This is a genomic window from Mesorhizobium sp. M0894, assembly GCF_040319725.1.
Taxonomy (GTDB): Bacteria; Pseudomonadota; Alphaproteobacteria; order Rhizobiales; family Rhizobiaceae; genus Mesorhizobium.
Window position 1 is genome coordinate 114296 of record NZ_JAMYOG010000011.1, and the last position, 81512, is coordinate 195807.

Here is an 81512-nt window from a genome sequence, read left to right on the forward strand (position 1 = left end):
CAAGGCGCAGCTCGACCGTTTCACCCACACCTGCTACCAGGTCGTGCCTTATGAGAGCTATATCAGGCTGGCAGAACGGCTGAACGGCATGCTCCCCGGCAAGTTCGACAAGAAGACGATTTTCGTCACCACCGGCGCCGAGGCGGTCGAGAACGCGATCAAGATCGCCCGCAATGCCACCGGCCGGCCGGCGGTCATCGCCTTTTCCGGCGGCTTTCACGGCCGCACCTTCATGGGCATGGCGCTGACCGGCAAGGTCGTGCCCTACAAGGTCGGCTTCGGCGCCATGCCGGCGGACGTCTTCCATGCGCCGTTCCCGGTGGCGCTGCACGGCGTCTCGGTCGCCGATTCGCTGGCCGCGCTTGACCGGCTGTTCAAGGCCGATGTCGATCCGGCCCGCGTCGCCGCCATCATCGTCGAGCCGGTGCAGGGTGAGGGCGGCTTCTACGAGGCGCCGCGCGACTTCATGACCGCATTGCGCAAGATCTGCGACCAGCACGGCATGCTGTTGATCGCCGACGAAGTGCAGACCGGCTTTGCCCGCACCGGCAAGATGTTTGCCATGGACCACCACGAGGTGGCGGCCGACATCACCACCATGGCCAAGAGCCTGGCCGGCGGCTTCCCGCTGGCGGCCGTCACCGGGCGTGCCGAGATCATGGATGCGCCGAGCCCCGGCGGGCTCGGCGGCACCTATGGCGGCAGCCCGATCGGCGTCGCCGCGGCGCATGCGGTGCTCGACGTCATCGATGAGGAGAAGCTCTGCGACCGCGCCAACACGCTAGGCAACCGTCTGAAGCAGCGCCTGCAATCGATCCACGACGAAGCGCCTGAGATTGTCGATATCCGAGGACCCGGCTTCATGAACGCGGTCGAGTTCAACGATGTGACGAAGGGGCTGCCGTCGTCGGAACTCGCCAATGCGGTGCGGCTGAAGGCGCTCGACAAGGGCCTGATCCTGCTGACCTGCGGCGTCTACGGCAACGTCATCCGCTTCCTCGCGCCGATCACCATCCAGGACGCCGTCATGAACGAAGCGCTCGACATCCTCGAAAGCTCGATCCGCGAAGTTCGCGCCGCCTGAGCTATCCGGCCGCTCTTGCAGGCTCTGCCTGCTGGAAGGCGGCGAGCGCCGCCTTCAGCCCGTCGGGCCCGGTCGCGACAATCTGCGGCGACGGCGAAAAGCCGGCGCCGAGCATCTTGCGGCCAAGCATATGGTCGCCGGGCCGGTTGACCGATTCGATGCCGAGCAGCCGGCTTGCGGCGTAGTGGTAGATCGAGAATTTGTTTTCGGCCACGTCGCCCAGCACGACATGGCTGTCGCCGCCCGCAATCAGGCCGACCATCTGCAGCTTCATGTCGCCGATATCGGACCAGAACCACGGCACCGCCGAGTAATTGTCGGCATGGCCGATGATGGTGCGCGCGGCGAGCCGCGCCTGGTCTGTGGCGTTCTGCACCGATTCCAGCCGCACATCGCCGCCGGTGAACCAGTGCCGGTAGGAGGCGGCGTCGCCGATGGCGAGGATTTCCGGCACCGACGTGCGCATCTGCTGGTCGACGCGGATGCCGTTGGCGATGGCAATACCGGCGGCTTCGGCCAATTCGACATTCGGCACGACGCCAATGCCGATGACGACCATCTGTGCCGGCAATCTCTCGCCGGACGAGGTGATTGCAGCCGAAACACGGCCGTTCTCGCCCTCCAGCCGTTCGATGGTGGTGCCGGTGAGGACGCGCACACCGGTGGCTTCCAGCCGCTTGCGCACATGGCCGGCGATGACCGGCGCCACGGCGCGGCCGAGCAGTCGGTCGACCGCCTCGACCAACGTGACCTTGCGGCCGGCGGCGGTGAGCGTCGCGGCAATCTCCAGGCCGATGAAGCCGCCGCCGAGGATGACGGCCTCCTCGCTTTGCGCGCTCAATTCGCGGATCAGGCGGGCATCGCCGAGCGAGCGCAGCGACACAACGCCGGAAAGCTCCGAACCCGGCAGCGGCAGCAGGCGCGGCCGCGCGCCGGTGGCGAGGACCAGCCGCTCGAACGGCAACACGCCGCCGCCCGATATCTCCAGCCTGCGGCCGCCTGCATCGATGCGCTCGACCCCGATGCCTGGCCGGAAGTCGATGGCGCTGCCGGTATAAAAAGCCTCGCCGCGCAGCGGCTGCGGCTTTGCTTGCTGATCCTTGATGAAGGTCTTCGACAGCGGCGGCTTGTGGTAGGGCAATTCGTTTTCGTCGCCGACCAGGATCACCGGCCCGTCATAGCCCTCTTCGCGCAGGCTGGCAGCCGCTTGCACGCCCGCATGACCCGCACCGACAATGACAACCCCGTTCTTCATAACAGCCCGATTCCTCATCCAAATCTAGGACGTCCCGCCAGGTGGCGATTGTCCGGCGCCGCCGCAAGAGCGCCGATCCGGGTCGCACCCGGAACGGCCGCCTGTCAATCGCTTCATGCGCCGGCATTCCGGATAGATCGGCGTTAAAGTTGACAGTTCTAGTTTAGAATAATTCTAAACTGTTGTTTCAATTGAATTTTTTCTAGACCACCAGTTGACATCCGGCGTCTTCGCCGTTTTATGGAAGCTCGCGCGTCAGCGCATCCCTTTGATGTCTGGGCCTTGAACCCTTTCGATTGGAGGCATTTCGGTGTCTTTCTTCCGCGAACCGCGCGATGGCGCGACCCTTCTTTGCCCGCTGGCAACTGCCCGCCGCGGCGCCGGCATTTCATTGATTCCCGAGGAGAGACAGTCATGAGAACGATGATCACGGCGCGGTATGGCGGCAGGCTTGCGGCGATCGGCGCCACCGCGATGCTCACGGCGGCGGTGTTCGTGCTGCCGGCAAAGGCGCAAACCGATGCCAAGGCGGTCATCAAGACCTATTCCGACATTGCGCTCGCTAAATACGAGGATTCGCTGATCACGGCCGAGGCGCTCGACAAGGCTGTCGATGCACTGCTCGCCAAGCCATCGGTCGAAACGCTGAACGCCGCCCGCGAGGCCTGGAAGGCGTCGCGCGTTTCCTATCAGCAGACCGAGGTCTATCGCTTCGGCAATGCGATCGTCGATGACTGGGAAGGCAAGGTGAACTCTTGGCCGCTCGACGAGGGCTTGATCGACTATGTCGCCAAGGGCTACGGCACCGAGTCGGACGCCAACGCGCTCTATACCGCCAATGTGATCGCCAACAAGTCGATCGAGATCAACGGCAAGAAGGTCGACGCTACCAATCTGACGCCGGAGTTCCTCTCCGGCACCCTGCAGGAAGCCGGCGGCATCGAGGCCAATGTGGCGACCGGCTATCACGCCATCGAATTCCTGCTATGGGGCCAGGACCTGCACGGCACCGGTCCTGGCGCCGGCGAGCGGCCCTACACCGATTACGATCTTGCCAATTGCACCGGCGGCAATTGCGACCGTCGCGGGCAGTACCTGAAATCGGCGAGCGACCTTCTGGTTTCCGATCTCAAGGACATGGTCAACGACTGGAAGGAAGGCGGCGCCGCCCGCAAGAACCTTGTCGATGGCGAGCCGAACGCCGCCATTTCGACCATCTTCACCGGCATGGGCTCGCTGTCCTATGGCGAGCTCGCCGGCGAGCGGATGAAGCTCGGCCTCTTGCTGCACGATCCGGAAGAGGAGCACGATTGTTTCTCCGACAACACCTACAATTCCCATCTCAATGACGCCGTCGGCATCCGCGCCGCCTATCACGGCAGCTACACGCGGCTTGACGGCACTGTCGTCGAGGGGCCGTCTGTGGCCGACATGGTCAAGGCGGCCGATCCGGCGATCGACAAGGAATTGTCGGACAAACTGGATGTCACCGTCGCCAAGATGGAGGCCATCAAGGCGCGGGCGCTTGCCGGCGAGGCCTATGACCAGCAGATCGGAGAGGGCAACACGGAAGGCAATGCCACCGTGCAGGCGGCGATCGACGCGCTGGTCGATCAGACCAAGTCGATCGAACGCGCCGTCGGTACCCTGAAGCTCAATGCCATAGCCTTCGAGGGATCGGACAGCCTCGATTCACCGGACAAGGTGTTCCAGTAAACTATCGAAACCACCAGCCACGCGGCGCAATGAGCGCCGTCAGCCAGAGCGCCAAATGCTGATCTGCCATTGCAACATCATCACCGAAAAGGAGATAGAGCAGACGATCGTCGGACTGCTGGATGAGGACCCTTGGCAGCTTATCGTGCCGGCGAAGGTCTATCATGCCATGCACAAGCGCGGTCGCTGTTGCGGCTGCTTCCCAAATGTGGTCGAAACGATCATTCGGGTCACCGAAAATTACCACACCCGCTCGGCGGCGAGCGGCGTGGACATTGTTTCACACCTGGATCGCGTCAGAGGCCTGCGCGTCCAATACGGGAGCAGAACCCATGAAAGGCGAACAGCAGATCATAGAGCGGCTTAACGAGGCTCTGTTTCTGGAACTTGGAGCGGTCAATCAGTACTGGGTGCATTTCCGGCTGCTGGAAGACTGGGGATACGCCAAGCTGGCGAAGAAGGAACGCGCCGAATCGATCGAGGAAATGCACCATGCCGACCGGCTCGTGGCGCGCATCATTTTCCTCGAGGGCCATCCGAACCTGCAGTCCGTGGCGCCGCTGCGCATCGGGCAGAATGTCAAGGAAGTGCTCGAATCCGATCTTGCCGGCGAATATGACGCGCGCACTGCCTACAAGCGGTCGCGCGAGATCTGCAACGAGGCAGGCGACTACGTGACGATGAAGCTGTTCGAGGAATTGCTGACTGACGAGGAAGTTCACATCGACTTCCTCGAGACGCAACTCGATCTGCTGGCCTCGATCGGCGAAGAAAAGTATGGCCAGCTCAACGCGGCGTCGGCCGACGAGGCGGAATAAGGACATGCGGGAATGCGGCGCACCCTAGATTTCATGCGCCGCTTGCGGCCGGCCGAGCATTGCGGCCCGCCGCCTCAGAAGAAGCCGCGATACGGAATGGTTCGCGGCGCTTTTCTTGCCGTGGTGGCGACGCTCACAGCCTCGGCGCTGGCCGGAGCGCCGCAACCGGCGGGCCTTGCCACCAGCCGCACCGATCTGGCGCCGAAGGATCTGGCGCGCGTCATCGCCATTACCAGGCCGACCAGCGATTTCTCCAAGCCCGAGCAATTCGAGCTAATGCAGGGCGGCGCCGGCACCTCGAAGAAGGACGTCAACAAGGACGCCTTCTCGCAATCCTCTGCCAACATCAGCTTCGAGGAAGAGGGCACCTTCAAGCTCGGCAACGCCATTTTCCGCAAGAACTGGGTGTCCTCGCCATCCTCGACACAGGCCTCGGATGGGCTCGGTCCGCTGTTCAATGAGCGCGGCTGCCAGAACTGTCATCTGAAGGACGGCCGCGGCCATCCGCCCGAAGGCGACAGCGGCACCACCTCGATGTTCCTGCGCCTGGCAAGGCAAGCCAGTACCGAGGAGGAGGAAGCCGCGCTCGCCGATCACAAGGTGCTCAACTTCCCCGACCCGGTCTATGGCACGCAATTGCAGGAATTGGCGGTACCCGGCCTGCAGGGCGAGGGCAGGATGCATGTCGACTATCAGGACGAGAAGGTGAAATTGGCGGATGGCAGCACGGTGTCGCTGCGCAAGCCGAGCTATTCGGTCGAGGGCCTCGCCTACGGGCCGCTCGACCCGCACACCACGCTGTCGCCGCGCATGACGCCGCCGATGATCGGCCTCGGCCTGGTCGAGCAGATCGCTCCTGCCGACATCCTTGCGCGTGCCGATGCGGCCGACCGCGATGGTGACGGGATTTCCGGCAGGCCCAACATAATACGTGACGGCAGCAGCGGTGAACTGACGCTCGGCCGTTTCGGCTGGAAGGCGCAGGTGGCATCGATCCGCCAGCAATCGGCGGATGCTTTTGCCGGTGATATCGGCATTTCGACGCCCGAGGTGCCGAAGCACTGGGGCGATTGCACCTCCGGAGAAAAGACCTGCCTTGCCCTGCCTAACGGTGTGCAGGAGCGCCTCGGTCCGGTCGAAGCGCCGCCGCCGATCATGGACCTCGTTACCTTCTATTCGCAAAACCTTGCCGTGCCGGCCCGGCGCGGTCTCGACAGACCGGACGTGCTCGCCGGCAAAAAACTGTTCTACGATATGGGCTGCATCTCCTGCCATACGCCGAAATTCGTCACCCGTCGCGGCACCCCGAATAAGGCGCAGGCCTTCCAGCTGATCTGGCCGTATTCCGATTTCCTGCTGCACGACATGGGACCAGGCCTTGCCGACGGGCAGGCGGTGGGCGAGGCCACGGGAAGCGAATGGCGCACGCCGCCGCTGTGGGGCATCGGGCTCACCCAGACCGTCAGCGGCAACACCTTCTTCCTGCATGACGGGCGCGCGCGCAGCCTGGCCGAGGCGATCCTGTGGCATGGCGGCGAGGGCCAGAAGGCGCGTGACCGCTTTGCCGCCGCTGATGCGGCCGATCGCGATGCGCTGGTCAAATTTCTGGAGTCGCTCTGATGCCGAAGCGTCTTGCGCTTGCGCTCGCTCTGCTGGTCCTCAACGGTGCGCTGCCAGCATCCGCGGCGGTGAAGGCTTCGGATGTGATCCAGCGGGCGACCGACGGCTTCGTCCGCCCGGCCTATGCCAGGCTGCATGACCATGCGGACAGCTTGGCGAAGATCATGCACGCGCTTTGCCAGGCGCCCTCGCAAGACAATCTCGATGCGGCACGCGCCGAATTCTCGGGTGTCGTGGATGCCTGGTCGGTGGTGGAAATCATCCGTTTCGGGCCGATCTCCGAAAACAACCGGCTTGAGCGCATGCTGTTTTGGCCGGACCGCAAGAGCATCGGCCTGAAGCAGGTGCAGGCAGCACTTGCCGGCAAGGATCCGACAGCCGCCGATCCGGCCCAGCTGGCGACAAAGAGCGTCGCCATGCAAGGGCTCGGCGCACTGGAATTCGTGCTCCATGGGGACGGCGCCGATCAATTGGCCGGCAGGGACGCCGCCTATCGCTGCGCCTACGGTGCGGCCATTGCCGGCAATATCGAGGCAATCGCCGGCGAGGTCAGCGATGCCTGGACCAAGCCCGACGGTTTTGCCGCGCTCTGGGCCAATCCGGGTCCGCAGAACGCGCTCTATCACGGCGGCACCGAAGCGGTGACCGAACTGGTCGGCGTCTTCATCAACGAGCTGAAAATGGTGCGCGACGTGCGCCTGAAAGGCTTCCTGGGCGCCAAGCCGGAGGCCGACAAACCGAAACAGGCGATCTATTGGCGCTCGCAAAACACCGCCCGCTCGCTGACCGGGAACCTGGCGGGCATGGACGCGCTGTTCCAGGCCTCGCAGCTTGGCGACGCGCTGCCGCCCGATGCGCGCTGGATGGCGGAATCGGTTCACATCCAGCTCACCAACGGGATCGAGGCGGCCAAGGCGATCAGGGGTCCGATCGACAAGGCACTTGCCGATCCGGCGCTGCGCCGCAAGCTCGATTATTTCTCGCTGGTGACATCCAGCCTGACGACCCTGATCGGAACCAGGCTGACCGCCGAATTTGGCCTGACCGCCGGGTTCTCGTCACTGGACGGCGACTGATCATGAGGACGCCGCTGATCGATCGGCGCGATTTCCTGAGGGCCGCAGGCGCTGGTTTCGTAGCGGCGATGGCGCCGTCGGCCTGGGCAAAGACACTCGACGCCGACGCGGTCTTCGCCACCGCTTTCGTCAAGCGCGACGGCAGCTATGGCGCGGCCGTCCTGTCCGAGGCCGGCAAGTTGTTGCACACGATCGATCTGCCCGATCGGGGCCACGACGTTACTTTCGACCCGGTGTCGAAGCGGTCGGTGGTGTTTGCCAGGCAGCCGGGCACCTTTGCTGTCGTCTTTGACCATACCGGCCGCGATGAACCGCAGACCATTGCCAGCGTTGCCGGCCGACATTTTTTCGGCCATGGCGTGTTCTCGGCCGACGGCACGCTGCTCTACGCCACCGAGAACGATTTCGACAATGCCGCCGGCGTGGTCGGCGTCTATGACGCGCATGCGAAATTCAAGCGCATCGGCGAGTTCCCGACCTACGGCATGGGCCCACACGAGCTTTTGCTGCTTTCCAATGGCAGGACGATTGCTGTGGCTAATGGCGGCATCGAGACGCATCCGGATTATGGCCGCGCAGAGCTCAATATCGCAACGATGAAGCCGTCCTATGTTCTGGTCGACCGCCTTACCGGCGATCTCACCGAAAAGCACGAATTGCCGCCGGCGCTGCACCAACTGTCGATCCGCCATATGGATGCCGACCGGTCCGGCACCGTCTGGTTCGGCTGTCAATACAGGGGGCCGGGTACCGATCGTCCCCCGCTGGTCGGCCGCGCGCCGCGCGGCAAGGACTTGCAATTGCTCGACATGTCGCAAGACGTGCTCTCCGGCTTCAGGAACTATATCGGCTCGGTCGCCGCCAACCCTGCCGCCGGCACCATCGCCGTGTCTTCGCCTGAGGGGAATTCGCTTGCCGTGATCGACACCGCCAGCAGCCGCATCGTCGCTACCAAGGCGCTGGTCGAGGTCTGTGGCGTGGCGCCCGATGGGAAAAGCTTCATGGCGACGACGGGCGCCGGCGAAATTGTCGAGGGCGGTGGCACGATCCGTTCCGAGCCGGACTATGTCTGGGACAATCACGTGCTGCGTATCGAGCAGATCGGCTAATCCTGGCAACGGTTTGTGGCAGTTGCGTTCGTCGAAACTTACCTTCTTGGACCCACACTCCAAGCAAGTCGCCTGAAGATTTGTGGATATTCCCCTTGCGGGGATCAGCCTTGGCGGGCAGAGGGAGGCTGCTTTCGAAACTGTCTCAACCGGGCGCTTCATGAAGTTGCTTGCCATCGACTGTGCCGCCAATCTCTGCGCCGCCTGCGTCTACGACGCGGCGGCCGGGAAAGAACTCGGCCGTTCGGTGCTCGATCTCGGCAAGGGTCATGCCGAGCATCTGATGGGTGTCATCGAAGGGGCGTTGAAGGCGGCCGGAACGGACTTTACCGGCCTCGGCGCCATTGCCGTTGCGACCGGTCCGGGCTCCTTCACCGGTCTGCGCGTCGGCGTCTCGGCGGCGCGCGGCCTTGCGCTGGCGCTGAAAATCCCCGCGATCGGCGTGACGACTCTGGAGGCGTTGGCCGCAGAGGCCGCAGCGATATTTCCCCGCCGCGCCGTGCTCGCCGCGCTCGATGCAGGCCGCGAGGAGATCCATGCGGCGCTTTACGATGAGAGGTCGGTTCTGATCTATGGTCCGGCTGTGACCACGCTCTCGCAAGCCGCAGCCATGGCGACCGACATCTCTCCGGTTCTGGCGGGCACGGCGGCAACCCAAATTGCCGCGGCGGCCGGGCGCAGCTTCGATCTCGGCGGGACGGCGGCCACCGCCGACATCGCCGTCTATGCCCATCGGGCCGCAGCCAAGGGCGAGGGCGAAAAGCCGAAACCGCTCTATCTGCGCGGCGCCGACGCCAAGCCGCAGGCCGGCTTTGTTTTATCGAGGCAAAAAAACTGATGCGCATTCCGTTCCTCCAGCCGCGCCGCAGGGACTATGCGCTCGAGCCGCTGACAATTGCCGACAGCGCGGCCATGTCGGTGCTGCATCGCGAGGATTTCGCGCGGCCGTGGACCGACGACGAATTCGCCGCACTGCTCGAGCAGGACACCGTGTTCGGCTATGCCGCGCGCGAGACCGGACAGGGCGCCAAGCCGCCGGTCGGCTTCGTGCTGGCGCGGCTGGCGGCCGGCGAGGGGGAGGTCCTGACGGTCGCGGTGGCACCCTCGCATCGGCGCCGGGGGCTCGGCTGGCAATTGATGGATGCGGTGCTGCGCGAATTGCACGCACAGCGCGCCGAGGCACTTTTCCTCGAGGTCGACGAGACCAACGTCGCTGCGATCGCGCTCTATCGGCGGCTTGGCTTCCGCGAGGTCGGCAAGCGCGCCAACTATTACAAATCGCCGGAACACGGCCCGACCGGCGCGCTTGTCATGCGCCGCGATCTTCGCTAGCCAAACGCCGGGGTGGTGCGGATGATCGGAAAAATCAGGATTTTCCTGGCGCTGGGGCTGGTTGTCGTCGGCTCATTGGTGCTTGTGCCGCTGCAGGTCCTGTCGATGAGGACCGGGCTCTGGCGCGAGACCTTCATCCTGAAGATCTGGCACAGGATGATCGTCAGGGCGCTGGGGCTGCGCATCCATGTCAAGGGGGCGCTGTCCGGCCAGCGCCCATTGCTGATTGCCGCCAACCACATCTCCTGGACCGACATCATGGTACTGGGGTCGATGGTCGACGTGACGTTCATCGCCAGGGCCGACATGGCCGGCTGGCCGTTGATCGGCATGCTGTCGAAGCTGCAGCGCACTGTCTTCATCGAACGTGAGCGCAAACGTTCGTCGGGCGACCAGGCGAGCGAGATCGCCGGCCGCATGGCTAAGGGCGACGCCATGGTGCTGTTTGCCGAAGGCTCGACCGGCGACGGCAACATGATCCTGCCGTTCAAGAGTACGCTGTTCGGCGCCGCTACAATGGCGATTGCGGAAGGGGCGGCCGAACAGGTCTTCATCCAGCCGGTGGCGATCGTCTATACGCGCCTGCATGGCGTGCCGCTCGGCCGCCGGCATCGGCCGGTTGCCGCCTGGATCGGCGATGAAGAGCTGATGCCGCATCTGAAGGTGCTGATGGCCGAGGGCGCCCTCGACGTCGAGGTGCATTTTGGCGAGGCGATTGCTTTCTCCAAGGGCTCCAGCCGCAAGGAAACGGCAAAGCAGATGGAACGCCAGGTGCGCGAGATGGTACAGGCGGCTCTCGCCGAACCGCGCCCAAGCCGGTAAGCCGCGCAGGTTCCGGCCAGATTCGTCTGTTTTTTGTCAGGGAAAGGCGCTAGAAGCCGCGAAATGGAATTGAACACGATAGAACGCGACGACATCGGCGCTGCCGCCGAAAACCTAGTCGTTCTGCCTGCCGCGACCAGAAAGGTCTTCGTCAAGACCTATGGCTGCCAGATGAACGTCTACGATTCGCAGCGCATGACCGATGCGCTGGCGGCCGACGGATATGCCGCGACAGACGCTATCGGCGAGGCCGATCTGGTGCTGCTCAACACCTGCCACATCCGCGAGAAAGCGGCGGAAAAAGTCTATTCGGAACTTGGGCGCATCCGTGAGTTGAAGGCGGAACGTGCAAGGGCCGGGCGCGAAATGCTGGTCGGCGTCGCCGGCTGCGTGGCGCAGGCCGAGGGTGCCGAGATCATCCGCCGCTCGCCGGCCGTCGACCTGGTCATCGGCCCGCAGACCTACCACCGGCTGCCCGGTGTGCTGGCGAGGGCGCGGAGCGGCGAAAAGATCGTCGAGACCGACTATGCCGTCGAGGACAAGTTCGAGCATCTGCCGCAGCCGAAGCGCGCCGAACTGATCAGGCGCGGCGTGACGGCGTTCTTGACCGTTCAGGAAGGCTGCGACAAGTTCTGCACCTTCTGTGTCGTGCCCTACACACGCGGCTCGGAAGTCTCGCGGCCGGTGGCACAGATCGTCGCCGAGGCCGAGCGCCTGGCGGATGCCGGCGTGCGCGAGGTGACGCTGCTCGGCCAGAACGTCAATGCCTGGCATGGAAGAGGTGAAAACGGCGCAGAATGGGGCCTTGGCCGGCTGCTGTTCAGGCTGGCCGAGATTCCGGGCCTGGCGCGTCTGCGTTACACAACCAGTCATCCGCGCGACATGGACGATGAATTGATCGCCGCCCATCGTGATTTGCCTACGCTGATGCCCTATCTACATTTACCGGTGCAATCCGGCTCCGACCGCATACTCAAGGCGATGAACCGCAGACATATGGCCAAGGACTATCTGACGTTGATCGACCGCATCCGTGCCGCACGGAACGACATTGCGCTGTCGGGCGATTTTATCGTCGGCTTTCCCGGCGAGACGGAAGCCGATTTCGAGGCGACCATGCAGTTGGTCCAAGACGTCAACTATGCCTCGGCCTTTTCGTTCAAATATTCGCTGCGCCCCGGCACGCCGGGCGCCGAGATGAGTGATCACGTGCCGGAGGCCGTCAAGGACGAGCGCCTGCAGCGGCTGCAGGCGCTACTGCTGAAACAGCAGCAGGATTTCGGCGCAAGCCTGATCGGCAGGACCATCGACACGCTGATCGAAAAGCCGGGCCGCCAGGCCGGTCAGAAGGTTGGCCGCTCGCCCTGGCTGCAGCCGGTTATTGTTGATGAAATGGCCGGCGAAATCGGTGACATTATCCAGGTACGAATCACGAAGACGGGCTACAACAGCCTGTTCGCCGAATTGGCCTGAAGGTCTCGGCAGATGAGGAGAGACGGTTGAGCGCTGCTGAAGTGAAGAACCTGCCCCAGAACCTACCCTCGGGGGCCTCGGATATGGCGCACATCGTACTGACTTTCGATAACAACAAGCTTGCCAGCGCCCTTTACGGCCAATTCGACGAGAATCTGGCCAGACTCGAGCAGAAGCTCGGCGTCGACATCCGCTCGCGCGGCAATCAATTGACCATCAAAGGCTCTTCCTCGGCGGCCGAGCAGGCACGCCGCGCCTTGGACAATCTTTACGGAATTCTGCAGAAAGGCACCGATATCGGCCAGTCCGATGTCGACGGCGCTGTGCGCATGGCGATCGCCGCCGACGACCAACTGACGCTGCCGACACTGGAGCGCAAGGGCAAGGTGTCTGCCGCCCAGATATCGACGCGCAAGAAGACGATCTATGCCCGCTCGCTGAACCAGGACGCCTATATGCGCGCGCTGGAGCGGTCGGAACTCGTCTTCGGCATCGGCCCGGCCGGCACCGGAAAGACCTATCTGGCGGTGGCGCATGCGGCAATGCTGCTCGAACGCGGCATGGTCGAACGCATCGTGCTGTCGCGCCCCGCGGTCGAGGCCGGCGAACGGCTTGGCTTTCTGCCGGGTGACATGAAGGAGAAGGTCGATCCTTATCTGCGGCCGCTCTATGACGCGCTCTACGACATGATGCCGGCCGACAAGGTCGAGCGGGCGATTGCCGCCGAGGTCATCGAGATCGCGCCGCTGGCGTTCATGCGCGGCCGTACGCTGGCGCACGCTGCCGTCATCCTCGACGAGGCGCAGAACACCACGCCCATGCAGATGAAGATGTTCCTGACCCGGCTCGGCGAGAACTCGCGCATGATCGTCACCGGCGATCCGACCCAGATCGATCTGCCGCCAAACACCAAGTCCGGCCTGGTCGAGGCGCTGAGAATCCTCGACGGCGTCACCGGCATGGTGACGGTCCGCTTCAACGAAGGCGACGTCGTCAGGCATCCGCTGGTCGCCGAGATCGTCAAGGCCTACGACCGCGACGGCAAGCTGGCCAGGGGCTTGGGTGTCGAAGGCTGATATGATTATGCGGCCGCATGGCTGAGCAGCAAAAGGCGGGGGGGCCGCTTCCCGTCGAGATCGATATCGCGATCGAGGCCGGAGATTGGCCCGCCGAGACGACGCTGACGCGGCTGGTCGACCATGCCGTCTCGGCCGCCTTTGCCGAAACCGGTGCGGACGGGCGTTCCGAGCTCAGCATCCTCTTTTCCGACGATGCCCATATCCGCACGCTCAATGCCGGCTGGCGCGGCAAGGACAAGCCGACCAACGTCCTGTCTTTTCCGGCTTTTCCGTTTGCCCGGGGCGGGCCGCTGCCGCCGATGCTCGGCGACATCGTGCTGGCCGCCGAGACGGTCGCGCGCGAGGCGGCACTGGAAGACAAGCCGGTCGAGGACCATATCTCCCATCTCGTTATCCATGGCCTGCTGCATTTGCTGGGCTACGATCACGAAACCGACGCCGAAGCGGAACTGATGGAAGCGACAGAGCGCGCAGCACTTGCGAGGCTTGCCATTCCCGATCCCTACACGTAATTACAAAAGATCAATTGACCGGACGATGATGAACGACAAACCAGAGACTGCCGCCCGCCCCGATGCCGGCAGTGCGATCAAGCCTTCCGAAACGACGGAAGAGGGCTCGAGTCCGAGTACCACGACCGGCAGCTTCGCCAGCGAGGCATCGCCTGCCGGTCCTTCCCTGTTCGATCGCGTGCTCGGGCTTTTCAGGCACCGCAACGGCACCAGCCTGCGCGAGGAGATTGCCGGTGCGCTTGCCGAAACGGCGAGCGATGCGGAATCCTTCTCGCCCGGCGAACGCGCCATGCTCAACAATATCCTGCGTCTGCGCGAAGTGCGCGTCGAGGACGTCATGGTGCCGCGCGCCGACATCGAGGCGGTCGAGATCACCACGAAGCTGGGTGATCTTCTGGGGCTCTTCGAACAGTCCGGCCATTCCCGCATGCCGGTCTATTCGGAGACGCTCGACGACCCGCGCGGCATGGTCCATATCCGCGACGTGCTGGCGCACATCACCAAGGTCGCCCGCGTCCGAAAGGGCAGGACGACCAGGAAAACCGCGGTCGCAACGGTTCTCGATCTCGCCCAGGTCGATCTGGCGCGCACCATCGGCGATCTCAACCTGATCCGACCGGTGCTGTTCGTGCCGCCGTCGATGCTCGCCTCCGACCTGATGGGGCGGATGCAGACGACACGGACCCAGATGGCGCTGGTCATCGACGAATATGGCGGCACCGACGGTCTCGTCTCGCTCGAGGATATCGTCGAGATGGTGGTCGGCGACATCGAGGACGAGCACGACGACGACGAGCCGATGATCACCCAGGCCGGCGAAGGCGTCTTCATCGTCGACGGCAAGGCCGAGATCGACGATGTCGCCAAGATGATCGGCGAGGATTTCGCCGCCGGCGAGCACGGCGAATATGTCGACACGATCGGCGGCATGATCTTCAACACGCTTGGCCGGGTGCCGGCGCGCGGCGAAGTGGTGCAGGCCATACCCGGCTTCGAGTTCCATGTGCTCGACGCCGACCCACGCCGCGTCAAGCGCGTGCGCATAGTCGAAACCCTGAAGGGCGAGCGCCGCCGCCGCGCCGCCCGCACCGAGCAGGCTTGAAGGACGCGGCTCGCCCGATGCCGATTGAGGACCCGTTCAAGCACTCGACACTGGGCTCCGGCGTCTTCTACCAGGATCCGCGGGCCGCATTGACATGGCTTGAAAAGGCTTTCGGCTTCGAGCCGAGCATGGTGGTCAGCGATACCGATGGCAGGCTCGTCCATTCCGAGATGCGGTTCGGCGACGGCTATATCATCATCGATTCCGAATGGGCCGACCATATAGCCAGCCCGGCTTCAGTTGCAGGCAAGAACACGCAGTCGGTCTATGCGCGCCTCAAGGACGGGATAGATGCCCACTGTGATCGTGCAAGGGCGGCGGGAGCCGAGATCGTCGAGGAGCCTGCCGACCAGTTCTACGGTGAACGGCAGTACAGGGCGCGCGATCCTGAAGGCCATGTCTGGACCTTTTCCCAGACTGTCCGCTCCGTCCCACGCGACGAGGCTGAGCGGCTGGGCGGACTGAAGATCGAAGGCTGGCATCGATAGCTATGAGCGGACTTGTTCGCTCTTATCCGGTTTGGAGCCAAGGCCGCGGCCTGATAAATCTTGCTTCCTGATTCGCACGACTCGGAAGCATAGATGGAGCGCCAGGCCGGCCGGATAATTCTGCTTTGGGGCTGGCGGCGCGCGCTGGTGGCGTTTCTTGCCGGCGCGCTGGCGGTTCTCGCTCAGGCGCCTTACGATTTCTTCGCCGTCTGTTTCGTTTCGTTCCCGCTGCTGGTGTGGCTTCTCGATGGCGCGACCGGCGAAGCCTCGGACGGTTTTCTGCGACGCTTGCTGCCGGCTTTCGCCATCGGCTGGTGGTTCGGTTTCGGCTACTTTCTTGCCGGTCTGTGGTGGGTTGGCTCGGCGCTTCTGGTCGAGGCCGACAGCTTCGCCTGGGCCTTGCCGTTCGCGGTGGTTGGCATCCCCCTCGCGCTGGCCTTCTTCTATGGCTTCGCCGCCGTGGTTGCCCGGCTGTTGTGGAGCAATGACATCGGCCGCATCGCCGCGCTCGCCTTCGGCTTTGCGCTGGCGGAATGGTTGCGCGGCTTCCTGTTCACCGGCTTTCCCTGGAATGCCGTCGGCTATGCGGCGATGCCGGTGCCTTTGCTGATGCAGAGCGTGTCGGTGACCGGCATGATCGGCATGAATGCGCTTGCAGTCTTCGTCTTTGCACTGCCGGCCCTGCTTGCGGCGCGCCGGCATCTTCGCCTCGGCGTGGCATTGCTTGTCGTTCTGGTCGTTGCCCATGCCGGCTTCGGCTATATAAGGCTCGCCGCCCCCGAAAAGCCGGGCGCCCGCAGCCTCGACGTCCGTATCGTGCAGCCTGCCGTCGACCTCACGGAAAAATGGGATGCCTCGGTGCGTGACCGCATCTTCGCCACCATGATGGGGCTTTCGGCCAAAGCGCCGGAACCCGGCCATGACAGGCCGCAATTGATCCTGTGGCCGGAGACCTCCGTGCCGTTTCTGTTCACCGAACGTCCGGATGCCTTGCCTGCCATCGGAGAGATGCTCGGCGATGGCCAGATGCTGGTCGCCGGCGTCGTTCGCGAGGAAGGCGGCTCGGCGACCGGAAGCCGTTACTACAACTCGGTCGTGGCGATCGACGAAAGGGGCGAAATCGTCGATGCCGTCGACAAGGTTCATCTGGTACCGTTTGGTGAATACCTGCCTTTCGCCGATCTGCTCGGCCGCTTTGGGCTTGAGCAGCTTGTCGCCGGCCCAATGACCTTCGCGGCCGGCAATGAGCGGCACCCGATCACGCTGCCCGGCGGCATCCGGGCGCTGCCGTTTATTTGCTATGAGGTCATCTTTCCCGATCTGGTCGCGGTTGACGCCACGTCAGCCGAGCTTATTGTGAACGTCACCAATGACGCCTGGTTCGGCGACACGCCAGGGCCGTACCAGCACTTCAGGCAGGCGCAGATCCGGGCGGTGGAGAATGGGGTGCCCCTGTTGCGCGCGGCCAATAACGGCATTTCGGCCGTTGTCGACCCGCAAGGACGCATCGTTGACGCGCTGGCTATCGACGCACGCGGCGCCATCGATGTGCGTGTGCCGATCTCCAACCAAGCCATCGTTTCCTCCGGCCAACGACGCATTAACGGAATGCTGATCATGTTTTTGCTTGCCGTTGCGGCATGCATTTTGAACGTAAGGCAAAGGCTACGGGCGAATTGACAGCCGACACATTAGAAACTCATACTGTAAGCGCCTGAAAATTCTCGAAGTCGATAAGGTCGTTCTGTTGGGGCACGGGCCGCGGCGTCGTTTGGGCAGCAAAATAGAAAAAGCCGGAAAAATTCGGCGAGGAAAAAATGACAGAAGAAAACAAGAAAAAGCCGAATCCGATCGACATCCACGTCGGAAGCCGCATCCGGCTTCGCCGCAATATGCTGGGAATGAGTCAGGAAAAACTGGGCGAAAACCTCGGCATAACGTTCCAGCAGATCCAAAAGTACGAAAAAGGCACCAATCGCGTCGGCGCCAGTCGTTTGCAGGCAATCGCCTCGATACTCGGCGTTCCCGTCGCCTTCTTTTTCGAGGATGCGCCCGGTCAGGAGGCCGTGGGCAACCGTGGATTTGCCGAGGATGCGTCGATGACCTCCGCCGTCGAATTCTGCGGCAGCCCGGAAGGCCTCCAGCTGAACCGCGCCTTCGTCAAGATCGCCGACGTGAAAGTGCGTCGCAAGATCATCGAGCTTGTGAAGTCGCTCTCCGTCGACGAGGTCGATTGACTGGCCGTAGCCGGGCATGCAATTTCTCGTGGCTGAGTGCACCGTGGGATGTGCATTCCGCAGATGCGCCGACGCGCGGATCGATTTTGCTCGACATGCTTCCACGAAACCGTTCTCTTCAGCCTGTGAGTGCAAGAGATGAGGGTAGTGCGCCCTGCCGCCGTCTTCTGGACGCAAAGATAATAACGTCAAAATTCATGCTAGAACGGCTGCACGACTTGACGAGCGGCGCCCGGCACCGTTAACAACTGGCGCGCCAAAATCGGCGGCCTGCCGATATTTTTTCAAGAGGGGACACCCGTGACGCGGCACAATTATTTCTTCACCTCGGAATCCGTTGCCGAGGGCCATCCCGACAAGGTCTGCGATCGTATCTCCGACGAGATTGTCGATCTCGTCTACCGCGAGGCCAGAAAGACCGGCATGGACCCGTGGAAAGTCCGCGTCGCCTGCGAGACGCTCGCGACGACCAATCGCGTTGTCATCGCCGGTGAAGTGCGCGTCCCCGAGACGCTGCTCAAGAAGGACAAGGAGGGCAACGTCCTGAAGGATGCGGCCGGCCATCCGATTGTCAACCCGGCCAAGTTCAAGTCGGTCGCACGCAAGGCAATCCGCGAAATCGGCTACGAGCAGGCCGGCTTCCACTGGAAGACGGCCAAGATCGAGGTCCTGCTGCACGGCCAATCGCCGGATATCGGCCAAGGCGTCGACAACGCTTCCGACCGGCAAGGCGAGGAAGGAGCCGGCGATCAGGGCATCATGTTTGGCTATGCCTGCCGCGAAACGCCGGACCTGATGCCGGCGCCGATCTATTACAGCCACAAGATCCTCGAATTGCTGGCCGCTGCGCGCCATGAGGGCAGCGGTGATGCCGGCAGGCTCGGGCCGGATGCCAAGAGCCAGGTGACAGTCCGCTATGTCGACGGCAAAGCGGCGGAAGTGACGCAGATCGTGCTGTCGACCCAACATCTCGATGAGACGTGGGATTCGAAGAAGGTGCGCAACGTCGTCGAGCCCTATATCCGCGAAGCACTAGGCGACCTGAAGATCGCCGACAATTGCAATTGGTACATCAACCCGACTGGCAAGTTCGTCATCGGCGGACCTGACGGCGACGCCGGCCTGACCGGCCGCAAGATCATCGTCGACACCTATGGTGGGGCTGCGCCCCATGGCGGCGGCGCCTTCTCCGGCAAGGACACCACCAAGGTCGACCGCTCGGCCGCCTATGCGGCGCGCTATCTCGCCAAGAACGTGGTTGCCGCGAAGCTTGCCGATCGCTGCACTATCCAGCTTTCCTATGCGATCGGTGTCGCCCAGCCGCTGTCGATCTACGTCGACCTCCACGGCACCGGCAAGGTCGACGAGGCAAAGCTCGAGCGTGCACTGCGCACTGTGATGGACCTATCGCCGTCCGGCATCCGCCGCCACCTCGATCTCAACAAGCCGATCTATGCCAAGACGTCGTCCTACGGCCATTTTGGCCGCAAGGCCGGCCGCGACGGATCCTTCTCCTGGGAGAAGACCGATCTCGCCAAGGCGCTCAAGGACGCTCTCGCCGAACCGGTCGCCGAAGCAGTCGCCGCCTAACAACGGCGCCTATGGACCCGAAGGACCGGCCAAGCCGTGCGACCGAGGCGTTTTTCGGTCGCCGGCGCGGCAAGACCATCCGACCGCAGCAGGCGGCGGCGCTGGAGAGCGGCTTCGCCGCCTACAGGCTCGATCTGACGGTTGAACCGCCGGCCGATCTGCGCAGCCTTTTCGAAGCCGAAGTTTCCGCTGTCCAGCTCGAAATCGGTTTTGGCGGCGGCGAACATCTTCTGCACCGTGCCACGGCCAGCCAGGCGACCGGCTTTATCGGCGTCGAGCCTTTCGTCAACGGCATGGCCAAGATGATGATGGCGGTCCGGGAGCGGCCGCTTGCTAATCTGCGCGTCTATGACGACGACGCCACACGCCTGCTTGACTGGCTGCCGCAGGCTTCGCTTGACGGCATCGACCTTCTCTACCCGGATCCGTGGCCGAAGAAGAAGCACTGGAAGCGGCGCTTCGTCAGCCCGGTCAATCTCGACCGCTTCGCGCGCGTCTTGAAGCACGGCGGAAAGTTCCACTTTGCGTCAGACATCGACAGCTATGTGAACTGGACGCTGCTGCATTGCCGGGCGCATGGCGCCTTCACGTGGCAGGCAAACGAAGCAGCCGACTGGCGTCGGCCCTATGATGGCTGGCCGGGGACGCGCTATGAGGCCAAGGCCATTCGCGAGGGCCGACGGCCCGCCTATCTCACCTTTGTGCGGAAATAGCAGGAAGTCCGAGCTGAGCGGCCGAAGGCTCTCCTGTTCACTTGGCTTAGAAGCGGCGGATTTTATCGAAGGCTGCCGGCTCCATGCCCAGATTGCGCAGATCATTCGCACGCGGCTTGCGACCGTTTTCCACAGCACGCGACGCTGCTACGGCGCTGCCAAACACGCTAAAAAAGTCGCCTATGGCTGAAAAAAATCCACGATTGTTCATGATCGGATCCTTCCAAGCGTAGTGAGCGCTCCAATTGTGCAATGCAACATAGATAGTCGTGCGTTGCCGGTGCTCAAAGGAGGATTACTGCATGGGCGCCATGCATTTGGCGCAGCGCTGCGGACTCGGAGCCTTGCCGTCATGCACGACGGGCTTGAAACGACGGCCACGATCGTCTATATCAGCTTCAAATTCTTGGTCGGTATGACGAAGAGTGGGTCCACCCGGTCCCGCTCTTTTTTATTACCTGCCGGCCAAGCAGGAATCGAACGACAGGGACCGAATGACAGTGACGGCAAGCGAAGGCGACGACCGCATCATCCGCGAAAGCGGCATCGATGCGCGCATCGCGCTGATCGTTCAGCCGGTACTGCGCGCCATCGGTTTCCGCTTGGTACGTGTGCATCTGTCGGGCCAGAACGGGCTGACGCTGCAGATCATGGCCGAGCGCGAGGACGGCACGATGACTGTCGAGGATTGTGAAGAGGTCAGCCGGGCAGTATCGCCGGCGCTCGATGTCGATGATCCGATCGAGAAGGCTTATCATCTCGAAGTGTCGTCGCCGGGCATTGACAGGCCGCTGGTCCGCAAATCGGACTTTGCAGCCTGGACCGGCCATCTGGTGAAGATGGAAACGTCGGTTCTCGTCGCCGACCGCAAGCGCTTCAAGGGCAAGATCGCCGAAAGCGACGCGGACGGTGTGCTGATCGAGCGCGACAAGGCCGCTTACGGCGAGGAGCCGACGGTGCGTGTTCCCTACGATGCGATTGCCGAAGCGCGGCTGGTTCTGACCGATGATCTTATCCGCGATGCGCTGTCGAAGGATAACCGGGCGCGCAAGGAAGCCAGAAAACGCCGCGGCGAACCCGAAGACGCACCAGAGGGTGCGGAAGACGAAACCGAACAGGAAATGTGATTGGGCTGCCGGCCGTAAGGTCGGCAACAAGCTCGGGAGAAAGAAGATGGTTGTAAGCGCCAACAGGCTTGAACTGCTGCAGATCGCCGATGCGGTCGCGCGTGAAAAGTCGATCGACAAGTCGATCGTCATCGCCGCTATGGCCGATGCGATCCAGAAGGCCGCGCGCTCGCGCTACGGCCAGGAAACCAATATCCGGGCCGATATCAATCCGAATACCGGCGAGATGAAGCTGCAGCGGCTGATGGAAGTGGTCGAGAAGGTCGACGACTACGCGACGCAGATTGCCATTTCCTCGGCGCGCGAGCGCAATCCGGACGCCCAGCTCGGCGATTTCATCGCCGAACAGCTGCCGCCGATGGATTTCGGCCGCATCGCCGCCCAGTCGGCCAAGCAGGTCATCGTGCAGAAGGTGCGCGAGGCCGAGCGCGACCGGCAATATGACGAGTACAAGGACCGTATCGGCGAGATCGTCAACGGCACCGTCAAGCGTGTCGAATACGGCAACGTCATCGTCGATCTCGGCCGCGGCGAGGCGATTATCCGCCGGGACGAGCTGATCCCGCGCGAAAACTATAAATATGGCGATCGCGTCCGCGCCTACGTCTATGACGTGCGCCGCGAACAACGCGGCCCGCAGATATTCCTGTCGCGCACCCATCCGCAGTTCATGGCGAAACTGTTCACCATGGAAGTGCCGGAAATCTACGACGGTATCATCGAGATCAAGTCGGTCGCCCGCGATCCGGGTTCGCGCGCCAAGATCGCTGTCATCTCCCGTGACAGCTCCATCGATCCGGTCGGTGCCTGCGTCGGCATGCGCGGCAGCCGCGTCCAGGCGGTCGTCGGCGAATTGCAGGGCGAGAAGATCGACATCATTCCGTGGTCGCCCTCGGCCGCGTCCTTCATCGTCAATGCATTGCAGCCGGCGGAAGTCGCCAAGGTCGTGCTCGACGAGGATGCCGAGCGCATCGAGGTCGTCGTCCCCGACGACCAGCTGTCGCTGGCCATCGGTCGCCGCGGCCAGAACGTCCGTCTTGCCTCGCAGCTCACCGGCTGGGATATCGACATCCTGACCGAGCAGGAAGAGAGCGAACGGCGCCAGAAGGAATTCGTTGAACGGTCGTCGCTGTTCATGGAAGCCCTCGACGTCGACGAGATGGTCGGCCAGGTGCTCGCTTCCGAAGGCTTCACCAGCGTCGAGGAGGTCGCGTATGTCGATTCCGGCGAAATCGCGTCGATCGACGGCTTCGACGAGGACACGGCTTCGGAGATCCAGACCCGCGCCCGCGAATATCTGGAGAAGATCGAAGCCGAGCATGACGAGAAGCGCAAGGCGCTCGGCGTTAAGGACGAGCTGCGCGAGATTCCCGGCATCACCACCGCCATGATGGTGACGCTCGGCGAGGACGGCGTGAAGACGATCGAGGATTTCGCCGGCTACGCCGCCGACGACCTGACCGGCTGGAAGGAACGCAAGGACGGCGAGACGAAAGTATTCCCGGGTGTGCTCGCCAACCACGGCGTGTCGCGCGCCGATGCCGAGCAAATGGTCTTGGCCGCTCGCCTGAAGGCTGGCTGGATCACCGAAGACGAGCTTGCCGCCGAGGGCGTGCCGGCTGACGAAACCGTCGGTGCGTGAGGTGAAACCGCATCGCACCGAACCCGCCCTTGGACGAGATGAACGATCGCACCTGCATCGTCACCCGCAGGCAAGCCGAACCGGATGAGCTGATCCGTTTCGTCGTCGGCCCGGATTCGGCCGTCGTTCCGGACATCAAGAGAAACCTGCCCGGCCGCGGTTGCTGGGTGACCGCCGACCGCCTACATATAGACAAGGCAGCGGCGAAAAACCTGTTTGCCCGTGCTTTTAAGGCGCAGGTGACCGTGCCAGCCGATCTTGGCGGCATGGTCGACGCGCTGCTTTCCAGGTCCGCTCTGGGCATGCTTGGCCTGGCCCGCAAGGCGGGCGCCATAGCGCTCGGAGCGACTAAGGTCGAGAGCGCCGTGCGCGGCGGACTTGCACTTTTCGTGCTCCACGCGACCGAGGCTTCCGACGATGGCGTCCGCAAGATAAGCCAGGCGCGACGGGCAACCGTCCACCTCGGCGGGCCTGCGATCCGCGCTTACAAACTTTTCTCCGAGGCCGAGTTGAGCTTGGCATTGGGGGGTACAAATGTGATACATGCTGCCGTTCTCGCGGGAGACGCGGGCAGGGCGGTCCAGAAGCGCATGGTTGCGCTCGACCGATATCGGGGCGGTTCCCCGGACGATCTGGCAATGCTTGCGGCCGTTGCTGACGAAGATGATGCCGCAGAGGATATGGAATGAGCGATACGAAATCGGGCGACGACAAGACGCTGAGTGTTACGCCGAAGAAGACCTTGACGCTGAAGCGCCCCGGTATGGAACAGGGCACGGTGCGCCAGAACTTCTCGCACGGCCGCACCAAATCGGTGGTTGTCGAGACCAAGAAGCGCAAGTTCTCGCTGCCCGGCGACAAGCCGGAGCCGGCGGCAGCGCCTGTGTCCGTCTTCACGCCGAAGCCGGTCGCGGCAGCGCCTGCCGTGCAGGAAGCCCCCAAGGCGCCGCCGCCTCCGCCGCCGGTCGAACGCGGCGGCATGGTGCTGAACGAGTTGTCGCGCCAGGAAATGGAAGCACGCCGCCGGGCTCTCGAGGGCTCGAAGGTCCGTGACGTCGAGGATCGCCAACGCGCCATCGAGGAGGCCAAGCGCCGCAGCGAGGACGAGGAGCGCCGCCGCCGCGAGCGCGAGGAATCGGCTCGCCGTCAGGCCGAGGAAGAGGCACGGCTGCAAGCCGAGGCTGAATCCCGCCGCCGTGCCGAGGAAGAGGCACGCCGCCGTGCGCCGCTGGCCGCCGAACTGGCGACAGTCGATGACGAGGAAGAGGTCAAGCCGAAGCGGACCGGTGCCGGCGCACCAGTGCGCCGTCTGGTCACGCCCGAAGTGGCGCGTCCGGCCAAACCGACCAAGGGCGAGGAAGACCGCCGCCGCGGCAAGCTGACGCTGAATTCGGCGCTTTCCGACGAGGATGCGCGCGCCCGCTCGCTGTCGTCGATGCGCCGCCGTCAGGAGAAATTCAAGCGCGCGTTGCATAATGAGCCACGCGAGAAAGTCATGCGTGAAGTGATCCTGCCCGAAACCATCACCATCCAGGAGCTGGCGCAGCGCATGTCCGAGCGCGCTGTCGACGTGGTCAAGTTCTTCATGAAGCAGGGCCAGATCCTGAAGCCTGGCGACGTCATCGACGCCGACACGGCCGAACTCGTCGCGACCGAATTTGGCCACACGGTCCGCCGCGTCGCCGAGTCCGACATCGAAGAGGGCTTGTTCAACATCGCCGATCGTCCCGAGGACCTGCAGCCGCGTCCGCCGGTGGTAACCATCATGGGCCATGTCGATCACGGCAAGACCTCGTTGCTCGATGCCATCCGAAATGCCAACGTGGTGTCCGGCGAAGCCGGTGGCATTACGCAGCATATCGGCGCCTATCAGGTCGAGAAGAACGGTAACAAGATTACCTTCATCGACACGCCCGGCCACGCCGCCTTCACGGCGATGCGTGCCCGCGGTGCCCAGGCGACCGATATCGCCATCCTGGTGGTGGCGGCCGACGACAGCGTGATGCCGCAGACGATCGAATCGATCAACCACGCCAAGGCGGCCGGCGTTCCGATCATCGTGGCGATCAACAAGATCGACAAGCACGACGCCGACCCGCAGAAGGTGCGCTCGGAACTGCTGCGCCATGAGGTGTTCGTCGAATCCATGGGCGGCGAGGTGCTGGATGTCGAGGTGTCGGCGACCAAGGGCATCAATCTCGACAAGTTGCTCGAAGCGATCCTGCTGCAGGCCGAAATCCTCGACCTGAAGGCCAATCCGGACCGCACCGCCGAAGGCGTTGTCATCGAAGCCCAGCTCGACAAGGGCCGCGGCCCAGTCGCAACCGTGCTGGTGCAGACCGGCACGCTGATGCCGGGCGACATTCTCGTCGCCGGCAACGAGTGGGGCCGGGTGCGCGCGCTGGTCAACGATCGCGGCGATCAGGTCAAGGAAGCGCCGCCGGCAATGCCGGTGGAAGTCCTCGGTCTGCAAGGTACGCCGCTGGCCGGCGACCGCTTCGCCGTTGTCAACAACGAAGCCCGCGCCCGCGAGATCACCGAATATCGCCAACGTCTGGCGCGCGAGAAGGCGGTGGCCAGGCATGCCGGCCAGCGCGGCTCGCTTGAACAGATGATGTCGCAATTGCAGACCAGCGGATTGAAGGAATTCCCGCTGGTCATCAAGGGCGACGTGCAGGGCTCGATCGAGGCGATCAACGCGGCGCTCGACAATCTCGGCACCGACGAGGTGCGCGCCCGCATCGTCCATGCGGGCGCCGGCGGCATCACCGAAAGCGACGTGTCGCTGGCGGAGACCTCGGGGGCTGCGATCATCGGCTTCAACGTTCGTGCCAATGTGCAGGCGCGTGCGGCCGCGGCTGCGGCAGGCATCGAGATCCGCTACTATTCGATCATCTACAATCTCGTCGATGACGTTAAGGCGGCGCTCTCCGGCCTGCTATCACCGGAGCGTCGCGAGACCTTCATCGGCAATGCCGAGATCCTCGAGATCTTCGACATCACCAAGGTCGGCAAGATCGCCGGCTGCCGTGTCACCGAAGGCAAGGTCGAGCGTGGTGCGGGCGTGCGCCTGATCCGCGACAACGTCGTCATCCACGAAGGCACGCTGAAGACCCTGAAGCGCTTCAAGGACGAGGTTTCGGAAGTTCCGGGCGGTCAGGAATGCGGCATGGCCTTCCAGAACTACGAGGACATGCGCGTCGGTGACGTCATCGAGTGCTTCCGCGTCGAGATGGTAACCAGGACGCTCTGAGTTCGAGCGTCTTGAGTTCGAGCATCTATTGAGACCGGGCGGTGGTCGAAAGGCCGCCGCCCAAACCATATGAGACATGCGGCGCGGTTCCATCCCGCGCTTCACGATTTCAGGACCGAGGAAAATGCCCCGTTCGACCCCGTCAGGCCCATCCCAGCGCATGCTGCGCGTCGGCGAGCAGGTGCGCCATGCGCTATCCGAAACCTTGCAGCGCGGCGAGATCCTCGATCCGCTGATCGAGAACACAGTGGTCTCGGTCTCCGAAGTGCGCATGTCGCCCGATCTGAAGATCGCCACCGCCTTCGTCTCGCCGCTCGGCGCCAAGGATGCCGGTGCGGTGGTCGAAGCGCTCAACAAGCATGCCAAGTTCGTCCGCGGCCGCGTCTCCGGCGCGCTGCGGCAGATGAAGTACATGCCGGAATTCCGCTTCCGGCTCGATACCAGCTACGACAATTTCCAGAAGATCAACGAATTGCTGCACTCGCCCGAAGTGGCGCGCGATCTCAGCGCCGACGACAAAGACAAAGACGACCGGAAGGATAGCGAATAGTGGCGCGCCGCGGCAAGAAGAAGGGCCGGCCGATCTCGGGCTGGCTGGTACTGGACAAGCCGGTCGGCATGGGCTCGACCGAAACCGTCTCCAAGATCAAATGGCTGTTCCAGGCGGAAAAGGCCGGCCATGCCGGCACGCTCGACCCGCTGGCGTCGGGCATGCTGCCGATCGCGCTTGGCGAGGCGACGAAGACTGTGCCTTACGTCCAGGACGGCGCCAAGGTCTACCGCTTCACCGTTGCCTGGGGCGAGGAGCGTTCGACCGACGACCTCGAAGGCGCGGCGACCAAAAGCTCAGACCTCCGTCCGGCGGAATCCGAAGTGCTGGCGCTGCTTTCGAAATATACCGGCGTGATCATGCAGACACCGCCGCAATTCTCAGCGATCAAGATCGCCGGCGAGCGCGCCTACGACCTTGCCCGCGACGGCGAGACGGTCGACATTCCGGCACGCGAGGTCGAGATCGGCCGGCTCGACCTGGTCGAGCACATGGCCGATCGCACCATCTTCGAGGTCGAATGCGGCAAGGGCACCTATGTCCGCTCGCTGGCGCGCGACATGGGGCGCGACCTTGGCTGTTTTGGTCACATCGCCGAGCTGCGGCGGGTCGAGGTCGAGCCGTTCACGCAGGAAGATTTCGTCACCTTGGCCGAGCTGGAGGCCGCCCGCTTCGGCGAACAGAGCGAGGACGCTTCGCAAGCAGCGGACGCGCCGATCGACTTCGGTGCCATCGATGCACTTCTGGTCGACACCGCCGCGGCGCTCGAATGCTTGCCGCAGGTTGCGATCAGCGACGATGCGGCAACCAAAATCCGCCTCGGCAATCCGGTCATCATTCGCGGCCGTGACGCGCCGGTAGAAGCTGAGGAGGCCTGCGCCACCGCGCGCGGCAAGCTGGTCGCCATCGGCGCCATCGAGCAAGGCATGTTCAAGCCAAAGCGGGTCTTTGTCGGGTAACAGCTGTCGCCCGGCGCATGATCTCCAAACCGGATTCTATTTTGGGAAAGGATCATGCGCTAAATCAACAGGGCTACGGCGTCGTTTGTCGTCCGAAAGGATGCGCTGTGCTGTAGTGCCGTTCGACGCTGCACTCGAGGGGGCACATGGCAAAGGCTGACACGGTCAACAAGCGAGCGGCGCTCAAAACACGGCGGCCACCGGTCGGGGCTTCGCCGGGCACGCTGATCGCCGACCCGGCGGCGCGCCGCTCCGAGCTCAGGCTGACCTTGATCTCGCCTGAGAAGTTCAAGACGATCGACAATGCCAGCATCGACGACGTCAACACCCATTGCCACAATTGGCCGATCATCTGGCTCGACTGCACAGGCCTCGCCAACATCCAGCTGATCGAGGAGATCGGCGGGATCTTCAACCTGCATCCGCTGGCGCTGGAAGATGTCGTCAACACCGGTCAGCGGCCCAAGGTGGATTTCTTCGAGGACCATGCCTTTGTCGTCGTCAGGATGATCGACGATGTCACCGCCCATCGTTACGAACAGATCGCCGTCTTCTTCGGCAAGAACTTCGTCGTCACCTTCCAGGAGCGCGAAGGCGACCCGTTCGATCCCGTGCGCAAGCGGATCGCGAGCTCGGTGCCCAACCGCTTGCGCTCGCGCGGCGCCGACTATCTCGCCTATGCTTTGATCGACGCCATCGTCGACAGCTATTTCCCGCCGATCGAGGCTGCCGGCGAATTGGTCGACAGCATCGAGGACCAGATGCTGAACCAGGCGCACAAGCACCAGATGCGGCAGCTTCACGAATTGCGGCGCGACGCCAATGTGCTGAAGGGCGTGCTTTGGCCGATGCGCGACGCGCTGGCGACCATGATCCGCAACGACGTCTCTTATGTGAAGGCCGAAACCAAATTATTCCTGAACGACACGCTGGATCATTCGCTGCGATTGATCGAACTGGTCGAAACCCAGCGCGATATGCTGACCGGCCTGATCGAGATGCACCTGTCGCTCAGCCAGGCGCGCACCAACGACGTCATCAGCTATTTGACCATCGTCTCGGTGATCTTCATGCCGCTCACCTTTCTCGTCGGCGTATGGGGCATGAATTTCGACCCCGACACCTCGCCCTGGAACATGCCGGAGCTGAAAGCCTATTACGGCTATCCCCTGTCGCTCGTCTTCATGGCGATTGTTGCGGTCGGGCTCTACGCATACTTCAAATGGAAGAAATGGCTCTGACCATGCGGAAGTGCCCGTTTATGCAGCAAAAAGCCGGCTTGTGAATTGGGCTGGCCTTTTTGTCGGAATTGCACTATATGCGCCGCAGCTTCGCGCTTTGACGCGTTGCTTGCACCGGCCCCTGCTGGACGACATCCCGGCTGAGGGCGTCCCGTTTCCTCAAACAGACAAGGAAAAACACGATGTCGATTACTGCCGAACGCAAGAAGGAATTGATGGGCGAATTCGCAACCGCCAAGGGCGATACCGGGTCTCCGGAAGTCCAGGTGGCCATCCTTTCCGAGCGCATCAAGAACCTGACCGATCATTTCAAGGACCACAAGAAGGATAACCATTCCCGCCGTGGCCTGCTCGCTCTCGTTTCCCAGCGCCGCAGCCTGCTTGATTATCTCAAGCGCAAGGACGACGCGCGCTATCAGACGCTGATCGAGAAGCTCGGTCTGCGCCGTTGACGAATTGACCGGCGGGTTCTTTCGAGAGCCCGCCGGTCGCGCATTGGAGCATCGGATCATCCAAGGCTCCAATGAAGAAAGCAGAGCGCCGCGCACCGGTTTGGATGCGCAAAGGACGCTCTGAAGTTTTAGATTTGCGCAGGATACTTTCCGAAAACCTGGTTTTCGGGTTCACGCGCAAGGCCAGTCGGATCGATTGGCCAACCCGGTTTCGAAACAGCAGAGGGCCACTCGAAACCGCCCATGGACGGTCATGGGGCAGGATTGCAGGACGCTCGCGCGGCAAATGCGCCGAATAGCCGAGCTTCCCGTTGTCTTGCCCGTGGCTGCCCGAGAAAGGAAGCCAAGGGAAAGGGGCATCCGCGCACGCTGCAACGGCGCGGCCCTTTCCGCATACGAAGGACAAGATATGTTCAATTACCACAAAGTGGAAATCGAATGGGGCGGCCGTCCGCTCATTCTCGAAACCGGCAAGATCGCACGTCAGGCTGACGGCGCGGTGCTGGCCACCTATGGCGAAACCAAGGTTCTCGCCACCGTCGTCTCGATGAAAGAGCCGAAGCCCGGCCTCGATTTCTTTCCCCTGACGGTCAACTACCAGGAAAAGACTTACGCCGCCGGCAAGATCCCGGGTGGCTATTTCAAGCGTGAAGGCCGTCCGAGCGAGAAGGAAACGCTGGTTTCCCGCCTGATTGACCGCCCGATCCGCCCGCTCTTCGCCGAAGGCTACAAGAACGACACCCAGATCGTTGTCACCGTCGTCCAGCACGATCTCGAAAATGATCCGGACATCCTGTCGATCGTCGCCACCTCCGCCGCACTGACCTTGTCCGGCGTGCCGTTCATGGGCCCGGTTGGTGGCGCCCGCGTTGGCTACATTAACGGCGAATACGTGCTCAACCCGCATGTCGACGAGATGCAGGAATCGAAGCTCGACCTGGTCGTCGCCGGCACCGCCGACGCCGTGCTGATGGTCGAGTCCGAAGCCAAGGAACTCGGCGAGGATCTGATGCTCGGCGCCGTCATGTTCGGCCACAGGGGCTTCCAGCCGGTGATCGACGCGATCATCAAGCTGGCCGAAGTCGCCGCCAAGGACCCGCGCGATTTCACCGCGCCGGACTATTCCGCGCTTGAAGCCGAGATGCTCAAGATCGTCGAAGGCGAGCTTCGCGATGCCTACAAGATCACCGACAAGCAGAAGCGCTATGCCGCCGTCGACGCCGTCAAGGCGAAGGTCAAGGCCGCGTTTGCGCCGGCAGAAGGCGAAGAGGCCAAATACACGTCCGAACAGATCGGCACCGTGTTCAAGGAACTCCAGGCCAAGGTCGTGCGCTGGAACATCCTCGACACCGGCTCGCGCATCGACGGCCGCGACCTGAAGACGGTCCGCAAGATCGTCTCGGAAGTCGGCGTCCTGCCGCGCACACACGGCTCGGCGCTGTTCACTCGCGGCGAGACCCAGGCGCTGGTCGTCGCCACGCTCGGCACCGGCGAGGACGAGCAGTATGTCGATTCGCTGACCGGCATGTACAAGGAGAAGTTCCTCCTGCACTACAATTTCCCTCCCTATTCGGTCGGTGAAACGGGCCGTATGGGTTCGCCCGGCCGCCGCGAAATCGGCCACGGCAAGCTCGCCTGGCGCGCCATCCGGCCGATGCTGCCGACCGCCGACCAGTTCCCCTATACGTTGCGCGTCGTTTCGGAGATCACCGAGTCCAACGGCTCGTCCTCGATGGCTACCGTCTGCGGCACCTCGCTGGCGCTGATGGATGCCGGTGTGCCGCTGGCCAAGCCGGTCGCCGGCATTGCGATGGGCCTGATCAAGGAAGGCGAGCGCTTCGCCGTGCTCTCCGATATCCTCGGCGACGAGGACCACCTCGGCGACATGGATTTCAAGGTTGCCGGCACCGCCTACGGCATCACCTCGCTGCAGATGGACATCAAGATCGAGGGCATCACCGAGGAGATCATGAAGATCGCCCTCGACCAGGCCAAGGATGGCCGTCAGCACATTCTCGGCGAAATGGCCCATGCGCTGTCCGGCGCGCGTGCCGAGCTCGGCGAGTTCGCGCCGCGCATCGAGGTCATGCACATCCCGACCGACAAGATCCGCGACGTGATCGGCTCGGGCGGCAAGGTCATCCGCGAGATCGTCGAAAAGACCGGCGCCAAGATCAACATCGAGGATGACGGCACGGTCAAGATCGCTTCGGCCAACGCCAAGGAAATCGAGGCGGCGAAGAAGTGGATCCACACCATCGTCGCCGAGCCGGAAGTCGGTGAAATCTACGAAGGCACGGTCGTCAAGACCGCCGACTTCGGCGCTTTCGTCAACTTCTTCGGTCCGCGTGACGGCCTCGTCCACATCTCGCAGCTCGCCAATGATCGCGTCGCCAAGACCTCCGATGTGGTCAAGGAAGGCGACAAGGTCTGGGTCAAGCTGATGGGCTTCGACGAGCGCGGCAAGGTCCGCCTGTCGATGAAGGTCGTCGACCAGGCCACCGGCAAGGAAATCGCCCGCGATAAGAAGAGCGAAGGCGAAGAAAACGCCGCCTAAGCGGGGTTGCGTTCCGTCGAACGCATAAAGCAATCGAAGCGGGCGCGCCGGAAGGTCGCGCCCGTTTGCATTTCAACAACAGCCTTGCAGTTCAAGAGTGGTGAATGTCCGCCGAGCCGCTGAAGACGCTTTTCCATCCTTTCGAGGCCGGGACCGTTTCCCTGCCGCGAAAGGATGAACGTATTCTTTTTCTCGGTGCCGAGCCCGGCTTTCGCTTGCTCGAAGGCTTCGATGCCAAGCTTCATCTCGTCCAAGGCTTCAGGCCGCATTTTCGCGCCTTGCAGGCGTCCGGCTTCACCGTCACGCCGCAAGTGGAAGGCAAGGCTTTCGACGCGGCGCTAGTGCTCGCTGGCCGGCATCGCGGACAAAACGAGTTGCGCGTCGCAGAAGCGATCGAGCACGTGGCATCAGGCGGGTTGATCGTCGTCGCCGGCGGTAAGGACGATGGTATCGCCAGCCTGCGCAAGCATGTCGGCGCCCTTGTGCCGCCCGAAGGCCACCTGCCGAAGCATCACGGCATTGCCTTCTGGTTTCGCCGGCCGGCCGATACCGTTGCCGCGGCAACGCTTCGCGCCGCCAATCCGGACTTGGTGGTCGAGGACCGCTTCCGCACGGCCCCAGGCATGTTTTCGTTCGACAAGATCGATGCCGGATCGAAGCTGCTGGTCGAAAATCTGCCCAACGATCTGCGTGGCAGCGTTGCGGATTTCTGTGCCGGTTGGGGCTATGTCGCCGCCGAAGTCGCCGCCCGCTCACCCGGCATATCGGCGCTTGACCTTTACGAAGCGGATTTCGAGGCGCTGGAGGCGGCGAAGGTCAATGTCGGCAACACAGGCCTGGAGCCACGTTTCTTCTGGATAGATCTTTTGAGCGAGCCGGTCGAGCACCGCTACGATGTGATCGCCATGAACCCGCCCTTTCACCGCAGCCGGGCGACTGAGCCCGAAATCGGTGCCGGCATGATCCGCGCGGCAGGCAAGGCGCTGAAGCCGGGCGGCCGGCTGTTCATGGTGGCGAACCGTCAGCTTCCCTACGAACCGGTGCTGGCGGCCGCCTTCTCCAGCCATGCGGAGCTCGCCCGCGACGGCATGTTCAAGGTCTTCTCGGCGCGACGCTGAAACGCTGCGGGGCAAGCCGGCGACACGTCGCTCGCGCTATTCCCGCCCGCCGTCGGTTTGCTTCAACTCGTCAAGCGTCGGCATGGACACGATGTGATAGCCGGAATCGACATAGTGGATTTCGCCGGTGACGCCGGAGGACAGATCGGACAGCAGATAGAGCGCTGAGCCGCCGACTTCGTCGATTGTCACCGTGCGGCGTAGCGGCGAGTTGCGCTGCTGGTAGGAGAACATGTGGCGTGCGTCGGAAATCCCGGCGCCGGCAAGCGTCCGCACCGGTCCAGCCGATATGCCGTTCACCCTGATGCCGCGCGGGCCGTAGTCGTTGGCTAGATAGCGGACGCTGGCCTCCAGCCCGGCCTTGGCGACGCCCATGACGTTGTAGTTCGGCATGACGCGGACCGAACCGGCATAGGTCAGCGTGATCATCGAACCGCTATCCTTCATCAACGTGGCGGCGTGACGGGCGACCTCGGTGAAGGAGTAGCAGGAGATCACCATGGTGCGGATGAAGTTGTCGCGGCTGGTGTCGGCGTAGAGGCCTTTCAGCTCGTTCTTGTCGGAAAAGCCGATGGCATGGACGACGAAATCCAGCCCGCCCCACGCCTTGCCCAAAGTCTCGAAAGTCGCGGCGACCGATGCGCTGTCCTCGACGTCGCAAGGCACCACCAGCGATGCGCCCAGTTTCTCGGCGAGCGGCTTGACGCGGCGCCCGAAGGCCTCACCCTGATAGGTGAAGGCGAGATCCGCGCCATGTTCGGACAGTTTGCGGGCGATGCCCCAGGCGATCGAATGATCGTTGGCGACGCCCATGACAAGCCCGCGCTTGCCCTTCATCAATCCGTCCATGGTCGGCAAATCCTTATGCGGAATAGCGCTGGAAAATCAGCGTAGCGTTGGTGCCACCGAAACCGAACGAATTGGACAAAACGGTGTCGATCCTGGCTTCGTCGATGCGCTTGCGCACGATCGGCATGCCTTCGAATTCCGGATCGAGGTTGTCAATGTGGGCGCTCTCGCCGATAAAGCCGCCTTGCATCATCAGGATCGAGTAGATCGATTCCTGCACGCCGGCCGCACCCAGCGAATGACCGGTCAGCGATTTGGTCGACGTGATGAAAGGCATCTTCTCGCCGAACACCTCGCGGATGGCGCCCATTTCCTTGGAGTCGCCAACCGGCGTCGAGGTGCCGTGCGTATTGATGTAGTCGACCGGCGAGGACACCGTTGCGAGCGCCTGCTTCATGCAGCGAGCCGCGCCTTCGCCCGACGGCGCCACCATGTCGTAGCCGTCGGAGGTGGCGCCATAGCCGATGATCTCGGCATAGATCTTGGCGCCGCGTGCCTTGGCATGCTCGAGCTCTTCAAGAATCAGCACGCCGGCGCCGCCGGCAATGACGAAACCGTCGCGATCGACGTCGTAGGCGCGCGAGGCGACTGATGCCCTGTCGTTGAACTTGGACGACATGGCGCCCATGGCATCGAACAGATCCGACATCGTCCAGTCGAGATCCTCATGACCGCCGGCGAAGACGATGTCCTGCTTCCCCCACTGGATCAGCTCGTAGCCATTGCCGATGCAATGCGCTGACGTCGAGCAGGCCGATGAGATCGAATAGTTGACGCCGTGGATCTTGAACCAAGTGGCAAGCGTCGCTGAAGCGGTCGACGACATCGCCTTTGGCACCGCGAAGGGACCGATCCGCTTGGGACTGCCGTTCTTGATCGTCGTCTCGGCCGCTTCGACGATTGCACGGGTCGACGGTCCGCCGGAGCCCATCACGATGCCGGTGCGCTCGTTGGTGATGTCGGTCTCGTCGAGGCCGGCGTCTGCGATCGCCTGGTCCATCGCGACATGGTTCCAGGCAGCACCTTGCGACAGGAAGCGCATAGCGCGACGGTCGATCATTCCCGACGGATCCAGCGTCGGCGCTCCCCACACCCGGCAACGGAAGCCATGCTCGGCGAAAGAGTCGGAAAAGCTGATGCCGGACCTGGCATCATGCAAGGAGGCCTGCACCTCGTTGGCATTGTTGCCGATCGACGACACGATGCCGAGACCTGTGACTACGACCCGTCTCATTCGCAACTCCTTCCAGCACGGACCTCCGAAACCTGATTAAGTTTCCGGAACGGAACCATGCGCAAATTAAAGTGCTACAGCGTCCTTTAGATGTCCAAGACGTGGCACTGTTGGTCTTCGCTCAGCCGGCGGCCGATTGCTTGGACAGACCGACCTTCAGATCCGTTGCCGCATATATGGGCTCGCCATCTGCCTTCAGCCAGCCATCGGCGATGCCAAGCACAAGCCGACCGCGCATCACTCGCTTGAAGTCGACGCCATACTCCACCTTCTTTATCGAAGGCGTGACCATGCCTTTGAATCTCACCTCACCCGTCGACAGCGCCATTCCCTTGCCGGGTTCGCCGAGCCATCCAAGGTAGAACCCCGTCAACTGCCACATGGCGTCCAGGCCCAGGCATCCCGGCATGATCGGATTGCCGATGAAATGGCAGGCGAAAAACCACAAATCCGGCTTGATATCGAGTTCTGCGCGGATGAAACCCTTGTCGAACGCACCGCCGGTTTCGCTGATCTCGGTGATGCGGTCGAACATCAGCATCGGCGGATAGGGCAGTTGCGCATTTCCCGGTCCGAACAGCTCGCCGCGGGCGCAGGCAAGCAATTCCTCGTAACCGTAGCTGGATTTCGAACCCGCCATCAATCTCGTCCCCGTGATCGTCCCGGGCGATAGGCGCCCATGCTGGTGGTTTCCTAACACAATCTGTTTCAGGCCGGAAACCGGCGTTTGCGCTTAACCTGCCCGTCTGCCCGGGTCAATGCGCGCTATTGATCGCATTCGGCCGACAGAATATATGTCAGGACACGTCCAATTTCGGCAGATGCTCTATTTCTGCCATTTTGGACGTGTCTGAGACGGAACTGTGGGCGCGACGGATAGATGGATCTGGGTTGCCGGAAGGATAATGTCGCTGTGGACAAGCGGGTTCGCGAAGCCGGTCTGAGGCCGACACGCCAGCGTATCGCGCTGGCCGATCTGCTTTTCGCCAAGGGCGACCGCCACCTTTCGGCCGAGGAACTGCACGAGGAAGCGCTTGCCGCCGGCGTGCCGGTGTCTCTGGCCACCGTCTACAATGCTCTGCACCAGTTCACCCAGGCTGGCCTTTTGCGCATCCTTGCCGTCGAGGGATCGAAGACCTATTTCGACACCAACACCTCCGATCACCATCATTTCTATATCGAGGGCGAAAACAGGATCTTCGATATCGACAGCGGCCCGGTGACGGTTTCCAACCTGCCGGAACCGCCGGAAGGCATGGAGATCGCCAATGTCGATATCGTGGTGAGACTGCGTCCGAAACGCTGCGACTGACCGGCGCCTTATGAATTTCCTGGATTTGACGCTCCGGCTCGAATGGGTCGCCGTCGCGGTGGCGGCTCTTGTCTTCTATGCAATGGCCGGTGCTTCCTGGTGGCTATTTGCAGTGCTCGTTCTGGCGCCCGACCTGTCGATCCTGGGTTACATGGCCGGGCCGCGCGTCGGGGCCGTCGCCTACAACACCTTGCACATACTGGTCTTGCCCGTTCTGCTGGCGCTTTTCGGCAGCGTCTTTGACAATGCATTGGCGACATCCGTTGCGCTGATCTGGATCGCCCACATCGCCATCGACCGCGCCCTGGGCTATGGCTTGAAGCTGTCGAGCAGTTTCCAGGATACCCATCTCGGCCGCATCGGCGGCTAGATCATCCCCGAATTGAAGAACAGCGAAACAAAATGCCGGATCCGGTGCTTGCAGCGCTGGCCTGACCTCCGGTTCGGAAGCGTCAGTTCTTGACCTTTTCGCCGGGATAGGCGCCCCAGACGAGCGACTGGGCGAGCCAGCCGGTATGGCCGTCGAAGGTCATTTCGCACCATTGGCCATCGCAGGACTTGATCGTGCCCATCACCCCCGGTTCGAGGATCGCGATGACGCTTGCATCTTTTGCCGGGTCGTCGAGGAGGTTGATGCGGGCGTCCTTGCCGCGCTGCCAGGGGGCGACGATCGCCGTGCGGCGGCCCGAAAGCAGCGACTGATTGATCCAGCCTTCCGAGCCGTCGGCATCGCGCACGCGGCGCCATGTATCGAACTCCTGGATGATCTCCATCGGCAGGCCTGGTTTCATGTACATCCAATCGACGGAATAGTTGACGCCCGGCCCGACGCGCGAGTTGACGCGGCCGGATTTCAGGCTGACGAAGCGCGGCAGCGGCAAGCCGCTTGGTCCGAGCGTGACGCTCTGGGCGGGGGCCGCGGCACTTTGCGCCATCACCAGTGGGCTATGGATGAGAGCGCCGAGGAATGCTGCACTGAGGGTCAGGCGGAGCGACGCGAAACCAGACACTTTCGTTCCTTTCGGCGCCGGCCCATCGGCCTTCGCGCCCCTTTTTCTTTGTCTTCGGCGGAACCACTTGTTACATGGATGACCGGTACCGCGATCGGCTCTCAGTTTCGCCGTTCTTGGTTAAAGAGGTCTCAACGAGATCGGGTTCGAGGAAACAATGGCAGGCAAAAAGAAGCCCCTCGTCGTCATCACGCGCAAGTTGCCCGACCCGGTCGAGACCCGCATGCGCGAGTTGTTCGACGCCCGGTTGAATGTCGAGGACAGGCCGATGACGCAGCCGGAACTGGTGGCGGCGGTCAAGGAGGCTGACGTGCTGGTGCCGACCGTAACCGATAATATCGACGCGGCGCTGATTGCCCAAGCCGGCGACAACCTCAAGCTGATCGCCAATTTCGGCAATGGCGTCGACAAGATCGACGTTGCGGCAGCGGCCAAGAAAGGCATCACCGTCACCAATACGCCGAACGTGCTGACCGAAGATACGGCCGACATGACCATGGCGCTGATGCTGGCCGTGCCGCGACGGCTGGCCGAAGGCGCCAACGTGCTGACCGGGGACAAGAAATGGGCGGGCTGGTCGCCGACCTGGATGCTCGGCCGTCGCATCTGGGGCAAACGGCTCGGCATTGTCGGCATGGGTCGCATCGGCACCGCCGTCGCCAGGCGCGCCAAGGCCTTTGGCCTCTCGATCCACTACCACAACCGCCACCGCGTGCTGCCGGCAATCGAGGACGAGTTGGAAGCCACATATTGGGAAAGCCTCGACCAGATGCTTGCCCGTATGGACATTATCTCGGTCAATTGCCCATCGACACCGGCAACCTTCCACCTGCTTTCGGCACGGCGGCTGGCGCTTCTGCAACCGTCCGCTTACATAGTCAACACCGCGCGCGGCGATATCATCGATGAGGAATCGCTGGTCAAGCTCATCCATGACGGCAAGATCGCCGGCGCCGGCCTCGACGTCTACGAGCACGAGCCGGCGCTGAACAGCAAGCTTCTGAAGCTCGCCCACAAAGGCAAGGTCGTGCTGTTGCCGCATATGGGCTCGGCGACGCTCGAAGGCCGCATCGACATGGGTGAGAAGGTGATCATCAACATCCGCGCCTTCTTCGATGGCCATCGTCCGCCCGACCGCGTGCTGCCGCTGCGGGCGTGACCTGCCATCATGCCGGCATGGCCTTGCCGCGGCAACCACGCGTTCGTCTTTGGATAGTGTTGGCTTACGAAAGCGCCTTGCGCATGGTGATTGAGGTCGGCCGGTCGTAGCCCTTGTGCGCTGTCCGTTCGGTTTCGCGAAAGCCGAGGCGGGCGAAGGCAGCGTGGTTTCCGGTCAGTTCGACCCGGGTCTGGAGCTCGATGGCGGCCCGGTTGTGGCTACGGGCAAGATCTTCGACAGCCTGCATCAGCCGCTTTCCGATGCCTTGTCCCTGAAGAGCCGGCACAACCGCGAGCTTTCCGACATAGAGGTCGTCTGCCCGCTCCAGGATGAAGACGCAACCGACGATCTCGCTTTCCTTCAGCGCCAGGAATCCTGCCTCCTCCAGCGCTTTAGCCCTAAGATTTTCGACAGTGAGCCGATGCGCCGAGGACGGCGGATCAATAACGTCTTCCATGAAGGCGAAGGCGCGCATGACCAGTGCCAAGACCTCGTCCCAACGATCGAAGTCGGCCGCAAGCTGCACAATGGAAACGTCGGCAGGCAGGCTCACCGGCTAGTTCGCTTGTAGCGGATCGTGTCGAAGCGTGCCGCCAGTGCATCGTAGAGCAGCAGTCGCCCGACCAGCGGCTCGCCAATCCCGGTGATCAGCTTGATTGCCTCCATGGCTTGCAGCGTGCCGATGACCCCGCTCAGCGCGCCGACAATGCCGGCCACCGCGCAGGACGACACCAGTCCCGGCGGCGGCGCTTCGGGAAAAAGATCGCGGTAGCTTGGGTTCAACGTGCCGTCCGGACCGGTTTCGAACGGCTTCAGCACCGTGACCGAGCCGTCGAAGCGGCCAACGGCGGCATGGACGAGCGGCCGGCTTTCGGCGGCGCAGGCGTCGGCCACGGCGTAGCGCGTCTCGAAATTGTCGGAGCCGTCAACGACGATGTCATAATCGGCGATGAGGGCAGGGGCGTTGTCCGCGGTCAGCCTGAAATTGTGCTCTTCCACGACGACGTTTGGATTGATGCGGATGATCGCCGCCTTGGCGCTGTCGGTTTTCGCCATGCCGACATCGCCCGTGGCGTGGATCACTTGTCGTTGCAGGTTGGAAAGCGAAACGATGTCGTCGTCGACGATACCGAGTGTGCCAATCCCTGCGGCGGCGAGATATTCGAGCACCGGCGCTCCCAACCCGCCGGCGCCGATGACCAGCACCCGCGCCCGCTTTAGCCGCTGCTGGCCGGCGCCGCCGATTTCGGGCAGCACGATGTGGCGGGCGTAGCGTTCGAGCTCTTCGTCGGTGAGGGCGGCTGTGATCATCGCCGGACCATATAACGGAGGAAAAAACTTGTCAGGCGTCAATGCATGCGGCTCAGAAATGCGTCATGGACGAAGTTCAGATGGTCGGCCTGACCTTGCCGTGATCGACGGTCAGGAACTGCGCGCGTCCCTTGAGGCTGTCAAACAACGCGGCATCGGTCCCGGTCATGAAAGCCTGGCAGTTCAGCTCCTCCAGGATCGAGAACAAGGCCGCGCGCCGGCCGCCGTCGAGATGGGCGGCGATCTCGTCGAGCAGCAGGATCGGCGTCATGCCCGACATCTCGCCGGTTAGCCGTGCATGCGACAAGACAATGCCGACCAGCAGCGCCTTCTGCTCGCCGGTCGAGCAGAGTTCGGCCGGCATTGCCTTGGGCCGGTGGCGCACCACGAGATCGGAACGGTGCGGGCCGTCGAGCGTGCGTCCGGCGGTGCGGTCACGGTCGCGCCCTTGGGCAAGCGCACGACGGAACCGTTCCTCGACGTCGACGGCCGGCGAAATGCCGACTTCGCCTTCCAGTTCCCCCGAGATGCCGATGTCGGCTTGCGGAAACGGTCCGTCGCCGGGCAGACGGTCGATCATGGCGGCGAGCAGGCGCACCAGTTCGGCACGCGCCGCGGCAATTGCCACGCCGGTCTCCGCCATTTGCATCTCGATGGCATCGAACCAGGCACCGTCGCGCGAACCGTCGGCGAGCAGCCTGTTGCGGCCGCGCATTGCCTTTTCGTAGTCAAGCGCGCGCTGGCCGTGGCCGGGGTCGATCGCCAGCACCAGTCGGTCGAGGAAGCGCCGACGGTCGGCGGCTGGCCCGGGGAACAGGCCGTCCATGGCCGGTGTCAGCCAGACCACGCGCAGCCATTCCAGCATGTCTTCGGCTGAGCGCGCCGCCGCGCCGTTGATCCGCACCCGCCTGCCGCCTTCGCTGTCGCTGCCTGCAATCCCGGTACCGATCTCGACCTGGCCGTCCGGCCCGTCAAGCCGGGCATGCAGCGCAAAGCCACCGTCGCCGCCTTCGCGCGCCACCTCGGCATAGGGTGCGCGGCGCAGGCCGCGGCCTGGCGTGAGCAGCGAGATCGCTTCAAGCAGATTGGTCTTGCCGGCGCCATTGTCGCCGGAGAAAACCACAGCGCCGGGATCAAGGTCGATTGCCAACGCCGCATAATTGCGGAAATTCGTAAGTGTAAGCTTACTTATGTAAGTCTGCCGCGGGTTTGCAAATCTGGTCACGACAGCAGATGGCCTCGTTCGGGCCCTACACCCGCATCGGCATCAACACGTAGAGCGCGGTCTCGTCGGCCATGTCGTGGATCAGTGTCGGGGATCCGGCATCCGCCAGCATGAACTTCGCCTCCGTGCCGGTCAGTTGCGCGGCAACGTCGAGCAGGTATTTGGCGTTGAAGCCGATTTCGATCGGATCGGACGAATAGTCGGCTGCCAGTTCTTCGGTGGCGCTGCCTGAATCCGGATTGTTGACTGCAAGCGTGACCTGGCCTTCGGCGATCGAAAGCTTTACAGCCCGGCCGCGTTCGGACGAAATGGTCGAAACGCGATCGACGGCAGCGGCGAAACTCTGACGATCGATGATCAGCTTCTTGTCGTTGCCGGTCGGAATGACGCGCTGGTAGTCCGGGAAAGTGCCGTCGATCAGCTTGGAGGTCAAGATGACGCTGCCGATGGTGAAACGGATCTTGGTGTCCGACAGCTCGGTGGTCACCGCAATGTCGGGGTCGTCGACCAGCTTCTGCAACTCGCTGACCGTCTTTCGCGGGATGATGACGCCAGGCATGCCCTCGGAGCCCGCTGGTGCGTCGATCTCGGCGCGCGCCAGCCGATGGCCGTCGGTCGCGACCGAGCGCAGCTTCAGCTTGCCGCCTGCCTCGTGCGTGTGCAGATAGATGCCGTTCAGATAATAGCGCGTCTCCTCGGTCGAGATGGCGAACTGGGTCTTCTCGATGAGGCCCTTTAGCCCGAGGGAATCGAGCCGGAAAATATGCGAGAACGACCCGGCTGAAAGCTCGGGAAAGTCGGACTGCGGCAGGCACTGCAGGCGGAAGCTCGAGCGCCCCGACGTCACCGTCATGGCGTTGCCGTCTTCGTCGGTCTTCAGCGCCACCTCCGCGCCGTCGGCAAGCTTGCGCACGATGTCGTAGAGCAGATGCGCCGGAACCGTCGTCGCCCCGCCACGCTCGACCTTTGCCGGCGTTGCTTCGGTCACCTCCAGGTCGAGGTCGGTCGCCTTCATTTCAAGGCTGGCCCCCTCGGCGCTGAGCAGCACGTTCGACAGGATCGGAATGGTGTTGCGCCGCTCGACCACGCGGTGAACATGGTTGAGCGACTTCAGGAGATTTGACCGTTCCAGGATAACACGCATGACGAAACAGGCTCGCTTGAATGAATGAACGGGTCTCCGGCAAGCGGCGCCCCGCGAAAGGTCTGAACAGGCTCAGAATCTGCGTAAACTGACAGGAAAAACCTGGCAAACGCAAGCCCGCGCCACCGGTTCGGGCCGGCTGCACGGGCTTTCTGGGGATAAAAAGGCCGAAGTCCGCGAGCCGGCGTTTTTCGCGCCGTCAGGCCTGGTCGTTGATCAGCCTTCTCAGCAATTCGAGTTCCTGCGCCAGTGTGTTGTCGACGCCTGAAAGATCCTCGATCTTGCGCACGGCATGCAGCACCGTCGTATGGTCACGGCCGCCGAAACGCCGCCCGATCTCCGGCAGCGAGCGCGGCGTCATCACCTTCGACAGGTACATGGCGACCTGCCGTGGCTTGACGATGGTGCGTGTGCGCCGGTTGGACAGAAGTTCAGTCTTCGACACGTTGTAATGGCGTGCGACGATGCGCTGAATGTCCTCGATACGCACCCGCTTCGGCTCGCCGGAACGATAGATGTGGCCAAGGATCTCGTCGATGCGGTCGATGGTGATCTGCGGTTCGAAGGATTGGCGAAACAAAAGCTGGTTGAAGGCACCTTCGAGCTCGCGCCCGCTGCCGGTCACCGTGCGGGCAACGTGATTGAGGATCTCTTCGGAAATATCGAGCGACACATCGTCGAGCTTGGCGGTGGCAAGCCTGAGCTTGAGCATACCGATGCGCATGGCGAAATCCGGGGCCGACATTTCCAGCGCGACGCCGCCGTTGAGGCGCGAGCGGACGCGCGGCTCCAGCGACTCCAATTCCGACGGCGGCCGGTCGGCAGCGACCACCACTTGCTTGGCGCTGTCGAGCAGCATGTTGATCAAATGGCAGAATTCATGCTGGATCGACTTGCCCTGCAGGAACTGCATGTCGTCGATGATGAGAAGGTCGATGTCGCGAAGCTGTTCTTTCAGCGTCAGTGCGTTGTTGTCGCGAATCGCGGTGGCGAACCGCCACATGAAATATTCAGCCGTCAGATAGACGACCCGCGATTTCGGGTTCTGCTTCAGCGATTCTGCGGCGATCGCCTGCAACAGATGCGTCTTGCCCAGCCCAACCGTCGCGTGAAGAAAGAGCGGATTGAAGCGCACCGCGCTCGACTGTGATTCCGCGACCGCCTTGGCAGCGGCAAAAGCCACTCGGTTCGATGGTCCCTCGATGAAGGAGGTGAAAGTGTAGCGTGGATCGAGCGGCGAACCGAGCACATTGTGCCGGAACTCTGTCTCTGCCGGCATTCCTGGGCGGGGTGCCGGGACCCGCTCGACCCTGCTGGGGCTCGCCGTGCCCGCAGAGAGAGCGGTTTGCGTCTGCCTGGTCATCTTGCGTGCCGGGGCCACTTCCGGCTCGACGCTGTTGCGGCCCTGGCGTGTGGCGGTGCGAACGACGATCTCGATCTTGAGGATCTCCGGATCCTCGTGCTTCCACAACTCGGCGATGAGATCGAGATAGTGGCCGTTGATCCATGAACGCAGGAATGCGGTTGGCACCGAGATGCGGACAATGCCCTTGGAGGATTCAGCGACCTTCATGCGCCCGAACCAGCTCGAATAGACCTCGGTTCCCAGACGCGCCTTCAGCTGGGCCTTGACCCGATCGAACTTCTGTTCAGCTTCATTGGAAGCCGCCATGTCGTTCCTTCCGATTAACGTTCCAGGAAATGGGAGGTCGCCCGTAAGCTCCCTTTCGATGCCGCCGCTCTGCATGATCGAGTTCCTTGTCTCTTGTACCTGTTTTCCGCCGGGGATGCGCCTCCTGCATCCATGTTTCCGGCGACCGTGTCTTCGCTGCGACACCATCGCCACCGCCGGCTGATGAATCGCCTCGTTATCGGTCCGGCGCCGAAGTGCCGATCCGCCTTGGTCATGTCAGGGCAATAAAATGCCGTCCGGCGAAAAACGCCGGCGCACCGTCGACCTGCCATGTACAATTACGCCAGTCCCCTACCGTATCAAAAAGACAAACCAACCCCGTCCGCGGAGTTGAATCCGCGTTGTAAACTCTGCCAATTTGAGCTGGCCGGTTTCAGGCTGGTCAAGGGCCAAGGGCCCGTCCCTTCGATGGACAGACATTACCGAAATCGCTGTGGATAGGGCAAGGCCACCCCTAACGGATTTTTAAGGAATCTGACTAGCAAGGGACGGTTCGGACGCCATGCCGCAACAGTTGATTTTGACAAAGCCATTGTGATTCAAACCCTTTTCCGGCGAATATGAAAAAGGCCACACAACGCGAAATTTTCTGAAATAATTCACTTGACAGCCAATTGTCGCCTATCGACCGCAGCCGATGTGAACAAGCTGTGGATCACCATCTGTAAACTGCTGAAAAGAAACGGTAATCTGTGACGCTCGGAAATTTTCGCATTGGCGGTTTCGAAGGCTGCGAATATCAGCGGGCATGTATATGCCGGCAAAGCATTTCGAACTTTGAAATGCACGCGGAGCGCCGTTTTGCGGGCTTTCTTTTAAGTACTTGCCGGCAAACGAAAAAACCCGGCGCGATCGGCCGGGTTTGAAGAAGCGCAGTTCAGGAAAAGGTATATTAGGCCGACAGCACCTTGACCCGTTGGGCCAGCCGCGACACCTTGCGCGATGCAGTGTTCTTGTGCACCACGCCCTTGGTCGCGGCCCGCATCAATTCCGGCTCGGCCACCTTGAAGGCAGCCTGTGCGGCCGCCTTGTCGCCAGCCGCGAGCGCCTCTTCGACCTGGCGGATGTAGGTCCGGACGCGGGAGCGACGGTTCTTGTTGATCGCTGCGCGACGGGCGATCTTGCGCGTTGCCTTTTTGGCCGAGGAGGTATTGGCCATGGTGCCTCTCTTCTGATCTGGTGGGCGCTTGCGGGATACCGCGGGGCGCAAAAAACAAACGGGCAGCCACAGGGCCGCCTCGGTTGGTGCGGCTTATAGTTCAGCTTTTCCGGCGCGTCAACGCTGCGGCGCTTTCTTTTTGGCCGGTGCCTTCGTCATCTCATCGGTTCGTGAAATTCGGCTTCCGCTTGCCGGTGAAGGCCGCCATGCCTTCCTTCTGGTCGTCCAGCGCAAACAGCGAATGAAACAGCCGGCGCTCGAACCGCAGGCCCTCGGTGAGCGTCGTCTCATAGGCGCGGTTGACGGCCTCCTTCGCCATCATCACCACTGGCAAGGAAAAACCGGCGATCTTGGCCGCTGCCTTAAGCGCTTCCTCGATCAACTCGCCGGCTGGCACGACGCGCGAGACCAGGCCGGAACGCTCGGCCTCGGCTGCGTCCATCATTCGCCCCGTCAGGCACATATCCATCGCCTTCGACTTGCCGACGAAGCGGGTCAGGCGCTGCGATCCGCCCATGCCGGGCATGACACCCAGCGTGATCTCGGGTTGGCCAAACTTGGCGGTATCGGCGGCGATGATGAAATCGCACATCATCGCCAGTTCGCAGCCGCCGCCCAGAGCGTAGCCCGCCACCGCCGCGATGATCGGCTTTCGTGCCCGCGTAAATTCTTCCCAGCCGACGAAGAAATCCTGCAGATAGGCATCCACATAGGAGATCGACTGCATTTCCTTGATATCGGCACCTGCGGCGAAAGCCTTTTCCGAACCAGTGATGACCATAGCGCCGATGTCGGCATTTGCGCCCATGCTGTTCACCGACGCAACCAGTTCCGCCAGCACTTGTGAATTCAGCGCATTGAGCGCTTGCGGCCGGTTCAGCGTAATCAGCCCGACCTTGCCGCGGGTCTCGACGATGATGGTTTCATAGCCCATGCTTGCTCCTCCTCGCTTGTGTTTCAAGCCTGACAGGTCCGGCAGTGGAAGGTTGAGCGACCGCTTTGCACGATACGCTCGATGTGCCCGCCACAACCAGGCTTGGAGCAGGCCTCGCCCTCGCGATCATAAACCGCGAAGGAATGCTGGAAGTAGCCCAGCGATCCATCGGTCTGCATATAATCGCGCAACGACGAGCCGCCGGCGGCGATCGCGTCGGCGACGACCGAGCGGATTGCTTCGGCCAGGCGTTCGCTCTGTTCTCTGGCTTTCTTGCCGGCTCTCGCGAGCGTGCCCGCTTTGCGCAGCGGTGACAGGCCGGCCCGCCAAAGCGCTTCCGAGACGTAGATATTGCCTAGCCCGGCGATCAGCCGTTGGTCGAGAAGTGCCGCCTTCAGCGGTGACTTGCGACCTTTCAGCAGCGAAGCGAGCAGAGCGCCGTCCAGTGCATTGCCTGTAGGCTCGACACCTAATCCCGCCAGCATCGGATGCATGTCTGGCTCGTCTTCCGAAAACAGCATGAACCCGAAGCGGCGCGGGTCGTTGAAGATCACGCGAGAGCGGACGCCGGCAGGTGATGTGATGTCGAAGACGACGTGATCGTGAGCGGTGTTTTTCGAACGTTCATAGTGGAACGCGCCGGGTGTTGCACTCTCGTCGGCCGTTTCGACGCGAAACGAACCCGACATGCCGAGATGGCAGATCAGCACCGGGCCGTTGTCCAGGTGCATCGTCAGATATTTGGCGCGGCGGCCGAGCGCTGCAATCGTCTTGCCGGTCAGCCGCTCCGAAAATCTCTCGGGGAATGGAAACCGCAAATCGGGCCGGCGTGCCTCGACACCGACGATGCGGGCACCTTCAAGGACCGGCTGCAGACCGCGCCTGACTGTCTCGACCTCCGGCAGCTCAGGCATGGCCGCTTATCGTGGCATGGAAGGAGGTGCCGTATGGGCCGGGCGCCAGCCCGAGATGTTCGGCCACGGTTTCGCCGATGTCGGCAAATGTCGTCCTCAGTCCAATGTCCGCGCCTTTGAAACCCGGCCGTGTGCCGATAACCGGAATACGCTCGCGTGTGTGGTCGGTGCCGCGCCACGTCGGATCGTTGCCGTGATCGGCGGTCAAAATGAGCAGATCGCCTGGCCTCAGCCGCGCGAATGCCTCCGGCAGGCGCCGGTCGAAAGCTTCGAGTGCGGCGGCATACCCCGCGACGTCGCGCCGATGTCCGAACTCGGTATCAAAGTCGACAAAGTTCGCGAAGACGAAGTCGCCGTCGCGGGCATCTTCCATGGCGCCAAGCGCTTTGTCGAACATCGCCATGTTGCCGGCAGCCTTGCGGACTTCCGAGATCCCCCGATGGGCGAAGATGTCGCCGATCTTGCCGATTGCGATAACCCGGCTGCCGCGCGCCGTCAGCCGGTCGAGCAGCGTCGGTTCCGGCGGCGGTACGGCATAGTCGCGACGATTATGCGTTCGCGCGAACGTGGCGGCGGTTTCACCGATAAACGGTCGTGCGATGACGCGCCCGATATTCAGCGGATCGACCAGCCCGCGCACTATCTTGCAGAAGTCGTAAAGCCGTTCCAGGCCGAAATGAACCTCATGCGCGGCGATCTGCAGGACGGAGTCGACCGAGGTGTAGCAAATCGGCTTGCCGGTGCGGATATGGTCTTCGCCGAACCGTTCGATGATCTCGGTGCCGGGGGCATGACAATTGCCGAGAATGCCGGGCACCTTCCCTTCACGCACCATTGCTTCGGTCAACTCGCCTGGAAAGGCGGGAATCGTGTCGGGGAAGTAACCCCAGTCGAAACGGACCGGCAGGCCGGCTATTTCCCAATGGCCCGATGGCGTGTCCTTGCCGCTCGAAACCTCCTGTGCCGCGCCGTGAAAGGCGGCGGCAAACTCGACGCTGCCGCCATTCTCGAACCTGAAACCCGTCGCCGTTGCCGCGGCATGGCCGAGGCCGAGCGATAGCATGTTTGGTACAAGAAGCGGTCCGCCACGCAGGCCTTCGCGATCGGCGCGGCCTTCCGCGCAGGCCTGCGCGATGTGTGCGAACGTGTTGGAGCCAGTGTCGCCATAGCGTTCGGCGTCGGCCGCGCCGCCGATGCCGAAGGAGTCAAGGACAAAAAGGGAGGCGCGTGCCATCAAAGGTTCATCATTGCCTGGGTGTTGACTCAGACATAGGGTTCCGCGCTGCCGTTGGCAATTCGGAAACCCGAACGGCACGGCTTGGCGTGCTGGTCCGGGAGAAACGAATCGCGGCATGGTCGATCTGCCGATCGAAATGCGCGGCATGGAGCTCGCATGAGGCCTGCCCTGAAAGCATTCGCTGCCGTACTGGCCTTGCTGCTGGATGCATCTTGCGCGAACCTGGCGCGTGCCGATTGGCGCGATGATATCGGAACGTTCCGTATCGGTATCGTCGCCGAGCCTGGCGCCGGCAACACCGTTCCAGGTCTGGCGCTGCTGACCGACGCCTATACCAAAGCGCTCGGCATGAAGGTGGAGTTTGTCGTTGCCCGCGACTATACGTCGTTGATCGAGGCGCAGGCCAATGCGCGGATCGAATATGCAATCTATTCGGCAACCGCCTACGCCGCCGCCTCCGAACGGTGCGGATGTGTCGAACCTCTCGCGGCGCCGCTCGATTCCGGCGGCGCCATCGGCATCCGCTCCGTACTGCTGACGCGCGACGGGAGGGTTCCCGATCTGATGGCCATGGCAGTCCATCGGGTCGTCATGGCGCCTTTCGACAGCGTCGGTGGTGCTTTGTTGCCGCTTGCCGGGCTGGCAGCAGACGGGGTCAACGTGGCGGAAGATGCGCCGTTTTTGACCCACGCCAATTCGGCTGCCGAAGCTGAAGCAATGCTGGTCGAGGGCGAGGCCGATGCCATATTCGGCTGGATCCCGGCTGTGGCAGAGGGACGGCCAAATCCTCCTGGCGGCACGGTGGCGAGGCTCGAGGCCGCAGGGCTCTCGAAATCGTCGCTTCAGGTCGTATGGACCTCAGGCCTGCTGAGGTATGGCCCGCACGCCGTCCGCAGCGATCTGGACCCCGAAGCCAAGCGCCGGCTCACCGTCTTTCTCACCAATCTCAGATCAGCCGCGCCGGACATTTACGATCTTCTGGAGCCGAGACACTCCGGCGGGTTCGCCGTTGCCGGTCCGAGGGATTATGTGCTGGCTGCGGCCATCGTGCACCTGGTCTCGGCCCGCGGTCGCAAGCAATAGCAACAGCCCGGTTAGCGGGCTTCAGGCGTCAGCAATCGCTGCACGGAATGGTCGGGCTCCTTCGCGGCCGTAGATAATAAGTTTCCGCCATCGATATCGAATTGAAGGCCGAGCTCAACCCGAACCGGCTTTGGCCATCCGCCGACCAGGTGATGATTGGCTTGTAGGCGAGATCGCTTTCGACCCGAATGAGGAAAGTGCCTTTGATCTTGAGCGCGCTCGGGACCGTTGTGGCGGAATCCTTGATGGCGTCGACGCTAGAGACACCATCGACTACTTTGCGCGACCACACGACCAAGACTTTCGGCGTCGTCTCGTCCGTGACCTGTATCGCCGTAATGATGATCTTCGGTTTCGAACGATTATAGGGCTGAAGCGTGGAACTGCCGATCGCGATGATGGCATCGAGATCGGCCGCCTTGATGGTCTGCTGCTGCGTGACAAGGTCCGCTACCATGCTGCCGATGCGGCTGACCTTCTTGCTGGTCTCGATGGCTTGCGAGGCCTCCATGGTCATAAAGTACATGATCAATAGGACAGGCACGATGAGGGCAAACTCGACAGCCGCAATACCGCGGCGGTCCGAGCAAAGCCGGACTGCTCTTGTACAAATCTCTGCGATGCCCAGCTGTGCCCCCGCACGAATCATGGCTTTGCCCTTTTCAAGCGACTAGGTGGTTCAGTTGTCGAACGGCTCGTTCTGCCAAGTGATCGAAGCGAAATGCAGCGTTTTGCCGTCCTTCAGATTGGCCATCGACTTGGCCATGAAGTCGGTCATCACCGGCCATTTGTAAAAAACCCGCAGCATGTTTCTCGACTCCGCCAGGCCCGGTGCGACGGTGAAGGTCTGTGTGCTCGTGCCCTTGGTCAACACGACATCGCCATCCTGGATCTTGAAACCGGCCAGCGCCGCATCGGCGAAGGTCGGATATTCGCGCAAATCCACTAGCAATCCGGGACAGGTCTTGGCGACCATGATCTCCAATTTGGTGCAGATCATATCCCGCAGCTTGGTCCCGGACACATCGGCCGGTCTTAACTGGCCGGTACGCAGTTGGCGCGCGATGTCGTCTGTGGCGTTTGCCATCACTTCTTGTGCGGCAAATGAAATACAGCTCTCCAGGATGGCGAAGACAAGAAGCGCGAATGGAATTGCAAGCATGGCGAATTCGATCGCCGTGCTTCCGCGTCGGTCGCCCAAAAACCGTCCGGGAAAACCTGCTCGTCCTGCCTTGCTCATGTCCTCTACCTGCCGATTCCAGTTCTGCATCGGATCCCACCATTAGTCGGAACCGATTGAAGTCCGGTTGGAATGACCGTTAAATTCGGCGGAAAGGCCTTAACCAGGCAATAACCGAAGCGTTCCCGCAAAGGTGGAGAAGTCGGCTAGCTAATGCCCGGCGCTCATCTCGGCCTCAGAGGCCTTCTCGGCATCGCTCTTGTACGAGCTTTCGCAATATGGCGCGCAGGACATGGTCTGTACTTCGGCACGCCGATAGATGCGCACCGACGACGCTGCCTGGCGCACGACCGTTATTTGCTCATCGACGATCGGGTTGCCCTCCTGATCGAGGACGACAAGATTGGTGACGCCAAATCCCTTGCCGGTCAGTACGATCGTCGATGCGTCCTGCACGGAGGCGTCAGCGATCGCCGGATTGCCGACGACAATCGTATCGGCGGCGCGCGACAATTTGACGATCTTTGCCTGGTTCATCGTGACCTCGATGCCGGCGCCTGCCTTGGCTGGAACGGCGAAAGCCGCTGCGGCAAGAACCACGGCAATTGGAAATGACGATCTCGGCCCGGCCATTGAGGCGCTCCCCGGCAACAAACTGTTCAACAGAACATGAACGAGATTGGTGAACCAACCGTTAAGCGGCTGGAGTTCAGGATTAAGCCGGAACCGGCATTGGGCTAGCAGGCACGGCTCAAACCTCTTTGCCGAATTGCGCCTTTTGCGCCCTTTGTTAGCCCGTGGACCCAGTGGCCGGTATTTTAGTCCTGGGTTAACTACGCAATGTCATCGAAGCGGGAAAGGAATCGGTAAGCCTGTTTATTAAGCCGATCGAAACAGCTTCCGCTTACATTCGCAGCATCCGATCAGCCATCAAGAGAAGTTGACGGAAGTGCTGTAACAATTGGAGTAGGAGCTCGAATGTCTAACCTCATCGCACGTTTTGTGAAGGACGAATCCGGCGCGACCGCTATCGAATACGGTCTGATCGCCGCCCTCATCGCGCTCGCCATCATGGTTGGCGCCGGCTCGCTCGGCAACGCGCTGAACGCCAAGTTCGACAAGATCGCCAGCAAGGTCAACGGCGTCAATTAAGCTACGCGGCCAGTCACTTTTCAAGAACAGGGGCCGCTCCGTTGCGGCCCTTGTTGCATTATAGTAACAAAACACTTTGAAGTCTCATCAGTCGTTAATAGAATGTGCCTAGGTTAGGCCAGGTACAATTTGACCACAGGCGTTCGTCCATGCTTGAAGCCGTGATCTTCGTCGTCTTTCCGTTCTGCATGCTTTTTGCCGCGATCTCCGACATGCTGTCGATGACGATCGCCAATCGCGTGCCTGTGCTGCTTGTGGTTGTCTTCGCCTTGGTAGCGCCTTTGACCGGCATGGATTGGGCCACCTATGGCTGGCATTTCGCCGCCGCCGGCTTGGTTCTCGCGGTGACGTTCGGCCTGTTCGCGCTTGGCGGCATGGGCGGCGGCGACGCGAAGCTCCTGGCCGCCACTGCCATGTGGATGGGACTGAATGTCCATCTCATCGAATATCTCGTCGCCTCGACATTCATAGGCGGCTTGCTGACGCTTGCCATTCTCGCCTATCGAAAATCGCTGCTTGCCGCCGTCACAAGCCACAATCCGTTCCTGCGCCATTTCGCCGATGACGCGACCGGTGTTCCGTACGGCATTGCGCTTGGCATTGGCGGTCTGCTTACCTATCCGGACTCGCCATTGATGGCCTGGGCTCTCGCCAGGCTGGCGGGCTGATTTGCGTTACTCCGTTTGCGCCGGGCCTGGCGAGTTGGCGACGTCTTTCCTTCGGGCCGCGCTTGGTCGCTCTAATTTATGTAAACGTTAAATTAATCACGATCGTAAGTATAACATTAACCTTGTTTTGACGATTGCCGCTGCAAAGTCCGGCTTGGCCAGGTGGTTTGCCAAGGGCGAGGTTCGGACAGATGCCAGCATCCCGATTGATTATTCTAGGCGTGGCGATAGCCGCGGCCGGAGGTGCAGGCTATGTCGCGAAGAACATGGTCGCGCCTCCGCCGCCTCCGGTTGTCGATTCCGGCCCCCAAGCGCCGGCGATCGCGCTGCAGGACGTGCTTGTCCTTTCCGGCGATGTTCCGATGGGCAGTCCGCTAGAGAACAACATTTCCTGGGAGTCATGGCCGTCCGCCGGCATCAACGCAAATTTCATCACCCGCGCCGCCGAGCCTGAAGCGCTGGATAAGCTGAAGGGCGGCGTCGCGCGCGTGGCGCTGTATGCCGGTGAGCCGTTGCGGCGCTCGAAATTGATCGGTGAGGGGCAAAGCTTCATGTCGTCGATCCTGCCCTCCGGCATGCGGGCTGTCGCAACAAGCATCTCGGCCGACACTTCGGCCGGTGGCTTTATTCTTCCCAACGATTTCGTCGACGTCATCATGACCCGCAGAGCCGATACCGCCAATGGCGGTAGTCCGGGCTTTACGACCGAGACTATCCTCAAGAACATTCGCGTCCTGGCGATCGACCAGACCATTCAGGAGGATGAGGAAGGCAAGAAGACCAGGGTCGGCCAGACCGCCACCCTGGAACTGACGCCGCAGCAGTCCGAGATCATCACCGTCGCTCAGCAGATGGCGGATCGCCTGACATTGGCACTGCGCTCAATCAAGGACAGCCAGGACAAGAATGTGGGGGAGGCCGACTACCTGGTTTCCGGCAATGGTCGGCGCGGAACGGTGCGGTTGATCAAGTCGGGCGAAGTTTCCGAAGTGGGGGCGAGGAAATGAAGCTAAAAACCAAACTGCCGGTCACCTTGGCTGCGGCGATCGGCCTGTTTCTCCTTGGAACGAACGCGTATGGCACTCTCGATGCCCATGCGGCGAACAATGCCAGGGTCACAGCCTCGACGGCCACCCAGCGAGTGAAGCTCGGGCTCAACAAATCGGTGGTCATCGACCTGCCGAGCGATGCCTACGATATTCTCGTTGCCAACCCCGCGGTAGCCGATGCGGTGACCCGCACCGCCAGGCGCATCTATCTATTCGGAAAGGCGGTCGGCGAGACCAACATCTTCGTCTTTGGCCCGAATGGCGAACAGATCGTCAGCCTTGATCTGGCGGTCGAACGCGATGTTGCCGGGCTGGAGGACTATATCAAGCGCTTCATCCCGTCATCGGAGATCAAGGTCGAGCTGCTGAACGACAATGTCGTTCTGACCGGAACCGTTGACACTCCGCTGGACGCCAAGCGTGCGCAAGACCTGGCGGAGATCTTCGTCTCAGGCGGCGAAGCGACCACGGGTCAATATTCGCAGACCGCTGCCGGCGGCTCCGCCGATGCCGGCGTCGACATCAACAATCCGGACACCGAGCGCCGCGTCAGCAAGATCGTCAACCTGCTGCAGATTATCGGCGACGACCAGGTGACGCTCAAGGTGACGGTTGCCGAAGTCAGCCGCTCGGTGATGAAGCAGCTCGGCGTCAACATGATCGGCAGCGGCAGCAGCAACGGCATCAGCTGGAGCGCGTTAAGCGACAATTTCACCGGTTTAGGCAAGTCGCTGTCGAACTCGGGCCTCTCTATCAGCAGCTCGACGCTGCAGGCCTATATCAACGCCATGGAACAGTCCGGCGTCATGAAGACTCTCGCCGAGCCAACATTGACGGCCGTATCCGGCGAGAAGGCGACCTTCAAGGTCGGCGGTGAATATAACATGGTGACCGGCGTTTCCGAAGCCGTCTCCAACGATAACCAGACAGGTCTGAAAACCTATTCAGTCGAGAAGATCGAATATGGTATTGGCCTGGAATTTCAGCCGGTGGTGCTGTCTCCCGGCCGCATCAGCCTGAAAGTCAGGACGTCGGTCTCCGAGCCGACAACGGAAGGGTCAGTATCTTATTCCGAAGGCGTAAAAAGCCTTGGCATGAACGCCCTGTCGCTTCGCAAACGCTTGGCCGACACGACGGTGGAACTGCCTTCGGGCGGCTCGATGATGATTGCCGGGCTCGTCCGCGACGATGTCAGGCAAGCCGTCAACGGCTTGCCTGGCCTGACAAAGATTCCAGTGCTCGGCGCGCTCTTCCGCAGCAGGGATTTCGTTCGCAACGAGACCGAGCTCGTCATCATCATCACGCCCTATCTGGTGAAGCCGGTGGCGCGCAACGACCTTGCCAAGCCTGACGACAATTTCAACGCCGCCAGCGACGGAGCCGCCATGTTCCTTGGACGCGTCAACCGCGTCTACGGCACCATGCAGACCGACAAGCCCAACGGCCGTTATCACGGCGTTGTCGGCTTCATCTACAAGTAAGCGGGGAAGCGGACATGTCTCAGTCAGCATCGAAGACAAAGGCGATCACCGCGATGCGGTCGGTCCATTTGCGAATCTGGCGGCCGGCCGTTCCCATCATGGCGGTCGTGATGGCGGCATCACTGGCCGGCTGCGCCAATCGCGACAGCGTCACGGTCGGTGCCATACCGGACGACTATCGCACCACCCATCCGATCATCATCGCCGAGAAGATCCAGAAGATCGACCTTCCGGTCGGCGCCGGCGACCGTGGCATGACCAGATTCCAGCGCGACACGCTCCTGGGCTTTCTGGACGGATACGACAGGAGCGCGGCTCCGGTGCTGACGATTGAGGTCCCGAGCGGCTCGGCTAATGAAATCGCAGCGGCCGCGGCCGGCCGCGATTTCGCCAGGCTTGCCATAGCCAGCGGCATCAGCCGGAAGCGGATCGCCGTGCGGTCCTATCAATCCGTTTCGGCCGAAGCGTCCGCCCCGGTCCGTGTCGCCTACGTCTCGGTGAAGGCTCAGACGGACAAATGCGGGCGCTGGCCGGAAGACCTTCTGGAGACTTCGGAAAACAAGCATTATGCCGATTTCGGCTGTTCGTACCAAAACAACCTTGCCGCCCAGATGGCCAATCCGGCCGATCTGATCGGGCCGCGCAAACAGACTCCCATCGACGCGGCAAATCGGAGCGCGGTGATCGACGTCTATCGCGACAGAGGAATTTCGGACGAACTCCTCGGCAATTCGGAAGTCGAATATTAACGAGTGTTGAGGCTCAACAGACCTAAGCCGCGCAAGTCACTGAAAGAGATGACAATGAGCAATCTTGCCTATGACACAGAGGTAGCAGGCGGCGAAACCTCGGAGCAGGATATTGCCGCGATGCAGGCGTTGCGGCCGATCCCGCGCATTTCGATCCAGGCGTTCTGCGAGACCGAAGGCGTAGCCAATCCGGTCGAGCGCGCTGGCGAGGATCGCCGTATGGCCAAGGCCCATCTGAAGGTGCATATGGGGGGCATCCCCACCGCTATCGAATTCTACCAGTCTGCGCCGACACCGAACCTGATCCTGCTTGAATCGCGCAGCGAGCCGAAGCTGTTGCTGGAACAACTCGCCCAGCTCTCCGAGCACTGCGATCCGACCTCCAAGGTGGTGGTTGTCGGCCATTACAACGATGTCGGCCTGTATCGCGAACTCATCCGTTCGGGCATTTCCGAATATGTCATCGCCCCGGTATCGATGGCCGACATCGTCAGCGTGGTGTCCTCGATCTTCGTTGATCCGGAAGCTGAGCCGATCGGCCGCTCGATTGCCTTCATCGGCGCCAAGGGCGGCGTCGGCTCCTCGACAATAGCCCATAATGTGGCTTGGGCCATGTCGTCCCTTTTCAAGTCCGAAGTGGTTGTCGCCGATCTCGACCTCGCCTTCGGAACGGCCAACATCAATTTCGACCAGGACCCGGCGCAGGGCATTGCCGAGGCGGTCTTCTCGCCGGAACGCGTCGACGAGGTCTATCTCGACCGGCTGCTCGCCCAATGCGCCGAGCACCTGTCGCTGCTTGCGGCACCTTCGACCCTGGAGCGGGTCTACGATTTCGAGCCCGACGCCTTCACCCAGCTTATCGACATAGCCCAGCGTAGCGCGCCGCTCCTCGTGCTCGATGTCCCCCATGTGTGGGCCGGCTGGACCAAGAACACGCTGGTCAAGGCCGACGAGATCGTTATCACGGCGACGCCCGAACTGGCCAATCTGCGAAACACAAAGAACCTGGTCGACATGCTGAAGCGGCTTCGTCCAAACGATCCTGCGCCAAAGCTTGTGATCAACCAGGCCGGTGTGCCGAAACGTCCCGAGATTACGCCGTCCGATTTCTCCGAATCGCTCGGCCTTTCGCCGATGTCGGTCATCCCGTTCGAGCCGCTTTTGTTCGGAAATGCCGCCAACAACGGACGTATGCTCGGTGAGATGGATGCCAAGAGCCCCGTCGTCGCCACGATCAACGAGATTGCCCATGTGCTGACGGGGCGCAGCGAAATCAAGGTGAAGAAAAAGGCTGGCCTCGGCAACCTGCTCGGCAAGCTTTCGCGCAACAAGAAGTGATACCGCAGCGGTGGAATTGGTAAGCGATCATGTTTGGTAAAAGAGGCAGCGACGACGGCAACCGGACCATCCCGGAATTCCGTCAGCCAGCACCCGCACCTGCCGCGCCGGCGGCCGCGAACCCTGTGGAAGCGGCGGTAGCTGCCAGGCCCGGGGCGCTGCCGCCATCCGGCGCGCCTGCAGGGCCAGCGGTTCGCCGTGCGGTCGAGCCGCCGCCATTGGCGCCGGAGCCGAAAAGGATTCAGCGTGAGCGCAGCGAGAGCTATTACGACACCAAAAGCCAGGTCTTCTCCGCACTCATCGACACGATCGATCTGTCGCAGCTCGCCAAGCTCGATCCCGAAAGCGCGCGCGAGGAAATCCGCGACATCGTCAACGACATCATCGCGATCAAGAACTTCGCGATGTCCATCGCCGAGCAGGAAGAGCTTCTCGAGGATATCTGCAACGACGTCTTGGGCTACGGGCCGCTGGAGCCACTGCTTGCCCGCGACGATATTGCCGACATCATGGTCAATGGCTCCAAGAACGTCTACATCGAGGTCAACGGCAAGGTCGAGCAGACCGGCATCCGTTTCCGCGACAACCAGCAGCTCCTCAACATCTGCCAGCGTATCGTCAGCCAGGTTGGCCGCCGCGTCGATGAATCAAGCCCAATCTGCGATGCGCGTCTTCCTGATGGTTCCCGTGTCAACGTCATCGCACCGCCCCTGGCCATCGACGGCACCGCCCTTACCATCCGCAAGTTCAAGAAGGACAAGCTGACGCTCGACCAGCTGGTCAAGTTCGGCTCAATTTCGCCGCAAGGCGCCGAGATTCTCAAAATCATCGGCCGCGTCCGTTGCAACATCGTCATTTCGGGCGGTACCGGCTCCGGCAAGACGACGCTGCTCAATTGCCTGACCAACTATATCGACCGCGAGGAACGCGTCATTACCTGCGAGGACTCGGCTGAGCTGCAATTGCAGCAGCCGCATGTGGTACGTCTCGAAACCCGTCCGCCCAACCTCGAAGGTGAGGGTGAAGTGACCATGCGCGATCTGGTCAAGAACTGTCTGCGCATGCGGCCCGAGCGCATCATCGTCGGCGAGGTGCGCGGACCCGAAGTGTTCGACCTGTTGCAGGCGATGAACACCGGCCATGACGGCTCGATGGGAACGATCCACTCGAATAGCCCGCGCGAATGCCTCAACCGTATAGAGTCGATGATCGCCATGGGCGGCTACACGCTGCCGCAAAAAACCGTACGCGAAATCGTCGTCGGCTCCGTCGACGTGATCATACAGGCTGCACGCCTGCGCGACGGATCGCGGCGCATCACCCACATCACCGAGGTGATCGGCATGGAAGGCGACGTCATCATCACCCAGGACATCGTTCTCTATAACATCAAGGGCGAGGATGCGAACGGCAGGTTGCTGGGCGAGCACGTGTCGACCGGCATCGGCCGTCCGCATTTCTGGGAGCGCGCCCGCTACTATGGCGAGGAGCAGCGCCTAGCAGTTGCGCTCGAGGCGATGGAGAAACGCGCTGACTGATCCGTCTGGAAGCGTGGGGGCCAGGGTCGATGTTCGGGATTGACAGCACCGTATTGGCATTCGTCGTGCTCGCCGGCTTCAGCGCCGGCGCAGTGGCCTATGCTTTCCTATTCAATCGGATCAGCACCGAGAAGCAGGTCGGCAAGCGGCTTGAATCGATCAAGACCGCCGAGACGGATCGTTCCGTAGTCAAGGCTTCGCGCGATCGCGTGGCGGAAGCGGCCAAGCGTCGCAAATCCGTCCAGGATTCGCTGAAGGATCTCGACCAAAAGCAAAAGTCCAATCAGAGCCTGGCCAAGAAACCACCGCTGAAGATCCAAATCCGCCAGGCCGGCATGAAGGTCTCGATTGAGCGCTTCTATGTCTACTCGGCGGTCTGCGGCGTCGTCTTGACGGCTTTGGTCTATTTCATCGGCGCACCGCTGCTGGTCTTGCCGGCCGCGCTGCTGGTCGGTGTCTTGGGTCTGCCGCGCTGGTTCGTCTCGTTTCGCCGCGCGCGCCGCGTCAAGGCGTTCCTCAACGAATTTCCGAACGCGCTCGACATCATCGTGCGTGCGGTAAAATCCGGCCTGCCGCTGAACGACGCCGTGCGCCTGATCGCCAATGAATCCCCCGAGCCGGTCAAGACCGAGTTCCGCCGCATCGTCGATTCGCAGCAAATGGGTTTGTCGATCCCCGACGCGGCCATGCGCATGCCCGAAACGATGCCGTGCACCGAGGCGAGCTTCTTCGGCATCGTCATCCAGATCCAGTCTCAGGCCGGCGGCAATCTTTCCGAAGCGCTGGGCAATCTTTCGCGCGTGCTTCGCGACCGCAAGAAAATGAAGGCCAAGGTCCAGGCGTTGTCTATGGAAGCCAAGGCATCCGCCGTGATCATCGGCGCGCTGCCTTTCGTCGTTGCCTTTCTCGTCTATCTGACGAGCCCGAACTACATCATGCCCCTCTTTACCACCAGCACCGGCCATCTGATCCTCGGTTGTTCCGGCGTCTGGATGTCGATGGGTATCCTGGTAATGCGCAAGATGATGAACTTCGAAGTCTAGGATTCGCGCGTATGACCGATCACGTCATCAGAACTCTCACCGACCCGTCCCTGCTGATCGCACTGCTGGTCGGCATCGCGGTGTTTGCGACGGTCTTCACGCTGCTGCCCGCCTTTGGCGGGAACCAGCTCAAGGCGCGCATGAAATCCGTGGCGCTGGAGCGCGATGAGCTGCGCGCCAAACAGCGCGCGCGGCTGGCAGTCGAAGCCGACCGCCGCCGCAAGGGCCTGCGCGAAGAGCAGTCGGTCGGCATGCGCAATATTGTCGATCGCCTGGATCTCAGGCGTGCGCTGGCGGACGAAGGTACCTTGCAGAAATTGAAAGTGGCGGGTTTTCGCGGCCAAAATCCGCTGACGCGCTTCCTTTTTTTCCGCCTCGTCCTGCCCTTCATCGGCTTTGCATTGGCGGCCATATATCTGTTCGTGCTTGGAGGACTGCCCGAGCAGCCGCTTTTCGTGAAGCTGTTCGTCTGCATCGTGGTTGCCTATGCGGGGTTCTACGCGCCGGTGCTCTACGTCAACAACCGTGCGACCAAGCGCAAGCAGTCGATTCAGATGGCGTGGCCGGACGCGCTCGACCTGTTGCTGATATGCGTCGAGTCCGGCATGTCGGTGGAAGCAGCGCTTCGCAAGGTCGCCGATGAGATCGGCGCGCAATCGGTGGCATTGGCGGAAGAATTCATCCTGACCAATGCCGAACTTTCCTATCTGCAGGAGCGCAAGCAGGCGTACGAGAACCTTGCAAGCCGCACTGGCCTCGAATCCGTCAGGTCGGTGTCCCAGGCGTTGGTTCAGGCCGAGCGCTACGGTACGCCCGTGGCGCATGCGCTGCGCGTGCTTGCCGCTGAGAGCCGCGACATGCGCATGAATGCCGCCGAGAAGAAGGCGGCCGCGCTGCCGCCGAAGCTTACCGTGCCGATGATCCTGTTCTTCCTGCCGGTGCTGTTCGCCATCATTCTGGGTCCCGCCGGCATCCAGGTGAGTCAGCGCGGCATCTTTGGCGACCAGCCGAAATCGAGCAGCCAGTAGCCCAAGCGGCGTCGCCACAAACGCTGCTACGATTCAAAGCCGCGCTGCCGGTGTCGCGCGGCTCCTTGCGTTTGACATGTTGCGGAATTCTCGCGCCGGTTCGGCGCTCGAAGCGGTCAGTTGGTGGCAGGCTTTGCCTTGTCCTGCTCCTTGAGCTGGCTCCAGGCATTCTGCTGCGCCAGCATCTGGCGAAGGTAAGCGACGTTGGCCTGCGCCTGTTCCGGCGACAGCTCTTGTGAGGCGATCTTCTCGGCCTCGTCGAAACGTCCTTGCAGACCGACGACCAGCGCTAGGTTCTGGCGGACGCGACTGTCGGCATTCGGCTGCTGGGCGGCCGAGCGCATATAGGTTTCGGCCGTGCGCAAATCGCCTTCCAGCACGTACGACATGCCGAGATTGGAAAGGATCGACGGTTCGTTCGGCTTGAGGTCCAGCGCCTTGCGATAGTCTTGACGCGCCTCGTCCTTTTGGCCGAGCTGGTCGAGAATGGCAGCTTCCGCCGATACAAGTTTCCAGTCAGGATATTCGGGCGTCTGCGCGCGACGCACGGCATCGAGAGCCGGCTCGAACTGTCCGTTGGCGGCAAGCGCCTTGCCATAGGCGGCGAGCACGTCGCGGTCCTTCGGCAAGGCAATCGCCAGCTTGCGCATCACCGCAAGCGACTGGTCGGCGTCACCGTCCATCTGCAACGCCGCGGCATAGTTTGTCGCGATCCGCTTGTCGTTGGGGCTTTTCGAGTAGGACTGCCCGAGCGCCATCGTGGCGTTGTGCAGTTCGCCCGCCGACATTGTTTCCAGCGGCTTGCCGCTTGGGCGAGAAATCGAGCCAGTCGTCAATTTGCTGGTTCCGCAGCCAGCGACGCTTGCGGCAAGCACCATCATCAACGCCGTGGTGATCAGCCTGTTTGCGCTGGCGTTCATCCTGCGGTCGGTCGGCATCGGCACCAGGGCTCCGTTCATGCGCGTGACCATTTGCGTGGTCATCTTCCCTCCCGCAGAAATATTCTGTTAACCCTAACGGAGAGTTAAGAAACGCCGACTCAGAAGCCGGAGACCAGGGAATGCCTGTCGAACTCGTCGAGAAAAAATTGAGCAATGCGCTGCCGGTCCATCTGGTGGCGAAGGATGCACAGGCGGCGGGGGGCCTTGCGCCATCCTCGGTCGCCTGGGCCAAGGCCAACGGCTTTTCCGGCGAGGCCGGCAGGACGCTGGTTGTGCCTGGCGACAACGGTGCGATTGCCGGAGCCCTGTTCGGCACCGGCGACGCCGAGGGCGCAATGGCCGTCGGGGCACTGGCGAGAGCCTTGCCCGAAGGCGACTGGCGTCTTGCGTCCGCACCGGCCAAGCCGGAGCTTACGGCACTCGCGCTGGCGCTCGGCGGCTATGTCTTCACCCGCTATGGCAAGAAGCCTGGCAGGACGCTTCGCTTCGCGCTGCCGTCCGGCGCCGACGCCGCTCGCGTCAGACGCATCGCCGATGGCGTTTTCCTGGCACGCGACCTGGTCAACACGCCGACCAGCGATATGGGTCCCGGCCAGCTGGAGAATGCCGCCTGGACCTTGGCCGCGACGCACAAGGCCGAAATATCGGTGACCAAGGGCGACGATCTTCTCGCCGCCAACTTTCCGATGATCCACGCCGTCGGTCGCGCTTCGGCCGACGCCCCGCGCCTGATCGACATGATTTGGGGGCCGAAGAATGCCGCCAAGGTGACGTTGGTCGGCAAAGGCGTCTGCTTCGACACAGGCGGCCTCGACATCAAGCCCTCCTCGGGCATGCTTTTGATGAAGAAGGACATGGGCGGCGCTGCCAACGTGCTGGGCCTCGCTTCCATGATTATGGCCGCCGGGTTGAAGGTCCGGCTGCGCGTGCTCATCCCCGCTGTCGAGAATTCGATAGCCGGCAACGCCTTCCGGCCAGGCGATGTGCTGGTGAGCCGCAAAGGCATCACCGTCGAAATCGGCAACACCGACGCTGAAGGGCGGCTGGTCCTCGCCGATGCCTTAGCCTTGGCCGATGACGAGGAGCCGCATATGCTGGTCGATATGGCAACACTGACAGGCGCTGCCCGTGTTGCGCTCGGCCCTGACCTGCCGCCCTTCTACACCGGTGACGAGGCGTTTGCATCCGAGCTGGCGGACGCCTCCGTTGCGGTCGAGGATCCGCTATGGCGCATGCCGTTGTGGAAGCCCTATGACGCCAAGCTGGCGTCGAAAATTGCCGATATCAACAACGTCACGTCGGATGGTTTCGCCGGCTCGATCACCGCGGCGCTATTCCTGAAGCGCTTCGTCGAAAAGACCGCCAGCTGGGCGCATTTCGACATCTTCGCCTGGAACCCGTCGGACCGCCCGCACGGCCTTGCCGGCGGCGAGGCGCAAGGCATCCGGGCGCTGGAGCGTGTCATTTCGAACCGCTTCGGCGGATGATGTCTCGGCATAGCCGACGAAGGTGTTGACTGAAACGGAACCGAAACAGTTTTCCGTCATGCTGGACGGATGTCGATTATCATGCGTCCAAGTCAGGCCTTGCGACTGTGGCAGCAGGTGGTGCTGTCGCAGGTGCGCGACGACGCACCCGATCTCACCATGCGCCAGACGGCGATCCTGTTCACCATCTATCTCGATCCGCCGCCGCACACGGTGCGCGGTCTGGCTGCCCGCCTCAATGTCACCAAGCCGGTGATCACCCGTGCGCTCGACACGATGGGGGCGCTGAAGTTGGTGTCGCGCCACCGCGACGAGCTCGACAAGCGCAACGTGCTGGTCAGGCGCACAGTCGAAGGTGCGCTCTTTGTCGAACGCTTCGGCGATGTTATCATTGCCAGAGCCCAAGAGCTGCCGATTTGACCAAATTGTCCATTTGAACGAGTTGCCGATTTGACCGCCAGGGATGCCCGCCTCCATGCCTTCCGCTCCGATCTCGCCGATGCCAGGCTGAGAGGCGAGGTCGCCGCCGACCGGTTCGTCGCCGGCCGGCCGGCTCGCATCACCGCTTCCGTGGCCGACATCCGCAAGGCGCCACGGCCGAATGCCGGTGTCAACACACAGCTTCTGTTCGGCGATGACATTCTCGTCTTCGAGGACGCAGAAGGCTGGGCCTGGATCCAGGGCGAATGCGACGGCTATGTCGGCTATGTCGCCGACACGGCGTTGGGCGCTCGGGACCATGCGCCGACCCATATCGTTTCGGTGCCGCGCACCTTTCTCTATCCAGGACCCGACTTGCGCTTTCCGGTGAGCGGGCAATTGTCGATGGGATCATTGGTGACGGTGACGGGCTCAGCCGAAACACGCGGCACGCATTATGCGCTGTTGCCGTCCGGTCAAGCGGTCATCTCGGGTCATCTCAGGCCTGTCGCCGAGGCGGCCGCCGACTACGTTGCTGTTGCCGAGAGCTTTCTCGGCACGCCTTATTTGTGGGGCGGCGCCTCGGGCTTCGGCATCGACTGTTCCGGTCTCGTGCAATTGGCGATGCGCATGGCCGGCAGGCAGGTGCTGCGCGATTCCGACATGCAGGCGGCAACCATCGGCGAGCCGCTCGTTCCGGGGCCGGACTTTTCCGGGCTTCAGCGCGGCGACCTGGTGTTCTGGAAAGGCCACGTCGCTATCATGACCGACGCCGAGACGATAATCCACGCCAATGGCCACACCATGCTGGTATCGCGTGAAGGACTGAGCGAAGCGATCGCCCGTATCGGCTATCTCTATGGCGGTCCGACGGGGTTTCGCCGGCCGTAACGCGAATCGATCACCTTTTGTTCTGATTCTGCTTGGCGATCGCGCGCCGCCGCGCTACCTCTGACGCGTGACAGAGCAGCCGCGCCTTGCCGAACAGAAAGCCGCCGTCGTCCTGCCCGAGCCATTCGTCAAATGGTTTGCGGAAAAAGGCTGGTCGCCGCGCGCCCATCAGATCGAATTGCTGGCCAAGGCTCAGGGCGGGCAGTCGGTATTGCTGATCGCCCCGACCGGCGCCGGCAAGACGCTGGCCGGGTTCTTGCCATCGCTGACCGAACTGGCCGGCCGGCCAAGGAGAAGGCCAGGGCAGGCGCATCGCGGCATCCACACGCTGTACATCTCGCCGTTGAAGGCGCTGGCCGTCGACATCGAGCGCAATCTCGGCAAACCCGTCGAAGAGATCGGGCTGCCGGTTACTGTCGAGACGCGCACCGGCGATACGCCCGCACACAAGCGCCAGCGGCAGAAGCTGGCGCCGCCCGACATTCTGCTGACCACGCCCGAGCAATTGGCGCTGCTGATTGCCGCGCCCGACGCCAGGCGCTTCTTCGAGGACCTGCGCTATGTCGTACTCGACGAACTGCATTCGCTGGTGACCTCGAAGCGTGGGCACCTCCTGTCGCTTGGCCTGGCCCGGCTGCGCTCGTTTGTGCCCGCCCTGCAGATGATCGGCCTGTCGGCGACGGTCGCCGAGCCCGACGAATTGCGGCGCTGGCTGGTCAGCCAGAATCCACCGGGGCCGATGGCCGAACTGATCGTCGTCATTGGCGGCGCCAAGCCCGAGATCTCCATTCTCGATTCGGAGGAGCGCGTGCCGTGGGCGGGTCATTCGGCCCGCTACGCAACGCCGGAGATCTACAACGAGATCAAGCGCCACAAGACAACCCTGCTGTTCGTCAACACGCGCAGCCAGGCGGAGCTGCTGTTCCAAGAGTTGTGGCGGGTCAACGAGGACACCTTGCCGATCGCGCTACACCATGGCTCGCTCGACGTCGCCCAGCGCCGGCGCGTCGAGAAAGCGATGGGCGAGAACGCCTTGCGTGCCATCGTCGCCACCTCGACGCTCGACCTCGGCATCGACTGGGGCGACGTCGACCTGGTCGTCCATGTCGGCGCGCCGAAAGGTGCCAGCCGGCTGGCACAGCGCATCGGTCGGGCCAACCACCGTATGGACGAGCCGTCGAAGGCGATCCTGATCCCGGCCAATCGCTTCGAGGTGCTGGAATGCAGGGCGGCGCTCGACGCCAATTATCTGGGCGCCCAGGATACGCCGCCGCTGGTCAATGGCGGGCTCGACGTGCTGGCGCAGCACGTGCTGGGCTGCGCCTGCGGTGCGCCGTTCCAGGCCGATGCGCTGTTCGAGGAAGTGCGAACGGCAGCACCCTATGCCGATCTCGACCGGCCGACATTCGATCGCGTCATCGATTTCGTCGCCACCGGCGGCTATGCGCTGAAGAACTACGAACGCTACGCCCGTATTCGTCTCAACAAGGACGGGCTGTGGCGGGTGTCCAATCCTCGCGTCGCTCAGCAATACCGGCTGAATGTCGGCACCATCATTGAAGTGCCGGCGCTCAACGTGCGCTACGTCCAGGCCGGCAGCAGAGGCGCGGCTTCGCGTGGCGGTCGGGTTCTTGGCAAGATCGAGGAGGCGTTCCTCGAAACGCTGACGCACGGCGACACCTTCATGTTCGCCGGCAAGGTGCTGCGCTTCGAGGGCATCCGCGAGAGTGAGTGCTTCGTCTCGAACGCGCCGGGCAGCGACGCCAAGGTGCCGTACTATGGCGGCGGCAAATTCCCACTTTCGACGTACCTAGCCGAACAGGTGCGCGCCATGCTGGACGATCCGCAGCGCTGGAAGAAGCTGCCGGAGCAGGTCGCCGACTGGCTACGTTTCCAGGCCGACAAGTCGGTGCTGCCGAAACGCGACGATCTGCTGATCGAGACCTTTCCGCGCGGCAACCGCTACTACCTGGTGGCCTATCCGTTCGAGGGCAGGCTGGCGCACCAGACGCTGGGCATGCTGCTGACCCGCCGCCTCGACAGGGCGGGAGCCAGGCCGCTCGGCTTCGTCGCCACCGATTATGCGCTTGCCATATGGTCGCTGGCCGATATGGGTCACATGTTCAGGGCGAAGAAACCGTCGCTGGCTGCGCTCTTCGATCAAGATATGCTGGGCGACGACCTCGAAGCCTGGCTCGCCGGCAGCTGGCTGTTGAAGCGCACCTTTCGCAATTGCGCGCTGATCTCGGGATTGATCGAGAAACGCCACCCGGGCCAGGAGAAGAGCGGCCGCCAGGTGACCGTGTCGACCGACCTCATCTACGACGTGCTGCGCAGCCATGAGCCCGACCACATCCTTTTGCAGGCGACGCGGGCCGATGCCGCGACCGGTCTGCTGGATGTCAGCAGACTTGCCGAGATGCTCTCGCGCGTCCAGGGTCGAATCATGCATAAGAATCTCGAGCAGATATCGCCGCTCGCCGTGCCGATCATGCTTGAGATCGGCAAGATGCCGGTGCACGGCGAGGCCGATGAGACGCTGCTGATGGATGCAGCCACGCTGGTCGAGGAAGCCATGGGGACGAAATGACTGTGGCGCTGGCAATGGCTGCGACTCTGGCGGATACGGGCGCCGTCCGTATCGCTGGCGAACGCGCGATCTGCGACCGCCGCGGCGTGCTCTATTTTCCCGAATTCCGGCTTCTGGCCGTATCCGACCTGCATCTGGAAAAAGGCTCCTCACTGGCCAGGCGCGGCACGCTGGTTCCGCCTTACGATACCGGCGCCACGCTGCTCCGGCTGCAGACGGTGATTGCCGATTATCAGCCTGCGATCGTCATTAGCCTGGGCGACAGTTTTCACGATGGCGGCGGCGCCGCGCGCATGCACGCAAGCTTTCGCGAAAGGCTGGAAGGGCTGATGGTTGGGCGCGACTGGTTCTGGGTCGCCGGCAATCATGACCCGGAAGCACCGGCCGACCTGCCGGGCGACACCGTGCGCGAGCTGGCCATCGGCTCTCTGCTCTTCCGGCACGAGCCTTCGGCGATAAGGGTGGAGGGCGAGATATCAGGCCATCTGCATCCTTGCGCCCGCATCGTCCAGCAAGGCCGTTCGGTGCGGCGGCGCTGCTTTGCCGGCGATGGCGGCCGCATGATCATGCCGGCCTTCGGCGCCTACACCGGTTCGCTCAATCTCCTTGACCGCGCCTATGCCGGGCTGTTCCGCCGCGAAACGCTGATGGCCTATATGCTTGGCACTGAGCGCATCTTCGCGATTTCCCACTCGATGCTCAGGCCGGGCTGAGCTGCCCTATCGTCCGTAATAGAGGGTAACAGTGTGCTTGGCCTCGGCGAAGAACAGCCAGCGCTCCACCAGCATGCCGGCGAGTTGGGCGATTGCGGAGAGTATCGACGAAGCCGCCGCAAAGGGCCACGGCAAGGCAAACGCCGCAATCAGCAGCAAAGCGGGCAAGGCAAAGGCCAGAGCCTGGGTGATCAGCCGCAGCTTTGCGCTGTGCTTGCGTGCGATGCGAAAGCCCATTTCCTTGAGCAGATAGTTTTCCTCGGTATGCGGCCATTCCATCGACCGCACCGTGCCGCCGGAAAGCCCGGTTGCGGTGTTGGCATTGGTCGGGATCTCCAGCCTATCATTGTATCGCCAGGTCGCCAGCTTCAAACCCCAGCCGAGCGCGGTCAGCAACAGGGCAGCCGCCAGAAGCATATTCGAGCCTGCCGCAAATCCCTGCAGCAGGGCGTTGAGCAGTACGCTGCCGGTCATCGCCGAAAAGATCAGATAGCCGGGCAGGGTGAAGCGGCTGTGCCATTGGGCGATCGGCTTCAACGACGCGTAGATCATGCCGGTGGTGCAGACGGTTGCGACCGCGCCGATGGCAGCGAGCAGCCCGGCGACAGCCACCCAGCCGCTCGTACGGCCGAGGACCACCCAGCCAATACCGAACAGTCCCGCCGGCACGAAGGTGGCGACCGAGGCAACGCCTTCGCGCGACAGCCATGAGCTACGCCATTGCGAGAAGGCACGCCAGGCGCGTTCGGGCCGGCCGAGATGGCCGGCCGAGGACAGCAGGCCTGCCGAGATCAGGCCGAGCGACAGCCCCATGCCGGTGAGGCCAAGCCAGAAATCGGGCGGGATAAAGCCCTGTCCGGCCAACACGCCAAGCAGCGCGAGCAGGCCGTAACCGGCGCCCGTGGCGGTGGTGAAAAAGACGACGGAGAAGGCTGGATGCATGAAGGCGCGGGTCAGTTCGAAAGCATGCGGTCGACCCAGCCAAGGAAACCGCCTTCGGCTCGCACCGGCTGGAGCGCCTGTGCCGGCACCGATGCGGCGCGATTGATGTGGGCGCGTGGCGGCAGATATTTGTTGGTCGGCCTGTAGCCCATCTCCGGCATCAGGTCGACACCGCCGCGCTCCGCCACCAGTTGCGAGATAGCCGATGCCGGATCGCCCAGATCGCCGAAATGCCGCGCGCTGGTCGGGCAGGCGGCAACGCAGGCCGGCACGCGGTCTTCCTCCGCCAGATTGTCGTTATAGATGCGGTCGACGCACAGCGTACATTTCTTCATCACGCCGACATCCGTGTCGAATTCGCGCGCGCCGTAGGGGCAGGCCCAGCTGCACAATTTACAGCCGATGCATTTGTCCTCGTCGACCAGCACGATGCCATCCGACGCCCGTTTGTAGGAGGCGCCGGTCGGGCAGACCGTGACGCACGCCGGTGTCTCGCAGTGCAGGCAGGAGCGCGGGAAATTGACCGTGCGCCCACCCATCTCGGTCATGTGCTCATAACTGTGCACGCGGTTGAACCAGACGCCGTCGACATTGCCGCCATAGGGGTCGATGTCGGTTAGCGGCGCCATATGGCCGCCGGTGTTCCATTCCTTGCAGGCGGTGACGCAGGCCTGGCAACCAACGCAGGTGTCGAGGTCGATGACCAGGCCGAGCTTTTTGTCGGTGTGGGCGGGAAGGCAAGTCATTCGGCAGCTTCTCTCTCCCGACGGAATTCGGCGCCGAAACTGAGCTTGTCGGGCGAGGGCTCGAAGTGTGGCGGCTGCCGGAACCGCTCGAATTGCGGCTCGGTGAAGCCAGCTTCCTCGGCCGCGCATTTGACGATGCGCACGCGCAGGTCGAACCATGCCGCCTGGCCGGTGACAGGATCGGAATTCGAATAGCGTTTGCCATTCGCATCGGCAGAGGTCTGGTCGCCGATGATGTGGTTGAGCAGGAAGCCGCGATTGGATTCGGCCGCGTCATCCTTGAGCCCCCAGCTGCCGCGCCGTTTGCCGATCGCGTTCCAGGTCCACACCGTATCGGCGTTGACGCCGTCGATCAGGCTGATCTGCCCCTTGACCTTGCCGTTGATGCTCTCGATCCACACCCAGTCGTCATCGACAAGCCCGAGGCTGGCGGCGGTCCGATTGTGCACGAACAGCCGGTTCTGGCTGGTGATCTGCCTTAGCCACGCATTCTGCGCGCCCCAGGAATGGTACATGTGCATCGGCCGCTGCGTCAGCGCGTGGAGCGGATAGGCTTGGCTATCGACTGCAGCCTCTTCGAAGGGCGCGTACCAGAACGGCAGCGGATCCATATAGGTCTCGATACGGCTGCGCTCCGCCTCCGGCGGCAGCACCCCGCCATGGCCGCGCGCCGCAAGGCGAAAGCGCTGCATCGGCTCGGAATAGAGTTGGAAGACGATCGGCTCGGCCTTCGGGATGAAGCCCATGCTCTCGGCGAATTCGAGATAGGAGCGGTTGGCCATCTTGTAGTAGCGCTGATCGGCGGCGAAATCCTGGTGCCAGAAGCCGCCATTATCGATGTAGCGCTGCAACTGGTCGGGATTGACGTCGCCCTTGCCGACCGAGGCCCCGTCCTTGCCGCGCCAGCCGGCGAGCGGACCGACACCTCGCGTGCGCTCGTGATTGACGATGTAGTCGGCATAGTCGCGGTATTTGGCGGAACCATCGTCGTCGACGAAGCCGGGCAGGCTGAGCCGCGCGCCGAGTTCGATCAGCACCGTCTGGAACGGCCTGACGTCGCGATCCGGCTCGACGACGGGATGGCGGATGGCGTCGCCCGGCCCGTCGGCGTGGCTGATCGGCCGATCGAGCAAACTGATACAGTCATGACGCTCGAGGTAGGTCGTGTCCGGCAGCACCAGATCGGCAAAAGGTACGGTCTCGGAATAATAAGCGTCGGAATAGATGATGAACGGGATCGTGTACTCACCCGACGCATCAATATCGGTCAGCATGGCCATCGTCTCGACGGTATTCATCGACGAGTTCCAAGCCATGTTGGACATGTACATGAACAGAGTGTCGATCGTGTAGGGATCGCCGGCCCAGGCGTTGCGGATAACCGTGTGCATGAGCCCGTGTGCGGCCAGCGGCGCATCCCAGGAGTAGGCCTTGTCGATACGGATCGGTTTGCCGCCTTCGTCGATCAGCAGGTCCCCCGGTCCGCAGACGAAACCGAGCGGCATGCCCTCGAGCGGCGTCATCGGCTTCACATTCTTGCCGGCTGGCTTCGGACCCGGCGGTGCAGACCGTGGATAAGGCGGTTTGAAGCGAAAGCCGCCCGGCACGTCCACCGTGCCGAGAAGCACCTGAAGCAGATGAATGGCGCGGCAAGAGTGAAAACCGTTCGAATGGGCCGAGATGCCGCGCATCGCATGCATCGACACCGGCCGGCCCTTGATGGTCTCGTGCCGGCGGCCGGCCCAGTCCGTCCACGCCACCGGCAATTCGATTTGCTGTTCGAAGGCGACATGAGCGAGTTCGGCGGCGATCCTGCGGATGGTATCGGCGGAGATGCCGCACCGGTCAGTGACCGCCTCGGGTGAATAGCTCTCATCCAGATAGCGGTCGGCGACGAGTTGGAAGACCGGCACGCAACGGCGGCCGTCGACGAGAAAGCTGCCGGTCAGTGCGGGCTTCGCGTCGGCGTCACTGGCATTGACTGGCATCTTCGCCACCCTGTCCCAAGCCAGCGGATTGCCGTCGCCGTCGCGCATGAACAGCCCGTCATCGACGGCTCCAGGCTCCTGAATGACGAGGCCGTGGGCGTTGGTGTAGCGCAAGAGGTAGTCGAGATCGACGCGGCCTGCCTTCAGCAATTCGTGGATGAGTGCAAACACGAACAGGCCGTCGGTGCCGGGCCGGATGCCGATCCAGTCGTCGGCAATCGCGTTGTAGCCGGTGCGGCAGGGGTTGATCGAGACCACCTTGGCGCCGCGTGCCTTGAGCTTGCCGAGACCGATCTTGATCGGATTGGAATCATGATCCTCGGCAACCCCGAACAGCATGAAGTACTTGGTGTTGTCCCAGTCGGGCTCGCCGAACTCCCAGAACGAGCCGCCGATCGTGTAGAGGCCGCCGGCCGCCATGTTGACCGAGCAGAAGCCGCCATGGGCGGCAAAGTTCGGTGTGCCGAACTGGCTCGCCCACCAGCCGGTCAGCGATTGCGACTGGTCGCGCCCGGTGAAGAAGGCGAGTTTCTTCGGATCGGTTCGGCGGATATTCGAAAGCCGCTTCGTCGCGATCGACAAAGCTTCCTCCCACTCGATCTCGCGGAACTCACCCGAGCCGCGCGGGCCGGTGCGTAGCAGCGGCTTCTTCAGCCGGGCCGGGCTGTAGTGCTGCATGATGCCGGCGCTGCCCTTGCCGCACAACACGCCGCGGTTGACCGGATGGTCCTTGTTGCCGTTGATGTAGCGGACTTTGCCGTCTTTGATGTGGACGTCGATGCCGCAGCGGCAGGCGCACATATAGCAGGTGGTCTTGGCAATGCTGTCGGAGACATCAGGCGAAGTATCGACGCCGTCGCCTTCGGCGGGCGCGCGCGTATCGGCAAGCGGCCGTTGGGATGGTGCTGAGTTGGCGCCGCGTAGCGGTTTGTTGGTCATGATCCGGCGATGTTTTTGCGTTCCGCGGCCTTGGCTCTCGTCTTCGGGCCTGGGCCGCGCATGTAATGCTGTTCCGGACGATAGCGCTCACCGACGAGCCGCCACCGCAGGCTGCAGGACCAGTGCGTGAACACGGATTTGAACAGCCTCACCAATTTCTACCCTCGACTGTTCTGGCGCGACTTTTTTCCAATTTCGGGCTAAAATTTAGAACAAAGCAATCAATCTGTCTAACAACTTGCTCTTGTAATTCCAATCGGATTTGCTTCTTAATGCTGGCATGACTCTGGACCAATTGCGGATCTTCGTCGCCGTCGCCGAACGGGCGCACATGACCAAAGCGGCCGACTTGTTAGGCATTTCACAGTCGGCCGCGTCCGCCGCCATCCGCTCGCTCGAACAGCAGCACGGCGTGCAGTTGTTCAACCGAGTGGGCCGCAATATCGAGCTCGCCGAGACCGGACGCCGGTTCCTGCCGGAGGCCAAGGCGGTTCTCGAGCGGGCGGCGGCCGCCCACAACGTGCTGGAGCATGTCTCGCAGACGATATCAGGCAGTCTCTCGATCGCTGCCAGCCAGACCATCGCCAGCTATTGGCTGCCGCGCCGGCTCGCTTCTTTCCACGAAGCCTATCCTGCCGTCAGGCTGAGCGTGAGCATTGGCAACACCAGGCAGGTCGAGACCAATGTACTTGATGGCGCAGCCGATTTTGGCCTGGTCGAGGGGCGCACCGAATCCGACATTTTGCGGCGTGCCAAGGTCGATATCGATCGCATGATGCTGGTCGTGGCGCGCTCGCACCCTGAGATCGCGGAAGTTTCGCCTGGGCATCCCGACCTTGGCGGGCTTCGCTGGATCATTCGCGAAGGCGGGTCGGGCACGCGCGAGGCGCTGGAGGACCTTGCCCGACGCGACGGGATTTCGTTCGCGGACCTACAGATATTCCTGGTATTGCCGAGCAATGAGGCTATTCGCCAGGCGGTCGAGGCCGGCGCCGGCGCCAGCATCATTTCGGAACTCGTCGTCGCGCGCGCGGTCGCCGAAGGCAGTCTGCGTTCCGTGCCGATCGATCTGCCGAAGCGCGAATTTGCCATGATCACGCATCGCGACCGGCAGCCAAGCCTGGCCCAGATGGCGCTCAAGGCGCATCTCGGCGGCAAAGCTGAGAGAGCCGCGCCGCTTTAAGCCGATCAGGCGAACTTCCGCTGTGCGTCGAGCGCCAGCCCAAGCCCGACTGAGCCGAACACATCGCCTTCGATAACCGACGCCTGCGGCACCAGAGCCAGGATCTGCTGCCTGGCCAGCGGGATCGCGGTCGATCCGCCGGTCAGGAACACCGCCGTGATGTCGGAGGGCTTCACCTGTGCGTCGCGGACGGTCTGCTCGACGGTACCTGCAACGCGCTCAATATCCCGAGCGATAGTGGCTTCGAGACCTTCGCGCGTGATCTCTGCCGTGAACCTCACCTCCGGTAGCGCGACCTCGATACCGGCCGACGATCGATCCGTCAGCTCGATCTTGGCCCTTTCGACCAGCGCCGCCAGCGCGTGGCCGTAACGATGCTCGACGATGTGGATGAAGCGGTCGACCAGGTCTGCGCGCTCTGCCTCGTAGCGGATCTGGCGAAGATGCGTCATCGCCCTTGCGGTATAGACCAGGTTGATGCGCTGCCATGTCGCCAGGTCGATGAAGTAGCTCGCCGGCAGATTGCGCTTGCCATCCTTAGTCGACGTCAGATAGCCGAGCTGAGGCATCACATGGGCGATGCTCAGCAGCCGATCGAAGTCGGTGCCGCCGATGTGGATGCCGCGGCTGGCCAGGATGTCGTCCTTGCGGTCGAGCGAGCGGGCGCGCTCGGGCGAGACCCGCACGATCGAGAAATCGGACGTGCCGCCGCCCATGTCGATGATCAGCGCCAGTTCCTCGCGCGTCACCTTCTGTTCGTAGTCGAGTGCCGCCGCGATCGGCTCGAATTGGAAGGCGATGTGCTTGAAGCCCTGAGCGCGAGCGGCATTTTCGAGTTCGTGCTCGGCCTCGGCGTCGGCCCCGGCGTCGTCGTCTACGAACTGTACCGGCCGTCCGATTACGACGCTTTCGACTGTGTCGAGGGCGTTTTCTTCGAGCTTCTTTTTCAGGTGGCCGACAAATAGGCTGACAATTTCCATGAAGCCGATCGAGCGCGCCTTGATGCGCGTCTTTTCGTGAGCGAGCGAGCTGCCGAGAACGCTCTTCAGCGAGCGCATCAGGCGGCCTTCGATACTGTCCGTATAGTTGGCGATGGCGCGTCGCCCGAAATAGGTGCGGTTGTCCTCGAAATTGAAGAACACCGCACTGGGCAGAGTGACTTGGCCGTCTTCCAAGGCCACCAGCCGCGGCTGCCCGTTCCTGACCACGCTCACGGTGGAATTCGAAGTGCCGAAGTCGATACCGGCAAATGCTGGTCGCATCGTGCGTTCCTATATTCTGATTTGGGGAGCAGCAGCTCGTGCCCGGTCGGACCGGGGATCGCGGTCTAGCCCATACCCTCGGAAAGGGAAACCACTTTTACGAGAGTTCAGTCTTTCCTGAAGACCAGTCTTCCGAGCCAGCCTGTCAGCATGGCCAGCGATACGGCAAAGACACCGTAGAGGAAGGAGTAGTCGTGGGCGACGCGGAAGATCGACTGTTCGAAACCGGACTTGCGGATTTCGAGCTGGGCGGAGCTTTCCTTGATGAACAGGCCGCTCTTGAACAGGAAGGCGCGCGCCTTGTGGGTGCCGACCGGAACGTTGGGAGCGAGCCTGACGGTGGCGCGGAACAGGTTCTGCGACAGGAACTGCACACCGCCGACATTCTCGCTGTAGAGGCCTGTTGCCGCCTTGCGCTCGCGCAGCGCGGCGGTGAACTCCTCGATTGTCGCCGGGCTGTCCTCGGCGTCGGCCGGCTGCAAATAGAGGTTGGAGGCGCCAAGCGACAGCTGCTTGTAGCTGTTCGGATCGGTGACGTCCTGCAGCGGCCGCGTCGTCGCCACAGAATAGGAGACAGGTACGTTTTCGAAGGTCTCCGACTCCAGATTGACCCAGACGCCGAGCACCCGGTCCTTGCGGCGCACGACGACCGGTCGGGCCGGGCCTTCCAGCACAACGATCACGTCGTAGCGCCCTTGCCGTGCGACAAGCGGATCGGCATTTTCCAGCGATCCGAAGATGGTCAGGTCGGCGCCGGAAAAGCCGGCGGTAATCGAGACATTGTCGGTGGAAAGGCCGATCTGGATGTTTTCGGTTAGTGGCGTCTGTGCCTTCGCCGCTGACGCCGCGGCCAGCAGCGACAGCAAGGCGGCGGCCGCGAGCGTCCTCAAGCCAGCCATCAGCTCAGGCCCACGCCGGACAGCGAATAGAGATTGGGAGGCGTGACGAAAAGATCGATGGCGAGCCGGATGGCGACCGCCAGCACAAGCAGCGCCAACAGCGCCCTGAGTTGTTCGCCCCGCAGCCTCTGACCGGCCTTGGCGCCATATTGTGCGCCGGCGACGCCGCCTGCCATCAACAGGAAGGCGAGCATGACGTCGACCGTCTGGTTGGTGGTGGCGTGGACCAGCGTGGTGTAAGCCGAGGTGAAGATGATCTGGAACAGCGAGGTGCCGATGACGACGTTGGTCGGCACTTTCAAAAGGTAGATCAGGGCCGGCACCATGATGAAGCCGCCGCCGACGCCCATGATCGACGATAGGAAGCCAATCGCCGCGCCCAGCCCAAGCACCGGAATGACGCTGACGAAGAGCTTCGAGGCCCTGAACCGCATCTTCAGCGGCAGGCGGTGGATCCAGTTGTGCTGGCCGGATTTCTTCAACACCGGTGCGGCGCCGCTGCGGGTGACGCGCAGCGCATTGATACTCTCGACCAGCATCAGCCCGCCGACAGTGCCGAGCAGCACGACGTAGAGCAGCGAGATGAACAGATCGAGCTGGCCGAGTCGGCGCAGGAACGCAAAGACATAGATGCCGCCGGTCGAGCCGACGATGCCGCCGGCCAAAAGCACGCCGCCGAGCTTGAAGTCGAGCGTGCCGCGCTTCATGTGCGACAGGGCGCCGGAGAAGGAGGAAGCGATGACCTGGTTGGCGCCGGTGGCGACCGCAATCGCGGGCGGTATGTTGTAGAAGATCAGCAGCGGCGTGATTAGAAAGCCGCCGCCCACGCCGAACATGCCCGACAGGAAACCCACCGCTGCGCCCATGGCCAGCAGCACGAAGACGTTAACGGAAATTTCCGCGATCGGGAGATAGATGCCCACCCGTCAGTCTCGATCAGTTTGCCTCCTGGCGAATGCAACCGTTGCGGGCATTTTGCGCCAGAAGGCTATCTCGTTCTTGCGCCGGCCGGGCGGTGAAGTCAAACTTCGTCGCACCGCCGAAACAAAAAACAACTCAATCAGTTAACAGGCAAATCTGTGGCAAGGGCGTCGCGGAAACGACGCATCCGCCGTTATTTGCGCGCGAGCAACGCCTTGACCAGCTTTTCGTCGATCGCGCCGGTTGCCTTCATGTCGTTGTCGGTCTGGAAGGCCATGATCGCGTTCTTGGTTTTCCGGCCCATCATGCCGTCGGGATTGCCGGCCTCGTAGCCGTTCTTGTTGAGGATGCGCTGGATGTTCTGGACCGCTTTCTTCATGTCGATGCCGGCCGTCGTCTGCGGTGTGCCGTCCTGCCACGATTCAGGAATGTCGGCCGAATTGGCGGCTGGATCGAGCGGCTTGGCCTTCCACAGCTCGGCCGCGGCACGCGTACGCTCCAGCTGCTCGGGTCTCAGGGCTTTGGCGATCTCGTCGCGCTTGGCCGCCGCATCCTTGTCGCCGGTCTTGGCGACGAGCGCGAACCATTTGTAGCTCTCCTCGAGGTTCTGCTTCATGCCGACGCCCTTCGCCGCAAGGATGCCGAGATTGAACTGGCTGTCCTTGACGCCGAGGTCCGCCGCCGCCTGGAACCAGCGCGCTGCCGATTCATTGTCGGTCACGCCATCCGCCGCCATCGCAAACAGCACGGCCAGATTGTGCATGGCGCTGGCGTTGCCCTGCTCTGCGGCAAGCTGGTACCAGGTCTTCGCTTTTTTGATGTCGCGTGCGACGCCGATGCCCTTCTCGTAGAAATTGCCGATGCGGTATTCTGCCGGTGCGAAACCGAGATCGGCAGCTTTCTCGTACCATTTGGCCGCCGCTGCCATGTCTTCCTTGACGCCGCGCGACTCGGCGTAGCGCGAGCCGATCTCGAACAGTGCCTTGGCGTCGCCGCCGGCCGCTGCATCGCGCAGGGCGGCCGGACCGACACCGGCCGGAACCTCGATCTTGGCAACGCTTGCCGCGGCAGCATCTGCCGGCGGCACCGTGCCCGTCGTGTCCTGCGTCGCAGCTGTGGTGGTAGCAGGCGCGGCAGCCATTGGCTCGGCGTCGCTGGCCGTCGCCGCTGCCGGTGCGGGCACTGCGGCCGTGGCGTCTGGCGCCGCCATGTCAGGGGCTGCCGCGGGGGCTGTCGATGCCTCGGTTGCCGGTGTGGCGGGGCCGGTTTGCGCCGCCGTGTCGTCCTTGGTCGTCGCTGCGGACGGCTCTGCCTGCCTGACGATGGAGGACGGCGCGCTATCCTGCGCTGCCGTCTGCGCGTCCGCCTTCGGTTCGCTGGCAACGCTGGCCAATGCAGTCTCCACCGGCTGTGCGGCCACAGCCGGCGCCGCGTCATTGTTGGCGACTTCGACCGGATCGGAGAAGAAGGCTTTGCCCAGTTGCAGGCCGGCAAGCGCCAGCATGATGGCAATTGCCCCCATCAGGATCGGCTTGCGCCGCGCCTTGAGCAGGTCGCCTATCCTGAGCGCCTTGACCGGGCCTTTCATCGTCGACTGGCGCTTAAGGGCGTCCGCCTCGGCGGCCGCCGCTTGCGCAGCCCGTCTGGCTGCCGCGATGAAGTCCGATTTCGCCGCTTCGGCGCCGCCTTCGCGGGCCGGCTGCCCGCGCTCGTCGCGCACACGTTTCATGATGGCGCTGAGGTCGGGGGCGCCGGAGCCGGGTTCCAATGGCCGATTGGCGACCTTGGGGTCGAGCGGCTCGTCCAGATCGACGCTCGGTATTTCGACGCTCGACGCCGAGCGGGCAAGCGGCGGCATCTCGGCCTCCTTCTTGCCCTTCAAGGCGCGCGCCAGCCCGCCTAACATCGATTTCCTGCCGCCGCCGTGCTCGGTTTTTTCATGCGTCGTGTCTGAACCGAGGGCCGCCAGGGCGGCTGCCGCGGCCGCCTCGGCCGGCGTACGCGGACCTGGCTCGTCGCGCACGAGCGCCGCGGTGCGACCGTCCAGATCGGCCATGTTGCCCGTTAACGGCAGCGGCTGGTCGATGTCCATCGACGGTGCGTCCTGCACCGAGATCTTGGATGCCCGTCCGAAGCGTTTGCTCAACTCTGCGCTTGCCGGTTCGCCGGTCTCCAGTGAACCTAGCCTGTCAACAATCTTGAGCAGCGTGTCGTGGATAGCCTCGAACGTCCTTGAATTGCGCTCGTCCGAACGGCGCGTCAGCGCCTCGAGCGTCTTCAGGTCCTGGGCGAGGCCGGTAACGGCCGCCGTGTTGGCGCTTGATCCGGCCAGCGAGCGGACGGCGCTCTCGGCCGCCTCGCGCGCCGCGCCGAGGATGGAATCGCGGGTTCCGGCCAGCGACTTCTCGATCTCGTTGAGGCGCGGGCTGATGTCGTCGAATTCCGGCAGCGGCGTGCCGGGCTTGGAAAGATGCGCCGTCAGGCCCGCGACCTGCGCTTCGAGGCTGCGGATCAACGCCGGGTCGATGCTGGCGACCTGTGCCGCGGACGAATCCAGCCGGCTTGAAATGTCTTCGAGCCGGCTCTCCAGGCCGCGGATCGCCGCCTCGCTGGCGGGATCTGGAACGCGCGTCTCCATCCGCCTGGCCAGCGCGGTGAAGCGGGCGTCGATGGCATCCATGATGCCGGCGCTGTCGACCTGCGGCATGCGCTGATCCAGCCTGTCGGCGACTTCGTCCAACCGGCGCTCAAGGTCGCGAAACAGCATGTTGCCTTGTTCGATGGCGTCGCCCTGGCGACGTTCCATCATGCTGGACAGCACATCGAAGCGCTGCTCGAGCCCCTGGAAGATGTAGTCGGCGTCGGGCATGGCAGGTGCATGGTCGATCTTGTCGGCGATAAGCGCGACTTGCCTGGCAAGGCGCTCCATAGCTTGTTCCGGCAGATTGGCTCGGCCGGCCAGCTCATCCACGCGGCTCGACAATGTGTTGAGACGGTCGATGACCTCCCGGCCCGGACGATCCTGCGACACTTCTTCGATTTGGTGGGCCAGTGAATCGATCCGCTTCTCGATGCGTTCGAAGGGCTCGGGGTCGAACGAATTGGCTTGCGCGGCAACCGTCGAGGCGACGATCGCGCGGGAAATCTCGTCGAGCCGCTCGTCGATCTGACTGAATGTGTCGCTGCCGCGATTGTCCTGCTGGCGGGCGAAATGGTCGACCGCTCCGGCAAGCATGCGGACCTTTTCCTCCAGCGAGCGCAGCGACAGCGATTCCGGCAGATTGCTGACGGCATTGCTGATCTGTTCGAGCCGCTCGGTCAGCGCCGACAGGCCGGGCGCGTCGGAGCGCTTGCGCTGATCGGCGTCGACGCGGTCCTCGAAGGCGCTCCAGCGGCGGTCGAAATCGTCCCAGCGGCGGCCCACTGCCTGCACGCTCTCCTCGCGCGCCAGCGTATCGAGAGCTGCCTTGACCTGCTCAAGCTCGAGCCGCAACATATTGACGCTTCTGTCGTCGCTTTTTTCGGCCAGCGTCTGGATGGCGCCGGAAAGCCGCTCGAATTCGACGCCGAGTTCGGCGCTGCCCTTGCCGCCGCCATTTGACTGGTAGGCTCGCTCGATATTCTTGCGCAGTGCGTCGAACTCGCGTTGCAGGCCGGAGGTCATCTGCTGGCGAAGCTCTTCGCGCAGGCCGCGCAATTCGCCAGCGATCTTGCCGGCTAGGGCGACGCCGTCCTCCTGGCCGCGCACCCGGTCGATATCGCGGGCGATCGCCTGGTAGTTCTGGTCGACGGCCGCCGCTGGACCTTTCGGCCGCTGCGCGTCGCGTGGGTCCTCGTACCGGCGCTGCTGGCCATAGGGTTGGGCACTAGGATAGCGCGGTTCTGCCGCTGGTCGGCGTGGACCGGGATGGCTTGCAGTCTCCTCGCGCGTCCGCTCCAGTCGCTGCTCCAGCGTTTCCAGGGAACGGTTGAGCTCTTCAAGCGTCGTGTGCGGCCTGCGCTGCCTGCCGGCGTTGAGTGTATCGAGGTAGGACCGCTTGCTGTTCATCAATGCGCCCGTTTCAGAATTGCTGGCTTTCACCAGGTTCCCAAAGTCCTGCCGGGACGAACGCGACTGCTTGGCTTGTTGCAGTGGAAGACGAGCTTCCCGGGTCTTACCCGCGCTCCGAAAACCGTGAAAAATTCAATACAGGATAAACACGGGTAACCGACATGCGCACATTTCGCCCCAACGTGGTAAACAACGCGTTAACCAAGCTTAAGAAGTTGCAACTTTGTCGACTGGCTGCGGACGGCGCCGGGTGTCTTTTTGGACGCACAAAAGACGCTGTAGAATTTTGATCAGCCGCATGATCGCTCCCGAAATCGGCCACGACTTTTAGGTTATCCACCGGCGCTGCGGCATAAAGTTCCAAGCCCAGAACGCTCTTGCGTCGTAAGGCGGCTATCGATATAGCATTGACGTAAACGTAAACGAGCGGATTACGCCGTTTGCGATTTGTTTGTTGAAACCACGAGTGGAAGCACGCCCCCGCTTTCACTCAGGCGACGCAAGGTCCGCGACCGCGACGCCACCAGACGGGGAAAGCCAGTGACCATGAAACTTATTTCGCCCGGCCAAGCCGCGGCCAATACCAACGATATGTCGAGCGAAGCCGGTGAAGAGCTTGTCCGCATCGGCGAAATGGCCAAGAAATACGGAGTGACGCTGCGCACGCTGCGTTTCTATGAGGACAAGGGTCTACTCAACCCGCAGCGTGACGGCTCAACCCGTCTCTATACACGCCGCGACAGGGCCCGGCTGAAACTGATCTTGCTCGGCCGCAAGGTCGGGTTCTCGCTGCGTGACGTCAAGCAGATGATGGACCTCTACGATCCGAACGGCTCCAACACCAAGCAGTTGCGGTTGGCGCTCGACAAGTCGGAGAAGCAGCTTGCCCGCCTGCAGAAGCAGCGGGCGTTGATCGATGACGCCATCAGCGAACTGAGTGCCTCGATGTCGACCGTCCGGCAAATGCTGATCGAGCGCTCGGCGCCGCAGGCCAGCGTGGCGAGCTAAACTAAACCTGCCGATTTCTGACGAATGAGAACCGGGGGGGGGGGGGGGGGGGGGGGGGGGGGGGGGGGTGGGGGGGGGGGGGGTGGGGGGGGGGGGGGGGGGGGGGTGTTGGTGAG

Annotated in this window: 75 protein-coding genes (1 of these 75 cut by a window edge); 49 read left to right on the forward strand and 26 right to left on the reverse strand. The window is 62.6% G+C overall.

The window, feature by feature from the left end:
- A protein-coding gene (locus NKH91_RS21410) for a 4-aminobutyrate--2-oxoglutarate transaminase (RefSeq protein ID WP_352950997.1) crosses the window boundary here: on the forward strand, positions 1-1084 show its 3' portion. The gene continues 194 nt to the left of window position 1, outside the view; the window shows 1084 of its 1278 coding nt (coding positions 195-1278); the start codon falls outside the window, past its left edge; it ends in the stop codon at positions 1082-1084.
- Position 1085: 1 nt separating this feature from the next.
- On the opposite strand, the gene NKH91_RS21415 is transcribed toward NKH91_RS21410, so the two are convergent.
- Entirely contained in the window at positions 1086-2339 is a 1254-nt protein-coding gene (locus NKH91_RS21415) for an NAD(P)/FAD-dependent oxidoreductase (RefSeq protein WP_352549161.1), read from the reverse strand.
- 423 nt (positions 2340-2762) lie between these two features.
- On the opposite strand from NKH91_RS21415, the gene NKH91_RS21420 reads away from it, so the two are divergent.
- The 18 genes from NKH91_RS21420 to trmB all read left to right on the forward strand — a co-directional run bounded on the left by NKH91_RS21420 (position 2763) and on the right by trmB (position 20026).
- A complete protein-coding gene (locus tag NKH91_RS21420; protein ID WP_502899015.1) occupies positions 2763-4055 on the forward strand; it encodes an imelysin family protein in 1293 nt (430 codons plus the stop codon).
- A 55-nt stretch (positions 4056-4110) separates the two neighbouring features.
- Positions 4111-4422 carry a (2Fe-2S)-binding protein gene (locus NKH91_RS21425; protein WP_254816251.1) on the forward strand — a complete coding sequence of 104 codons (312 nt, stop codon included), beginning with the start codon at positions 4111-4113 and terminating at the stop codon, positions 4420-4422.
- Positions 4388-4873, forward strand: coding sequence for a bacterioferritin (bfr, locus tag NKH91_RS21430; protein ID WP_352493762.1), 486 nt, complete (start codon positions 4388-4390; stop codon positions 4871-4873). The genes NKH91_RS21425 and bfr overlap by 35 nt, the downstream gene beginning before the upstream one ends.
- 96 nt (positions 4874-4969) lie before the next feature.
- On the forward strand, positions 4970-6493 hold the full coding sequence (locus NKH91_RS21435) for a di-heme oxidoreductase family protein (RefSeq protein WP_502899016.1): 1524 nt from the start codon (positions 4970-4972) through the stop codon (positions 6491-6493).
- The gene (locus NKH91_RS21440) at positions 6493-7569 is read left to right on the forward strand and encodes an imelysin family protein (protein ID WP_023719579.1); all 1077 of its coding nucleotides are present in this window, start codon (positions 6493-6495) and stop codon (positions 7567-7569) included. Before NKH91_RS21435 ends, NKH91_RS21440 begins: the two co-directional genes overlap by 1 nt.
- 2 nt (positions 7570-7571) lie before the next feature.
- Positions 7572-8678 (forward strand): DUF1513 domain-containing protein, encoded by a 1107-nt coding sequence (locus NKH91_RS21445; RefSeq protein WP_023719578.1) that lies wholly within the window; start codon positions 7572-7574, stop codon positions 8676-8678.
- 160 nt (positions 8679-8838) lie between these two features.
- Positions 8839-9516: a tRNA (adenosine(37)-N6)-threonylcarbamoyltransferase complex dimerization subunit type 1 TsaB gene (gene tsaB, locus NKH91_RS21450; protein WP_023719577.1), complete on the forward strand. Its 678-nt coding sequence runs from the start codon at positions 8839-8841 to the stop codon at positions 9514-9516.
- The gene (rimI, locus tag NKH91_RS21455) at positions 9516-10010 is read left to right on the forward strand and encodes a ribosomal protein S18-alanine N-acetyltransferase (RefSeq protein WP_352885001.1); all 495 of its coding nucleotides are present in this window, start codon (positions 9516-9518) and stop codon (positions 10008-10010) included. Before tsaB ends, rimI begins: the two co-directional genes overlap by 1 nt.
- A gap of 21 nt (positions 10011-10031) precedes the next feature.
- Positions 10032-10832, forward strand: a complete 801-nt coding sequence (gene olsA / locus NKH91_RS21460; protein WP_023719575.1) for a lyso-ornithine lipid O-acyltransferase — start codon at positions 10032-10034, stop codon at positions 10830-10832.
- Positions 10833-10895: 63 nt separating this feature from the next.
- Entirely contained in the window at positions 10896-12305 is a 1410-nt protein-coding gene (gene miaB / locus NKH91_RS21465) for a tRNA (N6-isopentenyl adenosine(37)-C2)-methylthiotransferase MiaB (protein WP_352590845.1), read from the forward strand.
- 83 nt (positions 12306-12388) lie between these two features.
- The gene (locus NKH91_RS21470; RefSeq protein WP_023719573.1) at positions 12389-13381 is read left to right on the forward strand and encodes a PhoH family protein; all 993 of its coding nucleotides are present in this window, start codon (positions 12389-12391) and stop codon (positions 13379-13381) included.
- Between the two features lie 17 nt (positions 13382-13398).
- Positions 13399-13896, forward strand: coding sequence for an rRNA maturation RNase YbeY (gene ybeY / locus NKH91_RS21475; RefSeq protein WP_352884999.1), 498 nt, complete (start codon positions 13399-13401; stop codon positions 13894-13896).
- A gap of 28 nt (positions 13897-13924) precedes the next feature.
- Positions 13925-14998 (forward strand): hemolysin family protein, encoded by a 1074-nt coding sequence (locus tag NKH91_RS21480; RefSeq protein ID WP_352483241.1) that lies wholly within the window; start codon positions 13925-13927, stop codon positions 14996-14998.
- Between the two features lie 17 nt (positions 14999-15015).
- Complete coding sequence (locus tag NKH91_RS21485) at positions 15016-15486, forward strand: VOC family protein (protein WP_352884997.1); 471 nt, start codon at positions 15016-15018, stop codon at positions 15484-15486.
- Between the two features lie 93 nt (positions 15487-15579).
- The gene (lnt, locus tag NKH91_RS21490; RefSeq protein WP_352884995.1) at positions 15580-17166 is read left to right on the forward strand and encodes an apolipoprotein N-acyltransferase; all 1587 of its coding nucleotides are present in this window, start codon (positions 15580-15582) and stop codon (positions 17164-17166) included.
- A gap of 137 nt (positions 17167-17303) precedes the next feature.
- Positions 17304-17723 (forward strand): helix-turn-helix domain-containing protein, encoded by a 420-nt coding sequence (locus tag NKH91_RS21495; protein ID WP_023719568.1) that lies wholly within the window; start codon positions 17304-17306, stop codon positions 17721-17723.
- A gap of 300 nt (positions 17724-18023) precedes the next feature.
- Positions 18024-19313, forward strand: a complete 1290-nt coding sequence (metK, locus tag NKH91_RS21500; RefSeq protein WP_023719567.1) for a methionine adenosyltransferase — start codon at positions 18024-18026, stop codon at positions 19311-19313.
- Between the two features lie 11 nt (positions 19314-19324).
- Positions 19325-20026, forward strand: coding sequence for a tRNA (guanine(46)-N(7))-methyltransferase TrmB (trmB, locus tag NKH91_RS21505; RefSeq protein WP_352493771.1), 702 nt, complete (start codon positions 19325-19327; stop codon positions 20024-20026).
- A 46-nt stretch (positions 20027-20072) separates the two neighbouring features.
- Here trmB and NKH91_RS21510 read toward each other — a convergent pair whose 3' ends face one another.
- Positions 20073-20237, reverse strand: a complete 165-nt coding sequence (locus NKH91_RS21510; RefSeq protein ID WP_023719565.1) for a hypothetical protein — start codon at positions 20235-20237, stop codon at positions 20073-20075.
- A gap of 283 nt (positions 20238-20520) precedes the next feature.
- On the opposite strand from NKH91_RS21510, the gene rimP reads away from it, so the two are divergent.
- From rimP to NKH91_RS21560, 10 genes are all read left to right on the forward strand, one after another.
- Positions 20521-21153, forward strand: coding sequence for a ribosome maturation factor RimP (gene rimP, locus NKH91_RS21515; protein WP_023719564.1), 633 nt, complete (start codon positions 20521-20523; stop codon positions 21151-21153).
- Between the two features lie 46 nt (positions 21154-21199).
- Positions 21200-22795 (forward strand): transcription termination factor NusA, encoded by a 1596-nt coding sequence (gene nusA, locus NKH91_RS21520; protein ID WP_023719563.1) that lies wholly within the window; start codon positions 21200-21202, stop codon positions 22793-22795.
- A 38-nt stretch (positions 22796-22833) separates the two neighbouring features.
- On the forward strand, positions 22834-23484 hold the full coding sequence (locus NKH91_RS21525; RefSeq protein ID WP_023719562.1) for an RNA-binding protein: 651 nt from the start codon (positions 22834-22836) through the stop codon (positions 23482-23484).
- Positions 23481-26048 (forward strand): translation initiation factor IF-2, encoded by a 2568-nt coding sequence (infB, locus tag NKH91_RS21530; RefSeq protein ID WP_023719561.1) that lies wholly within the window; start codon positions 23481-23483, stop codon positions 26046-26048. Before NKH91_RS21525 ends, infB begins: the two co-directional genes overlap by 4 nt.
- Positions 26049-26172: 124 nt before the next feature.
- Entirely contained in the window at positions 26173-26598 is a 426-nt protein-coding gene (gene rbfA, locus NKH91_RS21535; protein WP_292653998.1) for a 30S ribosome-binding factor RbfA, read from the forward strand.
- Entirely contained in the window at positions 26598-27557 is a 960-nt protein-coding gene (truB, locus tag NKH91_RS21540; protein ID WP_352884993.1) for a tRNA pseudouridine(55) synthase TruB, read from the forward strand. The genes rbfA and truB overlap by 1 nt, the downstream gene beginning before the upstream one ends.
- A 146-nt stretch (positions 27558-27703) precedes the next feature.
- Entirely contained in the window at positions 27704-28798 is a 1095-nt protein-coding gene (gene corA / locus NKH91_RS21545; protein WP_023719558.1) for a magnesium/cobalt transporter CorA, read from the forward strand.
- A gap of 140 nt (positions 28799-28938) precedes the next feature.
- Positions 28939-29250: a 30S ribosomal protein S15 gene (gene rpsO, locus NKH91_RS21550; RefSeq protein WP_280940423.1), complete on the forward strand. Its 312-nt coding sequence runs from the start codon at positions 28939-28941 to the stop codon at positions 29248-29250.
- A gap of 409 nt (positions 29251-29659) precedes the next feature.
- A complete protein-coding gene (gene pnp, locus NKH91_RS21555; RefSeq protein WP_023719557.1) occupies positions 29660-31807 on the forward strand; it encodes a polyribonucleotide nucleotidyltransferase in 2148 nt (715 codons plus the stop codon).
- Between the two features lie 104 nt (positions 31808-31911).
- Positions 31912-32925, forward strand: a complete 1014-nt coding sequence (locus tag NKH91_RS21560) for a class I SAM-dependent methyltransferase (RefSeq protein ID WP_352483235.1) — start codon at positions 31912-31914, stop codon at positions 32923-32925.
- A gap of 36 nt (positions 32926-32961) precedes the next feature.
- On the opposite strand, the gene fabI is transcribed toward NKH91_RS21560, so the two are convergent.
- The 3 genes from fabI to fabA form a co-directional block, all read right to left on the reverse strand.
- A complete protein-coding gene (gene fabI / locus NKH91_RS21565) occupies positions 32962-33774 on the reverse strand; it encodes an enoyl-ACP reductase FabI (RefSeq protein WP_023719555.1) in 813 nt (270 codons plus the stop codon).
- Between the two features lie 13 nt (positions 33775-33787).
- Complete coding sequence (gene fabB / locus NKH91_RS21570; RefSeq protein WP_352884991.1) at positions 33788-35008, reverse strand: beta-ketoacyl-ACP synthase I; 1221 nt, start codon at positions 35006-35008, stop codon at positions 33788-33790.
- Between the two features lie 121 nt (positions 35009-35129).
- Positions 35130-35648 carry a 3-hydroxyacyl-[acyl-carrier-protein] dehydratase FabA gene (gene fabA, locus NKH91_RS21575; RefSeq protein ID WP_352884990.1) on the reverse strand — a complete coding sequence of 173 codons (519 nt, stop codon included), beginning with the start codon at positions 35646-35648 and terminating at the stop codon, positions 35130-35132.
- Positions 35649-35888: 240 nt separating this feature from the next.
- Between fabA and irrA the strand changes: the two genes are divergently transcribed.
- Positions 35889-36320 carry an iron response transcriptional regulator IrrA gene (irrA, locus tag NKH91_RS21580; RefSeq protein WP_023676913.1) on the forward strand — a complete coding sequence of 144 codons (432 nt, stop codon included), beginning with the start codon at positions 35889-35891 and terminating at the stop codon, positions 36318-36320.
- A 10-nt stretch (positions 36321-36330) separates the two neighbouring features.
- Positions 36331-36690, forward strand: coding sequence for a DUF4260 domain-containing protein (locus tag NKH91_RS21585; RefSeq protein ID WP_023719552.1), 360 nt, complete (start codon positions 36331-36333; stop codon positions 36688-36690).
- Positions 36691-36772: 82 nt separating this feature from the next.
- Here the strand turns inward: NKH91_RS21585 and NKH91_RS21590 are convergent, their stop codons facing one another.
- Complete coding sequence (locus NKH91_RS21590; RefSeq protein WP_023719551.1) at positions 36773-37330, reverse strand: SH3 domain-containing protein; 558 nt, start codon at positions 37328-37330, stop codon at positions 36773-36775.
- 157 nt (positions 37331-37487) lie between these two features.
- On the opposite strand from NKH91_RS21590, the gene NKH91_RS21595 reads away from it, so the two are divergent.
- On the forward strand, positions 37488-38489 hold the full coding sequence (locus NKH91_RS21595) for a 2-hydroxyacid dehydrogenase (RefSeq protein WP_352470076.1): 1002 nt from the start codon (positions 37488-37490) through the stop codon (positions 38487-38489).
- A 64-nt stretch (positions 38490-38553) separates the two neighbouring features.
- On the opposite strand, the gene NKH91_RS21600 is transcribed toward NKH91_RS21595, so the two are convergent.
- The 9 genes from NKH91_RS21600 to NKH91_RS21640 form a co-directional block, all read right to left on the reverse strand.
- Positions 38554-39042, reverse strand: coding sequence for a GNAT family N-acetyltransferase (locus NKH91_RS21600; protein ID WP_352884989.1), 489 nt, complete (start codon positions 39040-39042; stop codon positions 38554-38556).
- On the reverse strand, positions 39039-39800 hold the full coding sequence (locus tag NKH91_RS21605; protein WP_352884987.1) for a molybdopterin-synthase adenylyltransferase MoeB: 762 nt from the start codon (positions 39798-39800) through the stop codon (positions 39039-39041). Before NKH91_RS21605 ends, NKH91_RS21600 begins: the two co-directional genes overlap by 4 nt.
- 76 nt (positions 39801-39876) lie before the next feature.
- On the reverse strand, positions 39877-41025 hold the full coding sequence (recF, locus tag NKH91_RS21610; protein WP_352493777.1) for a DNA replication/repair protein RecF: 1149 nt from the start codon (positions 41023-41025) through the stop codon (positions 39877-39879).
- 25 nt (positions 41026-41050) lie between these two features.
- Positions 41051-42169: a DNA polymerase III subunit beta gene (gene dnaN / locus NKH91_RS21615; protein ID WP_023719546.1), complete on the reverse strand. Its 1119-nt coding sequence runs from the start codon at positions 42167-42169 to the stop codon at positions 41051-41053.
- Positions 42170-42368: 199 nt separating this feature from the next.
- The gene (gene dnaA / locus NKH91_RS21620; RefSeq protein ID WP_031194174.1) at positions 42369-43916 is read right to left on the reverse strand and encodes a chromosomal replication initiator protein DnaA; all 1548 of its coding nucleotides are present in this window, start codon (positions 43914-43916) and stop codon (positions 42369-42371) included.
- Between the two features lie 838 nt (positions 43917-44754).
- Positions 44755-45021, reverse strand: coding sequence for a 30S ribosomal protein S20 (gene rpsT / locus NKH91_RS21625; protein ID WP_023676922.1), 267 nt, complete (start codon positions 45019-45021; stop codon positions 44755-44757).
- A 160-nt stretch (positions 45022-45181) separates the two neighbouring features.
- Entirely contained in the window at positions 45182-45955 is a 774-nt protein-coding gene (locus tag NKH91_RS21630; protein WP_352884985.1) for an enoyl-CoA hydratase, read from the reverse strand.
- Between the two features lie 23 nt (positions 45956-45978).
- Positions 45979-46869 carry a bifunctional DNA-formamidopyrimidine glycosylase/DNA-(apurinic or apyrimidinic site) lyase gene (gene mutM / locus NKH91_RS21635; RefSeq protein WP_023719543.1) on the reverse strand — a complete coding sequence of 297 codons (891 nt, stop codon included), beginning with the start codon at positions 46867-46869 and terminating at the stop codon, positions 45979-45981.
- Positions 46862-48103, reverse strand: a complete 1242-nt coding sequence (locus NKH91_RS21640; RefSeq protein ID WP_352884983.1) for a phosphopentomutase — start codon at positions 48101-48103, stop codon at positions 46862-46864. Before NKH91_RS21640 ends, mutM begins: the two co-directional genes overlap by 8 nt.
- Before the next feature lie 159 nt (positions 48104-48262).
- On the opposite strand from NKH91_RS21640, the gene NKH91_RS21645 reads away from it, so the two are divergent.
- The gene (locus tag NKH91_RS21645) at positions 48263-49189 is read left to right on the forward strand and encodes a phosphate/phosphite/phosphonate ABC transporter substrate-binding protein (protein ID WP_352884981.1); all 927 of its coding nucleotides are present in this window, start codon (positions 48263-48265) and stop codon (positions 49187-49189) included.
- Positions 49190-49217: 28 nt separating this feature from the next.
- Here the strand turns inward: NKH91_RS21645 and NKH91_RS21650 are convergent, their stop codons facing one another.
- From NKH91_RS21650 to NKH91_RS21660, 3 genes are all read right to left on the reverse strand, one after another.
- Positions 49218-49838, reverse strand: a complete 621-nt coding sequence (locus NKH91_RS21650) for a TadE/TadG family type IV pilus assembly protein (RefSeq protein WP_023719540.1) — start codon at positions 49836-49838, stop codon at positions 49218-49220.
- 30 nt (positions 49839-49868) lie between these two features.
- Positions 49869-50429 (reverse strand): TadE/TadG family type IV pilus assembly protein, encoded by a 561-nt coding sequence (locus NKH91_RS21655; protein ID WP_031194173.1) that lies wholly within the window; start codon positions 50427-50429, stop codon positions 49869-49871.
- A 150-nt stretch (positions 50430-50579) separates the two neighbouring features.
- Positions 50580-51002, reverse strand: a complete 423-nt coding sequence (locus NKH91_RS21660) for a pilus assembly protein N-terminal domain-containing protein (RefSeq protein WP_023719538.1) — start codon at positions 51000-51002, stop codon at positions 50580-50582.
- A 345-nt stretch (positions 51003-51347) separates the two neighbouring features.
- Here NKH91_RS21660 and NKH91_RS21665 point away from each other — a divergent pair, with 345 nt between their 5' ends.
- The 9 genes from NKH91_RS21665 to NKH91_RS21705 all read left to right on the forward strand — a co-directional run bounded on the left by NKH91_RS21665 (position 51348) and on the right by NKH91_RS21705 (position 60415).
- Entirely contained in the window at positions 51348-51521 is a 174-nt protein-coding gene (locus tag NKH91_RS21665; RefSeq protein WP_023719537.1) for a Flp family type IVb pilin, read from the forward strand.
- Positions 51522-51670: 149 nt separating this feature from the next.
- A complete protein-coding gene (locus NKH91_RS21670; RefSeq protein ID WP_023719536.1) occupies positions 51671-52189 on the forward strand; it encodes an A24 family peptidase in 519 nt (172 codons plus the stop codon).
- Between the two features lie 191 nt (positions 52190-52380).
- Positions 52381-53196 (forward strand): Flp pilus assembly protein CpaB, encoded by an 816-nt coding sequence (gene cpaB / locus NKH91_RS21675; protein WP_023719535.1) that lies wholly within the window; start codon positions 52381-52383, stop codon positions 53194-53196.
- Positions 53193-54719, forward strand: coding sequence for a type II and III secretion system protein family protein (locus NKH91_RS21680; protein WP_023719534.1), 1527 nt, complete (start codon positions 53193-53195; stop codon positions 54717-54719). Before cpaB ends, NKH91_RS21680 begins: the two co-directional genes overlap by 4 nt.
- A gap of 14 nt (positions 54720-54733) precedes the next feature.
- Entirely contained in the window at positions 54734-55468 is a 735-nt protein-coding gene (locus NKH91_RS21685) for a CpaD family pilus assembly protein (RefSeq protein WP_352884978.1), read from the forward strand.
- Between the two features lie 54 nt (positions 55469-55522).
- Positions 55523-56806: a CpaE/TadZ family protein gene (locus tag NKH91_RS21690; RefSeq protein WP_023719532.1), complete on the forward strand. Its 1284-nt coding sequence runs from the start codon at positions 55523-55525 to the stop codon at positions 56804-56806.
- A 29-nt stretch (positions 56807-56835) separates the two neighbouring features.
- Positions 56836-58344, forward strand: coding sequence for a TadA family conjugal transfer-associated ATPase (locus NKH91_RS21695; RefSeq protein WP_023719531.1), 1509 nt, complete (start codon positions 56836-56838; stop codon positions 58342-58344).
- Positions 58345-58373: 29 nt separating this feature from the next.
- A complete protein-coding gene (locus tag NKH91_RS21700; protein ID WP_352590859.1) occupies positions 58374-59387 on the forward strand; it encodes a type II secretion system F family protein in 1014 nt (337 codons plus the stop codon).
- 11 nt (positions 59388-59398) lie between these two features.
- Positions 59399-60415: a type II secretion system F family protein gene (locus NKH91_RS21705; protein WP_352483228.1), complete on the forward strand. Its 1017-nt coding sequence runs from the start codon at positions 59399-59401 to the stop codon at positions 60413-60415.
- A 116-nt stretch (positions 60416-60531) separates the two neighbouring features.
- Here NKH91_RS21705 and NKH91_RS21710 read toward each other — a convergent pair whose 3' ends face one another.
- Positions 60532-61353 carry a tetratricopeptide repeat protein gene (locus NKH91_RS21710; RefSeq protein ID WP_023719528.1) on the reverse strand — a complete coding sequence of 274 codons (822 nt, stop codon included), beginning with the start codon at positions 61351-61353 and terminating at the stop codon, positions 60532-60534.
- Positions 61354-61475: 122 nt separating this feature from the next.
- Here NKH91_RS21710 and NKH91_RS21715 point away from each other — a divergent pair, with 122 nt between their 5' ends.
- The 5 genes from NKH91_RS21715 to pdeM all read left to right on the forward strand — a co-directional run bounded on the left by NKH91_RS21715 (position 61476) and on the right by pdeM (position 67457).
- Positions 61476-62843 (forward strand): leucyl aminopeptidase family protein, encoded by a 1368-nt coding sequence (locus NKH91_RS21715; RefSeq protein ID WP_352884976.1) that lies wholly within the window; start codon positions 61476-61478, stop codon positions 62841-62843.
- Positions 62844-62912: 69 nt separating this feature from the next.
- Positions 62913-63263 (forward strand): MarR family winged helix-turn-helix transcriptional regulator, encoded by a 351-nt coding sequence (locus NKH91_RS21720; RefSeq protein ID WP_023719526.1) that lies wholly within the window; start codon positions 62913-62915, stop codon positions 63261-63263.
- A 30-nt stretch (positions 63264-63293) separates the two neighbouring features.
- Positions 63294-64154 carry a C40 family peptidase gene (locus tag NKH91_RS21725; RefSeq protein ID WP_352483226.1) on the forward strand — a complete coding sequence of 287 codons (861 nt, stop codon included), beginning with the start codon at positions 63294-63296 and terminating at the stop codon, positions 64152-64154.
- A gap of 67 nt (positions 64155-64221) precedes the next feature.
- On the forward strand, positions 64222-66744 hold the full coding sequence (locus NKH91_RS21730; RefSeq protein WP_352483225.1) for a ligase-associated DNA damage response DEXH box helicase: 2523 nt from the start codon (positions 64222-64224) through the stop codon (positions 66742-66744).
- 14 nt (positions 66745-66758) lie between these two features.
- The gene (pdeM, locus tag NKH91_RS21735) at positions 66759-67457 is read left to right on the forward strand and encodes a ligase-associated DNA damage response endonuclease PdeM (protein ID WP_502897786.1); all 699 of its coding nucleotides are present in this window, start codon (positions 66759-66761) and stop codon (positions 67455-67457) included.
- A gap of 6 nt (positions 67458-67463) precedes the next feature.
- Here the strand turns inward: pdeM and NKH91_RS21740 are convergent, their stop codons facing one another.
- From NKH91_RS21740 to NKH91_RS21750, 3 genes are read right to left on the reverse strand one after another with little or no spacing between them, the layout of a single operon-like run.
- Positions 67464-68399, reverse strand: a complete 936-nt coding sequence (locus tag NKH91_RS21740; RefSeq protein WP_023719522.1) for a dimethyl sulfoxide reductase anchor subunit family protein — start codon at positions 68397-68399, stop codon at positions 67464-67466.
- An 11-nt stretch (positions 68400-68410) separates the two neighbouring features.
- Positions 68411-69145, reverse strand: coding sequence for a 4Fe-4S dicluster domain-containing protein (locus NKH91_RS21745; protein WP_352590868.1), 735 nt, complete (start codon positions 69143-69145; stop codon positions 68411-68413).
- Positions 69142-72072, reverse strand: a complete 2931-nt coding sequence (locus tag NKH91_RS21750; protein ID WP_352884973.1) for a molybdopterin oxidoreductase family protein — start codon at positions 72070-72072, stop codon at positions 69142-69144. The genes NKH91_RS21745 and NKH91_RS21750 overlap by 4 nt, the downstream gene beginning before the upstream one ends.
- A 280-nt stretch (positions 72073-72352) precedes the next feature.
- On the opposite strand from NKH91_RS21750, the gene NKH91_RS21755 reads away from it, so the two are divergent.
- Positions 72353-73255, forward strand: a complete 903-nt coding sequence (locus tag NKH91_RS21755) for a LysR substrate-binding domain-containing protein (protein ID WP_023719518.1) — start codon at positions 72353-72355, stop codon at positions 73253-73255.
- A gap of 5 nt (positions 73256-73260) precedes the next feature.
- Here NKH91_RS21755 and NKH91_RS21760 read toward each other — a convergent pair whose 3' ends face one another.
- From NKH91_RS21760 to NKH91_RS21775, 4 genes are all read right to left on the reverse strand, one after another.
- On the reverse strand, positions 73261-74517 hold the full coding sequence (locus NKH91_RS21760) for an Hsp70 family protein (RefSeq protein ID WP_352483221.1): 1257 nt from the start codon (positions 74515-74517) through the stop codon (positions 73261-73263).
- A gap of 107 nt (positions 74518-74624) precedes the next feature.
- A complete protein-coding gene (locus NKH91_RS21765; protein ID WP_023719516.1) occupies positions 74625-75416 on the reverse strand; it encodes a TIGR02186 family protein in 792 nt (263 codons plus the stop codon).
- On the reverse strand, positions 75416-76339 hold the full coding sequence (locus NKH91_RS21770) for a sulfite exporter TauE/SafE family protein (protein ID WP_023719515.1): 924 nt from the start codon (positions 76337-76339) through the stop codon (positions 75416-75418). The genes NKH91_RS21765 and NKH91_RS21770 overlap by 1 nt, the downstream gene beginning before the upstream one ends.
- 191 nt (positions 76340-76530) lie before the next feature.
- Positions 76531-80385: a peptidoglycan-binding protein gene (locus NKH91_RS21775; RefSeq protein ID WP_352884971.1), complete on the reverse strand. Its 3855-nt coding sequence runs from the start codon at positions 80383-80385 to the stop codon at positions 76531-76533.
- A 549-nt stretch (positions 80386-80934) separates the two neighbouring features.
- On the opposite strand from NKH91_RS21775, the gene NKH91_RS21780 reads away from it, so the two are divergent.
- Positions 80935-81396, forward strand: coding sequence for a MerR family transcriptional regulator (locus NKH91_RS21780; RefSeq protein ID WP_023719513.1), 462 nt, complete (start codon positions 80935-80937; stop codon positions 81394-81396).
- Positions 81397-81512: the final 116 nt, after the last annotated feature.

Bases quoted from the DNA above. Each gene is read 5' to 3' on its own strand.
- NKH91_RS21595 (WP_352470076.1), top strand. From the start codon at position 37,488: ATGGCAGGCAAAAAGAAGCCCCTCGTCGTCATCACGCGCAAGTTGCCC.
- NKH91_RS21510 (WP_023719565.1), bottom strand. From the start codon at position 20,237: ATGAACAATCGTGGATTTTTTTCAGCCATAGGCGACTTTTTTAGCGTG.
- NKH91_RS21780 (WP_023719513.1), top strand. From the start codon at position 80,935: ATGAAACTTATTTCGCCCGGCCAAGCCGCGGCCAATACCAACGATATG.
- NKH91_RS21745 (WP_352590868.1), bottom strand. From the start codon at position 69,145: ATGACTTGCCTTCCCGCCCACACCGACAAAAAGCTCGGCCTGGTCATC.
- fabA (WP_352884990.1), bottom strand. From the start codon at position 35,648: ATGGCGGGTTCGAAATCCAGCTACGGTTACGAGGAATTGCTTGCCTGC.
- rpsT (WP_023676922.1), bottom strand. From the start codon at position 45,021: ATGGCCAATACCTCCTCGGCCAAAAAGGCAACGCGCAAGATCGCCCGT.
- NKH91_RS21630 (WP_352884985.1), bottom strand. From the start codon at position 45,955: ATGGGCTATGAAACCATCATCGTCGAGACCCGCGGCAAGGTCGGGCTG.
- NKH91_RS21495 (WP_023719568.1), top strand. From the start codon at position 17,304: ATGACAGAAGAAAACAAGAAAAAGCCGAATCCGATCGACATCCACGTC.
- NKH91_RS21715 (WP_352884976.1), top strand. From the start codon at position 61,476: ATGCCTGTCGAACTCGTCGAGAAAAAATTGAGCAATGCGCTGCCGGTC.
- NKH91_RS21440 (WP_023719579.1), top strand. From the start codon at position 6,493: ATGCCGAAGCGTCTTGCGCTTGCGCTCGCTCTGCTGGTCCTCAACGGT.
- NKH91_RS21710 (WP_023719528.1), bottom strand. From the start codon at position 61,353: ATGCCGACCGACCGCAGGATGAACGCCAGCGCAAACAGGCTGATCACC.
- NKH91_RS21705 (WP_352483228.1), top strand. From the start codon at position 59,399: ATGACCGATCACGTCATCAGAACTCTCACCGACCCGTCCCTGCTGATC.
- NKH91_RS21700 (WP_352590859.1), top strand. From the start codon at position 58,374: ATGTTCGGGATTGACAGCACCGTATTGGCATTCGTCGTGCTCGCCGGC.
- NKH91_RS21655 (WP_031194173.1), bottom strand. From the start codon at position 50,429: ATGAGCAAGGCAGGACGAGCAGGTTTTCCCGGACGGTTTTTGGGCGAC.
- NKH91_RS21485 (WP_352884997.1), top strand. From the start codon at position 15,016: ATGCCGATTGAGGACCCGTTCAAGCACTCGACACTGGGCTCCGGCGTC.
- dnaN (WP_023719546.1), bottom strand. From the start codon at position 42,169: ATGCGTGTTATCCTGGAACGGTCAAATCTCCTGAAGTCGCTCAACCAT.
- NKH91_RS21445 (WP_023719578.1), top strand. From the start codon at position 7,572: ATGAGGACGCCGCTGATCGATCGGCGCGATTTCCTGAGGGCCGCAGGC.
- tsaB (WP_023719577.1), top strand. From the start codon at position 8,839: ATGAAGTTGCTTGCCATCGACTGTGCCGCCAATCTCTGCGCCGCCTGC.
- NKH91_RS21415 (WP_352549161.1), bottom strand. From the start codon at position 2,339: ATGAAGAACGGGGTTGTCATTGTCGGTGCGGGTCATGCGGGCGTGCAA.
- NKH91_RS21775 (WP_352884971.1), bottom strand. From the start codon at position 80,385: ATGAACAGCAAGCGGTCCTACCTCGATACACTCAACGCCGGCAGGCAG.
- NKH91_RS21765 (WP_023719516.1), bottom strand. From the start codon at position 75,416: ATGGCTGGCTTGAGGACGCTCGCGGCCGCCGCCTTGCTGTCGCTGCTG.
- NKH91_RS21695 (WP_023719531.1), top strand. From the start codon at position 56,836: ATGTTTGGTAAAAGAGGCAGCGACGACGGCAACCGGACCATCCCGGAA.
- NKH91_RS21435 (WP_502899016.1), top strand. From the start codon at position 4,970: ATGGTTCGCGGCGCTTTTCTTGCCGTGGTGGCGACGCTCACAGCCTCG.
- NKH91_RS21560 (WP_352483235.1), top strand. From the start codon at position 31,912: ATGTCCGCCGAGCCGCTGAAGACGCTTTTCCATCCTTTCGAGGCCGGG.
- NKH91_RS21760 (WP_352483221.1), bottom strand. From the start codon at position 74,517: ATGCGACCAGCATTTGCCGGTATCGACTTCGGCACTTCGAATTCCACC.
- NKH91_RS21685 (WP_352884978.1), top strand. From the start codon at position 54,734: ATGTCTCAGTCAGCATCGAAGACAAAGGCGATCACCGCGATGCGGTCG.
- bfr (WP_352493762.1), top strand. From the start codon at position 4,388: ATGAAAGGCGAACAGCAGATCATAGAGCGGCTTAACGAGGCTCTGTTT.
- NKH91_RS21605 (WP_352884987.1), bottom strand. From the start codon at position 39,800: ATGATCACAGCCGCCCTCACCGACGAAGAGCTCGAACGCTACGCCCGC.
- NKH91_RS21680 (WP_023719534.1), top strand. From the start codon at position 53,193: ATGAAGCTAAAAACCAAACTGCCGGTCACCTTGGCTGCGGCGATCGGC.
- ybeY (WP_352884999.1), top strand. From the start codon at position 13,399: ATGGCTGAGCAGCAAAAGGCGGGGGGGCCGCTTCCCGTCGAGATCGAT.
- mutM (WP_023719543.1), bottom strand. From the start codon at position 46,869: ATGCCTGAGCTGCCGGAGGTCGAGACAGTCAGGCGCGGTCTGCAGCCG.
- NKH91_RS21585 (WP_023719552.1), top strand. From the start codon at position 36,331: ATGAATTTCCTGGATTTGACGCTCCGGCTCGAATGGGTCGCCGTCGCG.
- NKH91_RS21650 (WP_023719540.1), bottom strand. From the start codon at position 49,838: ATGATTCGTGCGGGGGCACAGCTGGGCATCGCAGAGATTTGTACAAGA.
- miaB (WP_352590845.1), top strand. From the start codon at position 10,896: ATGGAATTGAACACGATAGAACGCGACGACATCGGCGCTGCCGCCGAA.
- NKH91_RS21480 (WP_352483241.1), top strand. From the start codon at position 13,925: ATGAACGACAAACCAGAGACTGCCGCCCGCCCCGATGCCGGCAGTGCG.
- lnt (WP_352884995.1), top strand. From the start codon at position 15,580: ATGGAGCGCCAGGCCGGCCGGATAATTCTGCTTTGGGGCTGGCGGCGC.
- NKH91_RS21750 (WP_352884973.1), bottom strand. From the start codon at position 72,072: ATGACCAACAAACCGCTACGCGGCGCCAACTCAGCACCATCCCAACGG.
- infB (WP_023719561.1), top strand. From the start codon at position 23,481: ATGAGCGATACGAAATCGGGCGACGACAAGACGCTGAGTGTTACGCCG.
- pnp (WP_023719557.1), top strand. From the start codon at position 29,660: ATGTTCAATTACCACAAAGTGGAAATCGAATGGGGCGGCCGTCCGCTC.
- pdeM (WP_502897786.1), top strand. From the start codon at position 66,759: ATGGCTGCGACTCTGGCGGATACGGGCGCCGTCCGTATCGCTGGCGAA.
- NKH91_RS21470 (WP_023719573.1), top strand. From the start codon at position 12,389: ATGGCGCACATCGTACTGACTTTCGATAACAACAAGCTTGCCAGCGCC.
- rimI (WP_352885001.1), top strand. From the start codon at position 9,516: ATGCGCATTCCGTTCCTCCAGCCGCGCCGCAGGGACTATGCGCTCGAG.
- NKH91_RS21690 (WP_023719532.1), top strand. From the start codon at position 55,523: ATGAGCAATCTTGCCTATGACACAGAGGTAGCAGGCGGCGAAACCTCG.
- NKH91_RS21740 (WP_023719522.1), bottom strand. From the start codon at position 68,399: ATGCATCCAGCCTTCTCCGTCGTCTTTTTCACCACCGCCACGGGCGCC.
- NKH91_RS21425 (WP_254816251.1), top strand. From the start codon at position 4,111: ATGCTGATCTGCCATTGCAACATCATCACCGAAAAGGAGATAGAGCAG.
- olsA (WP_023719575.1), top strand. From the start codon at position 10,032: ATGATCGGAAAAATCAGGATTTTCCTGGCGCTGGGGCTGGTTGTCGTC.
- NKH91_RS21660 (WP_023719538.1), bottom strand. From the start codon at position 51,002: ATGGCCGGGCCGAGATCGTCATTTCCAATTGCCGTGGTTCTTGCCGCA.
- rimP (WP_023719564.1), top strand. From the start codon at position 20,521: ATGACAGTGACGGCAAGCGAAGGCGACGACCGCATCATCCGCGAAAGC.
- fabI (WP_023719555.1), bottom strand. From the start codon at position 33,774: ATGGACGGATTGATGAAGGGCAAGCGCGGGCTTGTCATGGGCGTCGCC.
- trmB (WP_352493771.1), top strand. From the start codon at position 19,325: ATGGACCCGAAGGACCGGCCAAGCCGTGCGACCGAGGCGTTTTTCGGT.
- fabB (WP_352884991.1), bottom strand. From the start codon at position 35,008: ATGAGACGGGTCGTAGTCACAGGTCTCGGCATCGTGTCGTCGATCGGC.
- NKH91_RS21665 (WP_023719537.1), top strand. From the start codon at position 51,348: ATGTCTAACCTCATCGCACGTTTTGTGAAGGACGAATCCGGCGCGACC.
- NKH91_RS21670 (WP_023719536.1), top strand. From the start codon at position 51,671: ATGCTTGAAGCCGTGATCTTCGTCGTCTTTCCGTTCTGCATGCTTTTT.
- NKH91_RS21420 (WP_502899015.1), top strand. From the start codon at position 2,763: ATGATCACGGCGCGGTATGGCGGCAGGCTTGCGGCGATCGGCGCCACC.
- NKH91_RS21755 (WP_023719518.1), top strand. From the start codon at position 72,353: ATGACTCTGGACCAATTGCGGATCTTCGTCGCCGTCGCCGAACGGGCG.
- irrA (WP_023676913.1), top strand. From the start codon at position 35,889: ATGGATCTGGGTTGCCGGAAGGATAATGTCGCTGTGGACAAGCGGGTT.
- NKH91_RS21645 (WP_352884981.1), top strand. From the start codon at position 48,263: ATGAGGCCTGCCCTGAAAGCATTCGCTGCCGTACTGGCCTTGCTGCTG.
- cpaB (WP_023719535.1), top strand. From the start codon at position 52,381: ATGCCAGCATCCCGATTGATTATTCTAGGCGTGGCGATAGCCGCGGCC.
- nusA (WP_023719563.1), top strand. From the start codon at position 21,200: ATGGTTGTAAGCGCCAACAGGCTTGAACTGCTGCAGATCGCCGATGCG.
- NKH91_RS21525 (WP_023719562.1), top strand. From the start codon at position 22,834: ATGAACGATCGCACCTGCATCGTCACCCGCAGGCAAGCCGAACCGGAT.
- corA (WP_023719558.1), top strand. From the start codon at position 27,704: ATGGCAAAGGCTGACACGGTCAACAAGCGAGCGGCGCTCAAAACACGG.
- NKH91_RS21720 (WP_023719526.1), top strand. From the start codon at position 62,913: ATGTCGATTATCATGCGTCCAAGTCAGGCCTTGCGACTGTGGCAGCAG.
- dnaA (WP_031194174.1), bottom strand. From the start codon at position 43,916: ATGCAGAGCGGCGGCATCGAAAGGGAGCTTACGGGCGACCTCCCATTT.
- rbfA (WP_292653998.1), top strand. From the start codon at position 26,173: ATGCCCCGTTCGACCCCGTCAGGCCCATCCCAGCGCATGCTGCGCGTC.
- NKH91_RS21640 (WP_352884983.1), bottom strand. From the start codon at position 48,103: ATGGCACGCGCCTCCCTTTTTGTCCTTGACTCCTTCGGCATCGGCGGC.